The 100,488-nt window shown below is 70.8% G+C and carries 96 protein-coding genes, 1 rRNA gene and 1 pseudogene (1 of these 98 cut by a window edge); 55 read left to right on the top strand and 43 right to left on the bottom strand.

All coding sequences use genetic code 11. The features are described from left to right. Window positions 1-90 (bottom strand): 16S ribosomal RNA (locus BLS95_RS23700); the annotation flags it as partial. A gap of 427 nt (window positions 91-517) precedes the next feature. On the opposite strand from BLS95_RS23700, the gene BLS95_RS23695 reads away from it, so the two are divergent. Together BLS95_RS23695 and mgrA are read left to right on the top strand one after the other, a co-directional pair. Beyond that, window positions 518-2,608: a S9 family peptidase gene (locus BLS95_RS23695; protein WP_090934943.1), complete on the top strand. Its 2,091-nt coding sequence runs from the start codon at window positions 518-520 to the stop codon at window positions 2,606-2,608. Then, window positions 2,605-3,600, top strand: coding sequence for an L-glyceraldehyde 3-phosphate reductase (gene mgrA, locus BLS95_RS23690; protein WP_090934940.1), 996 nt, complete (start codon window positions 2,605-2,607; stop codon window positions 3,598-3,600). Before BLS95_RS23695 ends, mgrA begins: the two co-directional genes overlap by 4 nt. A 6-nt stretch (window positions 3,601-3,606) precedes the next feature. Here the strand turns inward: mgrA and BLS95_RS23685 are convergent, their stop codons facing one another. Beyond that, window positions 3,607-5,982: a lysylphosphatidylglycerol synthase transmembrane domain-containing protein gene (locus BLS95_RS23685; RefSeq protein WP_090935105.1), complete on the bottom strand. Its 2,376-nt coding sequence runs from the start codon at window positions 5,980-5,982 to the stop codon at window positions 3,607-3,609. 217 nt (window positions 5,983-6,199) lie between these two features. On the opposite strand from BLS95_RS23685, the gene BLS95_RS23680 reads away from it, so the two are divergent. Further along, a complete protein-coding gene (locus BLS95_RS23680; RefSeq protein WP_090934937.1) occupies window positions 6,200-8,209 on the top strand; it encodes a molybdopterin-containing oxidoreductase family protein in 2,010 nt (669 codons plus the stop codon). On the opposite strand, the gene BLS95_RS59565 is transcribed toward BLS95_RS23680, so the two are convergent. Further along, window positions 8,204-9,127, bottom strand: coding sequence for a GNAT family N-acetyltransferase (locus tag BLS95_RS59565; protein ID WP_090934934.1), 924 nt, complete (start codon window positions 9,125-9,127; stop codon window positions 8,204-8,206). The genes BLS95_RS23680 and BLS95_RS59565 overlap by 6 nt on opposite strands. Window positions 9,128-9,203: 76 nt before the next feature. Between BLS95_RS59565 and BLS95_RS23670 the strand changes: the two genes are divergently transcribed. Continuing rightward, window positions 9,204-9,653, top strand: a complete 450-nt coding sequence (locus tag BLS95_RS23670; RefSeq protein ID WP_176993352.1) for a hypothetical protein — start codon at window positions 9,204-9,206, stop codon at window positions 9,651-9,653. 7 nt (window positions 9,654-9,660) lie between these two features. Here BLS95_RS23670 and BLS95_RS23665 read toward each other — a convergent pair whose 3' ends face one another. Further along, the gene (locus tag BLS95_RS23665) at window positions 9,661-10,038 is read right to left on the bottom strand and encodes a VOC family protein (RefSeq protein ID WP_090935099.1); all 378 of its coding nucleotides are present in this window, start codon (window positions 10,036-10,038) and stop codon (window positions 9,661-9,663) included. Window positions 10,039-10,091: 53 nt separating this feature from the next. After that, window positions 10,092-10,901 carry a class I SAM-dependent methyltransferase gene (locus BLS95_RS23660; protein WP_245765226.1) on the bottom strand — a complete coding sequence of 270 codons (810 nt, stop codon included), beginning with the start codon at window positions 10,899-10,901 and terminating at the stop codon, window positions 10,092-10,094. A gap of 103 nt (window positions 10,902-11,004) precedes the next feature. Here BLS95_RS23660 and BLS95_RS23655 point away from each other — a divergent pair, with 103 nt between their 5' ends. Together BLS95_RS23655 and BLS95_RS23650 are read left to right on the top strand one after the other, a co-directional pair. Then, window positions 11,005-12,810, top strand: a complete 1,806-nt coding sequence (locus tag BLS95_RS23655; RefSeq protein WP_090934928.1) for an acyl-CoA dehydrogenase — start codon at window positions 11,005-11,007, stop codon at window positions 12,808-12,810. A gap of 107 nt (window positions 12,811-12,917) precedes the next feature. Next, a complete protein-coding gene (locus tag BLS95_RS23650) occupies window positions 12,918-13,856 on the top strand; it encodes an MBL fold metallo-hydrolase (protein ID WP_090934925.1) in 939 nt (312 codons plus the stop codon). Between the two features lie 14 nt (window positions 13,857-13,870). Here BLS95_RS23650 and BLS95_RS23645 read toward each other — a convergent pair whose 3' ends face one another. The 4 genes from BLS95_RS23645 to pdhA all read right to left on the bottom strand — a co-directional run bounded on the left by BLS95_RS23645 (window position 13,871) and on the right by pdhA (window position 17,764). Beyond that, the gene (locus tag BLS95_RS23645) at window positions 13,871-14,164 is read right to left on the bottom strand and encodes a Dabb family protein (protein ID WP_090934922.1); all 294 of its coding nucleotides are present in this window, start codon (window positions 14,162-14,164) and stop codon (window positions 13,871-13,873) included. Between the two features lie 132 nt (window positions 14,165-14,296). Then, window positions 14,297-15,685 (bottom strand): dihydrolipoamide acetyltransferase family protein, encoded by a 1,389-nt coding sequence (locus BLS95_RS23640; protein WP_090934919.1) that lies wholly within the window; start codon window positions 15,683-15,685, stop codon window positions 14,297-14,299. A 10-nt stretch (window positions 15,686-15,695) separates the two neighbouring features. Further along, window positions 15,696-16,676, bottom strand: a complete 981-nt coding sequence (locus tag BLS95_RS23635; protein ID WP_090934913.1) for an alpha-ketoacid dehydrogenase subunit beta — start codon at window positions 16,674-16,676, stop codon at window positions 15,696-15,698. Beyond that, window positions 16,673-17,764: a pyruvate dehydrogenase (acetyl-transferring) E1 component subunit alpha gene (gene pdhA, locus BLS95_RS23630; RefSeq protein ID WP_090934910.1), complete on the bottom strand. Its 1,092-nt coding sequence runs from the start codon at window positions 17,762-17,764 to the stop codon at window positions 16,673-16,675. The genes BLS95_RS23635 and pdhA overlap by 4 nt, the downstream gene beginning before the upstream one ends. Before the next feature lie 297 nt (window positions 17,765-18,061). Between pdhA and purS the strand changes: the two genes are divergently transcribed. The 7 genes from purS to BLS95_RS23595 all read left to right on the top strand — a co-directional run bounded on the left by purS (window position 18,062) and on the right by BLS95_RS23595 (window position 26,435). Next, window positions 18,062-18,307, top strand: a complete 246-nt coding sequence (purS, locus tag BLS95_RS23625; protein ID WP_090934907.1) for a phosphoribosylformylglycinamidine synthase subunit PurS — start codon at window positions 18,062-18,064, stop codon at window positions 18,305-18,307. Window positions 18,308-18,477: 170 nt separating this feature from the next. Further along, window positions 18,478-18,918 (top strand): ATP-binding protein, encoded by a 441-nt coding sequence (locus tag BLS95_RS23620; RefSeq protein WP_245765225.1) that lies wholly within the window; start codon window positions 18,478-18,480, stop codon window positions 18,916-18,918. 165 nt (window positions 18,919-19,083) lie between these two features. Further along, complete coding sequence (gene purQ, locus BLS95_RS23615; protein ID WP_090934901.1) at window positions 19,084-19,764, top strand: phosphoribosylformylglycinamidine synthase subunit PurQ; 681 nt, start codon at window positions 19,084-19,086, stop codon at window positions 19,762-19,764. Beyond that, window positions 19,761-22,031, top strand: a complete 2,271-nt coding sequence (gene purL / locus BLS95_RS23610) for a phosphoribosylformylglycinamidine synthase subunit PurL (RefSeq protein WP_090934898.1) — start codon at window positions 19,761-19,763, stop codon at window positions 22,029-22,031. Before purQ ends, purL begins: the two co-directional genes overlap by 4 nt. A gap of 201 nt (window positions 22,032-22,232) precedes the next feature. Beyond that, window positions 22,233-24,200 carry an adenylate/guanylate cyclase domain-containing protein gene (locus BLS95_RS23605; RefSeq protein ID WP_245765224.1) on the top strand — a complete coding sequence of 656 codons (1,968 nt, stop codon included), beginning with the start codon at window positions 22,233-22,235 and terminating at the stop codon, window positions 24,198-24,200. Between the two features lie 33 nt (window positions 24,201-24,233). Next, entirely contained in the window at window positions 24,234-24,896 is a 663-nt protein-coding gene (locus BLS95_RS23600; protein WP_090934895.1) for a Crp/Fnr family transcriptional regulator, read from the top strand. A 54-nt stretch (window positions 24,897-24,950) separates the two neighbouring features. Continuing rightward, on the top strand, window positions 24,951-26,435 hold the full coding sequence (locus BLS95_RS23595) for an MFS transporter (protein ID WP_090935093.1): 1,485 nt from the start codon (window positions 24,951-24,953) through the stop codon (window positions 26,433-26,435). On the opposite strand, the gene BLS95_RS23590 is transcribed toward BLS95_RS23595, so the two are convergent. Together BLS95_RS23590 and BLS95_RS23585 are read right to left on the bottom strand one after the other, a co-directional pair. Beyond that, the gene (locus BLS95_RS23590; protein WP_090935091.1) at window positions 26,393-27,142 is read right to left on the bottom strand and encodes a methylenetetrahydrofolate reductase; all 750 of its coding nucleotides are present in this window, start codon (window positions 27,140-27,142) and stop codon (window positions 26,393-26,395) included. The genes BLS95_RS23595 and BLS95_RS23590 overlap by 43 nt on opposite strands. A 10-nt stretch (window positions 27,143-27,152) precedes the next feature. After that, window positions 27,153-27,791, bottom strand: a complete 639-nt coding sequence (locus tag BLS95_RS23585) for a TetR/AcrR family transcriptional regulator (protein ID WP_090934892.1) — start codon at window positions 27,789-27,791, stop codon at window positions 27,153-27,155. A 67-nt stretch (window positions 27,792-27,858) separates the two neighbouring features. Here BLS95_RS23585 and BLS95_RS23580 point away from each other — a divergent pair, with 67 nt between their 5' ends. Further along, a complete protein-coding gene (locus tag BLS95_RS23580; RefSeq protein ID WP_090934890.1) occupies window positions 27,859-29,310 on the top strand; it encodes a DHA2 family efflux MFS transporter permease subunit in 1,452 nt (483 codons plus the stop codon). Here BLS95_RS23580 and BLS95_RS23575 read toward each other — a convergent pair. Together BLS95_RS23575 and BLS95_RS23570 are read right to left on the bottom strand one after the other, a co-directional pair. After that, on the bottom strand, window positions 29,244-31,151 hold the full coding sequence (locus tag BLS95_RS23575) for an ABC transporter ATP-binding protein (RefSeq protein ID WP_090934887.1): 1,908 nt from the start codon (window positions 31,149-31,151) through the stop codon (window positions 29,244-29,246). The genes BLS95_RS23580 and BLS95_RS23575 overlap by 67 nt on opposite strands. Before the next feature lie 34 nt (window positions 31,152-31,185). Continuing rightward, window positions 31,186-33,258 (bottom strand): PhoX family protein, encoded by a 2,073-nt coding sequence (locus BLS95_RS23570; RefSeq protein ID WP_090934885.1) that lies wholly within the window; start codon window positions 33,256-33,258, stop codon window positions 31,186-31,188. Window positions 33,259-33,372: 114 nt separating this feature from the next. On the opposite strand from BLS95_RS23570, the gene BLS95_RS23565 reads away from it, so the two are divergent. Further along, window positions 33,373-33,810 carry a sterol carrier family protein gene (locus BLS95_RS23565; protein ID WP_090934882.1) on the top strand — a complete coding sequence of 146 codons (438 nt, stop codon included), beginning with the start codon at window positions 33,373-33,375 and terminating at the stop codon, window positions 33,808-33,810. 16 nt (window positions 33,811-33,826) lie between these two features. On the opposite strand, the gene BLS95_RS23560 is transcribed toward BLS95_RS23565, so the two are convergent. After that, on the bottom strand, window positions 33,827-34,906 hold the full coding sequence (locus BLS95_RS23560; protein ID WP_090934879.1) for a hypothetical protein: 1,080 nt from the start codon (window positions 34,904-34,906) through the stop codon (window positions 33,827-33,829). 333 nt (window positions 34,907-35,239) lie between these two features. Here BLS95_RS23560 and purF point away from each other — a divergent pair, with 333 nt between their 5' ends. Both purF and purM read left to right on the top strand, forming a co-directional pair. Further along, the gene (gene purF / locus BLS95_RS23555; RefSeq protein ID WP_090934876.1) at window positions 35,240-36,676 is read left to right on the top strand and encodes an amidophosphoribosyltransferase; all 1,437 of its coding nucleotides are present in this window, start codon (window positions 35,240-35,242) and stop codon (window positions 36,674-36,676) included. A gap of 34 nt (window positions 36,677-36,710) precedes the next feature. Then, a complete protein-coding gene (purM, locus tag BLS95_RS23550; RefSeq protein ID WP_090934873.1) occupies window positions 36,711-37,736 on the top strand; it encodes a phosphoribosylformylglycinamidine cyclo-ligase in 1,026 nt (341 codons plus the stop codon). A 199-nt stretch (window positions 37,737-37,935) separates the two neighbouring features. Here purM and BLS95_RS23545 read toward each other — a convergent pair whose 3' ends face one another. Then, window positions 37,936-38,166 (bottom strand): DUF3073 domain-containing protein, encoded by a 231-nt coding sequence (locus BLS95_RS23545; protein WP_090935088.1) that lies wholly within the window; start codon window positions 38,164-38,166, stop codon window positions 37,936-37,938. Between the two features lie 151 nt (window positions 38,167-38,317). After that, entirely contained in the window at window positions 38,318-39,397 is a 1,080-nt protein-coding gene (locus BLS95_RS23540) for a Leu/Phe/Val dehydrogenase (protein WP_245765223.1), read from the bottom strand. 107 nt (window positions 39,398-39,504) lie between these two features. Between BLS95_RS23540 and BLS95_RS23535 the strand changes: the two genes are divergently transcribed. Further along, the gene (locus tag BLS95_RS23535) at window positions 39,505-40,368 is read left to right on the top strand and encodes a DUF8083 family protein (protein ID WP_090934867.1); all 864 of its coding nucleotides are present in this window, start codon (window positions 39,505-39,507) and stop codon (window positions 40,366-40,368) included. Between the two features lie 322 nt (window positions 40,369-40,690). Beyond that, window positions 40,691-40,894 carry a developmental transcriptional regulator BldC gene (gene bldC, locus BLS95_RS23530; protein ID WP_013133571.1) on the top strand — a complete coding sequence of 68 codons (204 nt, stop codon included), beginning with the start codon at window positions 40,691-40,693 and terminating at the stop codon, window positions 40,892-40,894. Window positions 40,895-41,110: 216 nt separating this feature from the next. On the opposite strand, the gene BLS95_RS23525 is transcribed toward bldC, so the two are convergent. Next, window positions 41,111-41,683 (bottom strand): TetR/AcrR family transcriptional regulator, encoded by a 573-nt coding sequence (locus tag BLS95_RS23525; protein ID WP_090934864.1) that lies wholly within the window; start codon window positions 41,681-41,683, stop codon window positions 41,111-41,113. 233 nt (window positions 41,684-41,916) lie between these two features. Here BLS95_RS23525 and BLS95_RS23520 point away from each other — a divergent pair, with 233 nt between their 5' ends. From BLS95_RS23520 to BLS95_RS23505, 4 genes are all read left to right on the top strand, one after another. Continuing rightward, window positions 41,917-42,972, top strand: a complete 1,056-nt coding sequence (locus BLS95_RS23520) for a LacI family DNA-binding transcriptional regulator (RefSeq protein WP_245765222.1) — start codon at window positions 41,917-41,919, stop codon at window positions 42,970-42,972. A 142-nt stretch (window positions 42,973-43,114) separates the two neighbouring features. After that, complete coding sequence (locus BLS95_RS23515; protein WP_090934861.1) at window positions 43,115-43,387, top strand: hypothetical protein; 273 nt, start codon at window positions 43,115-43,117, stop codon at window positions 43,385-43,387. A gap of 131 nt (window positions 43,388-43,518) precedes the next feature. After that, complete coding sequence (locus BLS95_RS23510) at window positions 43,519-44,394, top strand: N-acetylmuramoyl-L-alanine amidase (protein WP_090934858.1); 876 nt, start codon at window positions 43,519-43,521, stop codon at window positions 44,392-44,394. Then, a complete protein-coding gene (locus BLS95_RS23505; RefSeq protein ID WP_090934854.1) occupies window positions 44,391-45,983 on the top strand; it encodes a beta-N-acetylhexosaminidase in 1,593 nt (530 codons plus the stop codon). The genes BLS95_RS23510 and BLS95_RS23505 overlap by 4 nt, the downstream gene beginning before the upstream one ends. A 31-nt stretch (window positions 45,984-46,014) precedes the next feature. Here the strand turns inward: BLS95_RS23505 and BLS95_RS23500 are convergent, their stop codons facing one another. Genes BLS95_RS23500 through BLS95_RS23490 form a run of 3 tightly spaced genes read right to left on the bottom strand, consistent with a single transcriptional unit; the run spans window position 46,015 to window position 48,298 of the window. Further along, a complete protein-coding gene (locus BLS95_RS23500) occupies window positions 46,015-46,569 on the bottom strand; it encodes a GNAT family N-acetyltransferase (RefSeq protein WP_218135948.1) in 555 nt (184 codons plus the stop codon). A gap of 19 nt (window positions 46,570-46,588) precedes the next feature. Continuing rightward, window positions 46,589-47,641 (bottom strand): quinone-dependent dihydroorotate dehydrogenase, encoded by a 1,053-nt coding sequence (locus tag BLS95_RS23495; protein ID WP_176993351.1) that lies wholly within the window; start codon window positions 47,639-47,641, stop codon window positions 46,589-46,591. Window positions 47,642-47,647: 6 nt separating this feature from the next. Continuing rightward, on the bottom strand, window positions 47,648-48,298 hold the full coding sequence (locus BLS95_RS23490; protein ID WP_090934848.1) for a response regulator: 651 nt from the start codon (window positions 48,296-48,298) through the stop codon (window positions 47,648-47,650). A 65-nt stretch (window positions 48,299-48,363) separates the two neighbouring features. Between BLS95_RS23490 and lpdA the strand changes: the two genes are divergently transcribed. Beyond that, a complete protein-coding gene (gene lpdA, locus BLS95_RS23485; protein WP_090934845.1) occupies window positions 48,364-49,743 on the top strand; it encodes a dihydrolipoyl dehydrogenase in 1,380 nt (459 codons plus the stop codon). Window positions 49,744-49,791: 48 nt separating this feature from the next. Here the strand turns inward: lpdA and BLS95_RS23480 are convergent, their stop codons facing one another. Beyond that, complete coding sequence (locus tag BLS95_RS23480; protein WP_090934842.1) at window positions 49,792-50,253, bottom strand: anthrone oxygenase family protein; 462 nt, start codon at window positions 50,251-50,253, stop codon at window positions 49,792-49,794. A 166-nt stretch (window positions 50,254-50,419) separates the two neighbouring features. Between BLS95_RS23480 and BLS95_RS23475 the strand changes: the two genes are divergently transcribed. Further along, on the top strand, window positions 50,420-50,890 hold the full coding sequence (locus BLS95_RS23475; protein WP_218135947.1) for a hypothetical protein: 471 nt from the start codon (window positions 50,420-50,422) through the stop codon (window positions 50,888-50,890). A gap of 38 nt (window positions 50,891-50,928) precedes the next feature. Here the strand turns inward: BLS95_RS23475 and BLS95_RS23470 are convergent, their stop codons facing one another. The 3 genes from BLS95_RS23470 to BLS95_RS23460 all read right to left on the bottom strand — a co-directional run bounded on the left by BLS95_RS23470 (window position 50,929) and on the right by BLS95_RS23460 (window position 53,498). Then, complete coding sequence (locus BLS95_RS23470) at window positions 50,929-51,747, bottom strand: nucleotidyltransferase domain-containing protein (protein ID WP_245765221.1); 819 nt, start codon at window positions 51,745-51,747, stop codon at window positions 50,929-50,931. 218 nt (window positions 51,748-51,965) lie between these two features. Continuing rightward, window positions 51,966-52,919 carry a DinB family protein gene (locus BLS95_RS56970; RefSeq protein WP_090935073.1) on the bottom strand — a complete coding sequence of 318 codons (954 nt, stop codon included), beginning with the start codon at window positions 52,917-52,919 and terminating at the stop codon, window positions 51,966-51,968. A gap of 30 nt (window positions 52,920-52,949) precedes the next feature. After that, window positions 52,950-53,498, bottom strand: a complete 549-nt coding sequence (locus tag BLS95_RS23460; protein ID WP_090934839.1) for a hypothetical protein — start codon at window positions 53,496-53,498, stop codon at window positions 52,950-52,952. Between the two features lie 256 nt (window positions 53,499-53,754). Here BLS95_RS23460 and BLS95_RS23455 point away from each other — a divergent pair, with 256 nt between their 5' ends. Then, a complete protein-coding gene (locus BLS95_RS23455; RefSeq protein ID WP_090934833.1) occupies window positions 53,755-55,839 on the top strand; it encodes a SpoIIE family protein phosphatase in 2,085 nt (694 codons plus the stop codon). Here the strand turns inward: BLS95_RS23455 and BLS95_RS23450 are convergent. Continuing rightward, entirely contained in the window at window positions 55,836-57,224 is a 1,389-nt protein-coding gene (locus BLS95_RS23450) for an FAD-dependent oxidoreductase (protein ID WP_090934830.1), read from the bottom strand. The genes BLS95_RS23455 and BLS95_RS23450 overlap by 4 nt on opposite strands. A gap of 74 nt (window positions 57,225-57,298) precedes the next feature. Here BLS95_RS23450 and BLS95_RS23445 point away from each other — a divergent pair, with 74 nt between their 5' ends. Next, a complete protein-coding gene (locus tag BLS95_RS23445; RefSeq protein WP_090934827.1) occupies window positions 57,299-58,255 on the top strand; it encodes a helix-turn-helix domain-containing protein in 957 nt (318 codons plus the stop codon). Window positions 58,256-58,369: 114 nt separating this feature from the next. Here the strand turns inward: BLS95_RS23445 and BLS95_RS23440 are convergent, their stop codons facing one another. Continuing rightward, complete coding sequence (locus tag BLS95_RS23440) at window positions 58,370-58,828, bottom strand: hypothetical protein (protein ID WP_090934824.1); 459 nt, start codon at window positions 58,826-58,828, stop codon at window positions 58,370-58,372. Window positions 58,829-59,107: 279 nt separating this feature from the next. On the opposite strand from BLS95_RS23440, the gene BLS95_RS23435 reads away from it, so the two are divergent. Beyond that, window positions 59,108-59,743, top strand: coding sequence for a LysE family translocator (locus BLS95_RS23435; RefSeq protein ID WP_176993350.1), 636 nt, complete (start codon window positions 59,108-59,110; stop codon window positions 59,741-59,743). A 27-nt stretch (window positions 59,744-59,770) separates the two neighbouring features. On the opposite strand, the gene BLS95_RS23430 is transcribed toward BLS95_RS23435, so the two are convergent. Beyond that, window positions 59,771-60,778 (bottom strand): LacI family DNA-binding transcriptional regulator, encoded by a 1,008-nt coding sequence (locus tag BLS95_RS23430; protein ID WP_090934818.1) that lies wholly within the window; start codon window positions 60,776-60,778, stop codon window positions 59,771-59,773. 138 nt (window positions 60,779-60,916) lie between these two features. Here BLS95_RS23430 and BLS95_RS23425 point away from each other — a divergent pair, with 138 nt between their 5' ends. The 5 genes from BLS95_RS23425 to BLS95_RS23405 all read left to right on the top strand — a co-directional run bounded on the left by BLS95_RS23425 (window position 60,917) and on the right by BLS95_RS23405 (window position 64,125). Beyond that, on the top strand, window positions 60,917-61,492 hold the full coding sequence (locus BLS95_RS23425; RefSeq protein WP_090934815.1) for a GNAT family N-acetyltransferase: 576 nt from the start codon (window positions 60,917-60,919) through the stop codon (window positions 61,490-61,492). Between the two features lie 77 nt (window positions 61,493-61,569). Continuing rightward, entirely contained in the window at window positions 61,570-62,070 is a 501-nt protein-coding gene (locus BLS95_RS23420) for a methylated-DNA--[protein]-cysteine S-methyltransferase (protein WP_090934812.1), read from the top strand. Between the two features lie 48 nt (window positions 62,071-62,118). Continuing rightward, on the top strand, window positions 62,119-62,613 hold the full coding sequence (locus BLS95_RS23415; protein WP_090935070.1) for an RNA polymerase sigma factor: 495 nt from the start codon (window positions 62,119-62,121) through the stop codon (window positions 62,611-62,613). Beyond that, window positions 62,610-63,347 (top strand): methylated-DNA--[protein]-cysteine S-methyltransferase, encoded by a 738-nt coding sequence (locus BLS95_RS23410; RefSeq protein ID WP_090934809.1) that lies wholly within the window; start codon window positions 62,610-62,612, stop codon window positions 63,345-63,347. Before BLS95_RS23415 ends, BLS95_RS23410 begins: the two co-directional genes overlap by 4 nt. A gap of 67 nt (window positions 63,348-63,414) precedes the next feature. Continuing rightward, entirely contained in the window at window positions 63,415-64,125 is a 711-nt protein-coding gene (locus BLS95_RS23405) for a haloacid dehalogenase type II (protein WP_090934806.1), read from the top strand. 9 nt (window positions 64,126-64,134) lie between these two features. Here the strand turns inward: BLS95_RS23405 and BLS95_RS23400 are convergent, their stop codons facing one another. The 3 genes from BLS95_RS23400 to BLS95_RS23390 form a co-directional block, all read right to left on the bottom strand. Beyond that, window positions 64,135-64,557 (bottom strand): hypothetical protein, encoded by a 423-nt coding sequence (locus BLS95_RS23400; protein WP_143043846.1) that lies wholly within the window; start codon window positions 64,555-64,557, stop codon window positions 64,135-64,137. A 177-nt stretch (window positions 64,558-64,734) separates the two neighbouring features. Further along, window positions 64,735-65,967 carry a cytochrome P450 gene (locus BLS95_RS23395; RefSeq protein WP_176993349.1) on the bottom strand — a complete coding sequence of 411 codons (1,233 nt, stop codon included), beginning with the start codon at window positions 65,965-65,967 and terminating at the stop codon, window positions 64,735-64,737. 92 nt (window positions 65,968-66,059) lie between these two features. Further along, complete coding sequence (locus BLS95_RS23390; protein ID WP_090934798.1) at window positions 66,060-66,950, bottom strand: NAD(P)-dependent oxidoreductase; 891 nt, start codon at window positions 66,948-66,950, stop codon at window positions 66,060-66,062. 49 nt (window positions 66,951-66,999) lie between these two features. Here BLS95_RS23390 and BLS95_RS23385 point away from each other — a divergent pair, with 49 nt between their 5' ends. Both BLS95_RS23385 and BLS95_RS23380 read left to right on the top strand, forming a co-directional pair. Further along, a complete protein-coding gene (locus BLS95_RS23385) occupies window positions 67,000-67,350 on the top strand; it encodes a winged helix-turn-helix transcriptional regulator (RefSeq protein WP_090935067.1) in 351 nt (116 codons plus the stop codon). Between the two features lie 476 nt (window positions 67,351-67,826). Then, window positions 67,827-69,740, top strand: coding sequence for an OmpL47-type beta-barrel domain-containing protein (locus BLS95_RS23380; protein WP_176993348.1), 1,914 nt, complete (start codon window positions 67,827-67,829; stop codon window positions 69,738-69,740). Between the two features lie 35 nt (window positions 69,741-69,775). Here the strand turns inward: BLS95_RS23380 and BLS95_RS23375 are convergent, their stop codons facing one another. Together BLS95_RS23375 and BLS95_RS23370 are read right to left on the bottom strand one after the other, a co-directional pair. Continuing rightward, window positions 69,776-70,957, bottom strand: a complete 1,182-nt coding sequence (locus BLS95_RS23375; protein WP_143043845.1) for a PucR family transcriptional regulator — start codon at window positions 70,955-70,957, stop codon at window positions 69,776-69,778. Between the two features lie 269 nt (window positions 70,958-71,226). After that, window positions 71,227-73,113 (bottom strand): adenylyl cyclase, encoded by a 1,887-nt coding sequence (locus tag BLS95_RS23370; RefSeq protein WP_218135945.1) that lies wholly within the window; start codon window positions 73,111-73,113, stop codon window positions 71,227-71,229. A gap of 382 nt (window positions 73,114-73,495) precedes the next feature. Here BLS95_RS23370 and BLS95_RS23365 point away from each other — a divergent pair, with 382 nt between their 5' ends. The 5 genes from BLS95_RS23365 to BLS95_RS23345 all read left to right on the top strand — a co-directional run bounded on the left by BLS95_RS23365 (window position 73,496) and on the right by BLS95_RS23345 (window position 77,356). Beyond that, entirely contained in the window at window positions 73,496-73,912 is a 417-nt protein-coding gene (locus BLS95_RS23365) for a helix-turn-helix transcriptional regulator (RefSeq protein WP_090934789.1), read from the top strand. Next, the gene (modB, locus tag BLS95_RS23360) at window positions 73,909-74,712 is read left to right on the top strand and encodes a molybdate ABC transporter permease subunit (RefSeq protein ID WP_090934786.1); all 804 of its coding nucleotides are present in this window, start codon (window positions 73,909-73,911) and stop codon (window positions 74,710-74,712) included. The genes BLS95_RS23365 and modB overlap by 4 nt, the downstream gene beginning before the upstream one ends. Beyond that, a complete protein-coding gene (locus BLS95_RS23355) occupies window positions 74,709-75,740 on the top strand; it encodes an ABC transporter ATP-binding protein (RefSeq protein WP_090935061.1) in 1,032 nt (343 codons plus the stop codon). The genes modB and BLS95_RS23355 overlap by 4 nt, the downstream gene beginning before the upstream one ends. Next, window positions 75,737-76,006, top strand: a complete 270-nt coding sequence (locus BLS95_RS23350) for a hypothetical protein (protein WP_090934783.1) — start codon at window positions 75,737-75,739, stop codon at window positions 76,004-76,006. Before BLS95_RS23355 ends, BLS95_RS23350 begins: the two co-directional genes overlap by 4 nt. A gap of 93 nt (window positions 76,007-76,099) precedes the next feature. Then, window positions 76,100-77,356: a Zn-dependent hydrolase gene (locus BLS95_RS23345; protein WP_090934780.1), complete on the top strand. Its 1,257-nt coding sequence runs from the start codon at window positions 76,100-76,102 to the stop codon at window positions 77,354-77,356. 21 nt (window positions 77,357-77,377) lie between these two features. Here the strand turns inward: BLS95_RS23345 and BLS95_RS23340 are convergent, their stop codons facing one another. Then, complete coding sequence (locus tag BLS95_RS23340; RefSeq protein WP_176993347.1) at window positions 77,378-78,403, bottom strand: alpha/beta fold hydrolase; 1,026 nt, start codon at window positions 78,401-78,403, stop codon at window positions 77,378-77,380. A 221-nt stretch (window positions 78,404-78,624) separates the two neighbouring features. Continuing rightward, a complete protein-coding gene (locus BLS95_RS23335) occupies window positions 78,625-79,101 on the bottom strand; it encodes a hypothetical protein (RefSeq protein WP_090934774.1) in 477 nt (158 codons plus the stop codon). A gap of 139 nt (window positions 79,102-79,240) precedes the next feature. Here BLS95_RS23335 and BLS95_RS59855 point away from each other — a divergent pair. Further along, a pseudogene (locus BLS95_RS59855) lies at window positions 79,241-79,852 on the top strand (phosphatase PAP2 family protein); the annotation flags it as partial. Between the two features lie 51 nt (window positions 79,853-79,903). Here the strand turns inward: BLS95_RS59855 and BLS95_RS23325 are convergent. Both BLS95_RS23325 and BLS95_RS23320 read right to left on the bottom strand, forming a co-directional pair. Then, window positions 79,904-80,572, bottom strand: coding sequence for a response regulator transcription factor (locus BLS95_RS23325; RefSeq protein WP_090934771.1), 669 nt, complete (start codon window positions 80,570-80,572; stop codon window positions 79,904-79,906). After that, window positions 80,569-82,008 (bottom strand): sensor histidine kinase, encoded by a 1,440-nt coding sequence (locus tag BLS95_RS23320; RefSeq protein ID WP_218135944.1) that lies wholly within the window; start codon window positions 82,006-82,008, stop codon window positions 80,569-80,571. The genes BLS95_RS23325 and BLS95_RS23320 overlap by 4 nt, the downstream gene beginning before the upstream one ends. Before the next feature lie 272 nt (window positions 82,009-82,280). Here BLS95_RS23320 and BLS95_RS23315 point away from each other — a divergent pair, with 272 nt between their 5' ends. The 4 genes from BLS95_RS23315 to BLS95_RS23300 all read left to right on the top strand — a co-directional run bounded on the left by BLS95_RS23315 (window position 82,281) and on the right by BLS95_RS23300 (window position 85,657). Next, a complete protein-coding gene (locus BLS95_RS23315; protein ID WP_090934768.1) occupies window positions 82,281-82,745 on the top strand; it encodes a hypothetical protein in 465 nt (154 codons plus the stop codon). A gap of 759 nt (window positions 82,746-83,504) precedes the next feature. Next, window positions 83,505-83,876: a group I truncated hemoglobin gene (locus tag BLS95_RS23310; protein ID WP_090934765.1), complete on the top strand. Its 372-nt coding sequence runs from the start codon at window positions 83,505-83,507 to the stop codon at window positions 83,874-83,876. Beyond that, complete coding sequence (locus BLS95_RS23305; RefSeq protein WP_090934763.1) at window positions 83,877-84,998, top strand: globin domain-containing protein; 1,122 nt, start codon at window positions 83,877-83,879, stop codon at window positions 84,996-84,998. After that, window positions 84,995-85,657, top strand: a complete 663-nt coding sequence (locus BLS95_RS23300; protein WP_090934760.1) for a DivIVA domain-containing protein — start codon at window positions 84,995-84,997, stop codon at window positions 85,655-85,657. Before BLS95_RS23305 ends, BLS95_RS23300 begins: the two co-directional genes overlap by 4 nt. A 68-nt stretch (window positions 85,658-85,725) precedes the next feature. Here BLS95_RS23300 and BLS95_RS23295 read toward each other — a convergent pair whose 3' ends face one another. Both BLS95_RS23295 and BLS95_RS23290 read right to left on the bottom strand, forming a co-directional pair. After that, window positions 85,726-87,009, bottom strand: coding sequence for an acyltransferase family protein (locus BLS95_RS23295; RefSeq protein WP_090934757.1), 1,284 nt, complete (start codon window positions 87,007-87,009; stop codon window positions 85,726-85,728). Window positions 87,010-87,125: 116 nt separating this feature from the next. Then, complete coding sequence (locus tag BLS95_RS23290; protein WP_090934753.1) at window positions 87,126-88,049, bottom strand: LysR family transcriptional regulator; 924 nt, start codon at window positions 88,047-88,049, stop codon at window positions 87,126-87,128. A 72-nt stretch (window positions 88,050-88,121) separates the two neighbouring features. Here BLS95_RS23290 and BLS95_RS23285 point away from each other — a divergent pair, with 72 nt between their 5' ends. From BLS95_RS23285 to BLS95_RS23275, 3 genes are all read left to right on the top strand, one after another. After that, complete coding sequence (locus tag BLS95_RS23285; RefSeq protein ID WP_090934748.1) at window positions 88,122-89,009, top strand: SDR family NAD(P)-dependent oxidoreductase; 888 nt, start codon at window positions 88,122-88,124, stop codon at window positions 89,007-89,009. A 95-nt stretch (window positions 89,010-89,104) separates the two neighbouring features. Then, entirely contained in the window at window positions 89,105-90,358 is a 1,254-nt protein-coding gene (locus BLS95_RS23280) for a serine hydrolase domain-containing protein (RefSeq protein WP_090934745.1), read from the top strand. A gap of 42 nt (window positions 90,359-90,400) precedes the next feature. Further along, window positions 90,401-90,790 (top strand): PASTA domain-containing protein, encoded by a 390-nt coding sequence (locus BLS95_RS23275; protein WP_090934742.1) that lies wholly within the window; start codon window positions 90,401-90,403, stop codon window positions 90,788-90,790. A 59-nt stretch (window positions 90,791-90,849) separates the two neighbouring features. On the opposite strand, the gene BLS95_RS23270 is transcribed toward BLS95_RS23275, so the two are convergent. Next, a complete protein-coding gene (locus BLS95_RS23270) occupies window positions 90,850-92,400 on the bottom strand; it encodes a PQQ-dependent sugar dehydrogenase (RefSeq protein WP_090934740.1) in 1,551 nt (516 codons plus the stop codon). A 410-nt stretch (window positions 92,401-92,810) separates the two neighbouring features. Between BLS95_RS23270 and BLS95_RS23265 the strand changes: the two genes are divergently transcribed. Genes BLS95_RS23265 through BLS95_RS23255 form a run of 3 tightly spaced genes read left to right on the top strand, consistent with a single transcriptional unit; the run spans window position 92,811 to window position 95,957 of the window. Next, a complete protein-coding gene (locus tag BLS95_RS23265) occupies window positions 92,811-94,202 on the top strand; it encodes an extracellular solute-binding protein (protein ID WP_090934737.1) in 1,392 nt (463 codons plus the stop codon). A gap of 1 nt (window position 94,203) precedes the next feature. Continuing rightward, window positions 94,204-95,136, top strand: coding sequence for a carbohydrate ABC transporter permease (locus tag BLS95_RS23260; protein WP_090934734.1), 933 nt, complete (start codon window positions 94,204-94,206; stop codon window positions 95,134-95,136). Beyond that, window positions 95,133-95,957 carry a carbohydrate ABC transporter permease gene (locus tag BLS95_RS23255; protein WP_218135943.1) on the top strand — a complete coding sequence of 275 codons (825 nt, stop codon included), beginning with the start codon at window positions 95,133-95,135 and terminating at the stop codon, window positions 95,955-95,957. The genes BLS95_RS23260 and BLS95_RS23255 overlap by 4 nt, the downstream gene beginning before the upstream one ends. A 7-nt stretch (window positions 95,958-95,964) precedes the next feature. Here BLS95_RS23255 and BLS95_RS23250 read toward each other — a convergent pair whose 3' ends face one another. Next, on the bottom strand, window positions 95,965-96,321 hold the full coding sequence (locus BLS95_RS23250) for an STAS domain-containing protein (RefSeq protein WP_090934731.1): 357 nt from the start codon (window positions 96,319-96,321) through the stop codon (window positions 95,965-95,967). Window positions 96,322-96,485: 164 nt separating this feature from the next. On the opposite strand from BLS95_RS23250, the gene BLS95_RS23245 reads away from it, so the two are divergent. Next, complete coding sequence (locus BLS95_RS23245) at window positions 96,486-97,364, top strand: DUF72 domain-containing protein (protein ID WP_090934728.1); 879 nt, start codon at window positions 96,486-96,488, stop codon at window positions 97,362-97,364. Between the two features lie 33 nt (window positions 97,365-97,397). Here BLS95_RS23245 and BLS95_RS23240 read toward each other — a convergent pair whose 3' ends face one another. After that, window positions 97,398-97,763 (bottom strand): DUF4267 domain-containing protein, encoded by a 366-nt coding sequence (locus BLS95_RS23240; RefSeq protein WP_090934725.1) that lies wholly within the window; start codon window positions 97,761-97,763, stop codon window positions 97,398-97,400. Between the two features lie 90 nt (window positions 97,764-97,853). Between BLS95_RS23240 and BLS95_RS23235 the strand changes: the two genes are divergently transcribed. Next, on the top strand, window positions 97,854-98,450 hold the full coding sequence (locus BLS95_RS23235) for a TetR/AcrR family transcriptional regulator (protein WP_090934722.1): 597 nt from the start codon (window positions 97,854-97,856) through the stop codon (window positions 98,448-98,450). A gap of 15 nt (window positions 98,451-98,465) precedes the next feature. Here BLS95_RS23235 and BLS95_RS23230 read toward each other — a convergent pair whose 3' ends face one another. Continuing rightward, on the bottom strand, window positions 98,466-98,876 hold the full coding sequence (locus BLS95_RS23230) for a hypothetical protein (protein ID WP_090934720.1): 411 nt from the start codon (window positions 98,874-98,876) through the stop codon (window positions 98,466-98,468). Between the two features lie 79 nt (window positions 98,877-98,955). Here BLS95_RS23230 and BLS95_RS23225 point away from each other — a divergent pair, with 79 nt between their 5' ends. Continuing rightward, window positions 98,956-99,405, top strand: a complete 450-nt coding sequence (locus BLS95_RS23225) for a MarR family winged helix-turn-helix transcriptional regulator (RefSeq protein ID WP_090934716.1) — start codon at window positions 98,956-98,958, stop codon at window positions 99,403-99,405. Between the two features lie 31 nt (window positions 99,406-99,436). On the opposite strand, the gene BLS95_RS23220 is transcribed toward BLS95_RS23225, so the two are convergent. Beyond that, the gene (locus tag BLS95_RS23220; RefSeq protein ID WP_218135942.1) at window positions 99,437-99,916 is read right to left on the bottom strand and encodes a MarR family winged helix-turn-helix transcriptional regulator; all 480 of its coding nucleotides are present in this window, start codon (window positions 99,914-99,916) and stop codon (window positions 99,437-99,439) included. Window positions 99,917-99,968: 52 nt separating this feature from the next. On the opposite strand from BLS95_RS23220, the gene BLS95_RS23215 reads away from it, so the two are divergent. Further along, window positions 99,969-100,488 carry the 5' portion of a TIGR03086 family metal-binding protein gene (locus BLS95_RS23215; protein WP_245765220.1) on the top strand. 71 nt of this gene lie beyond the right edge of the window, so 520 of the gene's 591 nt are visible here — the first part of the coding sequence; the start codon lies at window positions 99,969-99,971; its stop codon lies off the right edge, out of view.

Below are 100,488 nucleotides of genomic sequence, written 5' to 3'. Positions count from 1 at the left end.
CGAGTACCCCGAAGGGCCTTTCCGCTCGACTTGCATGTGTTAAGCACGCCGCCAGCGTTCGTCCTGAGCCAGGATCAAACTCTCCAAACAATGTCTGGAGGGATTTGAAAATCCCAACCTCAAAAAGGAATCCGTCAAAAATGACGGGGTCATACATGTGTCATACATGCACTGGCTTTTAACACACTGTTGAGTTCTCAAGAAACGGACGCGTTCACCAGATCCGTGAAACCCTTGCGAGTCCCGCACCCGGCGGCGTTCATTTCGTTGTGCCTTAAGTCTTTCAGCCGTTCAAGTCTCTGTCAAATTGACTCGACTTGCACAACTTGCGGAACTTCGGACACAGCACACCCACTATCACCGGAGTGATGAAGGAGGGATGTGCCGCACCTCGTCGGCTCCTCAAGATTAGCAGCGCCTCCGACCACTCGAGACGCCTTCGACTCCATCCCCGGCCACAGATCGATCACGGCGAACACCCACTCCCCATGTCAACGGCCGAACATAGACTCCCCACGTGAGCAGCAACACGCCCCCTGTGGCGAAGAAGGTCCCGACCGAGCGCACCCATCACGGCGACACCGTCATCGACGAGTACGCCTGGTTGGGCAACAAGGAAGATCCCGACACCACCGCCTATCTGGAGGCCGAGAACGAATTTCTCAAACAGGAGACCGCTCACCTCTCCGAACTCCAGGAGCAGGTGTTCCAGGAGATCAAGGGCCGCACGCAGGAAACCGATCTGTCGGTCGCCAGCCGCAAGGGCGCGTGGTGGTACTTCAGCCGTACCGAGGAGGGCAAGCAGTACGCGGTCTCCTGCCGCGTCCCCGTGGACGGCGACGCGCCCCCCGAGATCACCCCGGGGGTCCGCCTGGAGCGCGAGCGGGTGATCCTCGACGGCAACGAGCTGGCCGGGGACAGCCCGTTCTTCTCGATCGGCACCAGCTCCGTCACCCCCGACGGCACGATGCTGGCCTACGCGACCGACTACACGGGCAACGAGCGCTTCACCCTGCGCTTCAAGAACCTCGAGACGGGCGAGATCCTCCCGGACGAGATCGAGAACATCTTCTACGGGGGCGCCTGGTCCGCCGACGGCTCGGCGTTCTTCTACACGCGCGTGGACGACGCCTGGCGGCCGTTCCAGGTCTACCGGCACACCCTCGGCACCCAGGAGGACGTCCTGGTGTACGAGGAGGCCGACGAGCGCTACTGGGTCGGCATCGGGCTGACCCGCAGCGAGCGGTACCTGGTCCTGAGCGCGGGCAGCAAGATCACCAGCGAGGTCCGCATCCTCGACGCCACCGACCCGGCGGGCGAGTTCCGCGTCGTGCGCCCCCGGACGACCGGAGTCGAATACGGCATCGAGCACGCGGGCGACTTCTTCTACGTGCTCCACAACCAGGACGCCGAGAACTTCGAGCTGGCCACGGCCCCGCTCGACGCCCCCGGCGACTGGACCCCGCTGATCGCCCACCGGGAGGACACCCGGCTGCTGGAGATCGACGCGTTCTCCGACCACGCCGTGGTGCACTTCCGCCGCGACGGCCTGACCGGTCTGCGCGTGCTCCCGTACGCCACCGGTGTCGAGGGCTGGCGCGAGCGCATCGAGGCCTCCGAGCGGAACGCCTACGAGATCGACTTCCCCGAGCCCCTCTACGACGTCGGCCCGGCGGGCAACCCCGAGTTCGTCACCAGGCGGCTCCGGCTGGCGTACACGAGCATGGTCACCCCGCCCAGCGTGTACGACTACGACCTCGACTCCCACGAGCTGATCCTGCTCAAGCGGCGCCCGGTCCTGGGCGGCTACGACCCGGCCGACTACGAGCAGTTCCGTGACTGGGCCCTGGCCGAGGACGGCACCCGGATCCCGGTGTCCATCGTCAAGCGCAAGGACGCCGCCAAGCCCGCCCCGACCCTCCTCTACGGCTACGGCAGCTACGAGACCTCCATCGACCCCGGCTTCTCGGTCCCCCGGCTGTCGCTGCTCGACCGCGGCTTCGTCTTCGCCGTCGCGCACGTCAGGGGCGGCGGCGAGATGGGCCGCCGCTGGTACGAGGACGGCAAGCTCACCAGCAAGCGCAACACGTTCACCGACTTCGTGGCCGTGGCCAGGCACATGAAGGCGGCCGGCTGGAGCGAGCGGATCATCGCCAGGGGCGGCTCGGCGGGCGGCCTGCTGATGGGCGCGGTCACGAACCTGGCTCCGGAGGAGTTCGCGGGCGTGGTGGCCGAGGTGCCGTTCGTGGACGCCCTGAACACGATTCTCGACCCGTCGCTCCCGCTGACGGTGATCGAGTGGGACGAGTGGGGCGATCCGCTGCACAACCCCGACGTTTACGCGTACATGAAGAGTTACACGCCGTATGAGAACGTGGACGGCAGGCCGTACCCGCCGATCCTGGCGATCACGAGCCTGAACGACACGCGCGTGCTGTACCACGAGCCGGCGAAGTGGATCGCCCGGCTGCGGGCGACGGCGAGCGGCGGGCCGTTCCTGCTCAAGACGGAGATGGGCGCGGGGCACGGCGGCCGCAGCGGGCGTTACGACGCCTGGCGCGAAGAGGCGTTCGCGCTTTCCTGGATCATCGAGAGGGGCACCTCATGACATATCAGGCCGACGAGCAGCGCTACGAGCGCCAGCCGTACAACCGCAGCGGGCGCAGCGGGCTCAAGCTGCCCGTGGTCTCCCTGGGCCTGTGGCACAACTTCGGCGACAACCGGCCGATCGAGAACTCCCGGGCGATCCTGCGGCGGGCGTTCGACCTCGGGGTGACGCACTTCGACCTGGCCAACAACTACGGCGTGCCGTACGGCTCGGCGGAGCGGAACTTCGGCCGCATCTTCCACGAGGACTTCGCCGGATATCGCGACGAGCTGGTGATCTCGACCAAGGCCGGGTTCGACATGTGGCCGGGCCCGTACGGCGAGTGGGGCTCGCGCAAATACGTCCTGGCCAGCCTCGACCAGTCCCTCCAGCGGATGGGCCTGGACTACGTCGACATCTTCTACAGCCACCGCCCCGACCCGGAGACGCCGCTGGAGGAGACCATGGGGGCGCTCGACCGGGCGGTGCGCTCGGGCAAGGCGCTCTACGCGGGCATCTCCAACTACTCGGCCGAGCAGACCACCCAGGCCGCGCGGATCATGCGCGAGCTGGGCACGCCGCTGCTGATCCACCAGCCGTCCTACTCGATGATCAACCGCTGGATCGAGGACGGGCTGCTCGACGCGCTGGAGGAGGCGGGCATGGGCTGCATCGTGTTCTCGCCGCTGGCGCAGGGCCTGCTGACCGACCGCTACCTCAACGGGGTGCCGGCCGACTCGCGGGCGGCGACCAGCAGGTTCCTGAACGCCGACCGGATCGACGTCGCCCTGGCCCGCGACCTGAACGAGATCGCCAAGGGCCGGGGGCAGACGCTGGCCCAGATGGCGCTGTCGTGGACGCTCAGGGACCCCAGGGTGACGAGTGTGCTGATCGGCGCGAGCAGCGTACGGCAGCTGGAGGACAACGTGGCCTGCGTGGACGGCCCGGCGTTCACCGAGGACGAGCTCCAGGCCATCGACAAGGTCACCGGACCGGCCCTGTCCGCCCGCTGAGGGCTCTCACAGGGACTCGTGCCGCTGGAGGTAGGTGAAGGCGGCCCAGCCGGGTAGCACCGGCAGCCAGAACGTGAGCAGCCGGTGCAGCAGCACGGCCGAGGTGGCCAGCTCGGCGGGCACGCCCGCCACGGTCAGGCCGCCCGCGAGCGCGATCTCGACCGCACCCAGACCGCCCGGTGTGGGTGCGGCCGAGCCGATCGCGTTGGCCGTGAGATAGACGACCGCGACGGCGGTGAAGCTGAGCGAGCCGCCGAACGCGGCGACGCAGGCGTCCAGGCACAGCACGAACGCGATGGTGATCATGAGGGTGCCGGTGCACGCCTCGACCATCTTGCGCGGCGACTGCAGCACGTCGAGCAGCCTGGGCAGCACGTTCGAGAACAGCTTGCGCATCCGCGACGTCAACAGCCTGCGCAGCGGCGGCACCCCGAGCACCACCACGACCAGCAGCGCGACCGCGAGCAGCACCACGACGAGCCCGCGCGAGGGAGTGAACGAGGTGGTCGTGGTGGAGCCCGTGATGTAGGCGAACAGCAGCAGCAGCGCGATGTGGAAGACCAGCATGATGAGCTGCGAGGCGCCCACGCTGGCCACCGCACTGGCCGGTGGGATGCCGCGTTTCTGCAGGTAGCGCGTGTTGATCGCGACTCCGCCGACGGCCGCGGGCGCGACGAGCTTGACGAACGAGGCGGCGAACTGCACGAGCACGGTACGCCACAGCGGCAGCGGCTCGGGCACGAACCCCCGCAGCATCAGGGCGGCGGCCACGAAGCTGACGAACGAGGCGACCAGCGCCACCCCCGACCAGGCCCAGTTGGCCGTGGTGATCACCCGGTAGATGTCCACCCGGCTGAGCTGGGACAGCACGATGTACGCGGCCAGGGTGCTGGCGATGATCGTGATGAGGACGCGCGGCCGGAACCGTTCGAGGCGGACCTCCTCGACCTTGCTCTGCGGCTTGAGCGCGACGATGTGGTCGCGCAGGCCGGGCAGCACGTTCTTCGCCTTGCTGAGCGCCGCGCGGGTCTCCCTGGTCAGCGCGATGCGCTGGAGCAGCGGCATGGCGGCGGCCAGCGCGTCAGGCCCCAGCACGGCCGCCGCGGCCCGGACCGAGCGCTCGGGGCCGACGCGCAGCGCCAGGTAGGCGAGGAGCTGGGCGACGTCGAGCCGGAGCAGCAGGTCTCCGGCGGCGATCTCGCCGCTGCGCGCGTCGGTCAGCACGACGCGCCCCGCGCGGTCGAGGTGGATGCTGTCGCCGGTGAGCCTGCGGTGCGCCAGGCGCTGGATCTGCAGCAGCTCGACCTGCTCCCAGATCTGGGCGAGCAGCGCGTCGTCGATCTCCGAGTCCGGCACCTCGGCGAGCGGGCGGGTCTCGATGTGCTCGTAGGCGAGCAGCGCGGCCTCGGTGCCGATCTCGCTGGTGCCGAGCAGCCGGGGCGTGCTGGCGCCTGCCGCCTGGGCCGCGTATGCCATGAGCGCCTCGCGTTCGAGCTCTGCCCTGAGCGAGCGGATGGCCTTGCGCCGGGTCTCGGAATTGAGCCGGATGCGCCGCCACAGCCGGTAGGCCAGCCCGGCCACCTGCCGATCCCGGTCGAGCACGGTGACGTCCAGGCTGCTGCCGTCCTTGAGCCCCATGGAGTAGCGGCGGTCGCCCTGGAGGTCGTCCTCGATGCGGCGGGCCGAGACCACCGGGAACGACAGCTTGCGCAGCGCGGCCACCACGGCGCTGCCCGCCGGCCTGGTGTTGGGGCTGCCGACGCCGTAGAGGGTGGCGTAGCCGATGGCCATGCCGACCAGCACCGTGACGATGGCGCTGGGCAGCGTGATCTGCCGGCCGGAGAAGAAGGCGAGGATGTAGAGGGCGACGGTGGCCCACATCAGCATCCGCCAGGTGGGCCGGCGTGAGATGCGCACGGCGGTGGCGTACGCGATGACCGACGTGAGGAGCGTGTTGAGCGGCTCGATCGTGCGGTCGCCGGTCAGCAGCACGCGCAGGTCCTCGACGTTGCCCGCGACGAGCCACTGCCCGAGCAGGAACGACCCGGCGATGCCGGCGATCGCGGCGATCAGCCCCTCGGCGACGCGCAGGCCGTCGCGGTGGAAGACCCGCTCGACCGCGAACGCCGCGGGCACGATCAGCACGGCCGCGCCACCGAGGAACGCGGCGATCCTGCTCAGCAGGGGTACGAGCTCCGCGCCCTCCTTGACGTCGGCCTCCAGGCCGATGAGCGTGCGCTTGGCCACCAGGGCGAGCAGGATGACCGCGGTGAGCACGATGAGCGTCGCGAAGAAGCGCAGCAGGTCGGAGGGGCGGCGAAGGCGCTGAGGCAGCAGCGGCTCGACGACGTAGACGTCGTCGTCCGGACGCGACTCAGCCACGGCTGGATCCCCCTCCGCGAGGTCCTCCGTGTCGTCTCGTTCCCTGATTTCGGCCACCGACAGCGATTCTGCACCTTCCTGGCCGGACCGTGCGGTCTCTTGCTTTCCAGTGTCCGCAAACGCCCCCGCAGTCCTCGCACGGGGCAGGCTACACGCTGGAGTCCCCGGGGTTGAACGCGGATTCTCCGAACCAGGGTGGCAACGTAAGCTGTGTCGCATGTCGGGTGAATTGAGGGTTTTGGGAGCATGTCCGCTTGACTGCCCGGATACCTGCTCCTGGGTGGTCACCGTCGAGAACGGCAAGGCCGTCAAACTGCGCGGCAACCCCGACCAGCCCTACACCAGGGGCGCCCTCTGCGTGAAGGTCAACCGCTACCTGGAGCACACCCGGGCCGACGACCGCATCCTCTATCCGCTGCGCCGTACCGGGCCCAAGGGCTCGGGGCAGTTCGAGCGGATCACCTGGGAGGAGGCGCTCGACGAGATCTCCGTACGGCTGCGCGGCATCGTCGAGGAGCACGGCGGCGAGGCCATCTGGCCCTACCTGGGCACCGGCAGCCTCGGCTACCTACAGGGCTGCGAGGGCGTGGCCGGGCGGCGGTTCTGGAACATGCTGGGCGCCTCCAAACACTGGCTCAACATCTGCTCGGGGGCCGGCAACAGCGGGCTCAAGCGCACCAACGGCACCGCCGGAGGCATGGACCCGGAGAACTTCGCGCTGGCCCGGCTCATCCTGCTCTGGGGCACGAACACGCTGACCAGCGGCCACCACCTGTGGAAGTTCATCCAGGACGCGAGGGCGGACGGCGCGTACGTCGTCGCCATCGACCCGATCCGCACCAGGACGGCCGACCAGGCCGACGAGCACCTGCCGATCAGGCCGGGCACCGACGCGGCGCTCGCGCTCGGGCTGCTCAACGTCGTGCTGTCGGAGAACGCGCAGGACGAGGAGTTCCTGGCCGAGCACACCGAAGGCTGGGCGGACTTCCGCCAGGAGATCCTGGACCATCCGGTGGAGAGAGTGGCCGAGATCACCGGCATTCCCGCCGCCGCCATCCACAGCCTGGGGATACGGCTGGCCCACACCCGCCCGACCGCCATCCGCGCCACCCACGGGCTGCAGCGGCACCAGGGCGGCGGCACGGCGCTGCGCACGATCGCCGCGATCCCCGGCGTCACCGGCGACTGGCGCCACCCGGGCGGCGGCGTCGCCTTCTCCACCAGCGACCACGTGCACCTGAACATCGACCGGCGCGACGACCTGCTGGCCGAGCCGGTCCGCACGCTGGTCATGAGCAAGGTGGCCTCCCAGCTCGACGACGTGAAGTGCCTGTGGGTGTACGCGGCCAACCCGGCCGGCTCCTCCCCCGACGCGAACGCCATCAAGCGCGGGCTCGCCCGCGAGGACCTGTTCACGGTGGTCATGGAGCAGTTCCCGACCGACACCGTGGACTACGCCGACATCGTGCTGCCCGCGACCATGCAGACCGAGCACTACGACCTGCACGCCGGCTACGGCCACCTCTACCTGCTCTGGAACGAGCCCGCCGAGCAGCCGCCCGGCGAGTGTCTGTCCACGACGGAGACGTTCAGGCGGCTGGCGGCGCACATGGGGATGACCGAGCCGTCGCTGTTCGACTCGGATCTGGAGCTGGCCGAGCAGCTGCTGGCGAGCGGGCATCCCTCGCTGGAGGGCATCACCCTGGACAGGATCCGCAAGGAGGGCTGGGTGCGGATGAACTACCCCACGCCCTTCACCCCGTTCGCCACGGGCTTCCCGACCCCCTCGGGCCGGTTGCGCTTCCCGCCCACGGGCAAGGCGTACGTGCCCTCCCACTCGGTCCGTACGGGCGGGAACTCGGCGTACCCGCTGGTCCTGATCACGCCCGCCGCGCACCTGTTCCTCAACACGACCTTCGCCAACAACCCGGAGCTGCGCCGGCGCGCCAAGGACCCGGTGGTGCTGGTCAACCAGGCCGACGCGGCGGCCCGCGGGCTGGTGGACGGCCAGCGGGTCCGCGTGCACAACGACGGCGGCGAGTTCCTGGCCGACGTGGAGATCAGCGATCGGGTGGCGGCCGGGGTGGTGGCCTCGCCGAAGGGCCGCTGGCCGAAGTTCAGCCCCGGCGGCGCCAACCCGAACGCCGTCGTGGCCGAGCGCGACGGCGACATGGGCAAGGGGCCGGGCTTCCACGACAACCTCGTGGAGATCAGCCCAGCTTCATAGGGTCAGCTTGTAGCCCACGTGGGAGGCCGTGAAGCCGAGGTTGTCGTAGAAGCGGTGCGCGTCCGTACGCGTCTTGTCGGAGGTGAGCTGCACGAGCGCGCAGCCGCGCGCCCGGGCCCGGCCGATCGCCCACCGGATCATCTTGCCGCCGAGCCCCTGGCCACGGGTGGAGCCCGAGACGCGGACCGCCTCGATCAGGCACCGCTCGGCGCCGAGGCGCGACAACGAGGACAGGTACGTGAGCTGCATCGTGCCCACCACCTCGCCCTTCTGCTCGACCACGATCAGCTCGTCGTTCGGGTTGGCCGCGATGCGGTCGAACGCCGCCAGGTAGCGCTCGTCCCCCGGATCCCCCTCGCGGCCGGCGCCGAGGTGGTCGTCGGCCAGCAGCGCCACGATGGCGGGCACGTCCTCCCTGCGCGCCGCGCGGAAGGTCAGCGGCAGCACATAGTGGGACTCCATGAGCGCCGGGTTGGACGGCAGGGCCATGACCTTGCCGCTCGGGACGAAGCCCGCGGCGACGTAGAGGGCCCGGGCGGCGTGGTTGCGGTCCACGGCCCAGAGCCCGACCTCCTCGGCGCCGGCCTCCCTGGCCCAGGCCACGGCCTCGGCCAGCAGCCGGGAGCCCAGGCGCGCGCCCCTGGCCTCGGGGGCGACCCACATGGACAGCAGATGGGCCGTGCCCTCCTCCTCCAGCCTCATGCACACCAGGCCGACGTCCACGCCGTCGCTGGAGGCCACCCACCACCGCGAGTCCTGATTTTTCACTCTTTCAGCCCATTCATCAGCCGAAAGCTCGATCTCACGCTCGTACGAGGACCCGAACGAGTCCGGCGAGTCCTGGAGCGCGCGCAGCCGGATCTCCCGCAGCCGCTCCCCTTCGTCCTGGCCAAGGTGCGATATCACGATTTCCTGCATGCCCGAATCATGTCAGGGACAGCTCAGGGTCCGACCCCGATGCCCCTCGGGTGACCCGAAAGGCAGCATGGATGACATGAACGAGATCAGTCGACGCGATGAGATTTCGCTGTCGGGCGCCGCGCTGCGCGGCGCCCCTTGGAAGGCCGCCGCCATCAGCGGTGGCGTCGTGACCGCGGCCAGCGTCGGGATGGGCCTGCTCACGGGCGGCGCCGACGTGGCCTGGGCGCTGGGCCTCGGCATCAGCCTGTTCGCCCTGATCGCGGCGATCGGGGCGGTCGCCAAGCCGCACGAGGGCGACCGGGTGACCCGCCAGGCCCGCCTGTGGTCGTTGCAGCACCCGTGGAAGTTCGCACTCCTGCCCGCGGGCCTCACGGCCGTGCTGGACTACCCGGTGCAGCTCGTGCTCGACGGCGAGGGGGTCTTCGGCTCCGGCGTGCAGGCGCTCTGGCACGGCGCGCTGGTCTATCTGATCGCCGGCATCCTGACCCTCACGATGCAGGGCCGGGGCCGCTCGGCCAGGTGAAGCCGGTTCACATCCCCCGCTCCGCCGGACTCCTGCACACGCAGAACTCGTTGCCCTCGGGGTCCAGCATGACCACCCAGCCGGTGCCGTCGGGCTGCCGCCGGTCGTCATAGACGGTCGCGCCCAGCCCGACCAGCCGCTCGACCTCCTGGTCACGGCTCCGCCCCGCGGTGCCGTTGACGTCGAGGTGTATCCGGTTCTTGACGGACTTGCCCTCGGGCACCCGCAGGAACAGCAGATACGGGTCCCGCTCGGTCCGCAACATGACCTCGTCGTCCCCCGGGCGGTCGCCCTCCCCCAGGGGCAGCCCGGTGGCACGGCTCCACCAGCTCGCGATCTCGTACGGGTCTGTGGCGTCGAAGCTGACGGCATGAATCTCGATCACCAGGCCACCCAACCGGACTCCGCACGTAGCGTCAATCCCGGTGACGCCCCTGCTCACCGGCGCGGCGAATCCCACCAAATGGTGACCCACCGGTCGCGTGGCACCGGCCACATGCCGAGCTCCAGCACCGTCGCCGCCACCTCCTCCGCCCTGGCGGGGTCGAGGCAGACCCGCCGGCACGCGCTGGTGGCCAGCTCCTCCAGGGACGTGAAACGTTCCAGCGGGGCCTCCCGCTCCTCCACCCGTACGGGATAGCCGAGGGCCGCGGCCAGCGCCACGCAGTCCTCGGCGATCGGCCGCACCGGCCGGTCCACCCCGTGGAAGTGCTGCCACAGCGGCGTCATCCAGCTCATCGGATGGCGGTGCGGCAACTCCAGCACCACCCGCCCCTGCGTGCACCTGTCCAGGGCGCGCAGGAAGTCGGCCAGGTCGGGCACGTTGTAGACGACGTGCGCGGAGATCGACACGTCCGCCACCGGCACCCGGTGGGCCACGTCCGGCCAGCGGCCCACGACCGTCGTGACCGGCACCCCGAGCTTGTCCGCCCGCGCCGTCAGACCCTCCAGCATCGAGGCCGAGGTGTCGACCGCGTAGAGGTGTCCGATGCGCTCGTGCAGCGGCAGGGACGCGGCCCCGGGGCCCGAGCCGACGTCGAGCAGGGTGCCCTTGTCCGGCAGGGCCTCGGACAGGCGCGTCATGGTGGGCCCGTCGTCGGGCTCGGCGAGCGCCCTGTCGGTCCGGGTGCCGAATCGCTCCGGCGAGTGGCTCCAGGGGTCGGCGGGAGCCTTGGCCATGATCTTGTCCGGAATGGCCCAGGATTCCAGTCGCTCTCGCCACCTGGCAGCGAGTTCTTCGGCGTCCATGGAGATGAGCATGCCATGCATATCCCGGGTTACCCGCGGGTAGCATTTCAGAGTAAGGTTACTCGCCAGTACAGGAGAACTCGGTTCAAGGAGATCAGCACCCATGGGCCACTACAAGAGCAACGTGCGTGACCTGGAATTCAACCTCTTCGAGGTGTTCGGGAGACGCGAGATCCTCGGCACGGGGCCCTTTGCGGAAGTTGACGAAGAGGTCGCCCGCAGCATCCTCGAAGAGCTGGACAGGTTGGCCACCGGTGTCCTCGCGGACTCCTTCGAGGAGGGCGACCGGCACCCGCCCGTGTTCGACCCTGCGACCGGCACGGTGACCGTTCCCGAAGGCTTCAAGAAGTCCTACAAGGCGCTGGTCGACGGCAGCTGGCCGGACCTCGACCTGCCTGCCCACCTGGGCGGCCCCGGCATCCCGCGGAGCCTGGCCTGGGCCGCGGCGGAGCTGGTGCTCGGCGCGAACCCGGCACTCTACATGTACGCCGCCGGCCCCAAGTTCGCCTACACGCTGTGGCAGGTCGCCACCGAGGAGCAGAAGCGCTTCGCCGAGCTGGCCATCGAGCGTGACTGGGGCGCCACCATGGTGCTGACCGAGCCGGACGCCGGCTCCGACGTGGGCGCCGGGCGGACGAAGGCGGTGCGCCAGCCCGACGGGACCTGGCACATCGAGGGCGTCAAGCGCTTCATCACCAGCGCCGAGCACGACATGGCCGAGAACATCTTCCACCTCGTACTGGCCCGCCCCGAGGGCCACGGGCCGGGCACCAAGGGGCTGTCGATGTTCCTGGTGCCGAAGTTCCACGTGAATCTCGAAACCGGCGAGCTGGGCGAGCGCAACGGCGTCTACGTCACCAACGTCGAGAAGAAGATGGGCCTGAAGGTCTCCACGACCTGCGAGCTCACGTTCGGGGAGAAGCACCCGGCGGTCGGCTGGCTGGTCGGCGACGTGCACGAGGGCATCAAGCAGATGTTCATGATCATCGAGCACGCCCGCATGATGGTCGGCACCAAGGCCATCGCCACCCTGTCCACCGGCTACCTGAACGCCCTGGAATACGCCAGGTCCCGGGTGCAGGGCTCGGACCTGACGAAGATGACCGACAAGACCGCCCCCCGGGTGAGCGTGATCCACCACCCGGACGTGCGGCGCGAGCTGATGCTGCAGAAGGCCTACACCGAGGGCATGCGGGCGCTCGTGCTCTACACGGCCACGTTCCAGGACACCCTGCTCGCCGACCCCGACGACCAGCAGGCCCACGCGATGAACGACCTGCTGCTGCCCGTGGTCAAGGGTGTGGGCTCCGAGCGGTCGTACGAGCTGCTGTCGCGCTCGCTGCAGACCCTCGGCGGCTCGGGTTACCTCCAGGACTACCCGATCGAGCAGTACATCCGCGACGCCAAGATCGACTCCTTGTACGAGGGCACGACCGCGATCCAGGGCCTCGACCTGTTCTTCCGGAAGATCCTGCGTAACCAGGGTGCCGCTCTCGGGTCGCTGCTCAGCGAGATCGTCGAGTTCGCCGGCTCCGAGGCGGGCAACGGCCGGCTCAAGGAGGAGCGCAAGCTGCTCGCCGAGGCCGCCGCCGACATCCAGGTCATGGGCGAGACCATGGCCGGGTGGGCGCTCGGCTCGCTGGAGACGCCGCGGGAGGTCTACAAGGTCGGGCTGAACACCACCAGGTTCCTGCTCGCGCTGGGCGACCTGGTGATCGGCTGGCTGCTGCTGCGCCAGGCCGAGGTGGCCCTGGCCCGGCTGGCCGACGGTGAGGACCCGTTCTACCAGGGCAAGGTCGTCGCCGCCTCGTTCTTCGCCAAGACCGTACTGCCCCGGCTGAGCGCCGAGCGGCGCGTTCTCGCCGGCACCGGCCAGGAGCTTATGGAGCTCCCGGAAGAGGCCTTCTGAGCACTTCCGCCGCCGCCTGCGGAACGCCCGTCCCCATCCCCCCGGGGGCGGGCGTTCTGTCATGGGGGGCACGGCGGGACCTGGTCCGGGGCGGATACCTTCGCCTCATGAGTTCGTCCTCCCATGACCATCCCCTGCCCCCGCCCCGCGTCGAGGAGGTGTCGGACGGCGTCTACGCCTACGTCCAGCCGGACGGGAGCTGGTGGATCAACAACACCGGCTTCCTGGCCGGGCGGCGGGGCGTGATCTGCATCGACGCCTGCTCGACCGAGCGCCGCACCCGGGCCCTGCGCGAGGCCGTCGGCAAGGTCAGCGACCGGCCCATCACCACGCTGGTCAACACCCATCACCACGGGGACCACACGTTCGGCAACTGGCTGTTCCCCGAGGCGACGATCGTCGGGCACGAGGGCGTGCGCGAGCAGATCCTGGCCGACGGCGTGCCCACCTACCGGGGCGCCTGGTCGCCCGAGGTGGAGTGGGGGAAGCTGGAGCTCGCGCCGCCGTTCCTCACCTTCACCGACCGGATCACCGTGCACTCCGACGACCTGCGGTGCGAGGTCAGGCACGTCGGCCACGCCGCCCACACGACCAACGACTCGTACGTGTGGATCCCGGAGCGGCGGCTGCTGTTCACCGGTGACCTGGTCTTCAACGGCGGCACGCCGTTCGTGCTGATGGGCTCGGTGGCCGGGGCCCTCGACGCCATCGCGCGGCTCAGGGAGCTGGGTGCGGAGACGGTCGTGCCGGGGCACGGGGAGATCTGCGGGCCCGAGGCGTACGACCCCGTGGAGGGCTATCTGCGCTTCGTGCAGGAGACCGCCCGGCGGGGCCGGGAGGCCGGGCTGTCACCGCTGGAGGCGGCCAGGGAGACCGACCTCGGCGAGTGGGCCGGGCTGCTGGACTCCGAGCGCATCGTGGGCAACCTGCACCGCGCGTACGCCGAGCTCGACGGGCAGCCCCTCGGCGCCCCGATCGACCTGGTCGCTGCCGTGCTGGACATGGTCACCTACAACGGCGGCCGGCCCCTGTCGTGCCTCGCCTGACGGCCGAGCTCTGACTAGACCTTGAGCTGGGCCGCGGCCCGGGCCGCGAGGATGGGCCTGATGTGCTCCGCGATCACCGCCTGGTGCCGCGGGTGGTCGCGGTAGGCCAGGTAGCCCTCGACGTCGTCGAAGTCGGCCACCAGCGCGAAGTCGTGGTTGCCCTGGTTGATCCCGGCGTCGCCGCCCAGCGTGAGGGCGCGGATCTGCGGGATGACGCCCGGCAGTTTGCCCAGCTCGGCGGCCACCGCCTCCTTCTGCTCGGCGGTGGCGTCCTCGGTCCAGGTGAACATCACGATGTGACGGATCATGCGTCAACCATATCGATGTATCAGATCCGGCTGCCGCCGACTCATACGTGGCGGGTGCGGGTGTCCGCGGCCGTACGGCGGTCGCCGGGGGAGGGGTCCTCCCGGCGGCCGCCGTATCTCATCCGGCGCCGGTCAGCTCCAGGCGAGCATGCGGAGGGGGTCCTCCAGCATGGCGCCCACGTCGCGCAGGAACAGCGAGCCGAGCTCGCCGTCGATGATCCGGTGGTCGAAGGAGAGGGCCAGGGTCGTGACCTTGCGTACGGCCAGCTCGCCGTCCACCACCCAGGGCATGTCCCTGATCTGGCCGAAGGCGAGGATGGCGGCCTCGCCCGGGTTGAGGATCGGGGTGCCGGCGTCCACGCCGAACACGCCCACGTTGGTGATCGTGATGGTGCCGCCCGCCATCTCCGCCGGCTGGGTACGGCCCGACCTGGCCGTCTCCGTGAGCTTGGCCAGCTCCTCGGCCAGGGCCGGGAGGGAGAGGGCATGGGCGTCCTTGATGTTGGGCACCACCAGGCCGCGCGGGGTGGCGGCGGCTATCCCCAGGTTCACGTAGTGCTTGACCACGATCTCCTGGGCCGCCTCGTCCCACGCGGAGTTGACCATGGGATGCCTTCTGGCCGCCGTGAGCACCGCCTTGGCCACCAGGAGCAGCGGGGAGACCTTGACCTCCGCGAAGTCCTGGAGGGTACGCAGGCGGCGCACGGCCTCCATCGTCCCGGTCACGTCCACCTGGAGGAACTCGGTGACGTGCGGGGCGGTGAAGGCGCTGGCCACCATGGCCTGGGCGGTCATCTTGCGGACGCCCTTGACGGGGATGCGCTCCTCCCGCCCCGGCGCCTGGGGAACCGGCCGCGCGGCCGGCCGCTGGGCGGTCTCCGCCGCGGCGTGCACGTCCTCGCGGGTGATGGAACCCTGCGGGCCGGTGCCCTGGACACCCGCGAGGTCCACGCCCAGGTCCTTGGCCAGCTTGCGGACCGGGGGCTTGGCCAGCACGGCCGGCCGCGCCCCGGCCGCCCCGGCGGGCGGGGCAGCGGGCGGGGCGGGCTCGGGGGCGGGCGTGACGCCGGTCGGTGCGGGGGTGACGTCGGACGGCGGCTTCTTGCGGGCGCGGCGTTTGGTGGCGCCGGTCTTGACGCCGTAGCCGACGAGGACCGACTGGCGCTCCTCCTTCGGGGCCGGGCCGCCGTGGGCCCCCGGCTCGACGGCGCCCTCCGCCGGCGGCTTGGGGACCATGTCGTCGGCCAGCGCCTGTGTGCGCTCGTCAGGGGCCGCCCCGGGCTCCGTCGTGTCCACGGTGATGATGGGCACGCCCACGTCCACCGTCTGGCCCTCGTCGGCCAGCAGGGCCGCCACCACCCCGTCCCACGGGATCGGCAGCTCGACGATGGACTTGGCCGTCTCGATCTCCACGACGATCTGGTTGACCTTGACGTCGTCGCCCGGCTTGACGTGCCAGCGGACGATCTCCGCCTCCGTCAGCCCTTCTCCGACGTCGGGGAGTTTGAACTCGCGTCGCATGAATGCCCTCTCAGTACCCGAACGTCCGGTCCACGGCGTCGAGCACTCTGTCCAGGTCGGGCAGGTAGTGCTCCTCCAGCTTCGACGGCGGGTAGGGGGTGGAGAAGCCGCCCACCCGCAGCACGGGCGACTCCAGGTGGTAGAAGCACTGCTCGGTGATCCGGGCGGCCAGCTCCGCGCCGAAGCCGCTGTTGACAGGGGCCTCGTGCACGACCACCACCCGGCCCGTACGGCGTACGGACTCCATGACCAGCGGCTCGTCCAGCGGGTTGAGCGAGCGCAGGTCGATCACCTCCAGGGAGCGTCCGTCCTCCTCGGCGGCCGTGGCCGCCTCCAGGCAGGTCTTGACCATCGGCCCGTAGGCCAGCAGCGTCACGTCCGTGCCCGGGCGCACCACCTTGGCCGCGTGGAGCGGCGTCCACCAGTCGGTGGAGGCGGTGTCGATGTCGGCCTTCTCCCAGTAACGGCGCTTGGGCTCGAAGAACACCACCGGGTCGTCGCTGCGGATGGCCTGCTGGATCATGGTGTAGGCGTCGGCCGGGTTGGAACAGGCCACGACGCGCAGGCCGGCCGTGTGGGTGAAATACGCCTCCGGCGACTCGCTGTGGTGCTCGACCGCGCCGATGCCGCCGCCGCAGGGGATGCGTACGACGACCGGCAGCTTGATCGCGCCCAGCGAGCGCATCGGCATCTTGGCGAGCTGCGTGATGATCTGGTCGGCGGCCGGGAAGACGAACCCGTCGAACTGGATCTCGCACACCGGCCGGTAGCCGCGCAGCGCCAGGCCGATCGCGGTGCCGATGATGCCCGACTCGGCCAGCGGGGTGTCGATGACGCGGTCCTCGCCGAAGTCCTTCTGCAGCCCGTCCGTGACCCGGAAGACGCCGCCCAGCTTGCCGACGTCCTCGCCCATGATGAGGACCTTGGGGTCGTCCTCCATGGCCTTGCGCATGCCTTCGTTGAGCGCTTTGGAAAGGCTCAGGACCGTCATTTCTCGAACCCCTCCAGATAGCCGGCGAACTGGGCGCGCTCCTGCTCCACCAGGGCGTGGGGCTCGCTGTAGACGTGGTCGAAGATGTCCAGCGGCTCGGGGTCCGGCATGGCCAGGCACCGCCGGCGCAGGTCGGCGCCGAGCTGGTCGGCCTCGCCGTCCACGGAGTCGAAGAACGCCTGGTCGGCCTGCTCGTTCTTGAACAGGTAGGACTTGACCCGCTCGATCGGGTCCTTGAGCTTCCACGCCTCCAGCTCGCTGGCGACCCGGTAGCGGGTCGGGTCGTCGGTGGTGGTGTGGGCGCCCATCCGGTAGGTGAAGGCCTCGATGAGCGTCGGGCCCTGGCCCGTACGGGCGGCGTCGAGTGCCTTGCGCGTCACGGCCAGGCAGGCGAACACGTCATTTCCATCCACTCTGATCCCGGGGAAGCCGAAGCCGGAGGCCCGGCGGTACAGCGGGATGCGGGTCTGTTTCTCCAGCGGCTCGGAGATGGCCCACTGGTTGTTCTGGCAGAAGAAGACGATCGGCGCGTTGAACACGCTGGCCCAGATGAACGACTCGTTGACGTCGCCCTGGGAGGTGGCCCCGTCACCGAAGTAGACGATGGTGGCGGCGCTCGCGTCGTCGCGCTGGATGCCCATCGCATAGCCGACCGCGTGCAGCGTCTGGCTGCCGATCACGATCGTGTACAGGTGGAAGTTGTGCTCCTTGGGGTCCCACCCGCCGTGGTTGACCCCCCTGAACAGCCCCAGCAGCTTGACCGGGTCCACACCGCGGCACCAGGCCACGCCGTGCTCGCGATAGGTGGGGAAGGCCATGTCGGTGTCGGTCAGCGCGCGGCCTGAGCCGATCTGCGCGGCCTCCTGACCCAGCAGCGAGGCCCAGATGCCGAGCTCGCCCTGCCGCTGCAGGGCCACGGCCTCCAGGTCGACGCGCCGGACGAGCACCAGGTCGCGATAGAGCGATCGGATCTCCTCCGGGGTCAGGTCGATGTCGTAGTCGGGATGCTCGACCCGCTCCCCCTCCGGGGTGAGCAACTGGACGAGCTCCGGGGGTGCGTCTGCACCGCGAGAGGCGTCGGTGGTCATGCGGCCCCCTTCGTCGCCGGCCCCATGACGAAAGTGCTGTGCTCCTTGATGACCTCGACTGGCTCGGTCATTGCCACTCCTGTGCGATCAGGGCCGGTGCCGATGGGGTTGCCACTCGGGGCCAGCCTTTCGAGCGCCGAACCACTTGGTGATAGTTCGCACGCGTTTGGGGCCATCGTGGCAGACGTCATGGCCCTGCGCGCAAGCCCCATGTTCTCCCCGTTCCCGTTGCATCGGCAGCCACACCACGCCGGTAGGCTGTCCTTCCCAATCACCGCCGCTCCCAGGAGGAACGCAGTGGCGCGCGTCATCGTAGACGTCATGCTGAAGCCCGAGATCCTCGACCCGCAGGGCCGGGCGATCGCCAGGGCCCTGCCCAGGCTGGGTTTCTCCGGTGTCTCGGCCGTCCGGCAGGGCAAGCGCTTCGAGGTCGAGCTGGAAGGCCCGGCCGACGAGGCGGCACTCGGCGAAGTGCGGAAGATGGCCGAGACTCTGCTCGCCAACACCGTGATCGAGGACTACACCGTCCGGGTTGAGGGGTAGAAGCACAATTGATCCACTGACTTACCCTCAGAGGCTTAAAGTGGGGGTTCCGACGTGCCACAATGCCACGGGCGTGCCAACACTAAATAACAACAGCGTGATTTTGCGGTTAGCCCCGATTTCTCAGGGAAACCTACTCCAGGTAACATTCTGGCGCCCGGAGGAGTCCGGTGGATATTGAGTTCTCGTTGGCACTGCCTCGGGATGCGATCGGCATACCGATGGTCAGGCGAGTGCTTGGCGACGCCATGCGTTCACTCAACGTGAGCGAGACGTGCATCGCCGACATGTTGCTGGCCGTCTCTGAGGCGTGCTCCAATGCGGTCCGGCACGGAGGGCCCGCCAACCGCTACGAAGTGACGGCTGCGATCGGCTCCGGCCGCTGCGACGTGCGCGTCGCGGACAACGGCGACGGCATGCCCTCGATGCCGCTGCGCTTTCCCCCTCCAGACACCGAGAACGGCCGCGGCCTGCTGATCATGCGCTCCGTGGTCGACGAGATTCATTTCGGCATCACTCCCGGTCGCGGTGGCACCACCGTTCACCTGAGCAAGCAGCTCGACTGGGACGACGACGCGCGGGCCCGTCCACGCGCGCTGGCCGCGGTGTGACCCGGCCCGCCTGACCTGCTCGCCTGACCTGGCCCTTCCATGACAGCCCGACGGTTGCGGAGCATCCGGCGGCACCCGATAACCTGAGTACACCGCCGCCAACCACTGTCGACCCCGAAGTGACGGTGGCGCGTGCGTGCGCATTCCTCGAAGGGGACGACTGTCATGAGCGCTGCCCGTGTGGGCGTAGTCACGTTTCCAGGAACTCTCGACGACCAGGACGCCGCCAGAGCCGTGCGGCTCGTGGGCGCGGAGGCGGTCCCGCTGTGGCACGCCGACCACGACCTCAGGGGAGTCGACGCCGTGTTCCTGCCGGGCGGCTTCTCCTACGGCGACTACCTGCGCTGCGGGGCCATCTCGCGGTTCGCGCCGCTCATGGAGGAGCTCGTCCCGGCCGCCAGGGCCGGGCTGCCCGTGCTGGGCACGTGCAACGGGTTCCAGATCCTGTGCGAGGCGCACCTGCTGCCCGGCGCGCTGACCCGCAACGGGTCCCTCCACTACGTGTGCCGGGACCAGCGGGTCAGGATCGAGCAGCCCGCGACCGCGTGGACCAACTCCTTCGACCAGGACCAGGAGATCGTGCTGCCGATCAAGCACGGTGAGGGCCGCTACGTGGCCTCCGACGACACGCTGGCCGCGCTCGAAGCGGGCGGCCACGTGGTCGTCCGCTATCTCGGCAACCCCAACGGCTCGCTCAACGACATCGCGGGCATCCGCAACGAGGCGGGCAACGTGGTCGGCCTCATGCCGCACCCCGAGCACGCGGTCGAGGAGCTCGTCGGCGCCCCGAGCACCGACGGTCTCGGCTTCTTCACGTCCATCCTGAAGAACCTGGTGAACGCATGAGCGAGCGGACCGGCAACACCGTGGACAGTGTGCGGCGGGCGGCCGGGTCGCCGGACGAGCAGATGCCGTTCGCCGAGCTGGGCATGAAGCGGGACGAGTACGACCGGGTCAAGGAGATCCTGGGCCGCCGTCCCACCGGCTCCGAGCTGGCCATCTACAGCGTCATGTGGTCCGAGCACTGCTCGTACAAGTCGTCCAAGGTGCACCTGCGGCAGTTCGCCACCAAGGCCCCCAAGTCCGACGCGCTGCTCGTGGGCATGGGCGAGAACGCCGGGGTGGTGGACATCGGCGACGGCTGGGCGGCCACGTTCAAGATCGAGTCGCACAACCACCCGTCCTACGTCGAGCCGCACCAGGGCGCGGCCACCGGCGTCGGCGGGATCGTGCGCGACATCATGTCGATGGGCGCGCGCCCGGTGGCCGTCATGGACGCGCTGCGCTTCGGCGCCGCCGACGCCCCGGACACCCGCCGGGTCCTGCCGGGCGTGGTCGAGGGCATCGGCAGCTACGGAAACTGCCTGGGCCTGCCCAACATCGGCGGCGAGGTCGTCTTCGACCCCTGCTACATCGGCAACCCCCTGGTCAACGCCCTGTGCGTGGGCCTGCTCCGCAAGGACCAGATCAAGCTGGCCACCGCCCCCGGGCCGGGCAACAAGGTGGTGCTGTTCGGCGCCTCCACCGGTCCCGACGGCATCGGCGGGGCGAGCGTCCTGGCCTCGGCGACCTTCGAGGACGAGTCCGCGGCCAAGCGGCCCGCCGTCCAGGTCGGCGACCCGTTCATGGAGAAGCTGCTCATCGAGTGCTGCCTGGAGCTCTACGCCGCCGACGTGGTCGTGGGCATCCAGGACCTCGGCGCGGCCGGCGTCTCCTGCGCCACGACCGAGCTGGCCGCCAAGGGCACCGGCGGCATGCACGTCGACCTCAACCTCGTCCCGCTCCGCGATCCCTCGCTCAGGCCCGAGGAGATCCTCATGAGCGAGTCGCAGGAGCGCATGATGGCCGTGGTGCGGCCGGACGACATCCCCGCGTTCATGACGATCTGCGAGAAGTGGGACGTGCCCGCCACCGTCATCGGCGAGGTGACCGACACCGGCCGCCTGGTCATGACGTGGGACGGCGAGGTCATCGTGGACATCCCGCCGGGCACCGCGGCCGACGACGGGCCCGTCTACGAGCGCCCGTACCACGAGCCGGTCGGCCAGGCCGCGCTCAACGCCGACACCCCCGACCGGCTGGAGCGGCCGGCGGACCTGCGCGAGACCCTGCTCCGGCTGCTCGGCTCGGCCAACCTGGCCTCCAAGGAGTGGGTGACCTCCCAGTACGACCGCTACGTGCGCTCCAACACCGTGCTGGCCCAGCCGGCCGACGCCGGAATGCTGCGGGTCTCCGAGGTGATGGCGGGCGCGGAGCCCACGACGCGCGGGCTGGCGCTGGCCACCGACGGCAACGGGCGTTACGCCAAGCTCGACCCTTACGCGGGGGCGCAGCTCGCGCTGGCGGAGGCCTACCGCAACGTGGCCGTCACCGGCGCCAAGCCGCTGGCCGTCACCAACTGCCTCAACTTCGGCTCCCCGGAGGACCCGGAGGTCATGTGGCAGTTCGCCGAGGCCACGCGCGGGCTCGCGGACGCCTGCCGGGCCCTGGGCGTGCCGGTGACCGGCGGCAACGTCTCCTTCTACAACCAGACCGGGGCGACCGCCATCCACCCCACGCCGGTCGTCGGCGTGCTCGGCGTCATCGACGATGTGGCCAGGCGGGTGCCCACCGGGTTCGTGGCCGAGGGGCTGCGGGTGGTGCTGCTCGGTGACACGCACGAGGAGTTCGGCGGCTCGGAGTGGGCCCACGTGGACCACCGCCACCTCGGCGGGCTGCCGCCGCAGGCCGACCTGGACGCCGAGCAGGCGCTGGCGACCGTGCTGGTGGAGGCCGCCCGGCGGGGGCTGCTGGAGGGCTCGCACGACCTGTCGGACGGCGGGCTGGCCATCGCCCTCGCCGAGTCCTGCCTGGCGCGCGGCGTCGGCGCCACGGTGACCCTCAACGGCGACGCCTTCACCGACCTGTTCAGCGAGTCGGCCGCGCGGGCGCTGGTCGTGGTGCGGCCGGAGGCCTACACCGAGTTCGCGTCGCTGTGCGGGCGCCACGACGTGCCGTGCTACGGCCTCGGCGTCACCGGCGGGACCTCGCTGGTGGTCGAGGACGTCTTCGAGGTCCCCGTGGCGGAGCTGCGGGAGACGCACGCGGCCACCCTGCCCGCGCTGTTCGGCTAGGGTGCCCTGAGTTCGGATGAGGTTCGTTCAGGGGCCGGCACGAGTTCTCGTGCCGGCCCTTTTTGCGTGCCGCCGTCAGCCGAATATTTGGTGATCTGGATGAGTAAAACGACGCATTGGTGATGGCGATCGCAAGTGGATAATCGGTCTGTGTCAACCCCTGCCCCATATCTTCCTCCGGCGACTCAGCCCGTACGCGGCGTGGTCTGGGCCATTCATCTGGTCCTGCCGCTGCTCGGGCTCTGGCTGCTGCTGGCCCAGCCGGACATCAACCTCGTCTGGCAGCACAACGTCGGCCACTTCGCGATGATCATCACGGTGGCCGGGATCAACGTGGTGCTCGGCCTGCTGATCAGCGAGGCGTCGCGACGGCGCCAGGACGCGCGATTGTTCCTCGTGTCCATGGTCTTCCTGAGCAGCGCGGGATTCTTCTTCCTGCACGGACTGGCCACCCCGCAGATCATCCTGCCGACCGGGTCGCTCGGCTTCGACCTGGGCCAGCAGGTGGGGCTCACGATCGCGAGCGTGTTCGCGCTCACCTCCGCGCTGCCGCTGGGCGAGCGCGCGGCCGCGACCGTCCTTGCGTCCCAGTACGTCGTCCGCTCGGCGCTCCTCGGCTTCATGCTGATCTGGGGCGTCGCGTCGCTGGTCCCCGGCCTGACCCCGCTCAGTGAGCCGCCGATGATCTCGCCGGTCGACTGGCTGGTCATCGCCTCCATCCCCGGCCTGGTGCTGTACGGGGTGGGCAGCGTGATGATGTTCCGGCTGCACAAGCGCCGGCCCTCGGCCATGCTGATCAGCCTGATCACCGCCTACGCCCTGCTGGCCGAGGCCATGATCGCCGGAATGTCCCAGCTCAACTGGCACCTGTCCTGGTGGGAGTGGCACCTGCTGCTCACCCTGGCCTTCGTGTTCGTGGCCTACAGCGCCTACCTGCAGTTCCGGCGGGAGGGGTCGAGCGCGGGTCTGTTCGACTCGGTGGCGCTGTCGGCGACCGTGGCGAGGATCCAGCAGGACTACGACCGGGCGCTGGAGGAGGTCGTCGAGCACGTACGGCGGGGCGAGCCGCTGGCCGCGACCCGGCTGTCGGGCAAGTTCCGGCTCAACGAGGGCCAGGCGGCGGTGCTCGACCGGGCGGGCGAGGCACTGGCCAACGAGCGGGAGCTGTCGCAGCGGCTGTCCGCCTTGGTGGCGGTGAGCGCCCAGACCCGGATCGGGCTGCCCGAGGACGAGCTGCTGACCAGCTCGCTCGAACGGGTCCGGCAGGCCTACGGCGACGTCAAGATCGCCCTGGTGGCCGAGGGCAGGACGCAAATCGGCTCGCGCGACTACCAGTTCGCCGACAACAACCCGGTCAAGCGCGACAACCTGCTCGCCTTCCCGCTGACCGTCAAGGGCAAGCTCGCGGGCGTGCTGGAGGTGCCCGTCGGCCACACCCGGCAGGACGAGGCGCTGGCCGCGACGCTGGCCGGGCAGCTGTCCATCTCGCTGGAGAACGCCCGCCTCTACCAGGAGCTCCACACGCTGTTCCACCAGTACATGTCGCCCGACGTGGCGCACGCCCTGCTGGCAGACCCCGGGCAGGCGGCGCTGGGCGGCGAGCTGAAGGAGCTGACCGCGCTCTTCGCCGACCTCAAGGGCTTCACGACGTTCTCGGAGCAGGTCACGCCCGGCGAGATCGTCGAGATGCTCAACCGCTATCACACGGCCGCCGTCCCCTGCATCCTGGAGAACGGCGGCACGATCGTCCAGTTCGTCGGCGACGCGCTGCTGGCCCTGTTCAACGCCCCCGCCAGGCAGGACGGGCACGCGCGGGCCGCCTGCAGGGCCGCGCTCGCCATGCAGCGGGCCGCCGCCGAGGTGGCCGAGGAGATGGCCTGGAAGCGGGTGGACCAGGTCCAGTGGCCGACGTTCCGGGTGGGCATCAACACCGGCCCCGCGCTGGTCGGCAACATCGGCAGCCCGGAGCTGCGCGGCTTCAACGCGATGGGCGACTGCGTGAACGTGGCCGCCAGGCTGGAGGGCATCGCCGTGCCGGGCACGGTGGTCATCGGCGAGACGACGTACCGGCAACTGGGCCCCGGCGCGAAGGTCGAACCCCTGGGCCCGCTCAGCCTCAAAGGTAAAGAAGAGCTTGTCGCGGCCTATGTTTTGACAGACTTGCCATAGAAGGTCGGTGCATGTACCGACATAATCAGGCGCATGGATGTTGAGCCCGGCGAGTTCCTGACCATGCTCACGAAAGAGGAGGTCGAGGCCCTGCGCGGGGCCGGGCGACCCCGGAGGTGGGATCGTGGCACGGTCGTGATGACCGAGGGCGACACGTCCGACTGGGTGCTCGTGCTGACAGAGGGCCGGGTCAAGGTCTCCTCGCACACGAGCAGCGGCACCGAGGTGGTGCTGGCCGTACGCGGGGCAGGCGGGCTGCTCGGCGAGTTCTCCGCCATCGACGGCTCTCCCCGCTCGGCCACGGTGACCGCCCTGGAGCCGATCTCGGGCATCGTCGTACGCGACTTCCCCGCCTTCCTGGAGCGCCATGGGAGAGTCGCCGTCCTGCTGATGAAGCTGATCACCGGAAAGGTCCGCGACGCCGACCGCAAGCGGATCGAGTACGGCGCCTTCGACACCACGGGCCGGGTGGCCACGCGCCTGCTGGAGCTGGCCGACCGCTACGGGGAGATGACCAACAGCGGGGTACGGGTGGCTCTGCCGCTGTCACAGGACGAGCTGGCGGGCTGGACGGGCTCCTCCCGCGAGGCCGTGAGCAAGGCGCTGCGGACGTTGCGCGACCGCGGGCTGATCGAGACCGGCCGGCGGCGCGTGGTGATCCACGACATCGAGGGGTTGCGCAAGCGCGCCAGGTGACTGCCGGGCCCCCGGGGATAAATCGGACGTACGTCGTACGTCATAGTGGAGGGCATGGTCGCGGTCACCCCCCAGGACGACAGCCGACTGCGTTACGCCTGGCGTGTGTGCTGGGTCACCAGTTTGGGGCTCGTCCTCATCGGCATCGCCGGCAGCACGCTGAACGTCGCCCTGCCCACCGTGGTCCGGCAGTTCCACGCCGGCCCGATGGAGTCGGGCTGGATCCTGCTGTCGTTCCTGCTGGTCAACACGGCGAGCCTGGTGCTCTTCGGCCGGGTGGCCGACCTGCTGGGCAGGCGCGAGGTGTATCTGGCGGGGTTCGCGCTGTTCACCGTGGCCTCGCTGCTGGCCGGGCTGTCGCCGTCGGTGTGGTTCCTGATCGCGATGCGGGTGCTGCAGGCGGTCGGCGCGGCGATGATCCTCGCGAACGGCACGGTGATCATCACCGACGCGTTCCCGCCGGACCGGCTCAGCCAGGGCATGGGCGTCTACATCGGCACCCTGTCGGTGGCGCAACTGGCCGGGCCCACGCTCGGCGGCCTGATCGCCGAGGCCGCCGGCTGGCAGTGGATCTTCTGGGTGAACGTGCCCGCCGGGCTGATCGCGTTCGGCGTGGGGGCGGCGATCTTACGCAGGATGCCCAGGCGGCCGCGGGAGCCGGTGGACGCGCTCGGGAACGTGCTGCTGTTCGCCGCTCTGTCGGCGGCGCTGCTGGCGCTGTCGGAGGCGGGCTCCAGCGGGTTGTCCAGTCCGGTGGTCCTGGCGGGGGCGGCCGTGTTCGTGGCGCTGGTGCCGCTGATCGTCCTGGCCGCGCGGCGTTCGCCCAATCCGGTGCTGGACCTGCGGCTGTTCGGGGGGCGGCTGCTCGCCTGCGCGAACCTGGCCTCGTTCTGCAACGCGCTGGCACGTTCCGCGCTGATCCTGGTGGTGGCGCTCTACTTCCAGGCGGCCAGGGGGCTCGGGCCGTTCGAGGCCGGGCTGAGCGTGCTGCCGGTGCCCGTCGGGATCGGGCTGGCCTCGCCGATCACGGGCCTGCTGGGGCGGCGGGTGTCGCCGTACGGGCTGTCCATCGCGGGGGCGGCGATGAGCGCGGCGGGGCTGGGCGTGCTCATGCTGACGGCCGATCCGGCGGTGCCGTACTGGGTGACCGGGATCGGGCTGTTCGTGGCGGGCTGCGGCAGCGGGACGTTCCTGACGGGCAACACCACGCAGGTCATGCGGGCGCTGCCGAGCGGGAGCCTGGGGGTGGTCAACGGGTTCCGGGTCATGATCATGAACGTCGGCATCGTGATCAGCGTCGGCCTGTCCCTCAGCGTGCTGACCGCCTCCGTCGGTCCCGCGCTGCGGGCCCAGGTCTACGCGGGCACCCTGTCCAGGCTGTCGCCGGTGGCCGTGGGACAGCTCATGGAGGGGTTCCAGCGGACGTACGCGGTGCTGTTCGCGGTGGCTGTCGCCGGGGCCCTGCTGGCGGCACTGGCCCGGGCCCCGGGGAGGTCTCATAGGAGAGCGGTGGCCAGCCTCGACTCGACGTCGCGGTAGCGGGAGACCGGGATGAGGTGGACGCCGGCGAAGGCGCCCGAGTCGCGCAGGGCGAGCACCTGCTCGCAGGCCGCCTCCACCCCCGCCATCCGGTCCGCGGCGACCTTCTCGATCAGCTCCTCGGGCAGGGCGATGTCCGGGATCGCGGCGGCCAGCATGCGGGCGTGGCGCTCGCTGGCCAGCACCATGACGCCGGCGTAGACGGGCACGTCCACCGGGTTGGCCTCGCGCCACCGGAGCTGCGCCTCCACCGAGAAGCTGACCTGGGCGAACAGGAAGTCGGCCGCGCGCTTCCACGCGGGCAGCGGGCGCAGCCCCGCGGCGGCCCCGAGGCGGAAGTCCGGCGAGAACTTCCGCGCCTCCTCGATCATCGAGCGCACGGTCAGATCGCTCGTACGGTTGCCGCTCGTCGGCTTGTCACCGTAGACGAACAGGAACTGGTCCACCCCGTACGCCGCCGCCGTCAGCAGGTCGCGGCGGAAGCCGAGCAGGTTGCGGTCACGGGAGTTGAGACAGGCGATGCCGCGCCCGCCCATCGACTCGACCTCGTGCGCCACGGCCACGCTGGACACGGTCGCGCGGCCGATGTGGTTGTCGGGGATGAGGAACGAGTGAGCGATCTTGCTCATGGTGCCGATCTGGTGCCTGACGTGCTTCAGATCGGGCTTGGTGGGCGGTTCGATCTCGCAGATCAGCTCAAAGGACATGGTCCGCACCTTAACGCCTGGCCGCCAGCGCCTCTACGCCGCAGAGCACCAGATCGACGCCGAAGGTGTCGTAGAGTCCGGGCGGCGTCCCGCAGATCAGCGGGCCGGCCAGCTCGACCAGGTTCGGGTAGGTCTCGGGGGCCAGCGCCTGCAGGCCGGCCTTCTTGGTCCGGATCTCGGCCGGGTCGTGGGTGCCGGTCCGCGCAGGGGCGTCGGCGATGGCGATGGCGCTCTGCAGCAGATATTTGCTCAGCAGGCAGCTCTCGTCCTTGCTGAACCCGGCGGCGCGGGCCAGGCCGAGCGCCTGCTCCCAGACGGCCAGGAAGTTGGGCACCTCCACCGGGTCGACCTGCTCGAACACGTGCTTCGCGCAGGGATGAGTGCGCAGCGTCCTGATCAGGCCCTCCAGGAGGTGGCGCAGCTGCGCCTGCCAGGGGCGCTCGTCGGCCGGCTTGGGCGTGAAGCCGCTGATCAGGTGGTCGGCCATGCCGACGAGCAGCTGGTCCTTGTTCTTGTAGTGCCAGTAGAGGGCCATCGGGGTGACACCGAGGTCCGTGGCCAGGCGGCGGATGGTCACGGCGTCGAGGCCCTCGGTGTCGCCGACCTCCAGGGCACGCTCCGCGATGGCCAGCGCGGTCAGTTTTCCCATCACGGTTGACAACTATACGACGTACAAGTTCAACTATACGACGTACAAGTACAACGTATAGGGAGCGATGATCATGCGATGGTGGGCGCTGGCCGTGGTGTCCTTGGGCACCTTCATGACTTACCTGGACAACAACGTGGGCAATGTCGCCCTGCCGACGATCCAGCGGGAGCTCGAACTGACCATCTCCGGGCTGGAGTGGGTCGCGAGCTCGTACATCCTGGTCTTCGCGGGCCTCATGCTGGTCGGCGGGCGGCTCGCGGACGTTTTCGGGACGCGCCGGGTGTTCCTGACCGGACTGGCCGTCTTCACCCTTTCTTCCCTCGCGGCCGGGCTGGCCACCTCCGGTCCCATGCTCATCGCCGCGCGGGCCGTGCAGGGCGTGGGGGCGGCGCTGCTCACGCCCACCGCGCTCACCCTGATCAGGCAGATCTTCCCCGACCCCGGCGAGCGCGGCCGGGCCGTGGGCATCTGGAGCATGTCGGGGGCGCTCTCCATGGCGCTGGGCCCGGTCACCGGCGGCTTCATCAGCGAGAACCTGCACTGGGGCTGGATCTACCTGATCAACGTGCCGCTCGGGCTGGTGACGTTCGGGCTCGCCCTCCGGACGGTGCGGCCCGACTTCACCCGGGTACGCCACAGCCTCGACCTGCCCGGCCTGGCCACCTCGGCGCTCGCCCTGTTCGCCCTGACGTACGGGCTCATCGAGGGCGAGGGCGCGGGCTGGACCGCGCCGGAAATCCTGACCGCGTTCGCGGTGTTCGCGGCGGCGGCCGTGGCCTTCGCGCTGGTGGAGTCGCGGGCCGCCGAGCCGATGATCGTGATGTCGCTGTTCAGGTCCCGGGTGTTCACCGGCGGGCTGCTCACCAGCGGGATCTGGTCGTTCGGCGTGTTCGGGATCTACTTCTTCAGCGCCCTGTGGCTGCAGAACGTGCTGGGCTTCACCCCCACCGAGGCGGGCTCCGCGTTCGTGCCGATGGCGCTGGTGATGGGCGTCGTCGCGGTCCTGTCGCAGCGGATCAGCGCGGCGCTCGGCATCGGCCGTACGGTGGCGCTCGGGATGGCGCTCATGGGCACGGCGATCTACCTGATCGCCGGCGTCGGCGCCGACGGCGGCTACGCGGACGTGGCGCCCTGGTTCCTGCTGTACGGCCTCGGCGCGGGCCTGCTGGTCCCGCTGACCGCCGCGATCGTCGGCGCCATGCCCGCCGAGCGGTCAGGGGTGGCCTCGGGCGCCCTGAACGTCTCACGCGAGGTGTTCGGGCTGCTCGGCATCACGGTGCTGGGGGCGATCCTCAGTGCCGGCCAGCGGGGCGGCGACCGGCCGCAGCTGGTCGCCTTCCTGGAGGCCTACCAGTTCACGCTGGTGATCGCGGCCATCGTGGTGCTGGCGGCCATCCCGGTCGCGCTCTACTCGCTGCGCGGCCCGAGGACGGCCGCCCCCGCCGCACCTCAGGCTGGGGCCGCCGCGGCGACCGGGTCGTCCTCCGGCGCGGAGAGCGTGGGCTCCGCGAACTGAGTGCGGTACAGCTCCTCGTAGCGGCCGCCGGCGGCCAGCAGTTCGGCGTGGGTGCCCCGCTCGGCCACCCGCCCGTCCTCGATCACCAGGATGAGGTCGGCGGCGCGGACCGTGGAGAGCCGGTGCGCGATCACCACGGCGGTCCGGCCGGCGAGCGCCTCGCCGAGCGCCGCCTGTACGGCCGCCTCCGAGGTGGAGTCGAGCGCCGCCGTGGCCTCGTCCAGGATCACCACCCGGGGCCTGGCCAGCAGCAGCCGGGCGATCGTCAGCCGCTGGCGCTCGCCGCCGGACAGCCGGTAGCCGCGCTCGCCCACGACCGTGTCGAGCCCGTCGGGCAGCGACTCGACCAGGCCGGCCAGCCGGGCCCTGGTGAGCGCGTCCCACACCTCCCCCTCGGTCGCCTCGGGCCTGGCCAGCAGCAGGTTCGCCCGGATCGTCTCGTGGAACAGGTGACCGTCCTGGGTGACCATGCCGAGCGTGTCGCGGATCGAGTCGGCGGTCAGGTCCCGTACGTCCACGCCGCCGAGCCGGACCGCGCCCGCGTCGACGTCGTACAGCCGGGGCAGGAGCTGCGCGATCGTGGACTTGCCCGCGCCCGAGGAGCCGACCAGGGCCACCATCTGGCCCGGCTCCGCCCGGAACGAGATGCCGTGCAGCACCTCGACGCCGCCCCGCGAGTCCAGGGTGGCGACCTCCTCCAGCGAGGCGAGGGAGACCTTGTCGGCCGAGGGGTAGGCGAAGCGCACGTCGTCGAACTCGACCGCGACCGGCCCCTCAGGGACCTCCCGGGCGTCCGGCCGCTCCTGGATGAGCGGTTTGAGGTCGAGCACCTCGAAGACGCGCTCGAAGCTGACGATCGCGCTCATCACGTCCACGCGGGCGCTGGCCAGCGCGGTCAGGGGCGCGTACAGGCGGGTGAGCAGCATGGCCATCGCCACGACCGCGCCGGGGGCGAGCTGGTCGCGCAGGGCGTAGAAGCCGCCGAGGCCGTACACCAGGGCCAGGGCCAGCGCCGACACCAGCGTCAGGGCGGTCACGAAGGCCGACTGGGTCATGGCGGTACGCACCCCGATGTCGCGCACCCGCCGGGCCCGCAGCGCGAACTCGGCCGACTCGTGCGCGGGCCGGCCGAACAGCTTGACCAGCGTGGCGCCGGGCGCCGAGAAGCGCTCGGTCATCTGCGTGCCCATGGCCGCGTTGTGGTCGGCCGCCTCGCGCCGCAGCCGGGCGATCCTGGTGCCCATCCGGCGGGCGGGCACCATGAACAACGGCAGGAGCAGGAGCGCGAGCAGCGTGATCTGCCAGGAGATGCCGATCATCGCGATGAGCGTGAGCACGAGCGTGACGAAGTTCCCCGCGACGCCGGACAGGGTGTCGGTGAAGGCCCGCTGCGCCCCGATGACGTCGTTGTTCAGCCGGCTCACCAGGGCGCCGGTGCGGGTCCTGGTGAAGAAGGCGACCGGCATCTTCTGCACGTGATCGAAGACGGCCGTACGCAGGTCGAGGATCAGGCTCTCGCCGAGCCCCGCCGACAGCCACCGGTTGACCAGCCCCAGCCCCGCCTCGGCCAGGGCCAGCCCCGCGATCAGCGCCGCGACCGTGACGACCACGCTCAGCGGCTCGCCGTTGAAGATGGCGTCCACCACCCGGCCCGCCAGCAGCGGAGAGCCCACCGCCAGGCCCGCCATCACCACGCTGAGCACCAGGAACAGCGTCAGCCTTGCCCGGTGCGGCCGGGCGAACCCACCGATACGGCGGAGCGTCGCCCTGGTGACAGGACGACGCTCACGCTGATTGTTCATCGAGTAAAGCTGATGCCAGGCGGTCATCTCCATGCTCATGGCATGGAGGCTATTGGCTCAACCTAAGTTGAGGTCAAGAGCCGATCTTCTGGCCCTCGCCGTGCCAGACCACCGCCACCGCCGGGCGCGGCTGGTCGCCGTCGGGCCAGCGGCTGGCCGGCTTGTCCGGGCTCGCGCCGTCGATCTCGCCCGGGTGCTGCACCGCCACGAACACGCTGCGCTGGTCCTCGGTGACCATCGGGCCGCAGGTCTCGGCGCCGATCGGGACGGTGAGGAACTGCCGCAGGTAACCGCGCTCCCGGCCGCGTACCGGCATCACGAACAGGCCGTCGTGGGTGCCGAGCTGGTTGCCGTCCGTGGCGATCCACAGGTTGCCGTCACGGTCGAAGGCCACGTTGTCCGGGCACGAGATCGGCGAGACCTGGTCCTTGTCGTAGCCGGCGAAGTAGGTGGCGGGGTCCTCCGGGTCACCGCAGATCAGCGGCAGCGACCAGGAGAACGAGCGCTCGCCCGCGTCGTTGCGCTTCTCCACGATCTCCAGCACGTGGCCGTGCTTGTTCGCGGCGCGCGGGTTGGCCTCGTCCGCCTGGGCCGCGGTGCGGTCGGTGTTGTTGGTCAGGGCCACGTAGACGCCGCCGGTGACCGGGTTGCGCTCCATGTCCTCGGGGCGGTCCATCTTGGTCGCGCCCACCTTGTCGGCCGCCACCCGGGTGTAGACCAGGACCTCTTCGGCGGTCATGCCCTTGACGTAGGACTTCATGCCGGAGACCAGCGGGATCCAGTGGCCGGAGCCGTCGAACTCGCCGTCCTTGGGGGGCGTGCCGGAACCGTCGATGTCGCCCTTGGGGCTGTCGCCGGTGAACTTGGCCACGTACAGGGTGCCCTCGTCGAGCAGCTCGCGGTTGTGCCGCTCGTTCCCGCGGATGTAGCGCTCTTTCGAGACGAACTTGTAGATGTACTCGAACCGCGCGTCGTCACCCATGTAGACGACCAGGCGGCCGTCCTTGGCCAGCGTCGTGTTGGCGGCCTCGTGCTTGAACCGGCCGAGCGCGGTGCGCTTGATCGGCGTCGAGTCGGGGTCGAACGGGTCGATCTCCACGATCCAGCCGAACCGGTTGGCCTCGTGGGGGTGCTTGGCCAGGTCGAAGCGCTCTTCCACGCGGTCGAACCGGCGGCTCTCCTCCGGCACGCCCTCGGTGATCGTGTAGCGGGTGATGTACGGCCGCTGCGCCGCCGGCACCTTGTCGCCGTTGACGAAGTACTGGTCGATGTTCTCCTCGGCGGTCAGCACCGTGCCCCACGGGGTCATGCCGCCCGAGCAGTTGTTGAGCATGCCGACGGGGGCCAGGCCCTTGGGGTCGGCGGCCGTCTTGAGCAGGTCGCTGCCGGCCGCGGGCCCGCTGAACCTCATCTTCGTCTGGGCGGTGATGCGCCGGTTGTAGCGGCGGCGGCCCGAGGTGACCAGCTTCCACTGGCCGGTGCCGCGGACCCGCTCGACCTCCACGACCGAGCCGCCGTGCGCGGCCAGCGCGATCTTGATCTGCTCCACGGTCGCCTTGGCGCCGCCGGTGTAACCGCGGAACATCAGGGTCTCGTCGGTGTACTCGTGGTTCACCCAGAGCAGGGCGCGGTCCTTGCCCATGGGCAGCATCGTGACGTAGTCGCAGTTGTAGCCGAACTGCTTGGCCTGGGCGGCGGCCGTCTGGTGGTCGAAGTCGAACTTCGGCGCGCCGGGCAGCACGGGGTCGCCCCAGCGCACCACCACAGAGGACTTGTAGCCCTCCGGGATGGTCAACTTGTCATCCGTGTTCGGCCGCACGGGGGTGAAGGACAGCTGACTGTCGGCGGCACCGTTCGCGGCGCCGTTCCCCGCCGCGGCGGAGGCGGACCCGCCGGCCAGCGCAGGCGCGGCCCCCGCCACACCCGTCGTCGCAACAAGGGCGCCGAGCGCACCGGCGCGCAGCATGCCGCGCCGGGACAGCGCCTCCTTCACCACGTCGCCGAAGTAGGCGTTGTCAGAGGTGTTGCCCAGCTCGTGGGCGCACGCGTTGCCGCAACGGTACTGGCAGGTCAAGGCGGATCGGCCTGCCTTGTGCGGGGTGGAAAGCAGCGGCAGCAGCTTCCGGACCCCAGGGGGGTTCGCCACAGGTCCTCCATAGGTGTACACGGTTGTACCGCGGGGACATTACGGCCACCGCCGAAACCCGAGGTGAACGGTGATCTCCGTTTTGATGAACGCTGCCCGCGAGACAATGGTGAAGTGTCGCCTCGCAAGATAGACCAGGAAAAGCTGAGAAACGCCCTTGACGGCCAGCTCGTCGCCCTCGACGAGCCCCCCTACGACGGGCCCGCCGCCGCGCTCCCCGACGTGCTGGTGGCCGCCGTGCTGACCGCCTACGACCGCGGGCAGCAGCCGGAACGCGAGGCCGCCAGACAGGCCGTGCGCCACCTGCTCGACCGGCTGGCCGCCGCCGCGCCCGGCAGGACCGTCGAGGTGCGCGTGCCACCGTACGCCGCCGTCCAGGCCGTGCCCGGGCCCCGCCACACCCGCGGCACCCCGCCCAACGTGGTCGAGACCGACGGACGCACCTGGATCGAGCTCGCCACCGGCCGCCTGACCTGGGCGCAGGCCATGGCCGACGGCCGGGTGTCGGCGAGCGGCTCGCGGGCCGACCTGTCAGAGCACCTGCCGCTCTAGACCCCCCGCCCGTCGTTCAGCGGCCGTTGGCGGTCATCCACGGGAACTTGCTCTCGAAGCAGCGGTCGGCGAGCTGGCCGGGCAGGTGGCCGCATTCCTGGACCACGTTCCAGAACCAGATGGCCACGATCGCGAAGAGGACGAGCGAGAGCACGCTGATCACGATTCCGGCGATGGCGCGGCCCCTGCCGACGTGCTTGGCGAGCGCTACGCAGCCGAAGACGATCGACAGGATGGCGGTGATCAGCCCGGTGAAGCAGACGAACACCAGGAAGGGGCTGGCCACACCCAGGACGAGCGAGGCCGTGGCCAGGCCGTTGCCGGGAGGCGCCGGCGGGTACGCGGGGCCGTAGGGTCCGTAGGGGCCATGGGGGCCCGGTGGCGGGCCGTAGCCGGGCGGGCCGCCGTACGGGCTGGAGGGGACGGTGCCCGGGACGGTCGGCTCCTGGTCACGCGGCCCTTCCCCAGGCACGCCCTGCTTCCGCAGCGCTCCCCCGGGCGGGCCCTGTTCCGGCGGCCCGCCGCCGGGCGTGCCCTGGCCCTGTGGCGTTTCCCCGGGTGTGCCCTGGCCCTGCGGCGCTCCCTCGGGCGTGCCCTGGTCGCGCGGCGTTCCGCCGGGCGGGGTGAAGGGCGGCTGGTCCTCCTGCTCATAGCGTGACGGGGCCGGTTTGCCCGGGCGCTCTCCCTCGGCCGGGGCGTTCTCCCAGCCCGGGTACGGCGGGGTGGCGCCGGGGATCGGGAACGCCCGGGTCTCCTCGGCGTCCTCCCCTGCGGGCTCCGGGGTCTCGGGCGAGGTGGGCAGGTCGGGATGGCTGGGCTCGCCGGCCGGCCGGGGCTCGTGCGACGGCGGCACGTCGGGCGGCGGCACCACGGGCGGCACCGGCTCGATCGGCTCCTCATCCGGCCCCTTCTCCCCAGGCCCCCGCTCCGGCGGCTCCTCGGACGGGGCGTCGCCGCCGGCGCGTTCGTGCTCGCGGCGCGGGCGATCCTCCTCCAGCGCGCCCTCGTCCCGCCGACCGGACTCGTCCTCCTCTGGACGGCGGTGGCGCGGGTCCTCCCCCGGACGGGGCTCGTGCGGGCCCCCAGATGTCGTCACGTCTGCGTCTCCCGATGGGTCAGCATGCCGGATACTTCACCCTTTCGCGGAGGGCGTCCGGTAAACCGCACGACACGGTAAAAGCCCCCTCATCATTGGGTCACCATGCGCCAAAGCCGCAGGTGGCAGGCAACATAGGGGCATGTTTCACGAGACCCTGATGTAAGCGCGCAACACCGGCGTGGCGGGCGACGCCATGCTCGTCCGCTCGGTTCCGCCGGGAACGCGGCGCAACGGGGTTGGGGTGGATCGAATGCGGCCAGGTCAGCCCACGTGCTCCGATATCACCCCCGGATGTGCGAGCACGGAAGAGGTCAACCTAGACTGAGGCATGTGCTGAAGGGCGACGGCCGGCTCGGCCATGACCTGGACCCCAACGACCGCGCACCCAAAGACGCCTGTGGTGTCTTCGGCGTTTGGGCTCCGGGCGAGGAAGTTTCCAAACTCACCTACTACGGGCTGTACGCGTTGCAGCACCGCGGCCAGGAGTCCGCGGGCATCGCGGTCAGTGAGGGCTCCCGTATCCTCGTCTACAAGGACATGGGACTGGTTTCCCAGGTCTTCGACGAGTCGGTGCTCGGCACCCTGCGGGGCCACCTGGCCATCGGCCACTGCCGCTACTCCACCACGGGATCGAGCGTCTGGGAGAACGCGCAGCCCACGCTCAACTCCACCGAGGTCGGCGGGCTGGCGCTCGCGCACAACGGCAACCTGATCAACACCCCCGAGCTGGCCGAGCGCCTGGCTCCTGGGTCCATCCGGGCGACCACCGACACCGAGGTCCTCACCGCGCTGCTCGCCCAGGACCCGACCCGTTCCGTCGAGGACGCGGCGGCTGAGCTGCTGCCGCAGGTCAAGGGCGCCTACTCGCTGGTGTTCATGGACGAGACGACGCTCTACGCCGCCCGCGACCCGCAGGGCATCCGCCCGATGGTGCTGGGCCGGCTGGAGCGCGGCTGGGTGGTGGCCTCGGAGACGGCGGCGCTCGACATCGTGGGCGCCACGTTCATCCGCGAGATCGAGCCCGGCGAGCTGCTCACCATCGACGAGCGCGGCGTCCGGTCGCGCCGCTTCGCGCTGGCCGACCCCAAGGGCTGCCTGTTCGAATACGTCTACCTCGCGCGCCCCGACACCGTGATCGCCGGGCGTGGCGTGCAGGTCACCAGGGTCGAGGTCGGCCGCGTGCTGGCCCGCGAGCACCCGGTGGAGGCCGACCTGGTCATCCCGACGCCGGAGTCCGGCACCCCGGCCGCCGTCGGCTACGCCCAGGAGAGCGGGATCCCCTACGGCCAGGGCCTGGTGAAGAACTCCTACGTGGGCCGCACGTTCATCCAGCCCTCGCAGACCATCCGCCAGCTCGGCATCCGGCTGAAGCTCAACCCGCTGCGCGAGGTGGTCGAGGGCAAGCGCCTGGTGGTGGTGGACGACTCGATCGTGCGCGGCAACACCCAGCGGGCCATCGTCCGGATGCTGCGCGAGGCCGGGGCGCGCGAGGTGCACGTACGCATCTCCTCGCCGCCGGTGGCCTGGCCGTGCTTCTACGGCATCGACTTCGCCACCAGGGCCGAGCTGATCGCGGGTTCGCTGACGGTCGAGGAGATCCGCTCCTCGCTCGGGGCCGACTCACTCGGCTACATCTCCCTGGAGGGCCTGACCAAGGCCACCACCATCCCCGCCGAACGGCTCTGCAGGGCCTGCTTCGACGGCTCCTACCCCATCCCCATCGACCAGGACAACGTCGGCAAGTTCGTGCTGGAGAGCAAGGCGTGACCGAGCTCGACCGGCCGCCGGCGGAGGAGACAGCGTGACGAGTTACCAGGCCGCGGGCGTCGACATCGAGGCGGGCGAGCGGGCCGTCGCCCTGATGAAGGACAAGGTGGCGCGCTCACGGCGGCCCGAGGTGGTCGACGACGCCAGCGGCTTCGCCGGCCTGTTCGACGCCTCGGCGCTGCTGCGCTACCGGCGGCCGCTGCTCGCCTCCGCCACCGACGGCGTGGGCACCAAGGTCATGATCGCCCAGCAGTACGGCAAGCACGACACGATCGGCATCGACCTGGTGGCCATGGTCCTCGACGACCTGGTGGTGTGCGGGGCCGAGCCGCTGTTCATGACCGACTACATCGCCTGCGGGAAGGTGGTGCCCGAGCGCGTCGCCGAGATCGTCGGCGGGGTGGCCGAGGGCTGCCGCCTGGCCGGGGCCGCGCTGGTGGGCGGCGAGACGGCCGAGCACCCCGGGGCGATGGGCCCGGACGAATACGACCTCGCGGGCGCCGGCACCGGCGTCGTGGAGGCCGACGAGCTGCTCGGGCCCGCACGGGTGGTGGCCGGTGACGTGGTGCTGGGGCTGGCCTCCTCGGGGCTGCACTCCAACGGCTACTCGCTGGTGCGCCACGTGGTGCGGGAGGCCGCGCTGTCCCTCGACACGGTGCTGCCGGAGCTGGGCCGGCCGCTGGGCGAGGAACTGCTGGAGCCCACCCGCGTCTACTCGCTCGACTGCCTGGAGCTGGCGCGGGCGGTGGACGTGCACGCCTACGCCCACATCACCGGCGGGGGCATCGAGGGCAACCTGTCCCGGTCGCTGCCCGGCCACCTGGACGCCCTGCTGGACCGGTCGTCGTGGACCCCGCCCGCCGTCTTCGGCACGCTGGCGGGCTACGGCGGGATCGCGCAGGCCGACATGGACCGCACGTTCAACCTCGGGGTCGGCATGGCGGCCGTGGTGTCGCAGGAGTCGGCCGACGAGGCGATCCGGGTGCTGGAGGCTCGCGGGCTGGCGGCCTGGGTGCTGGGCGAGATCGTCCCCGGCGAGGGCCGCGCCCGCTACCGGTAACCGTCCGGTCCGGGCCCGCCAGGGCAGGCCCGGACCGCACCCGACGCATGCGTCACACGCGTACGGGACAAGCCCAGGAAGACGTGCGCCAGGGCTTACGCGTGACGAAAGCCCCACGGTTGCCCGTGGGGCCCGACGAGCGTGAGCGAGGAGCCGGCGCGGAGACCGGGCCCTCGACCACTATCAACCAGGAGGACGGCTAACGGCGGCCGGACGAACGGCCATCGTCGTCGTCTCCGGCGCCATAGTCATCGGCGTAATCGGCATAGCGATCCGCCAGCTCATCGTTGAGGTCGTCGGCGTCGTCACTGCGGCTGGGGTCTCCGACCCCGAGTTCGTCGCGAAGACGGTCAAGATCTGTGCCACCGCTGTTGTACTTCAGCTGGCGAGCAACCTTGACCTGCTTGGCCTTTGCTCGGCCGCGCCCCATTGGCTCGACCCCCTCGTGTGGGGTCGTCCCCGACCCCTCGTCGCTAACGCACCACACACTGACGCCGCCTGACTTTGGGCGTCAGCCTATCGTTCGCCTATTACCGTACCTGTTTTGTGCCCAGCTCGGTACGTCGTATGGGCGTGGGGCGTCAGTGGCCCAGCCAAATGGCCCTAATTCGCCCGACTTCCGACATTCTGCGCTCGGCTAGCCTATCTGCTGCGACCGCCGGGGGAACGCCTTCGTCGGCAGCGATCGCGAAGATCTTCAGAGTCGTGTCGTAGATCTTGGCCGCCCGGGACCTGGCCCGATCCATGTCGAAACCCTGGATCTCATCTGCGACCTGGATCACACCGCCCGAGTTGACCACGTAGTCGGGGGCGTACAGGATGCCGCGTTCGGCGAGCTGCTTCTCGACGCCGGTGTGGGCGAGCTGGTTGTTGGCCGCGCCACACACGATCTTCGCACGCAGCCGGGCGACGGTCTCGTCGTCCAGGACGCCGCCCAGCGCGCAGGGGGCGAACACGTCGATGTCGCTCGCGGTCATCTCCGCCGCGCCTGACACCACGTCGACCTCCGGGTGGCGCAGGCGCGTCCGCTCGACGGCCCGCGGGTCGACGTCACAGATCACGACGTCGGCGCCGTCCTCGCGCAGCAGCTCGACCAGGCGGTGCCCGACCTTGCCGACCCCTTCCACGCCCACCCGCCTGCCGTGCAGCGACGGCGTGCCATAGACGCGCTCGGCCGAGGCGCGCATGCCCTGGAACACCCCGAACGCCGTGAGGACCGACGAGTCCCCCGCGCCGCCGTGGGCCGTGGTGCGGCCGGTCACGTAGCGGCACTCGCGGGCGATGACGTCCATGTCCTCGCTGTAGGTGCCGACGTCGCAGGCCGTGATGTAGCGCCCGCCGAGCGACTGCACGAACCTGCCGTAGGCCCGCAGCAGCGCCTCGCTCTTGTCCTTGGCCGGGTCGCCGATGATGACGGCCTTGCCGCCGCCCAGGTCGAGGCCGGCCAGCGCGTTCTTGTAGGACATGCCCCTGGCGAGATTGAGCGCGTCGGCCAGGGCCGCCTGCTCGCTCTCGTACGGATAGAAACGGGTGCCGCCCAGGGCGGGGCCCAGCGACGTGTTGTGGATGGCGATGATGGCACGCAGGCCGCTCTGCTCGTCGGCGCAGAACACGACCTGCTCATGGACGTCCTTGTGGGACGAACCGAAGACGTCGGTCACGGTGGTGACTCCCTGTCCGGTCCGCCGCTCCTTTGCGGCGGAGATCACCTCACAGCGTAGTAAGCCACAACGGTGCATGCAGGTTCGCTTCGTGACACGATGCCTCCGTGCTGCCCTATGCCGCCTACCTCCGCGTCTATGAGCCACTGACCGCGTTCGCCGAGCCCGAGCGCAAGCTGTGGGCCGACTACGCCGACTCACGTGACCGCCCGCGCCGCGCGAACGCGCTCAATGCGGAACACGGCGAGTCTGTCATGCGCCTGCTCGGCATGCCCCCCGAACCCGTTCCCGCCCAGGAGAGCCCCAACGCCTATCTACGGCGTGTTGAGGATCGCCTGTACGTGTGCCCCTGGCAGACCCGTTTGCGCTCGTGGCTGGCCTTCTCAAGGCTGCGTGGCAGCACTCCCGCGAAACTGATGGACCGTCTCGTGCCCAAGGCGATCGCCGAGCAGACCGCCGACGACTTCGACCGGTTCAAGCGGCAGGCGGGTTCGTCCGCGTTGCGTACGCACATTCGCACCACGGCGTGGCATGTGCCGCCATCGTGGTTCGTGCCGTTCGATGGGAACGAGCGCTGGCTGGTGCTCGGCTCGACCAACCCCGGTCAGGACGTGACCACCACCACCGGACGCAACCTCATCTACGTCACGTCCATGGCACAGGCCAGAAGGCGCGCGGCGCGGGCCCTCAACGTGCTGCGCAGGCATCTGGGCGACGTCTCGTCCAACTTCGACGTGGAGGACATCGCCAGGTGGCTGGAGGAGTTCCACCCGCACTCGCTGGTGGAGCTGGACTACGGCGGGCTCGTGCACCTGATGAACGACGACGCGCTCCAGGCCGACCAGTCGGTGGCGGAGCTGGCGGCGGCCCTGACGGGCCTGGACACGGGTCAAGAAGAACTTGCCTACGCCATGTACCAGAGGGTCATCCTCCGGTGGAAGTCAATGCAACAGCTGGAATCTGCCAACTGAGCCCCAATACGGCCGTCTGACCTGCATGAGTAGGTCACGTCTCGCGGCTGCTCTCTTCTGCGAACTGAGTAGTTTGCCGTTTTCACTGCGATACCACGAACCGTGTCGCTAGAATCACCGAGCGTGACATCGCCATGGGGGCGGGCAGTTGGGTCAAAGAAGGGCTCGCCAATCGCTCTGCGTGGCGGTATGGTCACATCGGGTGATGCCGCATATGGCTCAGAAAAGCCGCACGCTCTGTGCCATAGGGGGACATCCGTGACACGCGCAAAGGCAGTCACAGGATCGCTATGCCGGTCCACACGGAGGAGAGGCCGCACAAATGTCAGCTCGTACACCCGAGGCCGAGCCACTGCTCACGCCCGCTGAGGTCGCGACCATGTTCAGGGTCGACCCCAAGACCGTTACGCGGTGGGCCAAGGCGGGCAAGTTGACGTCGATTCGAACCCTCGGCGGTCATCGGCGTTACCGGGAGACCGAGGTACGCGCGCTGCTCGCGGGCATTCCGCAGCAGCGCTCGGAGTAGTCGCAGGGTCGTCACCGACCTCAGGGGGGTTGAAGGGGTGGACCAGGCAGTGGCCCGGTCCACCGCAGTGACGACGTGACGTCGCACGGGAAGTTGGCGCCGCCCGCCCGGCGCCATCCTTCCCGTCAGTCATGCCTCCCGCCGGTCGTGCCCGAGTCCACCCGCCGTCACCGAGGGTGATCCGCCCGCCCGCACGGCGGCGTTCTGGAGAGCCGCTCACGCCAGCCGTTCGAGCAGGCCGGCGACCTCCCCGTCATAAGAGGCGGCGACGCCGAGCAGCGCCACCATGTGATCGACGAGCATCTTCTCGAGCGTCGGCCGCTCGACGTCGCGGTGCTCCAGCCAGTCGAGGCCGGCCGTCTCCACCGAGGCGATCCACGACCGCAGCGTCGTGCGCAGCACCGGGCTCGGCTCCTCGACCCGCATCTGCCGCAGGATCAGGCGGAACAGCCGCTGGCGCACGCCGTCGACGATCTCGCCCACCTCGCCCGCCCGGTTGGCGGGCCCGCCCCGCAGCAGCGCGGCGAAGCCGGTCGCGTGCTCCTCGACGAAGTCGAAGTAGCGCCTGAGCCCGGAGGCCAGCTCGTCGAGCGACGTGCCGCCCTCGTGCGGCCGTAGCCGGGACTCCAGCCGGTCCGCCGCGCTCCTCAGCGCGGCCACGTAGAGCTCCTGCTTGCCGCCGAAGTAGTGGTAGACCAGGGCCCGCGAAGCGCCCGCCGCCGCGGCCACGTCGTCGATCGAGACGTCCTCCGCGTCGCGCTTGCTGAACAGCTCCAGCGCGGCCGCCATGAGCTCCTCACGACGACGGTCTACGCTCAGCCTGCGCCGCGCCGGACGCGCCGTCTCGGCTGACTTCCCGGGTGTCACCCCTGCACAGTATCCGACAGCGTGTCCGCCACTGACGTGTGGCTATCCAGTCAATATCTGGATCTCCTAGGCAATCCGTAACGGAAGCCGTACCCTGCGGCTAACTCGATCGTTTGGTCAGACAGGTGCCCATTTCCGCATCGCGGGGGAGACACATGTCAGGACCGCCCGTCAACACTTCAACTATTACGGAGCTAAGAGAGGTAGATACGCTGCCTCGGCCCAGACCCACAATCCGCAATGTCGCCGAGCGAGCCGGCGTCTCGAAATCCCTGGTCTCTCTCGTGCTGCGTGGTTCCCCGCACGTGAGTGAACACCGGCGGCAGGCCGTGCTGCAGGCGGCCCGCGAGCTCGGCTACCGGCCGAACGCGGTGGCTCGCAGCCTGGTCGAGGGCCGTACCCACCTGGTGGGTGCGCTCGTCGCCAACCTCCACAACCCCTTCTACGCCGAAACTCTCGACGGCCTGCAAGAGAGCCTGCACGGCGACGGTCTGCGCATGCTGATCGGGAACAGCCAGTGGGACCCGGCGTTCGAGGACGAGGCCGTGGAGTCCTTCCTCGAGCTCAGGGTCGACGGGCTGATCCTGCTGGGCATCGCGCCGACCAGCGAGACCCTGATCGAGGCCACCGCCTACACCCCGACCGTGGTGGTCGGGGAACGTGACATCGAGCTCGACGGCGTCGACATCGTGGTCGACGACGACCAGCTCGGCGCCCGTCTGGCCATCGACCACCTGGTCGGACTGGGCCACAAGCGGATCGCGCACATCGAGGGCCAGCGGTCGTCACGCTGCGAGGGCTACCTCGTGGCGATGCGCCGGCACTCGCTGGCGCCGTACATCATGGTCGAGGCTGCGGACTCCACCGAGGACGGTGGCCGGGAGGCGGCGCTCGCGCTGCTGAGCCGCGACCCCAGGCCCACGGCGATCTTCGCCGCCAACGACGTGGTCGCGCTCGGCGTGCTCTCGGCCGCCGGCGAACTGGGCCTGAGCGTGCCGGACGATCTGTCGGTGGTGGGGTACGACAACACGCACCTGTCGGCCTCCCGCCACATCTCGCTCACCTCGGTCGACCAGCCCCGACGGGCCATGGGCAGGTCGGCGGCCGCGTTACTGAGCGACCGGATCGGCGATCCCGCCAAGGTCTCGCGCCTGCGGGAGATCCGACCGGAGCTGATCGTGCGGCGGAGCACGGGGCCCGTGCTCTCCTAGGCGGGACACGGGACCCGCCCAAGAGAGCGCCAAACCTGCGTCAAGCCGTGCGGCGACGGTGCCGCACGGCGGTTTACTCGGTCGGGTCATGCTAATTGTGGCCGGTTTTCCGCCGGTCACGATCTGATCCGGGGGAACAGTCATGCGTGATCCGGAACTGGTGTCTTGCGCCCAGCGCGCCGCCGCCGAACTCGAACGCGCCTGGGGACAGTGGCGCACGGGCCGGGGCCGGGCCGCCGACGGCGGCGGGGAATCGGTCGCCAGCTACGTCGCCCACTCGCTGGACCATCCGTGGGGCCGCCCCCGCGTCGTCCTCGGCCTCGACGCCGAGGACGCGCGGGAGCTGGCCGCCCTGCTGGAGCGGCAGGGGGTCGGCGAGCACGTGGCGCCCGTGGGACGACGGCACGACTGGTGAGGACGTCCGGCCGGCGCCCGCACGGACCACGCGGCCGTGAGCGCGCCGGGTGCTGACCACGAGGTGCGGTCGCCGTGTCCTGGCCCGCATAAGGCGGGCCCCACCGCGCGGCGTGCCGTAGGTTTGAGGCCATGCGTGCTCTCCCGGCCTCGGTCCTCGCCATCTGCGGCCTGATCGTCTCCGCCTGCGGCAACACCGCCTACGGTGGCGCCGGCGCAGGCCAGACCGCACACGCGCACGCTGAGACGCGGACCCCCTCCTCCGCGCGGGACGCGACGCGAGCCCAGCCCTCCGAGCCGGCACCGGGCACACCGGCGCCCACCCCCTTCCCCGCGCGGCCGAGCAAGCCGCTCGACGGCAAGGTCGTCGTCATCGACCCCGGCCACAACGGCGGCAACTACCGCGACCCGGGGGCCATCAGCCGCCAGGTCAACGTGCTGACCCAGTGGAAGGACTGCGACACCACCGGCACGGCCACCAACGGCGGCTACAGCGAGGCCGCCTTCACCTGGGACGTCTCCAGGCGGCTGGCCAAGATCCTGCGCGCCCGGGGTGCCACGGTCAAGCTGACCAGGCAGGACAACGACAGCGTCGGCCCCTGCGTCACCGAGCGGGCCGCGATCGGCAACCGGGCCGACGCCGACGCCGCGATCTCGGTGCACGCCGACGGCGCGGCATCGACCGCGCACGGCTTCCACGTCATCATGCCCAAGAAGATCGGCGGCCCGGTGGACAAGGTGGTCGCCGCGTCGCGCCGGCTGGGGCTCGCCGTACGCGAGGCGTTCGCCGCGGGCACGGGGCTGTCATACTCCACCTACCTCGGCCGCGCGGCGCTCGACTTCCGCGACGACCTCGGCGGGCTCAACCTGTCCACGGTGCCGAAGATCTTCGTCGAGTGCGGCAACATGCGCAACGCCACGGAGGCGGCCAAGTTCACCAACGCGAAGTTCCGGCAGAAGATCGCGGTGGCGCTGGCGAACGGATTGCACCACTATCTCGAAGCATGATTCCTCGTCCAGGACTGTTCAGTGATCTTTCCGGTTCTTACGAGCTGAGCTCCGGGGCGACGGTGTCCGGTGATCTGCTCGACGCCGTACGCCTCGCCCTGCCCATGCTCGACCTGCGGCCCGGGGACTCGGGCGAGATCGACGTACGGCGGGATCCAGCGCTGGGCGAGGAGGCCTACCGGCTGACGACCGGGTCCCGCGGGGTCGAGATCGCGGCCGGCGGGCCGGCCGGGGCGTTCTACGCGGCGCAGTCGTTGCACCAGTTGCTGCCCGACGCCTCCTACCGGCTCGCGGGCGGGGGCTCGTGGCCCGTGCCGGGGGTGCGGATCGAGGACGCGCCCCGGTTCGGGTGGCGCGGGCTGCACTTCGACGTGGCGCGGCACTTCTTCCCCAAGCGGGAGGTCCTGCGGCTGGTCGACCTGATGGCGATGCACAAGCTCAACCGGCTCCACCTCCATCTGGTCGACGACCAGGGGTGGCGGGTGGAGTCGAAGGCGTACCCGCTGCTGCACGAGGTGTCCTCGCACCGGCCGCGTACGGCGGTCGGGCACCACCGGGACCCGGTGACGTACGAGGAGATCCCGCACGGCGGCTACTACACGCTCGACGACCTGGCCGAGATCGGCGCCTACGCCCGCGCCAGGAACGTCACGGTCGTGCCGGAGATCGACGTGCCGGGGCACGCCTCGGCGATCCTGGCCGCCTACCCGGCGCTGGGCGCCACCGGGGAGCGGTACGACGTGCTCGACCGATGGGGCATCTCCCCCGCGATCCTGTCGCCGCTGCCGCCGACCGTCGAGTTCCTCACGACGATCTTCGACGAGCTGATCGGGGCGCTGGGCGAGACGCCTTACGTGCACATCGGCGGCGACGAGGTGGTGCTCGACCACTGGGCCGCGTCGGCGGAGATCTCCGCCTACCGCGACTCGCTCGGCCTGGCCACCGTCAACGACCTGCAGGGGTGGTTCCTGCGGCGGCTGGCCGACGCGCTGGCCGAGCGGGGCACGCGGACGGTGGTGTGGGACGAGGCGTTCGTCAGCGGCGGGCTGCGGCAGGACACGCTGGTCATGCCGTGGCGTGGCATGGGCGTGGGGCGGCGGGCGGCCGCGGCCGGGCACGACGTGGTGGCGACTCCCGTGTTCCCGCTGTACTTCGACTACGCCGAGGCGGCCTCGGCCGACGAGCCGTTGGCCATCGGCGAGGCGATCACCGTCGCGGACGTGGCCGCGTTCCGGCCCGCTCCCGAGGAGTGGACGGACGAGGAACGCGCCCACGTCGTGGGGGTGCAGGCGCAGTTGTGGACCGAACGGGTGCCGGACGCCCGCACGGTGGACTACCGCCTGTGGCCGCGGGCCTGCGCGCTGGCCGAGGTGGCCTGGTCGGGCACGGCCGCCGACGGGTTCGAGGGGCGGCTGGAGCGGCATCTGGGGCGGCTGGACGCGATCGGGGTGGAATACCGGCCGCTCGCCGGGCCGCACCCGTGGCAGCGGCGGCGCCCGCACCGGCCCGGCGTGGTGCGGGTGGACGCCGTGCTCGAACGCATCGACGCCATGACGCACGACGCGGAGTCCACCCGGCCCAGCATGTGACCTGCCCGCGCCGGACCAGGTCCCTGGTGGCTCAGAAGGCGGGGCGGTCGTTGAGGATGCGCTGGTAGATACGGCAGTCCTGCCAGCGTCCGTCGATCTCCAGGTAGTTCGGCGCGGTGCCCACCAGCTCGAAGCCGGTCCTGCGCAGCACGCTCTGCGAGGACTCGTTGTGCAGCAGGGTGCTGGCCGCGATCCGGTGCAGGCCCAGGATCTCGTCGGCGATCCGGCACACCGCGACCACGGCCTCCGTGGCGAGGCCGCGGCCGGTGTAGCCGCCGTCCACCCAGTAGCCGAGGTCGGCGTTGAGGAACGGGCCGCGGACGATGGTGTTGAGCGTCACGCGGCCCACGACCAGGTCGCCGTCGGCCAGCGCCCAGGGCACCGCCTGGCCCCGCGCGTACTGGTCCAGCACGTCCTTCAGGCGGTCGGCCTGGCCCTGCGGCGTGAAGAAGTCCGCGGGCCTGCGCGGCTCCCACGGCAGCAGGTGGTCGCGATTGCGGACGTAGGCGTCGGCCAGGGCGTCGGCGTCCTGCTCGGTGATCAGGCGCAGGGTGACGCCGCCGGAAAGTGGTACTTCGTCAATCACCGTCCTACTTTAGGGGGCTTCAGGCGACGCGGCCGACGGCCTCGGTGACGGACTTCAGGCCGTGGCGGCGTACCCGGCGGGCGAGCTGCCGGTGGATGCGGGAGGCCCACAGCGGGCCGCCGTAGATCCAGCCCGTGTAACCCTGGACCAGGGTCGCGCCCGCGAGCAGGCGCTCCCAGACGTCGTCCACGTCCTCGACGCCTCCCACGGACACCAGCGTGAGCCGGTCGCCGACCTTGGCGCGCAGGCGGCGCAGGACCTCCAGGGAGCGGGCCTTGAGCGGGCGGCCGGACAGGCCACCTGTCTCCCCCGCGTGCCTGATCGTGGTGTTGGTGGCGATGATCCCGTCCAGGCCCAGCTCCACGGCCAGCTCCGCGACGTCGTCCACGTCCTCGTCCGCGAGGTCCGGCGCGATCTTGACCAGCAGCGGCGTACGGCGGGGCGTGGCGTCGGCCACCTCCTTGACCGCGGCGAGCAACGGGCGCAGCAGCTCGACCGCCTGGAGGTCGCGCAGGCCGGGGGTGTTGGGCGAGCTGACGTTGACCACCAGATAGTCGGCCAGCGGGGCGAGCTGCCTCGCGCTGGCGACGTAGTCGGCCACGGCCTGCGACTCGGGCACGACCTTGGTCTTGCCGATGTTCACCCCGACCACGACGGGCACGCCGCGGGGGCGGCGCAACCGGCGGGCGGCGGCGTGCGCGCCGGCGTTGTTGAACCCCATCCGGTTGATCACCGCCCGCTCCCGCACCAGCCGGAACAGCCTCGGCCGCGGATTGCCCGGCTGGCCGTGCGCGGTGATGGTGCCGACCTCGACATGGCCGAAGCCGAGCGCGGCGGCGGCCTCGGCGCAGGCGGCGTCCTTGTCGAACCCGGCGGCCAGCCCGAGCGGCCCGGGGAAGTGCACGCCGAACGCGGTCACCCGCAGCGCCGGGTCGCGCGGCGCGAGCGCCTGGTGGAGCAGCCGCTTGAGCAGGGGCAGGCGCGCGAGCAGCGCCAGGCCCCCGACGGTGAGACGGTGCACGGCCTCGGCGTCGAAACGCCGCAAGACCTGCGAGAACAGAAGGTGATACATCACGGGTCAGGCTACCAACCCGGCCTCGTAGGCGATGATCGCGGCCTGTACGCGGTTGCGTACGTCGAGTCTGGTGAGTATCGCGCTCACGTACGCCTTCACCGTGCCCTCGACGATGTGCATCCGCGTGGCGATCTCGGCGTTGGACAGCCCGGCGCCGAGCAGGGCGAGCACCTGGCGCTCACGCTCGGTGAGGGCCTCGACCCGGTCGCGCGCCCGCGCCCCCTTGGCCATCCTGCCCCCCGCGATCTCGGCGATGACCCGCTGGGCCACCTTGGGCGACAGGTATGCCGCCCCCTCGGCCACCGCGTGGATCCCGGCGATCAGCTCGCGCGGGTCGCCGGACTTGAGCAGGAACCCGCTCGCCCCCACCTCCAGCGCCCTGGCGATGTAGTCGTCCTCGCCGAACGTGGTCAGCATCACCACCGCCGTGTCCGGCGCGACCCTGCGCAGCTCGGCCGCCGCGGCCAGGCCGTCCAGCCTGGGCATGCGGATGTCGAGCAGCGCCACGTCGGGCCGGTGCCGCAGGGCCAGCTCGACGGCCTGCCTGCCGTCGCCCGCCTCGGCCACCACCTGCAGCGACGGGTCGGACTGGAGGATGGCCCCGACCCCCGCGCGGATCATGGTCTCGTCGTCGGCCAGGAGTATCCGGATCACGCCTCTATCCTGGCCGACGGGTGTGGGGTCCGGGGCAGCGGCGGGTGAACGGTATGGTCCGACACATGAGCACTCACTATGACGTCGTCGTTCTCGGCGCGGGTCCGGGAGGGTACACGGCGGCGGTTCGCGCTGCCCAGCTCGGGCTGCGTACCGCGGTCGTCGAGGAGAAGTACTGGGGTGGCGTCTGCCTCAACGTGGGCTGCATCCCCTCCAAGGCGCTGCTCCGCAACGCGGAGCTCGCCCACATCTTCCACAACGAGGCCAAGACCTTCGGCATCAGCGGCGAGGTCACCTTCGACTATGGAGCGGCCTTCCAGCGCAGCCGCAAGGTGGCCGACGGCCGGGTCAAGGGCGTTCACTACCTGATGAAGAAGAACGCCATCACCGAGTACGACGGCCGCGGCACGTTCCTGGACGCCAACACGATCCAGGTGAACGGGGAGACGATCACGTTCTCCAACTGCATCATCGCCGCCGGGGCCAGCACGCGGCTGATCCCGGGCACGCAGTTGTCGGAGCGGGTGGTGACGTACGAGGAGCAGATCCTGACCGAGGAGCTGCCGTCGAGCATCATCATCGCGGGCGCCGGCGCGATCGGGGTCGAGTTCGCGTACGTGCTGCACAACTACGGTGTCAAGGTCACGATCGTGGAGTTCCTCGACCGGATCGTGCCGCTGGAGGACCAGGAGGTGTCGACCGAGCTGGCCAAGCGCTACAAGCGGCTCGGCATCGAGGTGATGACCTCCACCCGCGTGGACTCCATCGAGGACACCGGCGCCTCCGTCAAGGTCACCGTCACCAAGGGCGACCAGACCCAGGTGCTGGAGGCGGACAAGGTGCTGCAGGCCATCGGGTTCCAGCCGCGGGTCGACGGCTACGGGCTGGAGAAGACGGGCGTGGCGCTGACCGATCGGGGCGCCATCGCGGTTGACGGGCGCTGCCGGACGAACGTGCCGCACATCTTCGCCATCGGCGACGTCACCGCCAAGCTGATGCTGGCGCACGCCGCGGAGGCCATGGGGATCGTCGCCGCCGAGACCATCGGCAACGCGGAGACCATGGAGCTGGACTACGTGATGATCCCGCGGGCGACCTACTGCCAGCCGCAGGTGGCCAGCTTCGGGCACACCGAGGCGCAGGCGCGCGAGCTGGGGTTCGACGTGAAGGTGGCGAAGTTCCCGTTCACGGCCAACGGCAAGGCGCACGGGCTGGGCGACACGACCGGCTTCGTCAAGATCATCAGCGACAACACGCACGGCGAGCTGCTCGGCGCCCACCTGATCGGGCCCGAGGTCACCGAGCTGCTGCCGGAGCTGACCCTGGCCCAGCAGTGGGACCTGACGGTCCACGAGGTCGCGCGCAACGTCCACGCGCACCCGACGCTCGGCGAGGCGGTCAAGGAGGCGATCCACGGTCTCGCCGGTCACATGATCAACATGTGAGCTCTCCCGCCCTCCCGCGTGATCGGTACGGCGGGGCCGTACCGATCACTACCAGAGGTGGAGTGCGGTGCCGAGCAGCGCCACGGCGAGTACGCAGGCCCAGCCTCGCAGGTGGTTCCAGCGGGTCCAGCGGGGTGAATAGCCGGCCCAGTCGACCTTGCCGTCGTTGAGAGCGTTGTTCAGCGGCACGTTGACCACGCTGGTCACCAGGATCGAGCCGACGAAATAGACCACGGCGGCCGCGAGGGCCAGGATCCCCGGCAGGCTCGCCCCGGACACCAGCAGGAGCACGCCCGCGGCCAGTGAGAGCACCGGCGCCAGCGTGAACGTCAGCAGGAACACCCGGTTGAGGATCTTCTGGTTGACGCTGCGCATGGCAGCGGCCGCCTGGTCCTGGTCGATCGCGTCGAGAGCGGGCATCACCGCCACCGAGAATGCGAAGAAGAGGCCTGCTATCAGGCCGTTCAGCACGAGCGCGACGATCGCCGCGACGGCCGCCAATACGTCCATCCCCCAATGATCCACCCTGACCCGGAAGAAAGCACCGCATCGCCTTATCCGCCGGGTGAGGTACCGGTTTCTCACGAGATATTCAGAATCCGCTGAGGAACATCTGATGCGGGGCGGAGAGCTTGGAGGCGACCGAAGAGCTCTCGTATCGGATGGGTGGTCCCGCATGACCTCAACGCCCACTGGCATCACCGAGCGGCCGGCCCGCCGGACCGGTCCCCTCACGGTGCGCCTCGGACTGCTGGCGCTGACCGCGATCGGCATCATGGGGGCGGCGGCCGAGCTCGCCTTCGAACGCCACTGGCAGACCACGACCCAGCTGATCCCCTGGGCGGCCCTGGTCCTGCTGGTGCTCGCGCTGGTGCTGATCGCCACGGGCGACTCCCCTGGAAGGGTCACCGTGGCCCGCTGGCTCGCGCTGGCCGTGCTGCTCGCCTCGGCGTACGGGGTCTTCGTGCACGTGAACGTCAACCACGGCGCGGGCGCGTTCGACCCCGCCTGGGACGGCCTCCCGCCGCTCACCCAGTGGTGGTACGCGCTCACCAAGTCGGTCGGCGACGCCCCGCCGCTCGCCCCCGGCATGCTGGCCCAGAGCGCGCTGCTCCTCCTGCTGACCACGCTCGCCGCGAAGCGTTGACCACGTTCTCCGCGAAGCGTTAGGAGCGGGACGAGGCGTCAGGAGCAGGTGGCCCTTACCTCGGCGATCAGCCGCTCGGCGGTGGCGACGGTGCTCGCGATCTCGTCGGGGGTGCTGCCGACGGCGGCCAGCAGTGCCTGGGCGCGCTCGGCGAACTCCGGCGGCGCCGACGGGAGCCGGCCAGCGGCCGCGATCATGCCCTTCTCGTTGACCAGCCAGGCGCCGTCGATGGCGTGCAGCGCCTGACATACGACACCGAGCGCGCGGAACAGACATCCGGCCGCGTACGCCGGGTCGTGCCCGGTGGCGCCGTATCCGGCGATCTGGAGCGCGAAGCCGGCCTCCCACAGGCCGCGGATCAGCGCTGTACGCAGGGCCGGCGGGTAGGCGGTGGTCTCCGCGCGCAACGCCGTCAGCTCTCCGGTGGGGTCGGCGAGGATCCGGCACATGGCGACCTCGCCCGCGTAGGCGTGGGAGTAGAAGCCCAGCGGGTGTCCCGCCTGGACGCCGATCTCGTAGCGGCCGGCCTGGCAGTCCGCCCAGATCCGGCGCACGCGGTCGAGGTCGCGGTAGATCCAGTCGACCCGCCACCCGTCCACGGTGAGCCAGCCGCCGCCGTCCACCCACGGCCCCCAGCCGCCCGGCTCGGTGACGTCGGTGGGGGTGCCGGTGAGGTCGCGAGCGAGCGCGCGCAGGTCGGCCACGGCCAGCGGGGGCCGGTAGTAGAGGCCGAGGTCGATGTCGGAGTCGGGGCGGTGGGTTCCGCGGGCCCGGCTGCCGCCCAGCACGACGGCGACCACGCCGGGCACCTCGGCCAGGCGGGCGGCGATCGCCGCGAGCTTCTCGTCGTCCAGCACGCCCGGCAGCCTAGCGGCCCCGGCAGCGCCCTTCCGGGTGCAAACGCAGGGGCGCCCTTCCAGGCGCAGAGGGCGTTCTTCCGGGCGCAGGGGGCGTTCTTCCGGGCGCAGGGACGTTCCCGGGGCACGGGACGTTGTTCCCGAGGGCGGGGCGTTCCCCGGGCGTGGGGGCGTTGCTCCTGGGCGTGACGGCGCCTGTTCCGGGACGCGGGGGCGTTCTACTGGGGTGGGTGGGGGGCCTCGGCGGGTGTAGGGGGGTCGGTGGTGGGGGGCTGGTGTCGTTCCAGGTAGGCGATGGTGTGCGGTTGCTTGAACCACTGTGCCCAGCCGAGCGGGGTGGCGCCGAAGAGGGGGTCGGTGGCGGTGAGGTCGGCGCCGTGCCGGACCAGCAGCCGCAGCGGGCCGACCGCGCCGGCGCCGGCGGCGTGGTGGGCCGGGGTCCGGCCGGCCGCCGTACGGGCGTTGACGTCGAAGCCCAGCTCGACCAGCACTTCGATCGCGTCCCAGCGCTGCCACGCCGCCGCCTCGGCCAGCAGGCCGGGGCGCCCGGCGCGGGTGCGGTCGAGGAGCGCCGGATCCTCGGCCAGCATGGCCGCGATCGCCGGCCGGTCGCCCGCCAGGCAGGCGGCCACGAACGGGTCACGCGGCCCGAGCCCGCGGTAGAGGTCGCGGACGACGCCGATCTCGGCTCCGTGGTGCACGAACTCGTCGAGGATGTGCAGGGCGAAGGCGGTGCCGTCGGCGTCGGCGTACGGTCCCGCGATCGGGCCCATCGCGCGCCCGAGGTCGTCCGCGCTCAGGGCGGCCAGCCGCCGGCGCCACACGTCGTAGGCGTGCTCCAAAGCGCGCAGTGCGTCGGCGGCGGTGCCCGGCACCCCCGGCACCCCGTCCTCCGGTGCGGGCTTCTGCCCGAACCAGGTCGCCGTCCGCTCGGCCTGCAGGATGTCGATGAGGTGGGTGACCCGCCAGGCGATGGTGGTGAACGGCGACGGCTCGGGCGGCAGCCCGCCCCCGTCCGCGACGTATGAGCCGTCGTCGCCGGGATGGACCGTCCAGGAGTCCGGGATCGGCGTCCAGAGGTATTCCGCGTCGGTCAGCCCGTCCAGCCGGGTACGCAGGCGCTGCCAGGCGAAGTCGGACAGGTCCAGGAGGTTGTCCAGGAGTGTGGCCATGGACAGCACGCTACGCGGCGTGGCCGGCGGTTACCGGAAATGGGCGCCCGCCGCCGGGGTCAGCAGGAGCACGATGACCAGGACCGAGCCCAGCGTCGCCAGCCAGAAGCGGAGCACGACCGCGGGGCGCAGCCAGGAGGGGAACGCGCCGACGGCGGCGCCGAGCAGCGCCCGTACGTCGATGTCGCGCACCCGCGGGTCGGCGGACCTCCTGAAGGCGGCCTCGGTGTACCGGCGGGCGAACACCTGACTGGCGGTGACGGAGCCGACCGCGACCAGGACGACGGGTTCGGCGATCCACGACAGGGTCCGGCCGAGTCCCTCACCGGTGAGGTTGAGCCAGCCCAGCGCCGTCAGGGCGGCCGCGATGGCCAGCGCCAGCGCGAGCTCCCAGGGTTTCTCCCTGAAGTTGATGCCGTGCTGGGCGAGCACGCCGCCCGGCAGGCCCTGCCGGGCCATCTCGGCCTCGGCCGCCCGCTGCGCGGCGCCACCGAAGATCTGCGCGAGAAGCGGGAGGACGAGGAACGTCGCCGCGAGAAGTAACTGCAGCGCTGCGGCAAGGGCGACGGGGAGCGGCATGAGCGGCCTCCTGCGAGATGACTTGAACAATGTGCAAGTACGACGATAGGGGGCGACTTGAACGCTGTGCAAGTAGTAATTGAACGCCGTTCAAGACCGGATGGCTCGTCGCCGCTCCATATTTCGGCAATCGGCAGGTCAACAACCGTCGGAAACGGATTACCCGGACCTGCTTCGGAGGGTTGATAGTGACATATCCCCTCAAATGCGACAGCAGCACGGGGGCGATCGTGACCTAGGCGGGGGGATGACAACGATGGGCGAGGCTGCCGACCGGACGCTCAGCGGCCTGCCCTTCGACGTCTTCGACTCCGCCCCGGTGGGAGTGGTGGCGACCGGCGGCCCCGACCACCGGCTGGTCTACGCCAACGCCACCTTCCAGGAGATCGCCGGCGAGCGCGTACTCGGGCTGCCGATCCGCGAGGCCCTCGGCGACCTGCACCAGCAGGACTACTTCGGGCTGATCGACTGGGTGCTGGAGACCGGCGAACCGCTCAGCCTGCGGGAGCTGCCCCTCGATTTCGGCGACCGTACGAGAGCGGACGGTCAGCGGCGCTACTCGATCAGCATGTCGAAGATCTGGCTCGGCGCCGACGAGGCCGGCGTACTGCTGGTGGTCGCGAAGACCGCCGGTCAGGCCCGGCGCGGCGGCGAGCTGGACTCCATCGCGGAGGAGCGGCGCAGGTTCGTCCTGCGTTACCAGAGCCTCATGCGGGTCGAAACGCAGGTCGTGTGGGTGATGGCCCCCCTGGGCCAGGTGGCCGAGCCGAGCCCGGGCTGGGAGCAGATGACCGGTCAGAGCTGGCCCGAGTACAGCGGCGAGGGCTGGTTGCGGGCCGTTCACCCCGACGACCTGCCGGGCGTCCGCGACACCTGGCCGGAGGCCCGGCTGCAGGGCCGGTGGGACCACGTGGTCCGGCTGAAACTGGCCGGTGACGGCTACCGGCACGTGCGCACGCGCGCCGTCCCCGTGATCGAGAACGGCGAGGTGGTCGAGTGGGTCGGTACGTGCGCCGACGTCGAGCACGAATGGCAGGAGGAGCAGCGCAGGAAACTGCTCGACCAGGCGGCCGCGGCGACGGCCGACATCGGCGGCCTGGACGAGGTGCTGGGCATGCTCTGCCACGTGCTCATGCCCAGTGTGCTGGACGGGATCGGGATCTACCTGGTCCCCGACTTCGACGGCCAGCCGCCCGAGCCGCTGGTGGCCGAGAGGTTCGTCAGCATCGTACGGGAGGGGCTCGGGCCGGAGCCGCAGCCGGGGACGGTACGTTTCGGGCCGCGCACCGCCTTCGTCCAGGCGGTCAGGACCCGCCGGCCGGTTCACCGGATCTTCCCGCCCGGCGACTTCCCGCCGGACCTGGCGCCGCCGGGGGCGGACGAGTGGTTCAGGAGCGCCAAGGCCAACAGCATCGCGCTCGTACCGGTGATCGTCGACGGTGCCGTGGCGGCGGTGCTCGACGCGGTGATCTGCGGATCGCGGGAGCCGATCGGGCCGGCCGACGTCGACCTGCTGGGCCGGATGCTCGACCACGCCCATGCCCACCTGAGCAACGCCATGCGCTTCCAGCGCACCCAGCGGGTGGCGCTCGCCCTGCAGAACTGCCTGCTGCCCGACCCGCCGGACGTGCCGGAAATGGAGATCACCGCCCGGTACCGCCCGAGCGCCACCGCCGTCGAGATCGGCGGCGACTGGTACGACTCCTTCCTGCTGCCCGACGGGGCGACGATCCTGACCATCGGCGACGTCGGCGGGCACGACCTGGCCGCCGCGGTGACCATGAGCCAGCTCCGCAACATGCTCAGGGGCCTGGCCATGGACCGCCGCGAACCCCCCGGTGACATCCTGCGTCGCCTGAACGTCGCCACCGAGGCCCTGTACGGCGACGGCACCGCGACCTGCATCCTGGCCCGGCTGGAAGGTCCCGAGAACGGGGAATGGCGGCTGGAGTACTCGGTGGCCGGGCATCCGCCGCCGTTGCTGGTCACGTACGAGGGCGAGGGTCGTTTCCTGGAGGGCGCGCTCAACCCCCTGCTCGGCTACGGCAACGACCAGCCGCGCACCAGCGCCGTCGCCATGCTGCCGCCGCGCGGCACCCTGCTCTTCTACACCGACGGCCTGGTGGAACGGCCCGGCGAGAACCTGGACGACGGCCTGGAACGACTGCGCCGGCACGCCGAGTCGCTGGCCCGCGCGCCCATCGACGACTTCTCCGACCAGGTGCTCGCCCGGATGCCCATCGCCAGGAAGGACGACATCGCCATGATCGCGGTAAGGCTGCCCGAGATCCAGGACCGGCCACTGACTGGCTCGATCAAACTGCCCGATGATCCCCTTTAGCGGATGATGGTGCCGAGGACCTCGTTGAAGGCCTCCGTCGAGCTGGGGTGGGTGTAGACGGCGTCGCGCAGCTCGGCGGCCTTGATGCCGTGGCGCATGGCGAGCGCGACCGTGTTGATCAGCTCCTGCGCGTCCACGCTCAGCAGCGCCGCCCCGAGGATCTCGTCCGTCTCCGCGTCGATCACGAACTTCATGACCCCACGGGTCTCCTCCACGACATGCGCACGGGGCATCGCCACGATGTCGGCGACCAGCTCGCCGGCGATCTTCACCTGGCGGCCCTCGTCACGCGCCTGCCGTTCGGTGATGCCGACGGTGGCCAGCGGCGGGGTCATGAAGAGCGTGTTCGGGATCGCGACCCGGTCCGTCGTGGAGCGCGTGCCCGTGCCGGTGAGCTGGTCCAGGACGATGCGGCTGTCGTCCAGGGAGACGTAGGTGAACTGGGGTCCGCCGTTGACGTCGCCCAGGGCGAAGATGTGCGGCCGGCTCGTACGCAGGTACTCGTCGACCACGATCGCGCCCCGCGCCGTGACCCGTACGCCGGCGGCCTCAAGCCCGAGGTCGCCGGTGGCCGGGGCGCGCCCGGTGGCGGCGAGCACGGCGTCGGCCTCCAGGGTGTGCCGGCGGCCGACCTGCTCGTAGACGACGGTCGTGGCGCTCTCGTCGTCACGCACCTCCATGACCCGCACGCCCGTGACGATCCCGACGCCCTCGCCGGTCAGGATGCCCGTGGCGACGGCCGCGACGTCGTCGTCCAGTCGGCCGAGGATCTTCGGGGCCTGCTCCAGCACGGTCACCTGGGAGCCGAAGCGGCGGTAGATCGAGGCGAACTCGATGCCGAGGAACCCGCCGCCGATGATCACGAGACGTTGCGGCAGCTCCGTCGTCTGGATGAGATCCGTGCTGGTCACGAGGCGCTTGCTGGCCCGCAGGCCCGGGACGTCGGGGATGATCGGCTCGGCGCCGGTGTTGATGAGGATGGTCTCGGCGACGACGGCGAGCCGGTTCGGGCCGGTACCGACCTCGACGGTGTGCGGGTCGACGAACGTGGCCCGGCCCGTGACGACCGTGACGGTGTCGGCGTCGTTCAGCGCGTCGTAGTTGTCCGAGCGGAGGAGCCTGGTGAGCGTCCGCACGCTGCCGACGGCCCGCTCGTACCACTCCTGCGGCGGGTCGTCCGGGCGGCGCTTGCCGGCGTGGTGCACGAGGGCCTTCGTCGGCACGCAGCCGACGTTGGGGCACGTGCCTCCGTACATGCGGCTGGACTGCTCGACGAGCACGACGCGGCGGCCCAGGCGGCCCATCGCCTTGGCGACGGTCTTGCCACCCTTGCCGAAGCCGATGACCAGGACGTCGGCGCGGAGTGTGGTGTTCGGGGTGCTCATACGATCAGTCTTCGACGCCTAGAATTGAGCCCGTAAGGCGAAATCGGCTCACTTTTGCTCGCGAGCGTCTCATCATGGACTGGATCAGCGAGATCGTCCGGCTGACTCGCGTGCAGGCGATGCTCGACAAGCGGTGCCTGCTGGCGGGTGCGACGACCATCGACATACCCGCGTACGGCGCCGGCGAGGCGCCCTTCCATCTGCTGCTCGACGTCAGGTGCACCATCGAGCTGCCCGATCGGTCCGTGGAGCTGGTGGCGGGCGACGTCGTCCTGCTGCCCGGTGGCCCGGCCCACCGGGTGCGGACGGCGGGCGCGGGCGGTCAGGGGGTGGTCGAGGTGCCCGGCAGCGCGTTCACCACCGTACGCAGCCGGAGTGGGCGCAGCGTCGTGGACCTGCTGTGCGGGCACTACACGTTCGGGAGTGGCGCGGGGGCGATGCTCCTGCGCAGCCTGCCCGATCCGCTGCACGTGTCGTTCGGGCGGAGCGACTCCTACGGGCGGAGCGACTCGTACGGGCCGGGCGACTCGTACGGGCGGGGCGATGAGGTGGTCCGGGTGTTGAGCGCTCTCATGCGGTGGGAGGCGCGGAACGAGGGGCTGGGCACCGCCACGATCCTGTCGTCGTTGTGCGGCGCGCTGCTGGCCATGGTGCTGCGGGCCTCGCGCAACCGGTTCGTCGGGGCGGCGGCGTGGACGGCGGCCGACGACCGGCGGTTGCGGCCGGTCATCGAGGCGGTGCTGGCCGATCCGGCGGGCGACTGGACGATCGCGCGGCTGGCGGAGGTGGCGGCCATGTCACGGGCCACGTTCGTACGGGTCTTCGCGCGCTCGACCGGGCTGACGGTCGGGCAGTTCCGCACCCAGATCCGGCTGATGATCGCGGCCGATCGTCTCATCGAGACGGACCTGACGGTCGCGGCGATCGCGGCGGGGGTCGGCTACGCCTCCGAGTCGGCCTTCAGCCGGGCCTTCCGGCTGGCCACGGGCACCACCCCGGCCCACTTCCGCCGCACCGCCCCGAGCCGTTGACGCATTTCGGGCGGCCGATCGGCGTGGTGGGTTCAGGTGAGCGGTTGCTCACGTCGTTCGCCGGCGAGGAACCGGGCGGGCCCGGCAGGGGTGCCGGGCCGCCGATCCTCGGCCTCAGTGGTGGTCGCGCCCGGAGTGGTCGTCGTTGTCGTGGCCCTTGCCGCCGTGGTGGGCATGGCCGGCGTGGCCGTGGTCGTTGTGCTTCACGTGGTGGGTGCGGGGGCGGCCGTTCAGGTCGTCGCGGTCAAGGGAGTGGTGCCGGGCGTAGGCGGCCGACACGGGCTTCCACTTGCCGTCGTCCCACCGGTAGAAGCGGTGGCCGTCGAAGCGGTAGCGCTCGCCGTGGCCGGCGCTGTACCAGTCGCCGTGGCCGCTGTAGCGGTACCACCACCGCAGGCCGTCCCAACGCTGCAGGTAACCGCCGTGCCGTGCTGTCACGGAGGTGGCGGCGACGGACACGCCTTCGACCTGGCCGGTGGCCGCCGCGGCGGCTCCACCCGTGGAGAACAGGATGCCGCCCGTCACCGCGAGGGTCGCGGCCGCGGACGCCAGTCGCCAAGTGATCTTCTTCATGGTCGTTCGTCTCCTTCGGACACACGCCGCTCCGGTGACTCCGGAGGCCGGCGTGCTCACTGTGTTACGCCCGTGTTAAACCGGACATATCGCCCGAATAGTTCCAATCATCCCATGATGTGATGATCCTCACTCGCAGCCCCTGCGTGGTGCCGGCCATGGCCCGGCGGGCCAATACACTAAAGCGGCAGATATCGGAATGAAGGTCCTAAAGCGCGCACGTTCGAACCGGTGACCGCCCGGGATTTTCGGCACGCGGATCCGGGAGGGCGGGCTCTGGTGATCGACTGGGTCGGGTTCGTCCCCGCCGCCGTGCTGGCCTCCCTGGTCCCTGGCGCGAACCAGCTGCTCGGTCTGCGGAACGCCGTGCGCCACGGCAGCGCCTACGCCCTGGCCGGGATCGGCGGCAGGCTGGCCGCCTTCGTGGTGCTCATCGGGCTGGTCGTTGTCGGGCTCGACGTACTGCTGTCCACCGGTTCCGCCGTGCTCACGGTGATCAAGTGGATCGGCGTCGCCTACCTCCTGTGGATCGGGTTGACCAGCCTGCGGCACGCGTGGCGGCCCCGGCCCGCCGCCCCGGCGGGCTCGCCGGCCGACTCCGGCCGGACGCTGTGGCCGCTCGTCGCCAACGAGTTCGTCGTCGCGATGAGCAACCCCAAGGCGTTGCTGCTGTTCGCCGCGCTGCTCCCCCAGTTCACCGGCGGGCCGGACGCGGCGGCGGGCCCGCAGCTCGCCCTGCTCGGCGCCGCCTACCTGCCCATCGAGCTGGTCGTCGGCCTCGGGTACGTCGGCCTCGGCAGCGCGCTCGGCGCGACCGGGATCTCGGCCAGGACCCATCGCAAGATCGACGCGGGCAGCGGCGTCTGCTTCCTGGGGCTCGCCGGGCTGCTCGCCGCGGAACACGTCGCCCTGTAGCCCTCCTGGATCGGCGTGCGGGCCGCGTCAGGCGGCCAGGCTCGACCCGCGGACGACCAGTTCGGTGGCGAGCTCGATGTGGCGGGACTCGATCCTCTCGCCGGCCGCCAGGCGCAGCGCCGTACGCAGGGCGACGCCGCCCATCTGGCGCAGCGGCTGGCGGACGGTGGTGAGCTGCGGCGAGCTCATGGTGGCGATCTGGGTGTCGTCGAAGCCGACGACGCTGAGGTCGTCCGGGACGTAGAGACCGCGCGCCCTGGCGGCCTCGATGGCGCCGAGTGCGCACTCGTCGCTGGCGGCGAAGATGGCCGTGGGCACGGGCCGCAGGTCGAGCAGGGCGGCTCCCGCCTTCAGCCCGTCGGGATAGCAGTAGCCCGGCGTACGGACGTACTGCGGCGGCACGGGCACGCCGGCGGCGTCCATGGCGGCGCGGTAGCCGTGCATGCGCGCCTGGTTGGAGGCCGCGTTGGCGGGGCCGCCGATATAGGCGATCCGGCGGTGGCCGAGAGCCAGCAGGTGCTGGGTGGCGGACATGCCGCCGGCGAAGTTGGTGGCGCCGACGCTGATGACGGGCTCGCTCGGCATGTTCAGCGGGTCGATGACCACCACCGGCAGGCGGGCCCTGGCCAGCGCGGCGAGCTGGGCCGGCTCGTTGGTGACGGAGATGAGCGCGTGCCGCCCGGCGGCGACCAGGTCACCGGCCCAGGAGGGTTGGCGGCCGGCCGCGCCGTGGGCGATGGCGACGACGACCGCCGCGCCCAGCTCGGCCGCCGCCTCGACCGCGCCCTGGACGATCGCGCTCGAATAAGCGCACAGCAGCCCGTCCACCTGCAGCTCGACCGTGGTCAGCGCGGTCTGGCGGCGGTGCGGCGAGCGGGGGACGTAGCCGTGCTCCAGCAGCATGGCCTGCACCGCCGCCCGGGTGGCCGGCGCCACGTCGCTGCGGCCGTTGAGCACCTTGGACACGGTCGCCACCGAGACCCCGGCCGAGGCGGCGACGGTGGCCAGAGTGGCGCGCCCGAAACTGGTCGCCATCGGTTCCTCTCTGAACGCCTGATCTCCACTGTAAGGGTGGGTCCCGCGCCGCGCCTGGTATGAGCCGGTGCCCGTGCGGGACGGCCGTCATACTGGGCACTCGGTTGTCGATCCATCGGACGAACGGTGCGCGAACGCATGCCTCCCCTGATCCCCCCGGTCATAGCGCCCGGCTCGCTGAGCAACGCCCCGCAGCCCGTCATGACGGCCGGGCCGGATCTGCTGTTGCGGCCCTGGTCGCCGGCGGACGCCCCCATGATTGTCGATGCCTTCCGCGATCCGGCCACCCGGCTCTGGCACGGCCGCAGCGTCGACACGATCGCGGAGGCGGAGGAGCTCATCCAGCGTTACATCCGGGGCTGGCGCACCGAGTCCAGTGCGAGCTGGGCGTTGACCACGACCGCGGGCGAGGTGCTCGGCCGGGTGGCCCTGCGCGGCATCGACCTGGAGTGGGGCATTGCCGAGGTGGCCTACTGGATGCGGGCCGCGGCCCGTGGGCGGGGCGCGGCCCCGGCCGGCGTCCTGGCGCTCAGCCAGTGGGCCTTCGGCGTGGGGGTTCACCGGCTGCTCCTCAACCACTCGACCAGGAACACGGCGTCCTGCCGGGTCGCGGAGAAGGCCGGGTTCGCCCTGGAGGGGATCAGCCGCAGCGCCGTGCCGCACGCCGACGGCTGGCATGACATGCACGCGCATGCCCTGATCAGCCCATTGTGACGGCTGGATCTCACGTTTTCCGGCCCGTGGGCGTCTACCCGGTGAAAGGGAACGCGTCCGCTCGGGAGGGCAGGAACATGACACGGACTCACACCGTCATCGCGTCACCGGTGGGCAACCTGGTCGCGGTCGCCGAGGACGGCGTGCTCGGGCGACTCTACTTCGAAGGGCGCCGCCGTGGCCCGGCGGTACCGGACCTGGGCACGTACGTCGAGGCAGGTTTCGGGGAGCTGCGCCGGCAACTCGCGGAATACTTCGCCGGTGAGCGGCGGGACTTCGAGCTTCCCGTCGCGGCGGCGGGTGACGAGCAGCAGCGGCAGGTGTGGAAGCTGCTGGCGGAGATCCCCTACGGCGAGACCCGCACGTACGGGGAGCTCGCGCGGCAACTCGGCGACGTCTCGCTGGCCCAGGCGGTCGGCGCGGCCTGCGGCGCCAACCCCGTCCTCGTGGTGGTGCCGTGCCACCGGGTGGTGGGTGCGGGCGGCCGCCTGACCGGGTACGCCGGAGGGTTGGAACGCAAGCGCTTCCTGCTGGAGCTGGAGGAGCCCGCCGAGGCGAAGGAGGCGCGGCTGTTCTGAGCCGCGATCTCACGTTCCGGCACCACCGGACGTCTACAAGATGTGACCATGCGACCCTTCGAACAGATCGTGACCGACTACGGCCCCATGGTGCTGCGCGTGTGCCGGGCGGTGCTGGGGCCGCAGGACGCGGAGGACGCGTGGTCCGAGACGTTCCTGTCGGCGCTGAAGGCGTACCCGGATCTGCCGCCGGAGGCGAACGTCGAGGCGTGGCTGGTCACGATCGCCCATCGCAAGGCCATCGACGTCACCCGAGCCGCCGCCCGCCGGCCCACGCCGGTGGCCGAGCCGCCGGAGCGGCCGGCCGAGCGCGGGCGGCCGGAGGACTGGGACGGCGACCTGTGGCGGGCGCTCAAGGCACTGCCCACCCGGCAGCGCCAGGCGGTGGCCTACCACTACCTGGCCGGGCTGCCGTACCAGGAGATCGCCGCGATCTGCGGCGGCAGCGTGGACGCCGCGCGCAGGGCGGCGGCCGACGGCATGAAGAACCTGCGTAGCACGTATCCGGCGGTCGCCGATGACGAGGAGGAGGCAGCTCGATGATCACCACAGCACCGGCATGCAGCGTAGAAGGCGGGCGGCCGTTCGCGGCGTTGCCCGAGGAGAGCGGGCGGCCGTTGGCGGCACTGCCTGAGGAGGGCGGGCGGCTGTTCGCTGCGTTGCCCGCGCGGGACGCGGCGGCGATGGCCCGGCTGCGGGCCCGGCTGGCGGAACAGGCGCAGCACGAGGGGATCCTCGACGTGGCCTACCGCACGCTGGACACGCCGGTCGGCAGCCTGCTGCTGGCCGCCACGGCGCAGGGCCTGGTACGGGTGGCGTTCGACGTACAGGGCCACGACGCGGCGCTGCGGCAGCTCGCCGGCCAGGTCAGCCCCCGGGTGCTGCTCGCCCCGCGCCGCCTGGACGAGGTGAGCCGGCAGCTGGAGGAGTATTTCGCCGGCCGGCGCACCCGGTTCGAGGTGCCGCTGGACTGGCGGCTGTCGAAGGGGTTCCGGCTCGGCGTGCTCAGGCATCTGAGGGACATCGGCTACGGCCGTACCGAGAGCTATGCCGAGGTCGCCGTGGCGGCGGGCAGCCCGCGAGCGGTCCGCGCGGTGGGCACCGCCTGCGCCACCAACCCGCTCCCCGTCGTGGTGCCCTGCCACCGGGTGGTCCGCTCCGACGGCAGCGCCGGAGGCTACGCCGGCGGCGCCGATGCCAAGCGCGCCCTGCTCGCCCTGGAGTCACCGGCGTGGCATCGGAAGCCGGGGCGGTTGGGCGGCGATCCTGTGGAGTGAGGGCACTCGCGAGGGGCGATCGTAGGCCGCCGCCTCCGACCGCTGACCGAGGAAGAGGACGAATCCGATGAACCACGCCGCGCAGCCGCCAGGCGACGAGCCGTCGGTGATCGTGTTCGACGTCAATGAGACGCTGATCGACCTGGGGTCGATGGACCCGCTCTTCGAACGGATCTTCGGGGACCGGCGGGTCAGGCGGGAGTGGTTCGGCCACCTGATCACGTATTCGATGGCGATCACCCTGTCGGGCCTCTACGAGGGGTTCTTCGCCCTGGGCCAGGGGCTGCTCAGGATGGTCGGCGACATCCACGGCGTCCGGGTCACGGACGCCGACGTCGAGGAGATCAGGCAGGCGATGCTGACGATGCCGGCGCATCCCGACGTGGAGGCGGGCCTGACCCGGCTGCGGGAGGCGGGCTTCCGCCTGACCACCCTGACGAACTCGCCGCCCAACCCCGGCGGTCAGAGCCCGCTGGAGCACGCCGGGCTGGCGCACTTCTTCGAGCGGCAGTTCAGCGTCGAGAGCGTGCACGCCTACAAGCCCGCCCGGCAGACCTACCACCTGGTGGCGCGGGAGCTGGAGGTGCCGCCGTCGAGGTGTTTCATGGTGGCCGCGCACGTCTGGGACACGATCGGGGCGCAGGGTGCCGGCTTCGGGGCCGGGTTGATCACCCGGCCGGGCAACGCGCCGCTGCCGATCGCCTCGCTGCCGCAGCCCGACCTCGTCGCACCGGACCTGCCCACCCTGGCCACCCAGCTCATTGAGCGACGACCATAGGGGGTCCGGTCATTCCGGCGGCGCCTCGTCGAGAGCCTTCGCCCAGTGTTCGATGGCGGCGTGCACCTGGTGGCGATCGTAGCCCCGGAGCACCACGTCGAAGTACGTCTCATGCACCTGCGCGCTGGTGATCTCGCCCGCCTCGACGCGGGCTCGCAACGCGTCCACCTGGCTGCGGCTGTAACCCCGGAGCGCCACCTTGAAGAACACGGGCACCGTGTCCAGAAGCCGCGCCCATCTCTCGATCATCACCACGACCTGGTGCACGTCGTATCCGTCCTCGACCAGGTTGGCGCGGAGCGACGCCAGTTCGGCCAGCAACTGGTCGCCCGTCAGCCGCTCTTCCCCCACGCGAGCCCGCGCGATCCGCTGGGCCAGCCGGTCGAATCCCGCCGGATGTATCCCCGTAGGGCGTCTGTCTAAGTCCGCCATCCCCTGATGATGGCGGCGACGCGGGCGCGCCGCCAGGGGTCATCCGCAGCCGCTATTCAACCGGCGGTCGGGGGTTGCAGGGGTCGCCGATGGCGGTACTGAGCCTGGCCTCGCGCAGCTGGGCGGACACCGCTCATGCGGGTCCGTCCGGCCGGGCGGACTCGCATGAGGCGCCGATCACTGTGTCCATTCGAGGTGGAGCGAGAGAGGGCCTCGGTGGTCCAGCGTGGCGCGATACTCGATCTGCTGGTCCGGCACGAGACGGAGGCCGGGCAGGCGCTCGGCGAGCAGGCGCAGGGAGACCTCGATCTCGCGGCGGGCCAGACCGGCCCCGGGACAGTAGTGGGCGCCCTGGCCGAAGACCACGTTGGCCTGCGCCGGCCGGGTGATGTCGAACTCCTCGGCCCGGTCGAAGGCCTCCTCGTCACGGTTGGCGGCGGCCAGGCAGAGGGCGAACTCGGTGCCGGCCGGGAAGTCCCGCCCGCCGAGGCTGGTGTCGGCGGTCGTCACCCGCAGGAACAGGTGGGTCGGGGTGTCGTAGCGGGCGATCTCCTCGGCGGCGTTCGGCGCGAGGTCGGGCCGCTCCTGGAGCAGCCGCCACTGGTCGGGGTGGGACAGCAGCCGGAGCAGGCCGTTGCCGAGCAGTGCCGAGGTGGTGATGTGGCCCGGCAGGGCGACCCCGAGGACCAGGCCGACGAGTCCCGCCTGCTCTTCGGCGGTGAGGGGCGCGTCACCCGGAGCGTACGCGGCGATGTAGTCGCTGATCACGTCGTCGCGCGGCGCGGCCCGGCGCTCGGTGACGTACCGCATGATGAGGTGCTGGAAGCGAACCCACGACCGGGCGCACCCGATCTGCTCCTCGTCCGAGGCGAACCGGTGCCCCATTCCCATGGCCGCCGCGGCCCGGCTGTCGTCACCGAACGCCTGGATGTCCTCCTCCGCGAACCCGACCAGCCGGGCGATCACGTCGACCGGGAGCCGGTTGGCGTACTCGGCCATGAAGTCGACGCGACCGTCCTTGGCGAAGCCGTCGATGAGGAACGACGCCCGCTCGGCGATGTACGGCTCGGCCGCGTCGACGCGTTCCGGGGAGAGAGCCGCGGCGGCGGGGGCGCGCAACCGGCGGTGAGCCTCGCCGTCCATGGTGATGTACGACTCCCGCTGCGGGAAGCCCTCGGCCAGCGTCTCGATCACCGCCGGAGGGAACGGCTCCCACGGCCGCAGGGTGTTGGCCGAGGAGAAGGTCTGCCCGTCGCGCAGGACCCTGCGCACGTCGGCCATCTTCGTGACGACCCAGGCGCCGATCACCGGAGAGTAGAACAGCGGCTCCTCGCGCCGGGCCCGCTGGTAGAAGGGGTAGGGATCGTTCAGGTGCGCGCGGAGCGGGTCGTAGAGCTCGCCCAGGGACATGACCATGCCCTTCGCCGGAAGGCTGGAAAATTGCCCCGAATATAACCCGGCTCAGCGGCAGCCAGAAGGCGCCCGGCGGGGCCGTTCCCGGATCAGTACAGGAGGTCGGTGATCCGGATGAAGCCGTCCGTGCCGTGGCCGCGGCCGATGGCGCGGCGGGCCAGGCCCTCGGCCGCGCGCATCACGCCCGCGTCGATGCCGTGGGACTCGGAGGTGTGCACGATGTGGGCCATGGACGACACCGCCGAGGTGATCGGGTTGCCCTCGCCGGAGTACCGGCCGCCGTCCACCTCCTCCGCGAGCTGCTCGAAGATCGGCGGCAGGATCGCGCCGATGCCCTTGGCGAACGGCGCCAGCTCGCGGGCGGTGATCCCCTCGGCCCGCGCCATGGCCAGCGCGTGCGCGTAGCCCGCCATGGCGGTCCAGAAGATGTCGAGCAGGGCGAGGTCGTACCCGGCCGCCCTGCCGACGTCCTCGCCCAGGTGGGTGTGGGTGCCGCCCAGAGCGTCCAGCACCGGGCGGTGCCGCTGGTAGAGCTCCTCCTGCCCGCTGTGCAGGAACACCCCGGCCGGCGTGCCGATCGTCGTGGTCGGGGTCATGATCGCGCCGTCCAGGTAGCCGATGCCGTGCTCGGCCGCCCAGGTCGCGGTGCTCCGGGCCCGGTCGGGGGTGTCCGCGGTCAGGTTGACGACCGTACGTCCCTTGAGCGCGTCGGTGACCGCCTCGGGGCGCACGATGGAGTCCACCGCTTCGTAGTCCACCACGCAGATCACGGTCAGCTCGCTCGTGGCCACCGCCACCTCGGGCGACGCGGCGCTGATCGCGCCCCGTCCGACCAGCTCACGGTCCTTGCCAGGGGTACGGTTCCAGACCGTGGTCCGCAGCCCGGCCGCCAGGAAGGCACCGGCCAGGGCCCGGCCCATCGGCCCGAGACCGAGCACGGTGACGGCAGACTGTTCGGTGTGGTCGGTGTGGGAGGTCATGCTGTAACTCCTGCCTCAGTATCGACGTTCGCTCATGAAGGGGATGCAGATGACGCGCAGCCGTGCCCAGGACCCGAACGTCTGCGGAGTGACCGCCGCGATCGCCGTGATCGACGGCAAGTGGAAGACGATCCTGCTCTGGCACCTGGAGTCAGGTCCGCGCCGCCCCGGCGAGCTACTCCGGCAGCTGCCGGGCCTCACCGAGAAGGTGCTGACGCACACCCTGCGGGAGATGGAGGCCGACGGGCTGGTCCACCGGGAGGTGCACGACGTGCGACCGCTGAAGACCGAATATTCCCTGACCCCGTTCGGCCGCGACCTCTCCGTGGCCCTGGAGCCTCTCTCCGACTGGGGCCATCGCCGCCTGGAGAGGCTGGCCGAGTCCCGGGTGGCTTCCTGACACGGCGCACCTCCCCCGCTCACCTGCTGTGTCCGGCGGCCCCGCGACCGCCTACGACCAAGCTTCCGGCCACCCCGTCCCGGCCGACAAGTACCCACAAATAAGTGGGTACGCCGGGCCGGTCGACGATGCCGTTCCGCGTCACGTAGCGGTGCGGGGCGGAGGGGTGCAGGTCGAAACGGCCGGGGCGCTTCGACAGCGGTAGGCCGGTGGCGTCAGATCTTCCGTCAGCTGCGCCAATACGCGATATGCCGGCTCGGGATTAGATGCTGCCGACCATTCCATCGCTACCGAACTGCCCCAGCTCCCCCTCACACGCATGGAACGGATTCGTCATGGCGAAGCGTCCGGCAATTCTGGCTGCCCTCGGCACGGCGGTCGCGGCCATCAGTGCGATCGGAACTCTCCCCGCACAAGCCGCGGCACCCCTCTCACTCCCGATCAAGGCTGTCGTCTCGACCCATCTCAATCTCGCCGTGGCCGGAGAAGTCCCGGTCGCGTTACTCAGCGCGGACGGCGTGGACGCCACCGCGATCGACCCGGCCACCGTCCGGTTAGGCGGCGGCACCCCGGTCGCCCAGGGCGACGGCGGCCCTCTCACCTCCACGGTCGACGTCGATCGCGACGGCCGGCCCGACCTGGTCCTGCGCTTCGACAAGGAGCGGCTGACCCGCGACGGCGGGCTCGGCCCGGCCACCAAGGCGCTGGCCGTGACCGGCTCCCTGCGCGACGGCCGGGCCTTCGAGTCCTCGGCCGCCGTCACGCCCGAGGTCGCCCTTGAGGTCAAGTTCCAGGAGCCGCTCCAGGTCCGCGGGACGAACCAGGCTCTGCGCAGCGCCGAGGGCGACGACCTGGATTCCGTCCAGGCGGTCCTCACCCGCCACGGCGCCTCGTCGGTCACGCCGCTGGTGCCGAGCGCCGCGGTGGCCAGCCTGGAGAAGCTGACCTCCAAGGCGAAGGCCCGGGCCGACGCGGAGGTCCCGGACCTGAGCTCCTGGTACAGCGTCGTGCTGCCCGCGGACGTGGACGCGGAACAGGTGGTCGAGGAGCTCCGGGCGCTCCCCGAGGTGGCCTTCGCCTATCCGGCCCCCGATCCCGTACCGCCGCCCGCCGAACCGACCCCGGACTTCACCGGGACGCAGGGTTACCTGCGGCCCGCGCCGCAGGGCATCGACGCCGACTTCTCCCGGCAGGAGCCGCGCGCCCGCGGCGCCGGGATCAAGATCGTCGACCTGGAGTACGACTGGAACTGGTCCCACGAGGACCTCCAGCTCGACGAGTCGAGCGACCTCGGCGGCAGGGTGTTCCCGCGCTACACGGGCTTCGCGGACGAGCACGGCACCGCGGTCTTCGGCGAGCTGGTCGCCCGGGACAACGGCTACGGCGTGACCGGCAGCGTGCCGGAGGCCAAGATGTACGGCATCTCCCCCAGCCAGGCGACGAGCACCGGCGGCACCCGCTGGAGCCCGGGCGCGGCGCTGGCCTACCTCGCCGGCCTCAACGTTCTGGCCCCCGGTGACGCCGTGCTGCTGGAGCAGCAGACCTCGGGCCCGCTCGGCGGCTCGAATTACGCGCCGCTGGAGTGGATCCCGTCGGTGTTCGACGCGATCAAGCTGCTCAACGGGCTCGGCGTCACGGTGGTCGAGACCGGCGGCAACGGCAACCAGAACGTCGACTCCGACCTGTACGTACAGAACGGGATCAAGTGGTTCGACCGGAGTGTCCAGGACTCCGGCGCGATCCTGGTCGGCGCCGGCAGCGACACCGACCGCGAACGCCTGAACTTCTCCAACTACGGCGCCCGGTTCGACCTGCAGGGCTGGGGACGGGCCATCGTGACCACGGGCAGCAACGGCAACCTGTTCGGCGGGACCGACCCGGCGAACCTCAACGTCCGTTACACCAGGTCGTTCGGCGGCACGTCCGGCGCCGGGCCGATCGTCACCGGCGCGGTCGTGGCCGTCCAGTCCTACCTGAAGGCGACCGGCCAGGCCCCGTGGACCGCCGCGCAGGTCGCCGACCTGCTCAAGCGCACCGGCACTCCGCAGGGTCCCACCACCTCGGGGCAGCACATCGGCCCTCTGCCCAACCTCTCGGCCGCCCTGAAGGCGATCGAGGTCGACGCGCCCACCACCGAGGTGAAGCTGACCCAGCACGCTCCGCGCAAGGGTGACTGGTACCAGAACCCCTTCGTGACGTTCACGGCCGGCGACGGCTGGGGATCGGGCGTGACCCGTACCCAGTACCGGCTCGACGGCGGGAAGTGGAAGACCTACAGCAAGCCGTTCCGGGTCCTCGACAAGGGGCGGCACCGGATCGAGTTCCGCTCCACCGACGCCAACGGGAACGAGGAGCAGACCCGCTCCCTGACCTTCAGGAACCGCCGATGACGGAGGGCTGACGGCGCGGGGCCGGTGTGGTGCTCCTACGTCGGCCCCGTCAGCCGGGCCAGTTTCAACGCCAGATGCAGCGACAGGCGCTCGTTGCCGTCCCGCAGGTCGGTGCCGATGAGCTGTTCCACCCGCTGGATCCGGTAGTAGACCGACGTCCGGTGCAGGTTCATCTGGACGGCGGTCGCATGCGCGTTGCCCGCCAGTTCGAGGTAGGTCTCCAGGGTGTCCAAGAGCGGCCGGCTGCTGGGATCCGCGATCAGCTTCTCCAGTCCGGGATGGACGCCGGCGTTGCTCAGCACCTCGCTGGATAACTGCGACAGCACGCGGTAGATCCCGAGTTGCGACCAGTTCGCCACCGGCCCGACCGCCGGAACCTGTACGGCGACCCGGGCGGCCAGCGCCGCCTCGTCGTAGGACAGACGTACCTCGGATAACTCCGGGCGTGGCCGGCCCACGCCCACCACGGCGCCGGCCACCGAGGAAACCCCGCGGATGACCGTCTGCAGCACGTCGTTCAGGTGCGCGCTGACAGCCCGCGAGGTGGCGGAGCCCCGCCGGTCGTGCACCAGCAGCACGCCGTGGTCGTAGCGCACCAGGTGCACGGCCTCCCGCGAGCCGACCCACCGGCGGGTGGCGACCAGCGCCTGCTCCAGGGCGATGCGGGCCAGGTCGTCGAGGCGTACCCCTGGCCGCAGGATCACCCGGGCGACCACCGCCGTCGTGGGAACCCCGTCGGAGAGCAGGCCGCCTTCCAGCAACGTGGTCGCGCCGTGCCGCTGGGCGTCCTGCTCGTCGGCGAGCAGCAGGCGGATCGCCTCGGTCTCCCGCTGCGAGGCGAGCTCCCCGGCGAGGTTCTCGCGGTAGAGGGCGAGGGCCAGGTCGGTGGTCGTCCTGGACGCCGCCGCGATCTCCTCGTCGGTCATGGACTGGTCGGGGTCGATGAGCCAGACGAACCCGAGCAGCAGGTCGCCGTGGCGGATCGGCACGCAGACCCTGGGCAGCATGCGCAGCTCGGTGCAGGCGGGGGTCCGGATCGGCTCCCGGGCCTGCATGATGCCGACCTCCCGGAAGAACGCGATCACCTCCGGCGTGGTCTGCCTGCGCAGGATGGACAGCCGGCGGACCTCGTCCATCGGCTCGAGTTGCTCGCTGTAGACGACCACCCGCTGGCGGTGGTCCTCGATCAACGCGGGGCGGCCGACGCGGCTCGCCACAGAGTCCACGATCGCTTGCAGCTCCGAGAGCATTGCTCCGCTTTCGACGGTAGTAGGAACACTTTCTCCCGTTATTTGCCGAACTGCGCCTATTTCCAAACGGTGTGATCATGGAATCCCGACAGGCGTCGAAACAGCTGGTGGCGAGCTTCCCACATCTGCACAACCAATGCGTTCACCGGCAGGCGGGGTGGGGTGTGAGGCGGCAGCGGCCTCGGCTGAGCGGTGGCGGGCCGGGGAGGACACCGGCCCGCCACCGGGGACCGGCCTTACGGGGCCGGGTAGTCCGTGATGTACACCGGCGCGCCGACCTTGGTCATGTCGGCCGCCTCGCCCACGCCGTTGACGACGTGGTCGATCGTTCCGGCGCTCAGGTTGACGGTCATGATGTGGTGCAGCCTGACGCCCGGGGTCTGCGGGACCTCGAAGCCGTTCTCGGTGTGGATCTCCGGGTTGTTCTGGTTGAAGACGTAGACGCCGGCGCCGTAGAGGTTGTGCGTCCGTACGCGGTCGCCGACCTTGTAACCGGCGTAGCCCTCGACGTCCCCGTTCATCCAGTCGGCCTGGGTCGGCGGGTCGTAGGGCAGCTCGTTCTGGTAGAGGATCGTGGTGCCGCCCTCGCCGTTCCAGACGGTGTTGTACCGCTGGAAGTGCTCGACGAACAGGCCGGTCGCGGTCACGTGGTCGCCGTTGATGACGGCGCCGGTGCGGCCGATGTTGGTGTTCCAGCGCTGGGTGTCGGTGAAGCCCTCGACGCCGTGGTCGGCACGCCACACCCAGGTGTGGTCGATGAGCACATTGTCGCTGTTGACCTCCAGCGCGACCTCGGTCTTGCCGACGTGCGGCCCGCCGACGCGGAAGTACACGTCGGACAGCGTCGTCGGGTTGCGCTCGGAGCCCTTGCCGTTGCCGTGCTTCTTGCCCACCCGCAGCAGGACCGGCGACTTCTGGAGGCCCGCGTCGATGGTCACGCCCGCGACGATCACGCCGGGCACGTCGGCGACTTCGAGCGGGGTGGAGCCGTGGACGGCGGTGAGCGTGGCGTGCCCGAGGCCGAGGACGACCGTGTCCGGGCGCCTGACCTCGATGCTGCGCGCGATGTCGTACACGCCTGGGGTGAGCAGCAGGTGCTTGCCGCGGGCGAGGTGGTGGTTGATGGTCTGCACCGAGTCCGACGGCCTGGCGACGAAGAAGTCCTTGAGCGGCAGGGTCCGGCCCGGCGTCAGGCCGTCGGCCCACGTGATGCCCCGGGTGCCCTTCCTGGCGGCGGGCACGCGGACCTGGTACTTGCCGCCCGCGTCCACGTACAGGTAGGGCTTCTCGCGGCTGACGGGAGTGGTGTCGAGGGTCGTGTACGGCGGCGCCGGGAACCCGGCGTCGTCCGGTGCGCCGACGACGCCCGCGAAGACCTGGTTCCACACGGCGTTCGACCAGCCGGCGACCTCGCTGTTGCGGGTCAGCCACTGCTGCTGCGAGCCGTTCGTGACGGAGGGCAGCCTGGAGTCGGCGATGAAGCCTCCGCTGGCGTACTGCGGCCCGGCGGTGCAGTAGTCCATCAGCGACAGGGTGCCGCCGCTGACGTCGAGCCGGCGCAGGGAGACCGCCTGGGAGACGGCCCAGAAGTTCGCCGAGGCGCGGCAGCCGTCCTGGCCGGCCGCGTTGATCTTGATCGACAGGTTGGACAGGGTGCGCCAGAAGTTGACCAGGGCGAGGCAGTTGCCGGTGCCGCCGTCGGCCAGGCAGCGGTTGTAGACCTCGACCTTGCCGTTGATGACGACGTCGGTGGGCGAGGCGCCCAGGCCGGCGACCTCGGTGTAGTAGCCGACCTTGATCTGGAGCGGCTGCTCCGCGGTGCCGTACGTGCCGGGCTTGAAGAGGTAGGCGTGGCGGGTGGTGCCCATCTCGTTGTTGACCTGGGCCGCGTGCGCGGCGTCGAGGGTCGCCTGGATCTCGCTGACGGGCATGCCCGGGTCGAAGACGGTGACGTTCGGCCCGAGATCGGGGGCGCCTGGGGCGGGCGAGGCGGCCGTGGCGGGCGGGCCCGCCACCATGACCGCGGTCGCCAGCAGGAGACCGACCGGTAACAACCGGCCGAGTTGCGGGCGGCCGGGGCGCCGCCGCGTACGGCTCCCGTCGCCGGGAGACTGGGTCGTCATACGGTTCGTCCTTTCCGCTGCCGGGGCAGCGCTCCATTGACTGAGGACATCGGGGCCTTCTACGGCGGCCGGAAGCCGCCGAACCGACGAGAGAGCGCTCTCTCGTGACATCAGACGGGGATCAGCGGTGGAGGAAAGGGTGTCGGACGTTTCTATCGCGTGAACCGGTCGATCACAAGAGCGCGGGCGTGTCCGCTGTCGTCCACCGCTCCGGGCGCGCGGCCGGGCAGGGCACCATGGTCGCGATGGTCTCGGGCACACCCTGGCCAGGAGCGTCGTGGTGGCACTCCGTGGATGCCATGGCAGAGCCACCGATCGCACCGCTGTTGCCGGGGATGGCGGGTATTTGGGATGGAAAGTGCGAAGGGTATGGTGAGGGTTTGTGACGACGACGTTTCGGATCAGCGAGGCCGCGGCGTTGCTCGGGGTCAGCGCCGACACGGTGCGCCGCTGGGTGGACGCCGGCCGGCTGTCGGCCGAGCGGGACGAGCACGGTCACCGGCAGGTGAACGGCAGCGATCTGGCCGCCTTCGCCCGGGCGCAGGTCGAGACCGTGGACGACGCGGGCCGCTCCTCGGCGCGCAACCGCTTTCGCGGCATCGTCACCGAGGTGATCCGGGATTCCGTGATGGCACAGGTGGAGATCGCCGCCGGGCCGTTCCGGGTGGTGTCGCTGATGAGCCGGCAGGCCGCCGACGAGCTGGGCCTGGCGGTGGGGGTGGTGGCCGTCGCCGTGATCAAGTCCACCAACGTCGTCGTCGAGCTCCCCGGCCACGAACGCGTGGTCAGCGGCCTATGAGGACTGTCCCCCGGCAGAGGTCGGGCCGCCCGCCCTGGATGCTGGTGCTGCCCGCGCTGCTCGGGCTGGCCTTCCTCGTGCTGCCGCTGGCCGGGATGCTGATCCGGGCCCCGTGGACCACCTTGCCGCAGCGGCTGACCGAGCCGCACGTGCTGGAGGCGCTGCGGCTGTCGCTGGTGTGCGCCACCGTGGCCACGGTCGTGTGCCTGCTGCTCGGGGTGCCGCTGGCCTGGCTGCTGGCCCGGGTGGACTTTCCCGGCAGGCGGGTGGCGCGCGCCCTGGTCACCGTGCCGCTCGTGTTGCCGCCGGTGGTGGGCGGCGTGGCGCTGCTGCTCGTGCTGGGCCGGCGCGGGTTGATCGGGCAGTGGCTGGCCGACACGTTCGGCGTGACGTTGCCGTTCACCACCACCGGCGTGATCGTCGCCGAGGCGTTCGTGGCGATGCCGTTCCTGGTCATCAGCGTCGAGGGCGCGCTGCGCGGGGCCGACCAGCGCTTCGAGGAGGCCGCCGCCACGCTGGGGGCCTCCCGCTGGACGGTCTTCCACCGCGTCACGCTGCCGATGATCATGCCGGGCGTGGTGGCCGGGGCGGTGCTGTGCTGGGCGCGGGCGCTGGGCGAGTTCGGGGCCACGATCACCTTCGCCGGCAACTTCCCCGGCACCACCCGGACCATGCCGCTGGCCGTCTACCTGGCCCTGGAGACCGAGCCGGAGGCGGCCATCGTGCTCAGCCTCGTCCTGCTCGCCGTGTCGCTGATCATCCTGGCCAGCCTGCGCGACCGGTGGGTGACCAGCCCATGACGATGCGCGCGCACCTGGTCGTCCACCGGCCCGCCTTCACCCTGGACATCTCCCTGGAGGTCGCCCCCGGCGAGGTCGTCGCGCTGCTCGGGCCCAACGGCGCCGGCAAGACCACGGCCCTGCGCGCGCTGGCCGGGCTCACCGCGATGAGCGGCGGCGAGATCGTGCTCGACGGCCACCGGCTGCACACCCTGGCCGCCGAGCAGCGCCCCATCGGCATGGTCTTCCAGGACTACCTGCTCTTCCCGCACCTGTCGGCGCTGGACAACGTCGCGTTCGGGCCGCGCTGCCGGGGCGCGTCCAAGGCGGAGGCCCGTCGCACCGCCGCCGCCCTGCTGGAGCGTGTCGGGCTCGCCGGCCATGCGGCGTCCCGGCCCCGGCAGTTGTCCGGCGGGCAGGCCCAGCGGGTCGCCCTCGCCCGCGCCCTGGCCGTGGAGCCGAAGCTGCTGCTGCTGGACGAGCCGCTGGCCGCGCTGGACGCCCACACCCGGCTGGAGATCCGCTCCCAGCTCCGCCGCCACCTGGCAGGCTTCGACGGCGCCACCGTCCTGGTCACCCACGACCCGCTGGACGCGATGGTGCTGGCCGACCGGCTGATCGTCATCGAGCACGGCGCCATCGTCCAGCAGGGCACGCCGGCCGAGGTGGCCCGCCGCCCGCGCACCGACTACGTCGCCCGCCTGGTCGGGCTCAACCTGTATCGCGGAGTGGCCGACGGGACACGGGTCAAGGTGGGCGAGCTGCTGTTCAGCTCGTCCGACCGGCTGGAGGGGCCGGTGTTCGTGGCGTTCTCGCCCGCCGCCGTGGCTCTCTACCGCACCCGTCCTGACGGCAGCCCGCGCAACCTGTGGCAGGCCACGATCGACGGCATCGAACGCCACGGCGACAACGTACGCGTGCACCTCGACGGCCCGTTCGCCGCCTTCTCCGACATCACCCCCGCCGCCCTCGCCGACCTCGACCTGACTCCGGGCCAGGAAGTCTGGGCCTCGGTCAAGGCCACCGAGACCCACGCGTACCCGGCATGAGCACCGAGCGGGGTCCCGACGGTCACGAGTGCAACGCCATCTGCCTCGGCGGCCCCTGCCACGGCCTGCTCATGCACATCGACCAGGACATCGGCATCCTGGTCGTCCCCGTGCCCCGCCACTCGCGCGAGGAGGCCGAGTCGTGCGCCCGCTACCGCATCACCCGCGAGCGGATCCGCTACCGCGGGCGGCGTGAGCCGTACGTCGCCCTGCACTGGGCCGATCCGCCGCCCCCGTCGTGCCCCTGCGGCGACCCGGTCCCCTGACCGCCGGTGCACGATGGCATAGGATGCCGGACGCCGCGAGCCGTCCGACTGGTGGAAGGGGCACAACGTGCAGGGCAACGAGGTTGCGGCCGGATGAGGATCGACATCGACCGGCTGCGGCACGACCTGGAGACCTTGCGGACCATCGGCCGGGCGGCGGAGACCGGCGGCGTCAGCCGTACGTCGTTCTCGCCCGCGGACGCGGAGGCCCGCCGGTGGTACGTGGAGCGGTGCGTGGAGGCGGGGCTCGACGTCGAGGTGGACGGCCTCGGCAACATGGTGGTCCGGGCCAGGGACGAGCCGTCCACGGCCAAGCCGGTGTGGACCGGCTCGCACATCGACTCCGTACCCGACGGCGGCTTCCTGGACGGCGCGCTCGGCGCGATCGCCGCGCTGGAGTGCCTGCGGCGGCTCACCGAGGAGAAGGTGCCGCTGGCCCGTCCCGTACGGGCGGTCGTCTTCGCTGACGAGGAGGGCAACTACAGCCACCTGCTCGGCTCCACCGGCATCGCCAAGGGGTTCGACCGGGCCCGGCTGGAGGCGATGACCGGCCGGGACGGCGACCGCCTGGCGGACAGGTTCGCCGAGCTGGGCTGGGACCTCGACGCGGCCACCAGGACCAAGGTCGAGCCTGGCGAGGTGCACGCCTTCGTCGAACTGCACATCGAGCAGGGGCCCAACCTGGAGGCGGGCGGCTTCGACATCGGCGTGGTGACCTCGATCGTCGGCCTCGGCGGCGGGAAGGCCCGCTTTCAGGGCCGGGCCGACCACGCCGGGACGACGCCGATGGCCAAGCGCGCGGACGCCCTGCTGGGCGCGGCGGAGTTCCTCACGACGCTGCCCGGCCTCGCGGCCTCGATCAGCGACGACGCCGTGGTCACCTGCGGCCTCATCGGCGTCGAGCCGGGCGGGGCCAACGTGGTGCCGGGCACCGCGACGGTGACACTTGACTTCCGCGATCCCGACCGCGACCGGCTGCGGGCGCTGGGCGAGGCCGTCGAGCGCTCGGCCCGTGAGGTCGCCGGGCGGCACGGCCTCACGGTGACCTGGGAGCTCGACACCCCCGTCGCGCCCGTGCCGCTCGACGAGGGCATCCGCGAGACGATCGCCGCCGCCGCGGAGCGGTTCGGCTACCGGCACACCGACCTCCCCTCGGGCGCCGGCCACGACTCGCAGAACATGGCGCTGATCGCCCCCACCGCGATGATCTTCGTACCCAGCAAGGACGGCCGGAGTCACTCTCCCGCCGAGGACACGAGCTGGGCGGACATCGAGCGGGGCGGCAACGTCCTGCTCGCCACCCTCATCGCGCTGGCCTCGGACGAGGCCCCCGCCCCCCGCGGAGCATGAGGACACCCGCCGGCGACCGGATCACCCTGCCGGCGCGTGCCGCCGGAGGAACGCCCGCAGCACGGCCTGGACCTGCTCCGCCTTCGGGCTGAGCCAGAAGCCGAGGTGGTCCTCGTCGTCCATCCAGAGGTGTTCGGCGCCGGGTATCCGCCCGGCCGCGAACGTCCCGTGGTCGAACGGCACATCGCCGTCCTGCCTGCCGTGGATCAGCAGGGCCGGGGCCTTGATCCGCGTCAGCGGCAGGTCGCCCCGCCGGGCCTGCGCCGCGTCGTTGTCGGTGCCCGGCCAGCGCCGCTCGTAGGGGAACGTCGTCTCGAACATCGCCTCGAAGAGCGCCCGGACACGTGGCGTGTTCAGGATGTACGAGCGGCGCGCCGCCCGCTGCTCCTCGGTGAAGGTGCTGGTCTCGTCCAGCGTCGAGGAGATGACGCTGTCGAACGAGAGTCGCGCCGTCAGCAGGGCGAGCTTCTGGCCGACGGTGTTCAGGAACGCTCTCCGCACGGACGAGCCCGGCTTCCCTGGAGGCTGCCGCTTGCTCAACCCGCCGACGGAGACCAGTCCCCAGACCCGGTCCGGATGGCGGGCGGCGAAGGTGTAGCCCACCGGGCTCCCGGCCGACACCGCGAGGACCCCGACCCGGTCGATGCCGAGCTCGTCCAGGAGCGCGGCGAGCAGGTCGGCCTGCTCCTCGTTGGTCCGGCCGCTCTCCAGTGGGGTGCCGAGGTAGCCGGGCCGCGAGGGGCTCAGGACGCGGTATCCGTCCTGCCGCAGCCAGCCAGCGAAGAGCCGTCCCTGGTCGGCTCCGCCGAGCCCGGCGTGCACGGAGAGCAGCACCGGGCCCTTCGTGCCGTGCAGGTCGTACTCGATGGGGCCGAGCCTCGTCGTGGCCGTCCGCAGGTCGAGCCGGAGCCCGGGGAGGAGCTCCCGGCGCGGGTCGGTGTCGATGCCGCCGTTCCAGAGGAGCAGCCCCACGACCGCCACGGCCGGCACCCCGACAAGCACCGCGAGCACCACTCTGACGATCTTGACGACTCTTCGCTTCCGCACCGCTTCGGCACCCTTCGGTAGCTGGACCCGGTTCGCGGCCATCGTCGTCCAGCGGCCTGGTACGGGTCGTCCCACGGGCGGAGTGATCTGCCGCCACCCCACCGGGACCAAGGACCGACCGGGCTACCACGCCGGGAGTAGCGGCTCCGTACGGTGCGGAGAGCAGGCATGGGTGGGACGTGTGGGCGCCGACGCGCAGACTGCATCCGAGCCGTGCCGCCTCATGTGCTCACGTGGGCCCGGAAGCGCTCGTGGGCGGACTGCTTGGAGATGCCCATGGCCTCCCCCACCTCCGACCAGGAGGCGCCGGACTGCCGGGCTCCGGCGACGGCCTGTTCGAGCAGGGCGCGCTGCCAGGTCTCCAGCTGGGACAGCAACGTGAGAGCGGCGACAGGACGCTCGGCGATGAGCTTGCTGATCCGCTCGCACAGAAGGTTGGACTTGATCACCAGCTCACCGGGGGGCGCGGCGGCCAGCAGCGGCGTGGCGTGCCGGCTCCACCACCGGTATTCCACCTCCTTGGCCCCGGCCGGGGTCGCCGGGTATTTCCGCCGGTCGGCCCAGCCACAGGAACAGCCGGCCTGGTAGCCGACGAAGGTCCTGGTGAAGACGCCGGCGGAGGGGGCCGGCTCGCCGTTGGGGAGCACCGGCGCGGCGAACCCCTCGTGGCCGGGCAGGTCGATCGACTTGAAGGTCATAATCGTCAGGATATCTTGACGCTTTGCCGCCGGCACAAGGACGCGGCGTACGGGTTCGTCAACCCCGACGTTCGCTTAGGTCACACTCCGACGCTCGGGTGAGGTGCTGGGTCACCGCGGATTTCTACGGTCGTGCCTCATGAGAAGCGACCTGCGAAACAACACCGTCGCCCGGCGGCTGCTGGTCCCGGCCGCGCTTCTGGCCGGTGGGGCGGTGGCCGTCGCCTGGCTGTCTCCCGGCGGTCTGGGCCGGGCCGAGCCGATCCGGGTGGTCAGCGGTGCCTCGGCCGCGTCGTACCGGTGGGTTCACGAGAGCCTGCCGACCGGCCTGCCGTCGTGGCTGGACCCGGCGTCCGAGGCGCCGCTGGTGCTGCTCGGGCTGATGGCCGTCCTGGTGGGCTGGGGTGCTCTGCGCCGGGGGGACGCCCACGTCGTCGCGGGGGTGGCCGTGACCGGCGCCGGCACCGTGGCCGCCTACGTGGTGAGCGAGGCGCTGAAGCTGGTGGTGGACGAGGAGCGGCCGTGCCGGGCGGTAGTGCCGATGGACGGTTGTCCACCGTCCGGGGACTGGTCGTTCCCGAGCAACCACGCCGCTCTGGCAGCCGGGCTCGCGGCCGGGCTGTCCGTGCTCCGCCCCCGGCTGGCCGCGCTGGCGGTGCCGCTCGCCGTCGTGGCGGCGCTGCTACGGGTGCTGGCGGGCGCTCACTACCCGCATGACGTGCTCGCGGGGCTGATCCTCGGCGCCATCGTGGTGGTGGCGGCGTTGCCGGGACTCACTCCGCTCGCCGCGCGGCCGGTGTCATCACTGCTCAGGAACGATGCCCGCCTCGTGCGCCACGACGGCCGCCGCCGCCCGGTTGGGCACGTCCAGCCGCATCAAAATGGAACTGACGTGGGCCTTGACCGTGCCCTCGGCGACGTGCAGCCGGCGCGCGATCTGCCCGTTGGACAGCCCGCCGCCGAGATGGGCCAGCACCTCGCGCTCCCTGACGGTCAGCGCGTCGACCAGGCCGCGGGCGGCGCGGCGCCGTCCGGCCAGCATCGCGGTGTCACCGGCGGCGAGGTGGGCGACGACCCGCGCCGCGACCTTCGGTGACAGGTACGCCCCGCCGTCGGCCACCGCCCGGACCCCCGCGATCAGCTCCTGGGGATCACCGGACTTGATCAGGAAGCCCGCCGCACCATGACCGAGTGCCTCCAGGATGTAGTCGTCCTCACCGAACGTCGTCAGGATGACCACCCCGGTGGCCGGAACCGTCCTGCGGATCTCGGCCGCCGCCTCGATGCCGTCGCCGCCGGGCATGCGGATGTCGAGCATGGCCACCTCGGGCCGGTGACGCTGGACCAGTTCCACGGCCTCGTGGCCGGTGGCGGCCTCGGCCACGACGGAGATGCCGGGATCGGTGGCCAGGATGGCCCGTACGCCCGCTCTGACCATCGGCTCGTCGTCGGCCACCAGGACCCGGATCACCGGGCGACCAGGGCGTCCGCGGACTCCAGCCGGCCGGCGCGGAAGCACAGCCGGTAGGCGTCCGCGTACCGGTCGTCGAAGGGGTCGGCTGTCATCGCGTAATACTCGCACGTCGTGCCGGGTGCCGCGGGTTCGGCGGCGGGCGGGCGGCGGGCGGTCTGCTGTTCCGGCAGCAGCCGGGCCAGGTCCGGGCGCGGCTGGCCGATCCGCAGGCCGGCGTAGAGGTCCGGGGCCAGCACCGAGTGCCGAACGGCCAGGATCTCCCACGTCCGCAGCAGGCCGCCGACCACCACGGCCGTCGCGACGGGCAGCATGATCGCGACGGCCACGGTACGGCGGACGTTCCGGTGGACCCGGCGGCGCTCACGCGGCACCACGGGGTCCTCCGCGGGGAATCCGGTGTGGGCCGCCCGATCGCGCGGCAGCCGGGCCGACACGGTGAAACCCCGGCCGGTGGGACCGTGGACGAGGACTCCCCCGGCCAGCCGGACGCGCTCATCCAGCCCGACGAGCCCCCACCCACCACCCGCCGCCGCCACGGACCGAGCCGCCGTCGCGAGGCCGGTGGCCGTCGCGGGGCCGCTCCCCCTCGCGCGACCAGTGGCCGTCGGGGGGCCGCTGTCCACTACGACCTGTATCTCCGTGTCCGTGTACCGCAGTCGCACGGTCACGCTCGCGTCCGGCGCGTGCTTGGCCGCGTTCGTCAGCGCCTCCTGCACGACCCGGTAGGCGGCGCGCTCGGCCACCGGCGGCACCCGGCCCGCCTCGCCCTCGACGTGCAGCGTGACGGGCAGTCCCGCCGCCGACGCCCGCCTGACCAGGTCGGAGACGGTCCCGCCGGCGGGCCCGCCGGGCCGGCCGTCCTCGCGCAGGACGCCGATGACCTCGCCGAGCCGCTCCACGGCCGTCCCTGCCCGCGCCCTGATGTCCTGGGCGGCCGCCCGGTGCTCCGGCGCCAGATCGGAGTCGAGGTGCAGCGCCCCGGCCGCCAGGGCGATCAGGCTGAGTTCGTGCCCCAGGACGTCGTGCATGTCCTGGGCGATGAGCGTCCGCTCGCGCAACCGTACCCGCTCGGCGAGCAGCCCCTGCTCGCGCTCCAGGCTTTCGGCCCGCTCCCAACCGGCCCGGACCAGCTCGCGGTACTGGCGCCAGAACCGGCCCGCGAACCAGGGCACCATCGCCGCCCCGACCACCACCGCCAGGAACCGGTCCCCTTGCGCCAGCCAGGCCGGAACGACGACGACCACCACCATGCCGACCGCGAGCACGCCGACCAGTACGAGCACCGCCGGCCGGGCCGGACCCGGCCGCATCCCCGCCAGGAACGCCGCCACCGCGGTCGCCACCGCCCACCACAGGCCCACCGTGCTCAACCCGGCACTCGCCGCGGCCACCCCGATCAACACCGCGGTCGGACCGGGAGGCCACCAACCCATGACGCCCCCTGGTATCGCGGACCCACTTCGCACAGACGGGCACGATACGTCGGTCCATCGGCCGCCCACCTCGGCCGAAAGTCCAACAACCGCTGGGGCAGGCGTGGTCGGTGTGAAGTAGTTCACCTTCGGGGCTTGTGTGGATTTGTCCGCAGATCCCGATACCCCGACCTTCCTAACGTAGGCGTCGTCCGGAACGGGAAGCCCCCGTCCGGCTCGGGGAATCCGGCGTTTTCCTGTCCCGAGAACGCCCGCACCATGGAGGAATTCTGTTGCGAAACGTTCGCAAGCTGCTCGTCGGCACCGCTGTCGCCGGTGCTCTGGCCGCGGGGATCTTCGCCGCACCGGCCGCCTCGGCCGCGACGGCTTCGGCCGCGAGCACCGCGACCGCTGCGACCACCGCGAGCACCGCTTCCCAGGCGTCTTCCGGCTGGAGGTACGTCAACGTCGGCGGTCGCGACGGCCGCATCGCCTACCAGTGGGGCCGTAAGGGCGGCCGCTATTGGCTCGACTTCCAGCTGTGGGACCGCGACCGTCACGACCGCGGCTACACCTTCTTCGACGTCTACTACAAGAGGGACGGCCGCTGGCACCACTACAAGCGCTACTCCACCAAGAGCTTCTACGACAAGGGCAACCCGATCTTCTTCCCGTCCGACGTCGACGACATCAGGTTCAGGGGCGGCTACGGCTGGAACGACCACTTCGGCTGGAGCGGCTACCACAACTACCGGTGACCAAACCTGCCGGCTCCGATGAGGGGGCCGGAGACGTAAGAACCACGCGGGCGTTCCTCACGAGAGGGGCGCCCGCTTAGCCATGCGGTGATCATCCAGATCATCCCCAGCCGTGTGGGGACCATCACAACAGCGCAACGTCACCGCTACGAAACGATCACCTACAGGGGTCTCTTCGGGCAGGTCGGCGGCACAACCGGAGAGAAGTCGGACATATCGGACACGCCGTGTTGTCATTGTGATACGGGTTGCGAGCGGTGTGAACAGCCCCTAGTGTTCCTGAGAAATGTTCACGTGGTCAGAAAACCTTCAGGGTTAGGTCCAGTCAAGCTCATGGCCTGCACAGGATCCGCTCGACGGGGGCATGCATGGCGTTCAGGCCACGCACAGCACTCGCTGTGACGGTGGAGTCGGCGGCAGGTGGCGATATGATCCCGCCGCCGCGTTCCGTCGATCCCGCTTCGGCCCGCTCCCCGCTGGTTGGCTCACCCTCTCCCGCTGAGGGCCCGGCGCCGTTCCCGGGAGGCCACGGCGGACGAGCCGCCCGAGACCACCACCCGCGCACCTGCCGCACCGCGCCCCGAAGTGAACACGCCGCCTCAGGTGTGGACCCGCGAAGCGAGGGCAGACCCGGGGGCAACGCTCGGCGACCCGTCGGCGGCCACCCACCCGGAAAGGCGCCGCGACAGCGCTGATCAGCGTAGTCACTCTCCACGAACACGCAGGAATTTATCCGATTTGGGAGGATTGGTAACCCCTATGGGTTCGTACTATGAGCAAGTCGGCGCCGCGACCGTCCGCGAAGTGGTCGACCGGTTTTACGTCGCCGTGCTGGCCGACCCCGAGCTCCAGCCGTACTTCACCGACGTCGACCTGCCGAGGCTCAAGCGGCACATGGTCATGCTGCTGTGCTCCGTTCTCGGCGGCCCGGAGGTGTACGAAGGCGCCGACCTGGCCGACGCCCACCGGGACATGGGCGTCACCGGAGCGCACTACGAGAAGGTCGGCAGCCTGCTCGTCGCGGCGCTCCGGGAGCAGGGTGCCGGGGAGGACCTCGTAGAGCATGTCGTCACGGTCCTGGGCCAGGTGCGCGGGTCCATCGTGGCGCAGCCCGCAGGAGCAGCCGGGTAAGTGGACACGCAAGCGTTAAAGGGTAGCTGGCACCTGGTGGCCCAGTCGGGTGACCAGGTGCCGCTGTTCTTCTACTCGGCCCTGTTCCTGATGTACCCGGAAGCGCGCGGCCTGTTCCCGGTCTCCATGGCCGCCCAGCGGGACCGGCTCGTGGGCGCGCTCGGGCACATCGTCAGCAACGTCGACCGGGTGGACGAACTGGTCCCCTTCCTCCAGCAACTCGGCCGCGACCACCGCAAGTTCTCCGTGGTCGCGCAGCACTATCCCGCGGTCGGGCAGGCACTGCTCGCCACCCTGGAGCACTTCCTCGGCGATCGCTGGACACCTGCCCTGGCCCGCGACTGGACGCAGGCGTACAGCCTGGTCGCCAAGGTCATGACCGAGGCGGCCGAGGAGTCGTCGGCGACGTCGCCACCCTGGTGGGAGGGCGAGATCATCATGCACGAGGTGCGCGCCCCCGGCATCGCGGTGATCCGTGCCCGCCTGAACTACCCCTATCCCTTCCGTGCGGGGCAGTCCGCGTCGATCTCGTGCGCGCTGCGGCCGAAACTGTGGCGGTACTACTCCTTCGCCAACGCCCCGCGCCGCGACAACACCATTGACCTGCACGTTCGTGTGGTCGACGGCGGCGTGGTCAGCACGGCCCTGGTGCACGGCACGCAGCGGGGCGACATCCTGAAGGTCGCCGCGCCGGTGGGCGACCGGCTGACGCTCGACGCCAACCCGCCCAGGGACCTGATCCTGATCGCGGGCGGCACCGGCCTGGCACCCCTCAAGTCGCTCGTGGAGCAGATGGCCTACGAGGGGCCGCGCCGTGACGTCCGTCTCTTCGTGGGGGCCCGGACCTCCAGGGAGCTGTACGACATCGAGGCCCTGTCCAAGCTGAACGTCGAGCACCCCTGGCTGAGCGTGGTGCCCGTGGTGTCCAGGGACGCCTTCTACAGCGGCGAGCACGGCATGGCGGTGGACGTCGCGTTGCGGGCGTATCGCGGCCAGGACGTCTACGTCTGCGGTTCCGAGGAGATGGTCCAGCAGTCGGTCTCCCGGCTCCTGGATGCCGGCGTGCCACCGGGGCAAATCCGTTTCGACGAGTTCACGAGTGCTGGAGGTAGGGCGCAGTGACGGGAGAGACGCCATGGGCACATGGCACATCGAACGATCCCCAGCGACTTACGCCGGATCGGGTACGGAACAAGGACTTCTCACGTACCGCCCTCGGGCGCCGCGGCTACAGCGAGGATGAGGTACGCAGCTTCCTGTACCGCATCGCCGACGACATCGCGGCCGGCGACATGGAGAAGGCCGACCTGCGTGCGGAGGTCGAGCGCCTGCGGAACTGGTACAAGGAGCGCGGCACCGACGTCACCGGCCCGAGCGCGCAGCGAGCCAGGCTCAACGTCGACGCGGTCAACCTGCTCTCCCGCGCCCAGCAGACGGCGGACGCCCAGATAGCCGAGGCCGAGGACTACGCCCGCCGCCTGGTGGCGCAGGCACGCCAGCAGTACGAGCAGATGCTGGTGGAGGCCCAGCACCAGGCGGAGGAGGCCGCCAGCCAGGCGGTCAAGACCTATCGCTCGAGTGGCGAGGTCCAGTCGGTCGAGGCCGAGGAGCTCGAACGCCGCATCGCCTACCTGCGTACCTTCGCGGAGGTCACGCAGGTCCAGTTGCGCGCGGTTCTCGAAGGGTTGACGAACGAGGTCAACAAGCTCGGCTCACTCCCGGAGACGAGCAGGAACGTCGCGTACTCTTCGCTGGGACAGGAAGTGATCACACGCGGTTGAATCCCCCGGACACGTGACCGGGCGTCCACAGGAGCCTCCGGCCGCCTGAGCGCGCCGGGCCACCCGGCTCAACGGGTGGTCGCACGCGCCAGGCGGCGGCCGAGTCGCTGGGCCGGCTGCTCGACGAACCGGTAGGTCAGGGCGGAGCAGGCGACGACCACGGCCAGCAGCACTACGGACCAGGTGATCCGCCAGGCGAGCGGGACCGGCGCGGGGTCCCAGACCAGCCGGCGCAGGATCTGCACCGCGAGGGGGTGCAGCAGGTAGACGGAATAGCTGATCAGCCCGAGACGCGCCAGGAACCGAGGCAGCGCGTACGACCGCAGCAGCCGGCCGGCCGCGAAGGTCAGCCAGGCCCCGGCCACGGCGGCGGACCAGCTCCACCTGAACGCCAGCGCCTTCTCCTCGGACATCGTCCAGCCAGGACCGAACCAGAACGCGGCGGTGACGCACACCACCGGCACCAGCCCGATCACCCATCTCCCCAGCCCGCGACCAAGCTGCCCCTGGTCCAGGCGGTAGAGCGCCGTCCCGGCGAACATCGTGGTGACGATGGCCAGGCTCTCCCACGCGCCGACCCGGCTGTTGGTCCCGAGCAGTACGACGGCCAGGAGGCCCACGGCGGCCGCGCCGCAGAGCCGTACGCGATGGTCACCGCCGAGGATCGCGGCGAGCCCCAGCACCAGCACGGCGGTCGCGACCAGCACGGCGGCCTCGCCGCCGAGACCGCGTGACAGGGCGCCGGCCGGCAACACGCCGCCCACGAGCACGGCCGCCATCGCGAGCACGAGCGTGCCGGCGGTGCTCACGCGATGCCGCCCGGCCACGAAGAGCGCGGTCACCAGCAGGTAGAACACCATCTCGTAGGTCAGCGTCCAGAACACGTTGACGACGCTGACCACCTGCAGGACGTCCTGGAGCATCGTCAGGTGAGCGACTGCGGACGTGACCGGGTGGTCGCCCAGCTGCCCGGGCAGGGCGGAGTACACCTGCACGACGCCGAACGCGGTGCCGGCCACGGCCGCGAGGATCCACAGCGGATAGAGGCGGAACGCGCGGTTGATCCAGAAACCGGCGACGCTACCGCGCCGTTCGAGCGAGGCCGGCACCACGTAACCGCTGATGAGGAAGAACACCAGGACGCCGTACTGGCCGAAGTCGAACCACGGGCTGACGGTCGCGCGCACTTCGGGAAAGAGCGGGTCCAGCAGGTGTTCGAAGAGCACGGCGAGCACGGCCACCCCGCGCAGGGCGTCCAACCAGGTCTGTCGGCGGGCCGGCGCGGGCGCCTGCGGCTGGACCTCGGCCCGCGGCGCGCCGCCGCCTTCGCGGGCGGCCAGGTTGATGGACACCCGGTCACGTTACGCGGTCAACCTGAGTAAACCCTCACAGTCCCCCAGGTGAGGGATGCGCACGGCCCGCCGACCGAATCCGGATGTCAACCCGGCCGGTCAAGCCGCGGCGGGCCTCACCCCGCCGGGCCGGCCATGACCGCCGCGTCCCGCAGGGCCGCCGCGACCCGGATGACCGGCTCCCCCGGCGGATGCGGGAGCCGGGCCAGCAGCAGGCGGCGCTGCTCCCGCGGGCCACCGCGCACCGGCAGGATGCGTACGCCCTCGGGCGCGGCGGCGGCCAGCGACACCGGCACGGTGGTCAGCCCGCAACCGGCCGCGACCAGGTGGAGCTTGGCCAGCCAGTCCCGCGCGGTGTGGGCGATGTCGGGCCGCTCGTCCAGGCCGGGCCACACCCCCATCAGCTTCTCCTCGCCCGAAGCCGGGGCGGCGATCCACCGCTGCCCGCGCAGGTCGGTCACGTCGACGAAGTCGCCGCGGGCCAGCGGGTGGGAGGCGGGCACGGCCAGGCGCAGCCCGCGCTCGGCGAGCGTCTGCACGACCAGCGGGGGCGACTCGGCGTCCGGCGGCCGGAACGGCGGCATCGAGGCCAGCAGGGCAAGGTCCAGGCTGCCGGCCCGCAGCGCGCGTACGAGTGCCGGGCTGCCGCCCTCGCGGCTGACCACCGTGATGGCCGGGTCCGTACGGCGCAGCGCGGCGAGGGCCCTGGCCACCACCACGGCGCCGGAGCTGGGGAACCAGCCGAGCCGTACGACCGCCGCCTCGGCGGGCAACCCCGACAGCTCGCGCGCCGCGGCGTCGATCTCGTCGAGCACGGTCCTCGCCCGGCGCAGCACGACGCGGCCGGCGGCGGTGAGCCGGGCTCCGTCACGGCGTCTTTCCAGCAGGGTCGCGCCCGCCACCCGCTCGATCGAGGCGATCTGCCGGGACACCGCCGACTGGGTGTAGCCCAGCGCCGTCGCGGCGGCGGTGAAGCTGCCCTGCTCGGCCACGGTGCGGAAGACCCGCAGCGCGGTCAGCGAGACGTCCGAGAAGTCCATGACGTCAACGCATACCATGCGTGCGTAACTTTCGTTGGACTCATGCCTGGCCGGCTTCCTAGCGTGGCAGGCATGAACGCTCCCCGCATCGCCCTGGTCACCGGGGCGACCCAAGGTCTCGGCCGCGCCCTCGTCGAGGGACTGGCGGCTCGGCTGGACCCCGCCGACCTCGTCCTGCTCACCGGCCGCGACGCCGGGCGGGTCGCGCAGGCCGCCGGCGAGGTCGCGCGCTCGCCCCGCAGCCGCAGCCGGGTCGAGGGCCGGCTGCTCGACGTCACCGACACCGCCGCCGTGACGGCGCTCGCCGCCGAACTGCGCGACCTGCACGGTGGCGTGGACATCGTGATCTCCAACGCCATCGCCCCGCTCGTGCCCGACCGGTCGCAGGCCGCGCAGGCCGACGAGTTCATCGACGTCGCCAACGTCGCCACCCACACGATCCTGCGCTCGTACGGCCCCGTACTGCGGCCCGGCGGGCGGCTCATCGTGGTGGCGAGCAGCCTGGGCACCCTGGGTCACCTCGACCCCCGGCTGCACCGCCTGTTCGACGGCGTCCCCCTCGACCGGGTCGAATCCGCCGTCGAGTCGTGGCGCGGCGCCATCCACGCCGGGACGCTCGACGCGGCCGGCTGGCCGCACTGGATCAACGTGCCCTCCAAGGTGGCGCAGGTCGCCGCCGTACGGGCGGTCGCCGCGGAGCGCCGTGAGCGCGACCTGGCCACCGGCACGCTGGTCGCCTCCGTCTGCCCCGGGATGGTCGACACCCGGGCCTCCCGGCCCTGGTTCAGCGACTACGGCCACGCCCAGACCCCTGAACGGGCCGCGCGAGCCGTGCTCGACCTGGTGCTCGCCGAGGACGTCGACCCGGTCCTGTACGGGGAGCTGATCCGCTTCGGCAAGGTCGTCCCCTGGCACGGCGGAACACCGCCCACCGAGCAGGAGCGAGTGATCATTCCATGACCCCCGGAGAGCCCGGAAAATCAACTATTGGTTCGCAAATGTGTTGACTGTGGTAGTAAAGATCTCCTGAGGTCTCCGAGGCTCAGGAGGTTCGTGTGGTGTCCATCAGCCGGCGCCGGCTGCTTCAGGCGAGCGCGGGTGTGGTGCCCGCCGTCGCGCTCGGTGTCCGGCCGGCGGAGGCCCCTTCGAGGGCGCCCGTCACGACCGGGGTCGTCCCGCCGCAGCTGGCCGGGTTCGACCAGGCCGTGCAGAAGTGGATCGCGGAGCGCGGGATCACGTGCGCGCAGCTCGCGGTGGCCAAGCGGGGCAAGATCCTGCTGGCCCGCGGCTACGGGTCGTACACCCGCGCCGGGGTCACCACCCCCGTGCAACCGACCTCCCTGTTCCGGATCGCCAGCCTGAGCAAGAACATCACCGCGGCGGCTGTCGCCCGGCTGGCCCAGGACGGCAGGCTGGACCTCGGCACCCCCGTCACCGAGCTGCTCGGGCTGTCCCCCAAGGCCGACCCCCGGCTGGCGGACGTGACCCCGTGGCGGCTGCTCCAGCACAGCGGCGGCTGGGACCGGAACGTCTCGATCGACCAGCTCTTCGCCGACGCCACGATCTCGGCCGTGCTCGACGAACCGCTGCCGGTCGGCCTCGACGACATCATCGCGTACACCACCTCGCGCAGGCTCGACTTCGCGCCCGGCTCACGCGTCGCCTACAGCAACTACGGCTACCTGCTGCTCGGCCGGATCATCGAGAAGGTGACCGGGCAGAGCTACGAGTCCTACGTCAGGCAGACGCTGCTCTCGCCCCTGCGGATCACCCGTCTCCAGCTCGGCCGCAGCCTGGCCGCGCGGGCCTGGCCCACCGAGGTGACGTACGACTCGAAGGACACCCGCAAGACGGTGCTCAACGACGACGGCGCCGGCGTGCCCCGGCCCTACGGCGGCTTCAACCTGGAGAACCAGCTGTCCAACGGCCGTTGGGTGGCCTCGGCCGTCGACCTGGTCAAGTGGGGTTTCGTGTTCGACGCCCCGGGGCCGGTGCTCGACTCCACCTCGCTGTCCCGCACGTTCGCCGTGCCGGAGACCGGGGTGGGCTCCGGCGGATCGTGGTACGGCCTGGGCTGGTACGTACGCAGGAACACCCTCGGCAGCCTGAACACCTGGCACAACGGCTCGCTGTCCGGCACGTGGAGCTACCTGGCCCGGATACTGGACGGCATCAGCTACTGCGCGATCTTCAACCGCAGGGCCGAGGAGGGCTCCCCCGAGTTCGACTCGATCGACCCCGTCCTCTACGCCGCCGCCACCTCCGTGACCAGCTGGCCCACGACCGACCTCACGCCCGACTACTTCTGAGGCAGGCCGCCATCGTGACCTTGAGGGCGTAGAAAGGAGGGCGTGAGCCGATCGGAAGCGCGCTTACTCACCGCGTTCGTCGTCGTGGGCCTCGCCCTGACCGCGGCGGCCGCCGCCCTGGCGCTGGTGGGCGTGCCCGATGATCGTGCCGCCGCTCCGCCGCTCGCCCCCGCCCCGGCCACGTCGCGTCCCGCCGATGCCGCCACGATGCCCGAGCTGTGGCGCAAGGAGGTGAACGACGCGCGCGCGAAGATCGCCGCACTGGGGTTCACCGCGCGGGTCATGCCCATGAACCCCGAGGGGATCACCGACCCGAAGAAGTGGGTCGTGGCCGGCCAGTTCCCGCAACCGGGGACTCCGCTGAAGAGCAGCGTCCCGATCTTCCTCCAGGTCGTCCCCAAGGAAACGGCCTCCCGCCACCGAGGCCCATGAGGTCCGCGCGGACATGACAGCGGTGGCCGGAGGGGTGGGCCACCGCTGTCGGGCTTCGGTCAGCGGGTGACGGCGCAGGTGTCCTGGTTGAGGGAGAAGCGGCTCGGCGGGGACGAGTCGCCCGTGTGGTCGGCGACGTAGCCCAGGGTGACGCTGCGGCCGGGGGCGATGGAGCCGTTGTGGGCGGCGTTGACCGCGTTGACGATGTCACCGCTCTGGGTGAGGTCGGTGTTCCAGTCCCCGATGACCTTCTGGCCCCGGGCGAGGGGGAACCTCAGGGTCCAGCCGTTGATCGGGGTGGTGCCGAGGTTGGTGATGGTGAGGTCGACGGTCATGCCGCCACCCCAGACCTGCGCCTTGTACGCGACCCGGCAGGTCGGCTTCGCGTGCTCGAACGAGACCCGGTGCAGGCCCCCGGGAAGGTCGTTGACCACGTAGAACTCGCCCTCCGGGGTGACGCCGAACGCGGTGACCTGCGTGGGCGTCTGGCCGATCTCGGCCGTGGTGTAACCGCCCGCGGCGTTCTTGCGCACCGCCCACACGGTGGAGGAGCAGTAGTCGGTGGCGATGTAGGTGTCGCCGACCAGGTCGGCGAACCGCCTGCCGTGGTAGACCATGCCGCCGATGACCGCGCAGCCGCCGGTGTGCGGGGAGTAGGTGAAGATCGGCATGGTGTACTCGACGCCGGAGCGGCACTGGGTCTCGTCGAACACCACCAGCCCCTCATAGCAGGACCAGCCGAGGTTCGCGCCGGCCTGCCGGCCGGGCCTGAGGTGGTTGATCTCCTCCCAGCTGCCCTGGCCGACGTCGGCGACCCACATCGAGCCGTCCGCGGGATCGATGGAGAAGCGCCAGGGGTTCCTGCCGCCGTACAACCAGATGCGGCCGTCCGCCCCCGCCACCCCCGCGAACGGGTTGTCCCGGGGAACGCAGTAGGGCAGGGCCCCGCAGCTCCGCCTCACGTCCACGCGCAGGATCTTGCCCAGCAGGGTGTCCACGCGCTGCCCGCTGTCGAAGGGGTCCCCGGCTGCGCCGCCGTCGCCGATGCTCATGTACAGGTAGCCGTCGGTGCCGAAGGTGATCTGGCCGCCGTTGTGGTTGCTGTACTCGGAGTGCTCCTGGGAGAGCAGCGGCTCCAGGCGCGCCTCGTCCAGCCGGTACCGGCCCAGGGTCACCGCGCCGTCGGGCAGCGCGGTGTAGGCCAGGTACACGTCCTGGCTCGCGGCGAAGTCGGGCGCGAGGGCGATGCCGAGCAGTCCTCGCTCGTTGCCGGTCTCGTCCACCGACGCCGTGATGTCGATGATCGGCGCCTGTGCGAGGCCGGTGTCCGGGTGGTAGACCCGGACGGTCCCGCTCTTCTCGGTGATGAACAGCCTGTTCGTCCCGTCGTCGGGAGCGGCGATGGCGGTGGGACGGCGTAACCCGAAGGCGACCTGGGTGGTGATCGTGTTGACCTCTTCCAGCGGCACCGTGGCGGCCACGGCAGACCGCTGGACGCTGTCCGTGCGGGCGGTCGCCGCGGCGACCGGTGTGGTCAGGGCGTTCACGGGGGCTAGCAGTGGCAGGGACAAGGCGAGCAGCACGGGGGCTGCCCAGCGTTTTCCTGGCATTCCGGCTCCAGACGCGGGGCTTCGTCGGGGCCCGGAGGGCGGAGCTCCCCGGACCGGGGCGCGTCCGGGTTCCGCGCCCTGACGTGCCCGATCGGACGGTAACCGCTGGCCCGCCGTCCCAACCAGCCCCGCCGGCACAACCGCCGTCCCGCGAGGCGACACCAGACCGCCGTGCCCACTTTCGTCCCCTCTGACCGGGGACGATGCGGAAAGGCCCCGGCAGGTCCCACCGCCGGCCGATGAAACGTACATCGGCGCGCGAGCATCCCCCATGAGTTCACGGGGGTGATCCCCGCACTGTCCGAAAACAAATTCGGCCTCCCGACCAGGGGCGCGTGTACGGAACTTGACCTTGGGCAGGGGTTTCGGGCGCCGTTCCAGGCGCCTCGCTCGAGTGGAGGCAACCCCCGATGAGAAGTGCGATCGTCCACTGGGCCGTGCTACCGGTGTCGCTCGCCCTGGTGCTCACCTCATGCGCCAGGGGCACCGGGGGCGCCGCGGGCCCGACTCCCTCGGCCGGCCAGTTCAACCCCGGCGCCACGTACGGCGGCGCCATCACGGTCATGGGCTTCGGCGGCGAGGACGAGATCGGCTCGACCCGCCTCGACCTGGCCCGCAAGTCGCTGGGCGGGGCGCAGGTCAACGTGGTCAAGGGCGACCTGGACCTCCAGCAGTTCCTGTCGTCGGTGGCCGCGGGCGACCCGCCCGACCTGATCTACGCCAACCGCGACCAGATCGGCACGTTCGCCTCCCGGGGCGCGATCATCCCGCTGACGGCGTGCGTCAAGGGCGAGCGGATCGACACCTCGATGTACGACAAGAACGCTCTCGCGCAGGTCACGTTCGGCGACGAAATCTGGGCCATCCCCGAGTTCAACCAGGTCCAGATCACGATGGCCAACGCGGACCTGCTCAAGGCGGCGGGGCTGACCATCGACGACGTCAACGGCTCCGACTGGGGCCGGATCACCGCCGCCGCCAAGGCCCTGCACAAGGCGCCCGGGGGCAAGCTGCAGGTGATCGGCTTCGACAGCAAGCTCCCGGAGTTCCTGCCCCTGTGGGCCAAGGCCAACGGCGCCGACCTGCTCTCCGCCGACGGCAGGACCGCCCAGCTCAACAGCCCGAAGGTGGTCCAGGCGCTGGAGTTCGCCGTCGGCGTCTACACCGCCCAGGGCGGCTTCGCCAAGGTCAAGGCCCTGCGCGACGCGGCGGACTTCTTCGGCAAGGGCAACCAGTTCGCCCGCAACGACCTCGGCGCCATGCCGATGGAGCAGTGGTACGTCAACGTGCTCAACGACGTCTCGCCCGAGGCGCCGCTGGCGTTCGACACCTTCCGCACGCCGCAGGGGCAGCCGCTGGCGTACGCCTCCGGCTCGTCGTGGGCCATCCCCAGGGGCGCCGCGAACCCCGGGGCCGCCTGCCGCTTCGCCAAGACCATGACGCTGGTCGAGTCGTGGACGGCCGCCGCGCGGGCCCGCCTCGACAAGCGCCAGGCCGAGGGGAAGCCGTTCACCGGCGTCCTCACCGGCAACGTCAAGGCCGACGCCGAGATCGAGCGGCTGCTCACCTCGGGCGGCGAGCCCTGGGACGCCGGCGTCAAGGCGTTCTACGAAGCCAACCGGCACACCTTCAGCCTGCCCGCCAACCCGGCGGACGCCGAGTTCGAGACCGCCTGGCAGGACGCGGTGAACCGGGTGCTCAACGGCCAGGAGGAGCCGAAGGCGGCACTCGACCGGGCCCAGCGCGACGCCCAGGCGGCCCTGGACAAGGCCTGGGCCGGCTGGACCAGGCGTACGAACTGAGATGCCCGCGTCGAGTGCCCGAGCGCCGCGGCGGCGGTCCCTGCGGTGGATCGAGACCCGGGCGGCGCTGCTGTTCATCAGCCCCTGGATCGTCGGGTTCGTGATCTTCACCGCGTGGCCGGTCATCAACAGCGCCTACCTGTCGCTGACCGACTACGACGTCATCAACGACCCGTCGTTCGTCGGCCTGGACAACTACGTCGCCCTCTTCGAGGACCCGAAGGTGGGGCTGGCGCTGCGCAACACGTTCGTCTACACGGTGATGTCCGTGCCGACCCAACTGGTCGTCTCGCTGGCGCTGGCACTGCTGCTCAACAGCGCCACCCGGGCGACCGGCTTCTTCCGCACGGCGTTCTTCCTGCCCAAGATGACCCCGCCGGTCGCGATCGGGATGCTGCTGCTGATGCTGTTCAACGGCCAGAGCGGCCTGGTCAACGGCTTCCTCGGGATCTTCGGCATCGACGGGCCCGCCTGGACCACCGACCCCGCCTGGGTCAAGCCGGGCCTGGTGCTGATGAGCCTGTGGACCGTCGGCGCGTCGGTGGTCATCATCCTGGCCGCCCTGCGCGGCGTGCCCCAGGAACTGTACGACGCCGCCCTCGTGGACGGCGCCGGATGGTGGCGGCGCACGCTGCGCATCACCGTGCCGATGATCAGCCCGACGCTGTTCTTCCTGTTCATCGTGGACAGCATCAACGCCCTGCAGTCCTTCACCGAGGCCTACACCGCGTTCTTCGGCGCGGGCAACACCACCTACAGCAACGACGCCGCGCTGTTCTACGTGATCTACCTGTTCCGGCAGGCGTTCGAGTTCCTGCACATGGGGTACGCCTCGGCGCTGGCCTGGGTGCTGTTCCTGGTGATCATGGCGGTCACGGCCGTACAGATCCTGGTCACCAGGCGGTTCGTGCACTACGAGGGGAGAAACTCGTGAAGCGGCTCAGGAGGATCCTGACCTGGGCGGCGCTCAGCGCGATCGCCGTCGCGTTCCTCTATCCCTTCGTCTGGCTGGTGAGCGCCTCCTTCAAGCCGCGCGGCGAGGTGTTCGACCACCGGATCCTGCCGGAGACGTTCACGTTCGACAACTACCTCCAGATCTGGCGGGAGGCGCCGCTGGCGCTGTGGATGGCCAACACGCTGCTGGTGACCGTGCTGGCCGCGGTGACCGTGACGATCACCAGCGCCATGGTGGCGTGGGGCTTCGCCTATTTCCGGTTTCCGGGCAGGAATCTGCTGTTCGGGGTCGTCCTGGCCACCATGATGCTGCCGGGCGCGGTCACCATGATCCCGGTCTACCTCATCTGGAACTCGCTGGGCATGGTCGGCACGCTAACGCCGCTCTGGGCCCAGAACCTGTTCGGCAGCGCGTTCTACATCTTCCTGCTGCGGCAGTTCTTCCTCACGCTGCCGCGCGAGCCGTTCGAGGCGGCCAGGGTCGACGGGGCCGGCAACTGGACGATCTTCACCAGGATCGCGCTGCCGCTGTGCCGGCCGGCGGTCGTGGTCACGTTGCTGTTCGAGTTCCAGGCGGCGTGGACCGACCTCATGCGGCCGCTCATCTACCTGCGCGACTCCTCCACCTTCACGGTGCCCCGCGGGCTGAAGGCGCTGCTCGACCAGTTCGGCTTCGGCGGCCAGTGGCACTGGGAGATCCTCATGACGGCCAGCGTGATCACCACCATCCCGATGATCGTGCTGTTCTTCCTGGGCCAGAAGCACTTCCTCCGCGGCATCGCCACGACGGGCGGCAGGTGAACCAAGCTCAGGCGGCGGGCCTGGACGCCTCGTGCAGGGCCTCGGCCACGCTGGCGTGTACGGGCAGAACGGTGTCCAGCCCGGTGGCGGAAAACAGCCGGGCAGGCTCGTCCTGCAAGGAGGCGAAATACACGTTCGCCCCGTGCCGAACGGCGCAGGAATAGGCGTCCAGCAAGGCGCGCAGCCCGGTGCTGTCCAGGAATTCCAGCTCGGACAGGTCGAACACCAGCAGGTCGTCGGGCGCGTGCCGCGCACTTTTGATGAAGCTGTCGAGTGCCTCGTTACCGGTGCCGTCGAGCTTTCCGGAAACCTTTATGACCGTGATACCGGCGGAATTGTGGGTGCTGAAAGAAAGTTCAGACATGGCTCTTCACTGCTGCTTGACGACTGACGATGACGAGTCGAAGGGCCGGCCTGCTGCCGCGATTCCATATCCGCTCCCGATTCCGCTGCCCTGGGCGATCGGCGTAAAACCATTTTCACGCGCGCTTTTCTGACAGATTCGTCACGGCGGGGTAGAAGTGGCCCATGGGTTCCATCCTGGTGGGGACGGCCTCCTGGACCGACAGGACCCTGCTGGCGTCGGGCTGGTATCCCCAGGACGTCTCCTCACCGCAGGAGCGGCTCGCCTACTACGCCAGCCGGTTTCCGCTGGTGGAGGTGGATTCCTCCTACTACGCGCCCCCTGCGGCGAACACGGTCTCCCTGTGGCGCGATCGCACCCCCGCCGGCTTCACCTTCGACGTCAAGGCGTTCTCGCTGCTGACGCAGCATCCCACTCGCCCCGGCGCCCTCTACAAGGACCTGCGCGAGCGCCTCGGGGAGACCGGGAAGAACCTCTACCTGCGCGACCTGGATCGCGACATCGCCGAGCAGGTGTGGGAGAGGTTTCTCGCCGCGCTGGCGCCGCTGCGCGAGGCGGGCAAGCTCGGGGCGGTCCTGTTCCAGTTTCCGCAGTGGTTCCCGATCGCCAGGCGCAACAAGCAGTATCTCCTGGAGTGCAAGGAGCGCTGCGCCCCGCTGCCGATCTGCGTCGAGTTCCGCAACCACACCTGGATGAGCGAGGAGAACCAGGCCGAGACCCTGGGCTTTCTCGGCACGCACGAGATGCCGTACGTGAGCGTGGACATGCCGCAGGGCTACCCCAGCTCGATCCCGCCGGTGCTGGCGGCCACCGCCCGGCTGGCCGTGGTGCGGTTTCACGGCCATTCGTCGAAGTGGACCAGCAAGGACGTGCACGAACGGTTCGGCTACCTCTACAGCGAGGACGAGCTCCGGGACTGGGCCCCCAGACTGCGCCGGCTCGCCGCGGACGCCGAGACGACGCACGTGCTCATGAACAACTGCTATCGCGACCATGCCCAGGTCAACGCCGCCCAACTGGCCCGCCTGCTGCCACCCGGCTGAAGGCCCGGGCGGACAGGGAGGTGACGGGTCCGGTCAGACGGAGAAGAGCAGGGCGGCGGCGATCAGGACGATCACGGCGGTGGCGAAGTGGATGCCGAACGCGGCCGCCCTGGTGCCGCCGTTGCGCAGCACGATCAGGGTGTCACCGAGCGGGAGCAGGGCGACGACGAGCATGAACCAGGCCTCGGCGCGAGCGCCGACGAAGGCCAGCAGGACCAGGCCGAGCAATCCGTAGGTACCGTCGCGCAGGCCCTTGATCGTCAGGTAGGCCCGGTCCTTCTCGGCCGGGACGCCGTACGCCGTGGCGGCGGCACGCGGCACGAGCAGGAAGCGGGCGCCGATGAGCAGGCACATGAGGTTGAGAACGATGGCAAGGCCGTAGGCAAGGGCGGTCAGCATGGGGTGTCTCCAATTTCTAGCGCTGCTAGGAACAGGAACGACGCTAGCATGCCCTGCGACAGGAGTGCTAGCGGTGCTAGATTTCGGAGCATGTCGATCCAGACCCGCAAGGAACGCGAACGCGCACAGCGGGAGAAGCTCATCATCACGGCGGCCCGCGAACTGGCCGAGGCCGAAGGCTGGGAGGCGGTGACCACCAGGCGCCTCGCCGAACAGGTCGAATACAGCCAGCCGGTCCTCTACAGCCACTTCAAGGGCAAGGACGCGATCATGACGGCCGTCGCCCTGGAGGGTTTCGCCGACCTGGCAGCCGAACTACGGGCCGCCCGAACCGCGACGCCCGACCCCGCTCACGCCCTGGCGCAGGTCGGCGCCGCCTATGTGGCGTTCGCCGAGCGGCGGCCCGCCCTCTACGACGCCATGTTCAGCCAGACCGTCAACCTGCCCTTCGCCACGCCCCAGGCTCCGGCCGCCCTGCACACCTCGTTCAACGAGCTCGCCGAGGCCGTGGGCCCGCACGCGCACGGTGCGGACCCGGGCCTGCTGACCGAGACCTTCTGGGCCGCCCTGCACGGCCTGGTGACGCTGATGCGCGGCGGCCGGCTCCCCCGCGAGGCGCACGACCGCAGGCTCGCGATCCTCCTCGCGCGCTTCACCCATGAGCCCGCGAGTCAGGGCCGGCTCTGACTTCCGGGCCGATCGTCAGCTTGCCGTGGCGTGCCTTCCCCGCACGATCAGCCGGGCGGCGAGCACCCCCAGCACGACGATGCAGGCCAGATCGAACCAGATGCTCAGTGGCGACAGATCCCCGCGAATCGCCGCGTTGGGCAGGATGAGGGCGAGGAACGTGGACTTGCCGACCACGGCGGCCAGCGCGGCCGCCAGGCGCACCGGCGGATAGAACGCGGACCACACGATGGCGGCCCCGAGCAGGAGCTGCAGCATGCCCCGGTGCTGCAGCAGGGCCTGGGTCATCGGATCGGGGTCGGCCACCCCGTAGTTCCAGTCGAGGATGCCGACGTGCACGAGGGCGACGACGGGCAGTGTGGTGATCGCACCGAGCAGGACGAGGACGGCGCGGAGACCGGTCTCACTTCGGGAGGACAACATCATGAGAGCCCCTTCGAGCGGCATTATCCGTCAGCCTAGCTGACGATTACCGCCGGACTCAAGAGCTCTACCATTGGACGGCATGAGCACGCGCGGCGCAGCAGAGCGGATGTCCACGGCCACCGGCTACCTGCTGGCACGGCTCGGCGACTTCGCGCGGCAGCGCATCGAGGACGAGGTCGGCCGCTGGGGGATGACCGGCAAGGAGTTGCGCGTGCTGGGCTACGCGCGCGACGCCGCCAGGTCACAGCGCGACCTGACGGCGCTGGCCCGCATGGACCGCACCACCATGACCGAGGTCATCAACACGCTGGAGCGGCTGGGATACGTGCGCCGCGTCCGCAACCCCGCCGACCGCCGCAAATATCTCGTCACGGTGACCGAGGACGGCGCGCGCGTGGTGGAGGAGATGCTGGCGCACCTGGCCCAGGTGGAGGCCGACTTCCTCAGCCCGCTGACGCCCATCGAACGCTCGCTGCTGAACAACATGGTCGCCCGCCTGTTCGCCGCCCACGACCCTGATTGTGCCTAGCCAGCAATTTTGCTGATTAAGCAAGTTCGGCTCATGCCGGGTTCGATCGATGGGCGGGACGCCGATCGAGCGACGACCTGTCGGTGATGTCTTCGCGGGGCAACCGGTGGAGCGCCTCCAGGGCACGCAGGAAACCGTCACGGTCGGCCTCGGGCAGGCGCGCGAGCAGGCGTTCCTCGTGGGCCTGGATCTCGGCCCGCACCGAGCCGCGCACCTCGCGGCCCTCGTCGGTGATCGTGAGGATCCGCGCGCGGCGGTCCCGGGGGTCCGGTGTGCGGGTGATCAGCCCGGTCGCCTGCAGTTTGTCGAGGGTGCCGATGATGCGGGTCTTGTCGGCGCCGATCGCCTCGGCCAGGGCGGCCTGGGTGCGTACCGAACCGTCTTCCAGGGCGCCGAGCACGGCATAGCCCCACATGGACACCCCGTGCGCCGCCAGCACCGGCACCTCGGCCGCGATGAGCGACTGCAGCAGGGGATACAGCATCTCGGCCAGGTCGCGGCGGCTTGTCACGGGTCCAAGATAACCGTTTGACAGATGATAAGCAGGAGCAGATGATATGCGGATGCTTACTAATGTGGACCTCATCGCGCTCGACGCGCAGGCCGTCCGTGCCAGCGTCGAGCTGGCGGACCGGATCCGGCCCGACGACCTGTCCCGCCCCACACCCTGCCTCGGATGGACCGTGTACGGCCTGCTCGCCCACATGGCCACGCAGCACCACGGCTTCGCCGCGGCGTCCAGGGGAGACGGCGATCTCGCCCGGTGGAAGACACGTTCCCTCGGTGACGATCCCGTGGCGAGCCATCGGGCCTCGGCCGAGGACGTCCTGGCGGCTTTCGCCGTGGACGGCGTGCTGGAGCGCACGTTCCCGTTGCCCGAGTTCGACAGTTCCTTCCCCGGGGCGCAGGCGATCACCTTCCACTTCGTCGACTACGTCGTGCACTCCTGGGATCTCGCCAAGGCGCTGGGGGTCGAGATCGAGTTCCCGCCGGACGTGCTGGACGCGGCTCTCACCGTCGCGAAGGCCGTACCCGACGGCGAGATGCGCCTGGCGCCCGGGGCGCCCTTCGCACCGGCGGTTC

It is taken from the genome of Nonomuraea jiangxiensis (genome assembly GCF_900099965.1).
Taxonomy (GTDB): domain Bacteria; phylum Actinomycetota; class Actinomycetes; order Streptosporangiales; family Streptosporangiaceae; genus Nonomuraea; species Nonomuraea jiangxiensis.
Note: the sequence above shows the minus strand (reverse complement) of the source record. Positions and strands in the feature narration are given on the sequence as shown.

Bases quoted from the DNA above. Each gene is read 5' to 3' on its own strand.
- mgrA (WP_090934940.1), top strand. From the start codon at position 2,605: ATGACATATCAGGCCGACGAGCAGCGCTACGAGCGCCAGCCGTACAAC.
- BLS95_RS23680 (WP_090934937.1), top strand. From the start codon at position 6,200: ATGTCGGGTGAATTGAGGGTTTTGGGAGCATGTCCGCTTGACTGCCCG.
- BLS95_RS59565 (WP_090934934.1), bottom strand. From the start codon at position 9,127: ATGCAGGAAATCGTGATATCGCACCTTGGCCAGGACGAAGGGGAGCGG.
- BLS95_RS23670 (WP_176993352.1), top strand. From the start codon at position 9,204: ATGAACGAGATCAGTCGACGCGATGAGATTTCGCTGTCGGGCGCCGCG.
- BLS95_RS23660 (WP_245765226.1), bottom strand. From the start codon at position 10,901: ATGGACGCCGAAGAACTCGCTGCCAGGTGGCGAGAGCGACTGGAATCC.
- BLS95_RS23655 (WP_090934928.1), top strand. From the start codon at position 11,005: ATGGGCCACTACAAGAGCAACGTGCGTGACCTGGAATTCAACCTCTTC.
- BLS95_RS23650 (WP_090934925.1), top strand. From the start codon at position 12,918: ATGAGTTCGTCCTCCCATGACCATCCCCTGCCCCCGCCCCGCGTCGAG.
- BLS95_RS23645 (WP_090934922.1), bottom strand. From the start codon at position 14,164: ATGATCCGTCACATCGTGATGTTCACCTGGACCGAGGACGCCACCGCC.
- BLS95_RS23640 (WP_090934919.1), bottom strand. From the start codon at position 15,685: ATGCGACGCGAGTTCAAACTCCCCGACGTCGGAGAAGGGCTGACGGAG.
- BLS95_RS23635 (WP_090934913.1), bottom strand. From the start codon at position 16,676: ATGACGGTCCTGAGCCTTTCCAAAGCGCTCAACGAAGGCATGCGCAAG.
- pdhA (WP_090934910.1), bottom strand. From the start codon at position 17,764: ATGACCACCGACGCCTCTCGCGGTGCAGACGCACCCCCGGAGCTCGTC.
- purQ (WP_090934901.1), top strand. From the start codon at position 19,084: ATGAGCGCTGCCCGTGTGGGCGTAGTCACGTTTCCAGGAACTCTCGAC.
- purL (WP_090934898.1), top strand. From the start codon at position 19,761: ATGAGCGAGCGGACCGGCAACACCGTGGACAGTGTGCGGCGGGCGGCC.
- BLS95_RS23600 (WP_090934895.1), top strand. From the start codon at position 24,234: ATGGATGTTGAGCCCGGCGAGTTCCTGACCATGCTCACGAAAGAGGAG.
- BLS95_RS23595 (WP_090935093.1), top strand. From the start codon at position 24,951: ATGGTCGCGGTCACCCCCCAGGACGACAGCCGACTGCGTTACGCCTGG.
- BLS95_RS23590 (WP_090935091.1), bottom strand. From the start codon at position 27,142: ATGTCCTTTGAGCTGATCTGCGAGATCGAACCGCCCACCAAGCCCGAT.
- BLS95_RS23585 (WP_090934892.1), bottom strand. From the start codon at position 27,791: ATGGGAAAACTGACCGCGCTGGCCATCGCGGAGCGTGCCCTGGAGGTC.
- BLS95_RS23580 (WP_090934890.1), top strand. From the start codon at position 27,859: ATGATCATGCGATGGTGGGCGCTGGCCGTGGTGTCCTTGGGCACCTTC.
- BLS95_RS23575 (WP_090934887.1), bottom strand. From the start codon at position 31,151: ATGAGCATGGAGATGACCGCCTGGCATCAGCTTTACTCGATGAACAAT.
- BLS95_RS23545 (WP_090935088.1), bottom strand. From the start codon at position 38,166: ATGGGGCGCGGCCGAGCAAAGGCCAAGCAGGTCAAGGTTGCTCGCCAG.
- bldC (WP_013133571.1), top strand. From the start codon at position 40,691: ATGTCAGCTCGTACACCCGAGGCCGAGCCACTGCTCACGCCCGCTGAG.
- BLS95_RS23525 (WP_090934864.1), bottom strand. From the start codon at position 41,683: ATGGCGGCCGCGCTGGAGCTGTTCAGCAAGCGCGACGCGGAGGACGTC.
- BLS95_RS23520 (WP_245765222.1), top strand. From the start codon at position 41,917: ATGTCAGGACCGCCCGTCAACACTTCAACTATTACGGAGCTAAGAGAG.
- BLS95_RS23515 (WP_090934861.1), top strand. From the start codon at position 43,115: ATGCGTGATCCGGAACTGGTGTCTTGCGCCCAGCGCGCCGCCGCCGAA.
- BLS95_RS23510 (WP_090934858.1), top strand. From the start codon at position 43,519: ATGCGTGCTCTCCCGGCCTCGGTCCTCGCCATCTGCGGCCTGATCGTC.
- BLS95_RS23505 (WP_090934854.1), top strand. From the start codon at position 44,391: ATGATTCCTCGTCCAGGACTGTTCAGTGATCTTTCCGGTTCTTACGAG.
- BLS95_RS23495 (WP_176993351.1), bottom strand. From the start codon at position 47,641: ATGTATCACCTTCTGTTCTCGCAGGTCTTGCGGCGTTTCGACGCCGAG.
- lpdA (WP_090934845.1), top strand. From the start codon at position 48,364: ATGAGCACTCACTATGACGTCGTCGTTCTCGGCGCGGGTCCGGGAGGG.
- BLS95_RS23480 (WP_090934842.1), bottom strand. From the start codon at position 50,253: ATGGACGTATTGGCGGCCGTCGCGGCGATCGTCGCGCTCGTGCTGAAC.
- BLS95_RS23475 (WP_218135947.1), top strand. From the start codon at position 50,420: ATGACCTCAACGCCCACTGGCATCACCGAGCGGCCGGCCCGCCGGACC.
- BLS95_RS56970 (WP_090935073.1), bottom strand. From the start codon at position 52,919: ATGGCCACACTCCTGGACAACCTCCTGGACCTGTCCGACTTCGCCTGG.
- BLS95_RS23460 (WP_090934839.1), bottom strand. From the start codon at position 53,498: ATGCCGCTCCCCGTCGCCCTTGCCGCAGCGCTGCAGTTACTTCTCGCG.
- BLS95_RS23455 (WP_090934833.1), top strand. From the start codon at position 53,755: ATGGGCGAGGCTGCCGACCGGACGCTCAGCGGCCTGCCCTTCGACGTC.
- BLS95_RS23450 (WP_090934830.1), bottom strand. From the start codon at position 57,224: ATGAGCACCCCGAACACCACACTCCGCGCCGACGTCCTGGTCATCGGC.
- BLS95_RS23445 (WP_090934827.1), top strand. From the start codon at position 57,299: ATGGACTGGATCAGCGAGATCGTCCGGCTGACTCGCGTGCAGGCGATG.
- BLS95_RS23440 (WP_090934824.1), bottom strand. From the start codon at position 58,828: ATGAAGAAGATCACTTGGCGACTGGCGTCCGCGGCCGCGACCCTCGCG.
- BLS95_RS23430 (WP_090934818.1), bottom strand. From the start codon at position 60,778: ATGGCGACCAGTTTCGGGCGCGCCACTCTGGCCACCGTCGCCGCCTCG.
- BLS95_RS23425 (WP_090934815.1), top strand. From the start codon at position 60,917: ATGCCTCCCCTGATCCCCCCGGTCATAGCGCCCGGCTCGCTGAGCAAC.
- BLS95_RS23420 (WP_090934812.1), top strand. From the start codon at position 61,570: ATGACACGGACTCACACCGTCATCGCGTCACCGGTGGGCAACCTGGTC.
- BLS95_RS23415 (WP_090935070.1), top strand. From the start codon at position 62,119: ATGCGACCCTTCGAACAGATCGTGACCGACTACGGCCCCATGGTGCTG.
- BLS95_RS23410 (WP_090934809.1), top strand. From the start codon at position 62,610: ATGATCACCACAGCACCGGCATGCAGCGTAGAAGGCGGGCGGCCGTTC.
- BLS95_RS23405 (WP_090934806.1), top strand. From the start codon at position 63,415: ATGAACCACGCCGCGCAGCCGCCAGGCGACGAGCCGTCGGTGATCGTG.
- BLS95_RS23400 (WP_143043846.1), bottom strand. From the start codon at position 64,557: ATGGCGGACTTAGACAGACGCCCTACGGGGATACATCCGGCGGGATTC.
- BLS95_RS23395 (WP_176993349.1), bottom strand. From the start codon at position 65,967: ATGTCCCTGGGCGAGCTCTACGACCCGCTCCGCGCGCACCTGAACGAT.
- BLS95_RS23390 (WP_090934798.1), bottom strand. From the start codon at position 66,950: ATGACCTCCCACACCGACCACACCGAACAGTCTGCCGTCACCGTGCTC.
- BLS95_RS23385 (WP_090935067.1), top strand. From the start codon at position 67,000: ATGACGCGCAGCCGTGCCCAGGACCCGAACGTCTGCGGAGTGACCGCC.
- BLS95_RS23370 (WP_218135945.1), bottom strand. From the start codon at position 73,113: ATGACGACCCAGTCTCCCGGCGACGGGAGCCGTACGCGGCGGCGCCCC.
- modB (WP_090934786.1), top strand. From the start codon at position 73,909: ATGAGGACTGTCCCCCGGCAGAGGTCGGGCCGCCCGCCCTGGATGCTG.
- BLS95_RS23355 (WP_090935061.1), top strand. From the start codon at position 74,709: ATGACGATGCGCGCGCACCTGGTCGTCCACCGGCCCGCCTTCACCCTG.
- BLS95_RS23350 (WP_090934783.1), top strand. From the start codon at position 75,737: ATGAGCACCGAGCGGGGTCCCGACGGTCACGAGTGCAACGCCATCTGC.
- BLS95_RS23345 (WP_090934780.1), top strand. From the start codon at position 76,100: ATGAGGATCGACATCGACCGGCTGCGGCACGACCTGGAGACCTTGCGG.
- BLS95_RS23335 (WP_090934774.1), bottom strand. From the start codon at position 79,101: ATGACCTTCAAGTCGATCGACCTGCCCGGCCACGAGGGGTTCGCCGCG.
- BLS95_RS23320 (WP_218135944.1), bottom strand. From the start codon at position 82,008: ATGGGTTGGTGGCCTCCCGGTCCGACCGCGGTGTTGATCGGGGTGGCC.
- BLS95_RS23310 (WP_090934765.1), top strand. From the start codon at position 83,505: ATGGGTTCGTACTATGAGCAAGTCGGCGCCGCGACCGTCCGCGAAGTG.
- BLS95_RS23290 (WP_090934753.1), bottom strand. From the start codon at position 88,049: ATGGACTTCTCGGACGTCTCGCTGACCGCGCTGCGGGTCTTCCGCACC.
- BLS95_RS23285 (WP_090934748.1), top strand. From the start codon at position 88,122: ATGAACGCTCCCCGCATCGCCCTGGTCACCGGGGCGACCCAAGGTCTC.
- BLS95_RS23270 (WP_090934740.1), bottom strand. From the start codon at position 92,400: ATGCCAGGAAAACGCTGGGCAGCCCCCGTGCTGCTCGCCTTGTCCCTG.
- BLS95_RS23265 (WP_090934737.1), top strand. From the start codon at position 92,811: ATGAGAAGTGCGATCGTCCACTGGGCCGTGCTACCGGTGTCGCTCGCC.
- BLS95_RS23260 (WP_090934734.1), top strand. From the start codon at position 94,204: ATGCCCGCGTCGAGTGCCCGAGCGCCGCGGCGGCGGTCCCTGCGGTGG.
- BLS95_RS23250 (WP_090934731.1), bottom strand. From the start codon at position 96,321: ATGTCTGAACTTTCTTTCAGCACCCACAATTCCGCCGGTATCACGGTC.
- BLS95_RS23245 (WP_090934728.1), top strand. From the start codon at position 96,486: ATGGGTTCCATCCTGGTGGGGACGGCCTCCTGGACCGACAGGACCCTG.
- BLS95_RS23240 (WP_090934725.1), bottom strand. From the start codon at position 97,763: ATGCTGACCGCCCTTGCCTACGGCCTTGCCATCGTTCTCAACCTCATG.
- BLS95_RS23235 (WP_090934722.1), top strand. From the start codon at position 97,854: ATGTCGATCCAGACCCGCAAGGAACGCGAACGCGCACAGCGGGAGAAG.
- BLS95_RS23230 (WP_090934720.1), bottom strand. From the start codon at position 98,876: ATGATGTTGTCCTCCCGAAGTGAGACCGGTCTCCGCGCCGTCCTCGTC.
- BLS95_RS23225 (WP_090934716.1), top strand. From the start codon at position 98,956: ATGAGCACGCGCGGCGCAGCAGAGCGGATGTCCACGGCCACCGGCTAC.